Origin of the sequence: Nonomuraea sp. NPDC048916 (genome assembly GCF_040649575.1) — a bacterium.
Classification (GTDB): domain Bacteria; phylum Actinomycetota; class Actinomycetes; order Streptosporangiales; family Streptosporangiaceae; genus Nonomuraea.
In genome coordinates this window covers 114,053-227,521 of sequence record NZ_JBEZFS010000010.1, presented here as the reverse complement: position 1 = coordinate 227,521, position 113,469 = coordinate 114,053, and the positions used below count along the sequence as shown (strand labels likewise).

Genomic DNA, 113,469 nt, shown 5'->3' with positions numbered 1-113,469 from the left:
GAAGCAGGCCATCCAGGACGCCAAGGACCTGGCCGCGGTCAAGCAGACCGTCGAGGAGGACGTCACCAAGCTCGGTGAGGAGATCACCGAGCTCGACACCGACGTCGTGCTCTCCGGTCAGGGCGGGCAGCACATCGGCGAGTGGCAGCAGGCGCTCGACTCCTACGAGAAGGCCAAGGCGCAGCTCGCCACGGTGGAGCGGGCCGACCAGGTGCGCGAGGTGACCCAGACGCTCGAGGACGGCCGCTACGCGCTGGCCGTGGTGAAGGCCAGGGTCAACAACCAGCCGGTGCCCGAGCGGCGCGCCCCCTGCTTCTTCAACCCGCAGCACGGCCCGTCCGCGCGTGACGTGCGCTGGGCTCCGCCCGGTGGCGCGGTGCGCGACGTGCCGGCCTGCGCCTCCGACGCCGAGGCCGTGGAGCGCGGCTTCGACCCGCAGATGCGCGAGGTCATGGTCGATGGCCAGCGCCGGCCCTACTACGACGCGGGCCCGGCCTACCAGCCCTACGCCTACGGCTACTACGGCGGCTTCGGCGATGTCATGACCGGCATGTTCATCGGCACCATGATGGGCAGCATGCTCGGCGGCGGCTGGGGCATGGGCGGCTTCGGCGGCGGTTACTCCGACGGCGGCGGCGCTGGAGACTTCAGCGGCGGCGGAGACTTCGGTGGTGGCGGCGGCTGGGGCGACTTCGGCGGCGGCGGAGACTTCGGCGGCGGAGACTTCGGCGGCGGCGACTGGTAGTCCCCGCTGGACGATCGGGCGCGTTTCCCTCCGGGGAGCGCGCCCTTTGTCTTGTCGGGAATCGCCTTCACCGGAAGCCGTCTTCGCCGTGCATCGTCTCCGCCGTGCTCCTCACGTCACTGGGCATGGACTCGAGACGGGTCGTACGAGACGGGGTCGTACGCGCAACGGGCGTGCTGGAAGGAGAGGCTCAGATAGCCGCTTCGGGCTGCATGAGGCGGCGGGCGGCCTCGGTGATGGAGCCGGAGAGCGACGGGTAGACCGCGAACGTGTGGGCGAGTTGGTCGACGGTCAGGCGCTGCTGGACGGCGACCGAGACCGCCAGGATCAGCTCTGACGCCCGCGGCGCCACCACCACGCCGCCGAGCACGATGCCGGTGTTGGGGCGGCAGAAGAGCTTGACGAAGCCGTCGTTGAAGCCCTGCATCTTGGCGCGGGCGTTGGTCGCCAGCGGCAGCTTGACCACGTTGGCCTCGATCTGGCCCGCCTCGATGGCCCGCTGCGCCACGCCGACCGCCGCGATCTCGGGGTCGGTGAAGATGTTGGAGGCGACCGTGGCCAGCCGCAGTGGCTGGACGGCCTCGCCGAGGGCGTGCCAGACGGCGATGCGGCCCTGCATGGCGGCGACCGAGGCGAGCATGAGCACGCCGGTGCAGTCGCCCGCGGCGTAGACGCCGGGCGCGGAGGTGCGCGAGACCTTGTCGACCTTGACGAAGCCCTGCCGGTCGAGCTGCACCCCGGCCTCCTCCAGCCCGATGCCCCCGGTGTTGGGCACCATGCCGACCGTCATCAGCGCGTGGGAGCCCTCGGCCGTGCGGCCGTCTTCGAGCGTCACCACGACGCCGTCGTCGGTGCGCTTGACGGAGGAGGCGCGCGAGCGGCCCATGACGTTCATGCCGCGGCGGCGGTAGACCTCTTCGAGCACCTCCGCGCCGTCGGCGTCCTCGTTGGGCATCATCCGGTCGCGGCTGGAGACGAGCGTGACCTCGGCCCCGAGCGAGCGGTAGGCGCCGGCGAACTCCGCGCCGGTGACGCCGGAGCCGATCACGATCAGGTGCTCGGGCAGCTCGTCGAGGTCGTAGAGCTGGCGCCAGTTGAGGATGCGGTCGCCGTCGGGCTCGGCGCCCGGCAGGACGCGCGGCGTGGCGCCGGTGGCCACGAGGACCACGTCGGCCCTGATCGTACGGTCACCCGCCCTGACCACCTGCGGGTCGACCAGCCGGCCGCGTGCGTTGACGATCTCGACGCCCTCGGCGGCGACCCTGGTCGCGATGTCGGCCGACTGCGCCTGCGCCAGCTCCTTGACCCGCTTGTTGACCAGCGGCAGGTCGACGGTCGCCGCGCCGACGTCGCCATCCTCTCCGCCGGAGAACGCGACGCCCAGCGAAGAGGCGTCGAGCAGCGCCTGCTTGCGGACCGAGGTCGCGATGAGCGTCTTGGACGGCACGCAGTCGGTCAGCACGCACGCGCCGCCAGGGCCGTCCTGCTCGACCATCGTGACTTGCGCCCCCAACTGCGCAGCCACCAGCGCCGCCTCGTAGCCGCCTGGTCCGCCACCGATGATCACAATCCTTGTCACGTGTCCCATTCTCCCGCATGCCTCGACCTGCTGGAGAACGGGGCGGCCCGCCGCGCGCTACTCTTGTCTGCTGTGCCTGTCTACGCCGCCTACGGCAGCAACATGGACCCTGAGCAGATGGCGATGCGCGCTCCGCACTCTCCGATGCGTGACGTCGGCTGGCTGCAGGGCTGGCGCCTGACGTTCGGCGGGGAGGACATCGGCTGGGAAGGCGCGATGGCCACCATCGTCGAAGACCCCGACGAGCACGTCTTCGTCGTCCTTTATGACGTGCCCGAGTGGGACGAGCACTCGCTCGACCAGTGGGAGGGCGCGGCGCGCGGCCTCCACCACAAGGTGCGGCTGCGGGTGCAGACGCTCGAGGGCGACCAGGTCGCCTGGTTCTACGTGCTCGACGGCTACGAGGGCGGTCTGCCCTCCGCGCGCTACCTGGGCATCCTGGCCGACGCGGCCGAGCGGGCGGGCGCGCCCGACGACTACGTCAAAGAGCTGCGGGGACGCCCCTGCAAATCGCTTGGCGACTAACCTCCTCCTGCACCGTCCCGATGTGCCTGCCCGACGCCCCTGTCCGACGCCCCTGTCCGACGACCCTGTCCGACGACCCTGTCCGACGACCCTGTCCGACGACCCTGTCCGACGACCCTGTCCGGTGACCCGGCACGACGACCCTGTCCGACGACCCTGCGCCCTGCCTGACGCCCCGGCACGGCGACCCCGGCACGAAGAGCCGGCCCTCGCGGCCGACGGGCCGTCGTGGTCACCGAGGGCCGGGCAAACGCTCCGGACGGCAGCCCGCCCGGCGGGCATGTGAAGGACCACGGCGAACGCGCTCCGCGTCACGACGCGGACTCCTTTGCCGACGCGTACGGAAGTGGCTACTCTGCGGTTGGGTGACCGAAACGGTCAGATAGCCCTGGGCCAGGTTTTCGAATCCGACACAGAAACGGCTCTCCGTGGACGTTCTCGACCGACGCCTCGTCGCGGCCCTGCAGGTCAGCCCGCGCGCGTCGTGGGGCGAGATCGGCAGGGTGATCGGCGAGCACGAACGCACCGTGGCGCGCCGGCTGCAGCGGCTGATCGCCGACGGGGTCGTACGCGTCACGGCCATCTACGACGACCTGCGCTCCGGCAATGGACGCCCCGTCCACCTGCACGTACAGGTCCGTCCCGGGACAGCCGGGCGGGTCGCCGAGACGCTGGCCCGCCGGCCCGACGCGCGGTCGGTCTACACTCTGACCGGCGCCGCCGACGTCGGCTGCGAGCTGGTCTCCCCCTCGCGGGAGGCCCTGGACGACATCCTGTCCACGCAGATCAGCACCATCGACGGGGTGCTGCGGACCCGGACCCAGGTCGTGCTGCACACGTTCGTGACCGTGGCAGAGTGGCACGCCCCCTACCTGACCGAGCGGGAGGTGGCCGAGCTTCGGCCGCCGGCGACCGGGCCGCTGCCCGACGAGGACGGCCTGTCTCCGCTGGAGCAGGAGCTGGCAGAGCTGCTCGTCGCCGACGGCAGGGTCGCCTTCACCGCGATCGCCGAGCGGCTCGACGTCTCCGTGCCGACGGCTCGCAGGCGGGTGACCTCGCTGCTCGACCGGCGGCTGCTGCTCCTGCGGGCCGAGGTCGAGCCCGCCCTGCTCGGCCTGGCGGTCGAGGCCGCCCTCTGGCTCAAGGTCCGCCCGCACGGGCTCGACCGGGTCGGCCAGACGCTGGGGGCTCACCCCGACGTCCGCTACTGCGCCGCCACGACCGGCACCCACTCCATGATCGCTCAGGTGGCGGTCCCGCACGAGGCCGACCTCTACCGTTTCCTGTCCGGCGTCGTCGGGCTGCTCGACGAGATCACCGACCTCGACGTCACCCTCATCACCCGCGCCTACAAGCGTGGCCACCTGCACAAGTCCGGCATGCTCACCCTGGAGAAGACACCATGACCCCTGCCGAGAAGGAAGTAGCGGAGCTCTGCGTCGAGCTGATCCGCGTCGACAGCAGCAACTACGGCGACGGCAGCGGCCCCGGGGAGCGCGCCGCCGCCGAGGTCGTCATGGCCAGGCTGGCCGAGGTGGGCATCGAGCCCACCTACATCGAGAGCGAGCCCGGCCGCGGCAACGTGATCACCCGGGTCGAGGGCACCGACCCGTCGCTGCCCGCGCTGCTCGTGCACGGCCACCTCGACGTGGTGCCGGCCAACGCGGCCGACTGGTCGGTCGACCCGTTCGCCGGCGAGGTGCGCGACGGCTACATCTGGGGCCGGGGCGCGGTGGACATGAAGGACATGGACGCGATGATGCTGGCCGTGCTGCGGCAGATGACCCGCGAGGGGCGCCGGCCGCGCCGCGACCTGGTCTTCGCCTGGCTGGCCGACGAGGAAGCGGGCGGCACGTACGGCGCCAAGCACCTCACCAAGCACCACCCCGAGCTGTTCGAGGGCGTCACCGAGGCGATCAGCGAGGTGGGCGGCTACTCCCTGGAGGTCGACCCGTCCCTGCGGCTCTACCTGATCGAGACCGCCCAGAAGGGTCTCGCTTGGATGCGGCTCATCGCCGACGGCACTGCCGGGCACGGCTCCATGCTCAACTCCGACAACGCGGTCACCGAGATCGCCAGGGCGGTGGCCCGCGTGGGGGCCCACGACTGGCCGATCACGCTCACCCCGACCGTGCGCCGCTTCCTCAGCGAGGTCGCCGACGCCTTCGGCCTCCCGTTCGACGAGGACGCTCCGGAGCCGATCCTGGACCAGATCGGGCCGCTGGTCCGCTTCGTCGGCGCCACGCTCCACCACACGGCCAACCCGACCCAGCTCGACGCCGGCTACAAGTCCAACGTGATCCCCGGCCAGGCCACGGCCGTGATCGACGGCCGCTTCCTGCCGGGGCACGAGGACGACTTCTTCAAGACCATCGACGCGCTGATCGGGCCCAAGGTGCGCCGCGAGTTCGTGCACCACGACATCGCGCTGGAGACCACGTTCGACGGCGCCCTGGTCGAGTCGATGATCGCGGCGCTGAAGGCGGAGGACCCCACCGCGCGGGCCGTCCCCTACTGCATGTCGGGCGGCACCGACAACAAGACGTTCTTCGCCGACCTGGGGGTGCGGGGGTTCGGGTTCGTGCCGCTGCGGCTGCCGGCCGGCATGGACTTCGCCTCGATGTTCCACGGCGTGGACGAGCGGGTGCCGGTGGAGGCGCTTCAGTTCGGGGTGCGGGTGCTCGACAGGCTGCTCCTACACTACTGACGTGAGCAACGACGCCTACTCCCTGGCCCAGCAGGCCGCCGCGGCGCTGACTGGCGCCGCGGGCCATGACACCTTCGACGTCGCCCTCGTCATGGGCTCCGGCTGGGTTCCGGCCGCCGACGCGATCGGGCAGACGGTCGCCGAGATCCCCTTCGCCGACCTGCCCGGCTTCTCCGCGCCCGCCGTGGCCGGTCACGGCGGCAAGATCCGCGTCGTCCGCACCGATGCCGGGCGCCACGCGCTCGTCTTCCTCGGCCGCAGCCACCTCTACGAGGGGCGCGGCGTCGACTCGGTCGTCCACGGCGTGCACCCCGCCGCGGCCGCGGGGGTGCGCACGGTCGTCCTGACCAACGCGGCCGGCGGCCTGCGGCCCGAGACGCAGCAGGTCGGCGACCCGGTGCTGATCAGCGACCACATCAACCTGACCGGCGCCAACCCGATCACCGGCACCACGTTCATCGACCTCACCGAGGTCTACTCCCGGCGGCTGCGCGACCTCGTGCACGAGGTCGACCCGAGCATCGCCGAGGGCGTCTACGTGGCCTTCCGCGGCCCGACCTACGAGACTCCGGCCGAGATCCGGATGCTGCGCACGCTCGGCGGCGATCTGATCGGCATGTCCACCGTGCTGGAGGCCATCGCCGCCCGCGAGGCCGGCCTCGACGTCCTCGGGATCTCGCTGGTCACCAACCCGGCGGCGGGCCTGGCCGGCGAGCCGCTCAACCACGAGGAGGTCCTGGAGGTCGGGCGCGCCACCGCCACCCGCATGGGCGTCCTGCTGGCCAAGGTCGTGGACCGGCTGTGAGCGGCGATCTCCTCCGGCGGGCCCGCCAGTGGCTGCTCCAGGACCCCGACCCTGACACCCGGACCGAGCTGTCCGACCTGATCGAGCGCGAGGACCTGGCCGCGCTGCGCGACCGCTTCCACGCCAAGCTGGAGTTCGGCACCGCGGGCCTGCGCGGCGAGCTCGGCGCGGGCCCCAACCGGATGAACCAGGTCACCGTCATGCGGGCCGCCGCCGGGCTGGCCGGGGTGCTGGGCGCGGGCCGGCATGTGGTCGTGGGCTACGACGCCCGGCACAAGTCCAGTGTGTTCGCCCGTGACACGGCCAGGGTGCTGACCGGCGCCGGCCTGCACGTCTCGCTGTTGCCCGGCCCGCTGCCGACCCCGGTGCTGGCCTTCGCCGTGCGCCGCCTCGACGCCGACGCGGGCGTGATGGTCACCGCCAGCCACAACCCGCCGAGGGACAACGGCTACAAGGTCTACTGGGGTGACGGCTCCCAGATCGTGCCGCCGATCGACAGCGAGATCTCCGCCGCCATCGACGCCGTGGGCCGGGTCGACCGGCTGCCGCTCGACGGGCCCGGCACCCTCACCGAGCTGGGCGAGGCCATCGTCGACGACTATCTCGAAGCGGTCACCGCGCTCCCCCTCGGCGACGCCCGCGAGCTGCGGGTCGCCTACACCCCGCTGCACGGCGTCGGCGGGGCCACGCTGACGGGCGCGTTCCTGGAGGCCGGGTTCGAGAGCCCGATGTCGGTCGAGGAGCAGCGCAACCCCGACCCCGACTTCCCCACGGTGGCGTTCCCCAACCCGGAGGAGCCGGGGGCGATGGACCTGACCATCGCGCTCGCCTCCAAGATCAACGCGGATCTGGTGCTGGCCAACGACCCCGACGCCGACCGGTGCGCGGTGGGCGTGCCGCTGGGCGACGGCACGTTCCGCATGCTGACCGGCGACGAGGTGGGCGGTCTGCTGGCCGAGCACGTGATCACGCACACGACCGGCGACCGCATGGTGGCCACCACGATCGTGTCCTCGACCCTGCTCGGCAAGATCGCCCAGGCGCACGGCGTCCGCTACGGCGAGACCCTCACCGGCTTCAAGTGGATCATTAAGGCCGGGCCCGGCCTCGTCTTCGGCTACGAGGAGGCGATCGGCTACAGCGTCGGCTCCGACGCCGGGCTGCCGGTGCGCGACAAGGACGGCATCGGCGCCGCGCTCACCGTGGCCGCGATCGCGGCGGCGGCCAAGCGTGACGGCCGCACCCTGATCGACCTGCTCGACGACCAGGCCAGGCGCTATGGCCTGCACGCCACGTCGCAGCTGTCGCTCCGGGTCGACGACCTGTCGCTGATCGCGGACGCCATGGCCCGCCTGCGCGCCCGGCCGCCGGGCGAGCTGGGCGGCCGGGTCGTCACGGCGGCCGACGACCTGAGCAGGGGTGACGGCGGCCTGCCGCCCACCGAAGGGCTCCGCTACCACCTGTCGGGCGACGCCCGGGTGGTGATCCGGCCCTCGGGCACCGAGCCCAAGCTCAAGTGCTACCTGGAGGTGGTGGTGCCGGTGACCGGCGACGTCGCCGACGCCCGCGCCCTCGCCGCCCGCGAGCTCGGCGCCCTGACCTCCGATCTCGACGCCATCCTCGCGTCCGGCTCCTAGACGTCAAAGGGCCACATCTGGTGGGTCCGGCCATGGACAGGCCAGATGTGGCCCCTTCACCACGCGAAGGTCTCACAGCTGAGACCATCCCGAAATGGGAGACCACGAAAACCACCCCGTGACACCATCCTGTCCAATAGTCTCATCAGTGAGACCATTGGAGAGCATGCGTGGAGCCCTTCATCGGCAGGACACGGGAACTGGCTGTGCTGAAGCGCACCCTGGAGAAGACGGACACCAGCCACTTCGCCCGCCCCGGACGTGCGCTGCTCATCCGGGGTCGCCGGCGCGTGGGGAAATCGAGACTGGCGGAGGAGTTCATCAGGCGAGCCCGGCTCCCCCACGTCTACTACACCGCCACCGGCCAGACGCTGGGCGAGGAGATCCGTACCTTCAGCGAAGAAGTGCGCACGTCCGACCTGCCTGACGCGGCCACCTTCGGCACACAGCCGCAGCCCAGATCGTGGCTCGACGCGCTCACCCTCCTGGCGCGCGCCCTTCCCGAGGACTCGCCCAGCATCGTGGTGATCGACGAGCTGCCCTATCTGATCAAGATAGATCCATCCCTCGAGAGCGTACTTCAGAAGGTCTTCGACAAGGAGTTCTCGAGGCGACCTGTGCTGTTGCTGCTCATCGGCTCGGACCTGTCCATGATGGAGGCGATCAATACCTACGACCGGCCCTTTTACCAGCGTGCCGTAGATTTCGTGGTCAATCCCCTCACGCCTCATGACATCGGTCAGGCACTGAGCCTGCGAGCGGTGGAAGCGTTCGACGCCCACCTGGTCTCCGGCGGGCTGCCGATGATCTGCGAGGAGTGGCCCGTGGGCGGCTCGCTCTGGGACTACCTGGAGCAGGCGGTCGAAAACCCGCTGTCGGCCCTGATCGTCAGCGGGGAGCGAGCGCTGGCCGCGGAATTTCCGCCCGAGGCCCTGGCCCGCCAGGTCCTCACCGCGGTCGGATCGGGTCAGCGCACGCATGCCAATATCGCCGCCGCCACCCGGGACATCTCGCGTGCGACGATGAACCGCGCGCTCCAACTCCTGGTGGAGAAGCGGATGATCGCACTAGAACGACCGCTGTCGACCCGGCCGTCTCGGGAGACGCGCTACCGCGTCATCGACACGCACCTCCGCTTCTGGATCCCGTTCATCGGCGCTCGCCTGACCGATATCGAGCGCGGGCGTGGGGACAGGATCCTGGAACGCATCCGCAAGTCGTGGACGTCGTGGCGGGGGATGGCGGTCGAGCCGCTCATCCGCGAGTCGCTGCGGCGGATGGACGGGCTGCCGGAGGGCACGGGCGCCGTGGGCAGCTACTGGACCAGGGCCAACGATCCTGAGATCGACCTCGTCGGCGCCGACCGGGAGCCGGTGGCCAAGGAGGTCACGATGGTGGGGTCGATCAAGTGGCTGGAGAACCGGCCGTTCGACCACCACGACCTGAGCGAGCTGATCGTCCACCGGTCCAAGATGCCCGGGGCCGACACCTCCACGCCGCTCTACGCGGTCTCGCGCAGCGGGTGCGACGTGGAGGGGGTCAGACACGTGACGCCCGAAGAACTACTGGACGTCTGGCGCTAGGCGAGCCGAAACTCCAGGTCGATGTTCCACTTGTTGGGGTCTGGCTCAACGCGCGGGTCGGTGTTGTAGAGCTCCAGCCGGCAACCCCAGCCTTCGACGCCGTTCGTCTCCGACAGGTCCCACTTCAGGTCTCGCTTCGCCGCCCATTCCAGCAGCGCCTCGATGACGCCGACGAGCTGGTCCGGGTGACCGTGATGGGACACGGTCGCGTAGCGGCCGGCGGGCAGGTGGGCGGCGAAGATCTCACCCTCGCCCGCCACCGGCTCCGCGACCGGCACACCCGCCTCGACCACCAGCCGGTCTGCCGCCATGTCGATGCTGTCGTAGCGCAGGAACGGCGCTCCGGCCGGGGCGACCCCCCGCTGGGCGAGCCAGCCGATCAGCTCGCCGATGCGGTCGGCGACCTGGCCGAAGGTCGTCATGGTGATGGTCTTGCGGATTCCCACGTACGGACGGTCGGGGTGTTCCACGATATTGGGCATTGTCGTCCTCCTTCACCTACCTGTACGGACCGACTGCCCCAAACTCATCGGCAGACCGAAGAACGGGAACAACCGGGTGTCCAGGTAGGCGCTCGTCCCGGCGATGAGGCCCCGCTCGACCTCGACCACCACCAGGCCGAACGGCTCTCCGCGCAAGTACTGGCCGAAGGCGGGCGAGCCGTTGGCCCGGACTGGGACGAGGCGGGAGCCGCCACAGGGCGCGTCGGCGCCGAGCATGGCCCGGCGAATCTCCTCCCGACCCCGCAGCCACCACGCGAACGGCGGCATCGACATCGTGGCGTCCTCGTGCAGCAGCGAGACCAGCCCGTCGACGTCGTAGCGTTCGAACGCGTCCACGTAGCGGGCCAGCAACTCCTCGTCCACCTCCTGCCGCGGCTCCGGAGAGGCGGGCAGGGCGGCTCTGGCCCGCTGCAACGCGCTGTTGACCGCGGCGACGCTGCCGCCGAGCAGGCCGGCCACCTCCGCCGCGCTCCAGCGCAGGACGTCGCGCAGGATCAGGACGGCCCGCTGGCGGGGCGGAAGGTGCTGCAGCGCGGCCACGAACGCCAGCCGTACCGTCTCCTTCGCGACGGCGAGTTCGGCGGGGTCGGCGTGGAGCACACGGTCGTCGGGCACCGGCTGGATCCACCTGTGGCCCGGCAGCGGCGCGCCGAGGTCGGCGCCGGGCGAGGAGGCGGGACCGAGGTCCATGGCCCGCGCCCGGCGCTGCGTGCCGCGCAGCATGTCGAGGCAGACGTTCGTGGCGATGCGGAACAGCCACGAGCGCAGCGGCGCCCGGTCGGGGTCGTAGCCGGCGTGCCAGGCCTTGACCAGCGTCTCCTGCACCGCGTCCTCGGCCTCGAACCCGGAGCCGAGCATGCGGTAGCAGTAGCCGGTCAGCTCGGTCCGGTGCGACTCCAGCTCGATGGCGTCCACTAGGCCGGGACCACCTCGATCTGGAGCTCGGTCACCCACTCGTCGAGGTTCTCGGGGCAGTGCAGGGAGACCTCCCACGAGGGCGACCGAACGCTAGCCGCTCTCCTCGATCCAGCGGGCCGGCGTCTGGAACGTCGACCCGGCCCCCTCCATGGGCCCGTGGTGGATGGTCGTGGCCGCCGTCTTGATGGTGCGGAGAGATCTCCGATGCCGAACATGCCCCCTCCAGGCGTACGGGCTCACACGGTGTCAGGGTCAACACGATAGGGGCTAGGCAGGACCCCATTTAGCGGGATATCTTGCGACACATGGCAACCGAACGTTCGGTAGGTCCGGCGCTGGAGGTCTATCTCACCGACCGCGACGCCGACGCGCGGGTGCGAATCAGGACGGCGGCGGTGCTGTTGTTCGCGCGGCAGGGCTATGCCGCGACGACCATCAGGGACCTCGCTCGCGCCATCAACATGACCAATGCCGGGATCTATCACCATGTGTCGAGCAAGGAGGCCCTCCTCGCCGACCTGATGCGGGCCGGGCACCGGGGGCTGATCGACTCGGCCGACCGGGTGCTCGACCACGCCCTGCGGCCGGTGGACCGGCTCGCCCTGCTGATCAGCTCGCTCACCGCCATCCACGCCATGAACCCGATGCTCACCCGGGTGATGGACGGCGAACTCCGTTCCCTCACCCCCGGATCCGCCGCCCACGACGAGATCATCGCGCTGCGCGACGCCTACGAGGACCGCTGGCGAGCCGCCCTCGACGACGGCGTCTCGGCAGGCGCCTTCCGCATCGCCGACCGGAGGCTGACCCGCCTCGCCCTGATGTCCATGTGCACCGGCACCAGCGAGTGGTACCGCCCCGACGGCGACTCCACGCTGGAGCAGGTGTGCGCCGAGTTCGTGGCGATCGGCCTGGCCGCGGTCCGCGCGCCCGCCCAGTCCGTCGCGGCGTGCGACTTCTCCCTGCTACCAGCCTTTCCGTGGGAGCCGCCGAATGTCTGACACGATCCCCGACTTACTCAGATACGCCGCCAGAACGTACGGGTCGCGCGAGTTCCTCCGCTTCCCGGACGCCTCGCTGAGCTTCACCGAGACCGACGAGCTGACCGACCGGCTGGCCGGGGCGCTGGCCGCCAAGGGAGTGCGGCCGGGTGACCGGGTGGCCATCATGATGGACAACGTCCAGGAATGGCCGCTGAGCTGGCTGGCCATCCTCAAGGCCGGGGCGATCGCGGTGCCGGTGAACGTCCGTTATCGCGCGGCCGACCTGGAGCACGTGTTGCGCGACTCGGGCGCCGTGGCCACCCTGACCACGTCCGAGCACGCCGCCCACATCCCCGGCACGGTCCACGACGTGCGGGACCTCGCCGCCGGCCGGTGGGATCCACCCGAAAGTTCGCCCGGCCCCCACGATGTGGCGAATTTTCAGTACACGTCGGGGACCACGGGCTTCCCCAAGGCCTGCATGCTCACCCACGACTACTGGCTCAGAACCGCCCGGGTCGTCGCCGAGCGGATCGGCCTCCGCGACGACGACGTCATGCTGATCGCCCAGGCCCACTCCTATATGGACCCGCAGTGGACCACGCTCCTCTGCCTGATGGGCGGCATCCCCCACGTGGTGCTCCCCCGCTTCTCCGCCTCCGGCTTCTGGCCGTCGGTCCGCGAGCAGGGGGCGACCCTGACGTACGTGCTGGGAACGATGCCGATGCTGATGTTCAAGCAGCCGCCGCACCCGCTGGACCAGGACAACCGGATGCGGCTCGTGCTCTGCTCCGGCATCGCCCCCGACCTGCACCAGGCCTTCGAGGAGCGCTGGGGGGCACCTTGGCGCGAGCTCTACGGCTCCACCGAGTCCGGCGCCGACCTGATGGTCGCCCCGGAGGCGGCCGAGACGATCGGCACCGGCGCCATGGGCCGCCCGCCCGCCGGCAAGGAGGTCATGATCGCCCGGCCGGGCAGCGTGCCGCCGGAGGAGGTTCCCGACGGGGAGCAGGGCGAGATCGTGGTGCGGGGCGTGCCGATGATGAAGGGCTACTGGAACCACCCCGAGGCCACCGCCCGGGCCTTCGAAGGCGGCTGGTACCACACCGGCGACCTGGGCTTCCGCGACGCCGACGGCTACATCCACCACTCGGGACGGATCAAGGACATGGTCCGCAGGGGCGGCGAGAACATCTCCTGCGCCGAGGTCGAGCGCGTGCTCGGACAACATCCCGCGGTGCTGTCCGCCGCTCTGGTGCCCATCCCCGACGAGCTCTTCGGCGAGCTGCCGAAGGCCTTCATCCAGCTCCGTCCCGGCCACACCCCCGACCGGGACACGGCCATGAGCGTCATCGACCTCGCCAGGAGACGGCTGGCCAGGTTCAAGATCCCGGCGTACGTCGAGTTCGTCGACGGGTTCTCGCTGACCCCGTCCGCCCGCATCGAGAAACGCCACCTGCTACATCCCGAACGCGACCAGCGTGCCGGGGCCATCGCCGTGGAACAGGAGATTCGATGATCGACGTGGCCGTGCGCGACGAGGTGGCCGTGGTCACCCTGCGACGACCGGACAAGCTCAACGCCCTCACCGCCGACATGCGCAGGCAACTCGCCGCGGCCGTCCGGGCCCACGGAGACGGCAAGCTCGCCAGGGGGATCGTCGTCACCGGCACCGGCCGGGCGTTCTCGGCCGGCGAGGACATCAACGAGGCGGTCGGGCAGTCGCTGCTCGACGAGGTCGAGCTCTTCCACGACCTGACCAGGGCGGTGCTGGAGACCCAGGTGCCGGTGGTCGCGGCGGTCAACGGCCTGGCCGTGGGCGGCGCGGCCGAGTGGACCCTCTGCTTCGACGCCCGCATCGGGACACCGTCGGCCGAATACTTCCTGCCGGAGAACCACATCGGGCTGTCCATCTCCAACGGCTCCAGCCTGCTGCTGCGCAGGCTGGTGGGGGCCCGGGCGCTGCGGCTCGTGCTCGACTCGGCCCGGCTGAGCGCGGCCGAGGCGCAGTCGGCGGGGCTCCTGGACGAGATCGTCGAGCCGGGTGCGCTCGTGGCGACCGCGATCGGGCTCGTCCACCGGTGGACCCAACCCGGCACGGCCACCACCGTCCACCTGAAACTGCTCCGGCCGTCACTGGCGGACGTCGAACAGGCCTTCGCGGCCGAGACCGAGGCGGCGAGGTACGTCGAGGAGACCGGGACGGCCAGGGCGGGCATGGACCGCTTCGTCAACCGGCGGGCCACCTGACGGCGGCCGGCGCAGGGGTCAGGCGATCTCGATCGACCGACCCGTGACACCCCGCGCGGCGGCGCGCCAGGCCGGGCGGAGCGCCGGGTCAGTCGATCACGATGGCGGCGACCAGCAGGGCGATCGCCACGGCGAGGATCGCGAAGGAGTCGATCGCCCAGCTGACCCGGACCGGCGCGGCCTGGTCGCCGCGCCGGCCGGCCGACTCCGCGCGCTCGGTGATCTGCTCGCCGAGCCAGTCGGCGTGCGTCTTGCCGGCGAGCGCCTCGGCCGCGGCCTGCTCGCCCTTGGACAGCGTGGGCTCGGTCTGGAACCGGCCCCGCTGCGGCCTCGCCCCGACCCGGCGGCGAGCCTTGGCCCGCTCTCTGGCCGTGCTCACCGGGGTCCACAGGCGCAGGATCCGGTCGTCGCCGAGGTGAACGTTGATCGAGTGCGACACCGTCACCTCCTTCACCGACGCCCACGGCACGAAGGTGGTGCGCAGCGGGTTGCGCGCGAGGAGCCCATCCTCGGCGAGCACGGTGGCGGGCCGTAGCCCGGACATGTAGACGCCCGCGGTCAGCACCATGAGCACGGCGAGCGCCACCAGTGCCGGCTTGCCGTTGAAACGGACGATCAGGTCGACCGTGTTGACCGCGACGAACGCCACCCACACCCAGCCGAGGACGAAGGCGAACCTGGAACGGTAGGTCTGCTTCACGACTGCCACTTGATCTGCGCGAACCCGGGCTTGATCAGGCCGTTGATCAACGCCAGCCGCTCGTCGAACGGGATGAACGCCGACTTCATCGCGTTGACCGTGAACCACTGCAGGTCGTCCCAGTCGTAGCCGAACGCCTCGACCAGCTTGTCGAACTCCAGCGACAGGGTGGTGGAGCTCATCAGCCGGTTGTCGGTGTTGACCGTCACCCGGAAGTAGAGGCGGCGCAGCAGCCCGATCGGATGGTCGGCGATCGAGGAGGCGGCTCCGGTCTGCAGGTTGGACGTGGGGCACATCTCCAGCGGGATGCGCTTGTCACGCACGTACGCGGCCAGCCGGCCCAGCTTGGCGGAGCCGTCCTCCGCCACGGAGATGTCGTCGATGATCCGCACCCCGTGGCCCAGCCGGTCGGCCCCGCACCACTGGATGGCCTGCCAGATCGACGGCAGCCCGAACGCCTCGCCCGCGTGGATCGTGAAGTGCGCGTTCTCCCGCTGGAGGTATTCGAACGCGTCGAGGTGGCGCGTGGGCGGGTAGCCGGCCTCGGCTCCGGCGATGTCGAAGCCCACCACGCCGACGTCGCGGTAGCGCACGGCCAGCTCGGCGATCTCCATCGAGCGCGCCTTGTGCCGCATCGCGGTCAGCAGAGTGCCGACCCGGATCCCGCGCCCTTCGGAGCCCATGGCGAACCCCTCCAGCACCGCCTCGACCACCTGGTCGAGGCTGAGCCCCGTCGTGGTGTGCTGCTCGGGCGCGAACCGCACCTCCGCGTAGACGACGCCGTCGGCTGCGAGGTCTTCGGCGCACTCGGCGGCGACCCGCACCAGGCTCTCGCGCGTCTGCATGACGCCCACCGTGTGCTCGAACGTCTCCAGGTAGCGCTCCAGCGACCCGGAGCCGGACGCCTCCTCGAACCAGGTCCGGAGGTTGTCGGGATCGGTGGTGGGCAGCGCGCCGTAGCCGGTCTCCCGTGCCAGCTCCACGATCGTCTCGGCCCGGAGGCCGCCGTCGAGGTGGTCGTGTAGCAGCACCTTCGGCGCCCGCCGAATCTGGTCAATCGTGGGGCTCATCTCGCCATGATACGAGCCCGCCGCCGCCCTGGCTCCCGCACGCCCACGGCCGCCTGTCAGATGACCCGCCGGCCGAGCCGGACGCCTGGCGGGTGGCACGCTTGCCGAGCCGGACGCCGGCCGGCTGGGACGCCGGCCGAGCCGGACGCCGGCTGTGGGACTACGCGCGGTTGGCGTTCTCCGGGGTGAAGGCCGGGAGGCAGACGGCGATGTACTCGGCGCCTTCCGGGCCCGAGCTGTAGCGGACCTTCTCGCCCGGCTCGGTGACCAGGCTCTGGCCGGCTCCGACCTCGGTGGTGCCTCCGGCGTGTTCGACGACGACCGTGCCGCGCAGGACGACGGTGTATTCGGTGAACGACGGCGTCTGGGCGGGCTCCTCCCAGCCGGGCGGTGCGACCATGTGGGCGATGGAGACCGCCTCGTCGCCGCTGTTGACGCGGCCGACGTGCTCCTCGATGACCTTGCCGCCCGGCACCGGAATCCGTGTGGGGCCCTCGATCTTTCTCATCCGGTCAGTGTGCCACGTCGATGACCAGGCGGTCGGGGCCGGTGTATTCGCGAACCCTGAAGGGCGTGCGCTCGGTGGCGAGCAGGGCGATGCCGACGTGGCCCTCGAAGTCGCCGGTCTTGACCACGTCCTTGATGGTCGTCAGGGAGACGGGCATCGGGCCGCCCGTCCAGGTGGGGGTGCCGTCTCCGGTGTGGGCGTCGGCGGGGGTCAGCAGGAGATAGAGGCAGGCGCGGCCACGGAGGTCGATGGGGTCGCCCGAGCCCTCCTGCTCCACCTTGTCCACCCAGCGGGCGGTGTAGCCGGGGATTCCTCCCCTGAAGTCGATCACGACGCGGTCGAACGTGTCGTGGCGGCCGTAGCGGACTCCCGTCAGCAGGGCGGGCTCGCGGCCGTCGTGCGGGACCTCCACGGCCGCGGTGCTCGTGGGAGGGGGGACCCGTCCGGCCGTCTCACCGGGCGTCGGCGGCGCGGGGGTGCCGGGCCGCACCGAGCTCGTCGCACCGGTGTCCTGCGTACCGGGGTTCTGCGCGCCGGTGTCCTGCGCACCGCCGTTCGGTACGCCGGTTCCGCAGGCGGCCTGTGTCAGGCCGCAGATCAGCACGGCGGCGCCCGCGGCGACGCGGAGCGGCCACGCCCTGCCCGGCCTGGAGGCGGGTGTCGGAGTCATGCCTGGTTGATGCCCGGTGGGCGATCGTGCGAAGCGGCGATGGATCGGCATGTGACGCGGGCTTCCCACCATTGGGAGCTCCCACTACTGTGATCATCCCCACTTGGAGTCATATTCGTGAGTCATTCAGATGATTTATCGTCATTCATCGGTGAGTACGCCCCGAAGATGCTGCGCACGGCGTACCTCATCACCGGTGACGCGCGCTGGGCCCGCGGCCTGACCGTCGAGGCGCTGATCACGGTCGGCCGCCGCTGGTCGTCGCTGCGCGCGAACCGTCCCGTCGACGCCGCGCTCCGGGAGTTGTACCGGCGGGCCCTCGACGTCCAGGCCGGACCGCCCGCCGGCTTCCCCCTCGACGTGCTGGAACCCAGGGGCCGCGCCGCCCTGGTCGCCCAGTTCCACGACAGCCTCCACCCGTACCACGCCGCCGACCTCTGCGGGCTCGGCCCCTTCGGGCACGAGGAGACCGCCCGTTCCCTCCACCGCCTTCGAACCGCCTGGCCTGCCCTCTTCACCCCCCATCCGGCCGCACCGGACACCGCCCCCGGCCCGCCGGAGGACACCGGCGAGCCGCCGGCCGAGCAGGCCGAGGAGGCATGGACCCTGCCCGACGCCGAAGGAGGCACGGGCGGGTGGAGCGCCACGAAGCCCGCCCAGGGCACCGGCGAAGGGGCGCCGGCAGGGGTGGAGATGCCCCAGGTGGGATTCCGGGCCGAGCCCGCCCTGCACCGGACCCTGGTGCGGATGTCGGCGGAGGCGACCGCCGGGACCGCGGACGTCACCGGCCTCACCCAAGAGGTGCTGCGGGGGATCAGGCGCGCCAAGCGGGTTCGCAGGGCGGTGGCCGGCTCGGTGTCCGCCGTGGCGGTCGCGTCGTTCGTGGCCATCGTGTACGTCGGCTTGACGGTGATCGCCGAGAACGCGAGAAACGTCGCGGATCCCATGGCGACTCCGGAGAGCGACCTGTTCCCAACGAGCACGCCGGCGAAGGCGCCGGACCCGGTCCCGGAGCGGCTGGAGGAGGCCGTACGGTTCGCCTACACCGGCTACTGCGAAAGGTCAGGCGCCACCTCGGCGGCCGACCCGCCACCGTGCGCGCAGTGGCGGCTGGTCACGGCGTCGGGCGACGAGTGGCGGCTGGACGGCGCGCGGGCCGGGTTCGGGATGGGGACCGACGGCACCGGCCCGCTGGCGCTGAGCCAGGACGGGCACCGCGTGGCGTACCAGAACGAGGCCGGCGACTACGTGGTCCAGGACCTCGCCACCGGCACCGCGAGGACGGTGGAGCTGGCCCGCCGGCAGGACATGACGTACATCGTGTCCTCTCCCAACGGCCGCTACTTCGCCATCGGCTTCGACGGGGAGAAGGGGGCGGTGCTGGACTTCGACACCGGCACGACCAGCCCCGCGCGTGGCGGCAGGGTGCTGGCCGTGATGGACGACGGCCGGCGGGTGGTGACCGGCAGCGAGGACGTCACGAACGTCCCCGGTCACGCGTCCGTCACCACGCTCGGCCTGGAGGGCCCATCCGGTCGTGGCGGGCGACCGTACCGGATCGATCCCGCCCTCATCGAGTACGGCGCCGCGCTCTCCCCCGACGGCCGGACGCTGGCCGTGGTCGCCGGGGACGAGCGGCTGGCCCTGATGAACGTGCGCACCGGGCTGATCACCGGGCCGAGGCCGTCCCTCGACGACTACGAGATCGTCGCGGTCGAACGCTGGCTCAACCAAGAGGAGGTGCTCGTGCGCCTGTGGGACGACGATGACGAGCTCCTGGTCGCGGTGAACATCCGCACCGGCAGCTCCGAGCCGTACGCCGAGGAGATCACGGAGGAGATGGACTACGGTTCCCCGCTCGGCCGGGTGACCGGGTAGGCGTCACACGGTCTCGTACACGTCGCGCGGCGGCGCCGACGATCGGGTCGCCGGTGCCGGACCTGTCGGCGAAGTCGCCCGTCTTGGTGACGAGCAGCCCGGCGGGCAGGAGGGCGAGTGCCGTCCCGGCGAGTGGGCAAGCCGGCATGAGGACGAAAATCACATGCGATAGCATTTAATGCAATCACATTAAATGCTATTGCATGAGTTTTTGGAAAGTGGTAATCTCCGGCCATGGACGAGGAGGTTGTGGTCGGGACCTGGCAGTACGTCCTGTCCACGCACGCGAAGGCGATGTGCGCGCTCGAACGCGAGCTGGGCGACCGGCACGGCCTCGGTCCCAGCGAGTTCGAGGTGCTCGACCGCATCGTCCGCCACGACCGGCAGCTGCGGCTGCAGGAGCTCTGCGACGAGGTGCACCTGAGCCAGAGCGCCCTATCCCGCGTGGTGGCCCGGCTCGAGAAGGCCGGGCTCGTCTCCCGCGGCGTCTGCGACTCCGACCGGCGCGGCGTCTTCGTCAGCATCACCGACGAGGGCCGCACCCGTTACCACGAGGCGCTGCCGACGCAGCGCGCCGTGCTGGCCGAGGTGTTCGGCGACACGACCGCGCTCACCCGCTGACACGCCCCGATCGCGGCAGCGGCCCCTCCACGCGAAGCGACCCATTCACGCGAAGTGGACCGGCCGCGCGAAGCGACCCATCCGTGCGGAGCGGACCGGCCGCGCGAAGCGGGAGGCTAGGCGGTGATGCGGTCGATGACCAGTGGCAGCAGCTCCTGGCCGGCCGGGCCGACCTCGTAGCCACCCTCCAGCGCGGCGAGCGCCCGCTCGAACCTGGCCGTATCGTCGGCGTGCAGGGTCATCAGCGGCTGCCCTTCGCGCACCAGGTCACCGGGCTTGGCGTGCAGCGTGATGCCCGCGCCGAACGAGACCGGGTCCTCCTTGCGGGCCCGGCCCGCCCCCAGCCGCCAGGCCGCCAGGCCCACGGCGTAGGCGTCGAGCCGGCCGAGCACACCGGACGACGGCGCCTCGATCGTCATGGACTCGGCCGCCCGGGGCAGGATCGCGTCGGGGTCGCCGCCCTGGGCGGTGATCATGCGGCGCCAGCTGTCCATGGCCGAGCCGTCCCGGAGGGCGTCGGCGGGGTCCTTGCCGGAGATCCCGGCCGCCTCCAGCATCTCCCGCGCGAGCCGTACGGTCAGCTCGACCACGTCGGACGGGCCGCCGCCGGCGAGGACCTCGACCGACTCCTCGACCTCCAGGGCGTTGCCCACGGCCCGGCCGAGCGGCCGGTCCATCGCGGTGAGCAGCGCGACCGTGCGCACCCCCGCGTCGGTGCCGAGCGCGACCATGGTCTCGGCCAGCTCGCGGGCCCGCTCCACGGTCTTCATGAACGCCCCGGAGCCGACCTTGACGTCGAGCACCAGCGAGCCGGTGCCCTCGGCGATCTTCTTCGACATGATGGACGACGCGATCAGCGGGATCGACTCGACCGTGCCGGTCACGTCGCGCAGCGCGTACAGCTTCTTGTCGGCGGGCGCGAGGCCCGAGCCGGCCGCGCAGACGACCGCGCCGGCCGAGCGGAGCACCGACAGCATCTCGTCGTTGGACAGCGAGGCCCGCCAGCCGGGGATCGACTCGAGCTTGTCGAGCGTGCCCCCGGTGTGGCCGAGCCCGCGGCCCGACAGCTGCGGCACGTACGCGCCGCAGGCGGCCACCAGCGGCGCGAGCGGCAGCGTGATCTTGTCGCCGACGCCGCCCGTGGAGTGTTTGTCGGCCGTCGGCCGGTCGAGCGCCGACCAGTCCATGCGCTCGCCGGAGCGGATCATCGCCTGGGTCCAGCCGGCGATCTCGCGCCGGTTCATGCCGTTGAGCAGGATGGCCATGGCCAGCGCGGACATCTGCTCGTCGGCGACCTCGCCGCGCGTGTAGGCGTCGATCACCCAGTCGATCTGCGCGCCGGTCAGCTCCCGGCCGTCGCGCTTGGCGACGATGACCTCGATGACGTCCATCACGTGCCCTTCGACAGGTCGTCGGGGCCGAACGCGTAGGGCAGGATCTCGGTCATCCGCTTGGGCCCGTCGACGGTCTCCACCAGCAGGTCGTCGCCGCCGAACTCGAAGAGCAGCTGGCGGCACCGCCCGCACGGCATCAGCAGCTCGCCGTGGCCGTCGACGCAGGTGAAGGCCACCAGCCTGCCGCCGCCCGACGCCTGGAGCGCGGAGACCAGGCCGCACTCGGCGCACAGGCCCAGCCCGTAGGAGGCGTTCTCCACGTTGCAGCCGGTGACGATCCGGCCGTCGTCCACGACGGCGGCGGCGCCGACGGGGAACTTGGAGTAGGGAGCGTAGGCGTGGCGCATGGCCTCGGCGGCCTCCGCCCGCAGGGTGTCCCAGTCGATGGTCATCAGTGTTGTTCCCCCCGGCGATAGCGCGCGCCGTCGGCCTTGGGCATCCGCAGTCGCTGCGAAGCCACCAGCAGCACGAGCAGCGTGAGCACGTGTGGCGTGATGAAGACGAACTCGTTCGGGAGCCGGTCGACGGTCATCCAGAGCCAGATGAGCACGACCGAGCCACCGGCGGCCGCGGCCACAAGAGTGTATTCCCTCGCGCCCCTCGTCACGGCCTCGGCGGGCTGGCCGGACGACAGCATCCTGCGCAGCTTGACCCCGATGTAGATCACCAGCAGCACCGCGCCGAACAGCAGGAACGACGTGACGGCGCCCGAGCTGCGCAGTTGCAGGCCGTCGGCGTAACCGAACAGCGCCGCGCCCGCCGCCAGCCCGCCGGGCCGCCAGTTGCCGAAGATCATCGCGGCCAGGCCGATGAACCCGCGCCCCGCCGTCTGCCCCTCGACGTATTTGGTGGTGACGAAGACCAGGAACACGCCGCCCAGCCCGGCGAACGCGCCGGAGATGACGACCGCGACGTACTTGATCAGGTAGACGTTCACGCCCAGCGACTCGGCCGCCCACGGGTTCTCCCCCGCCGAGCGGAGCCGCAGTCCGAAGGACGTGTGCCAGAGCACGAAGAACGTCAGCGGGAGCATCAGCACGGCCAGGATGACCAGCACGTTCACGCCGTGGGTGAGGCCGCGCAGGATGCCCGCGAGGTCGGAGAGCAGGAACCAGTGTGTTCGCTCCAGGCTGCCGAGCCAGTCGGGCCCCGAGGACAGGAGCGGCAGGCTGAGGTCCGGCGCCTGCGACTTCAGCGCGGGCGAGGTGGTGATGCCGGCGCCCGCCTCACCGGCGCCGGTGCCCTCCTTGTAGAGGACCTCCGACAGGAAGCGGGTGACACCGGGGCCGAGCAGGTTGATCGCGACGCCGCTGATGATGTGGTCGACGCCGAACGTCACGGTCGCGACGGCGTGGATCAGGCCGCCCAACGCGCCCGCGATCAGCCCGGCCAGCAGCGCGGCCATGAAGCCCCACTGGTAGCCGGCCCAGCCGGCGAACCAGGTGCCGAGCACCATCATGCCTTCGAGGCCGATGTTGACCACGCCGGCCCGCTCGGCCCACAGGCCGCCGAGACCGGCCAGGCCGATCGGCACGGCCAGCATCAGCGCGGCGGCGAACGTGCCGGAGGACGTGATGTCATTCTGCCCGGACACGATCCGCACCAGCGACATCAGCAGGATGAGCATGGCGACGCCGATGAGCGCCAGATGGTACTTGCGCACCTTGGTCGATGCGACGGTCGTCATGCTGCCACCTCAACGGGAGTGTTCCGGCCGAGCTGCTGCGCGGCCCGCCGTTCCTCGCGGCGCATCGCGATCCTGCTGGTGATCTCGTTGGCGATGACCACGAGGAGGACGATCGTGCCCTGCATGATCATGATGACCGAGGGCGGCACACTGGCGAACTGCAGTGGTCCCTGCGCGCGGTCGAGGAAGCCGAAGAGCAGGGCGGCGACCGCGATGCCGGCGGGCTTGTTGCGGCCCAGCAGGGCGACCGCGATGCCCAGGAAGCCCAGGCCGGGGGTGAAGTTGGAGCCGAAGGAGTGCTTGTCGCCGAGGATCTCGGGCAGTCCGATCAGCCCCGCGATCGCGCCGGACAGCACCATCGCGGAGATGACCATCTTCTTCGGGTTGACGCCCGAGGCCAGCGCGGCCGACGGGTTGAGGCCGCTGGCCTTGACTTCGAAGCCGAACCTGGTGCGCTCCAGCAGCACCCAGAGCGCCACGCCCAGCAGGATGGCCACGACCAGGAATCCCCACAGCCCGCCACCACGGGGCGCGGGCAGCCCGAACATCTCGAAGACGACGTTGAGGTTGGGGAACCAGGCCGACTCGGGCAGCAGCGGCGTGTTGGTGGTGAGCTGGCCCTCGGTCCGCTGACCGGTGAAGGGCCCGCGGACGAGGAAGGCGGCCAGGTTGATCGCGATGTAGTTGAGCATGATCGTGGAGATGACCTCGTTCACCCCCCGCGTCACCTTCATCACGGCCGGGATGAGCGCGTACAGGCCACCCACGGCGGCCGCCACCACGATGATCACCAGAATCTGGATCGGAGCGGGCGCCACGAACAGCGAGCCGACGTAGGCGGCGCAGATGGCCGCGATCCGGTACTGGCCCTCCACGCCGATGTTGAAGAGGTTCATCCGGAAGCCGACGGCCACCGCCAGGCCCGCGATGAACAGCGGCACCGCCCGGTTGATCATGGTCGTGATGCCGTTGACCACCGAGCGCTCGGTCTCTCCGAAGTCGAAGAACGCGGCGAACGCGGCCTGGGGGCTGGCGCCCGCGGCGATGATCGCCACGCTGGAGATGACGATGGCCACCAGGATGGCGGCGACGGCGCCTGCGACGGTCAGCAGCGCCCGGAAGAGCCCTGCGGGCATCACATCTCCTCAGTGCCGGTGATGGCACCGGTCATGTAGCCGCCCAGGCGCTCGGGCGTGACATCGGAAGGGTCGAGCCGGGCGACGAGCCGCCCCTTGTAGATCACGTGCAACGTGTCCGACAGGCCGATCAGCTCGTCCAGGTCCGCCGAGATCAGCAGCACGGCCAGGCCGGCGGCCCGGGCGTCGCGCAGGTGGTCCCAGATGGCGGCCTGCGCGCCCACGTCGACGCCCCTGGTGGGGTGGGCGGCGATGAGGAACTTCGGCTCGCTGCTCATCTCGCGGCCGACGATCAGCTTCTGCTGGTTGCCGCCCGACAGGGCCAGGGCCAGGGTGTCGACGCTCGGGGTGCGCACGTCGTAGTTCTTGACGATGCGCTCGGTGTCGGCCTTGGCGGCCCGCCGGTTGATCCAGATGCCGCTGCGCGCGGGCGGCCTGGTCTGGTGGCCGAGCACCCGGTTCTCCCAGAGCGACGCCTCCAGCAGCAGCCCCTGGCGGTGGCGGTCCTCCGGGATGTAGCCGATGCCCGACTCACGGCGCTTCAGCGTCGACCAGGACGCGAGGTCCTCGCCGCCGAGCGCGATGTCGCCGTGGGCGGGGCGCATGCCCATGATCGCCTCGATCAGCTCGGACTGGCCGTTGCCCTCGACCCCGGCGATGCCGAGGATCTCGCCCCGGTGGATCTCGAACGACACGTCGTCCAGCAGCAGCCGTCTGCCCTCGGCGCGGAGCCGATCGGCGTAGGCGGAGACCGGGGTGCCCTTCGGGATCGGCCGGTAGCCGTCGGCCTCCATGGTCAGGCCGGACACCTTGAGCTGGACGACGTCGGTCACCGTCGACTCGCGGGTCTCCGGTGTGGGCAGCTCGCTGCCGACCATGAGCTCGGCCAGTTGCCGGGCGGTGACCTCGCGCGGGTCGACGCTGGCGACCGTGGTGCCGCGCCGGATCACGGTGATCGCGTCGGCGATGCTGAGCACCTCGTCGAGCTTGTGCGAGATGAAGATGACGGTCAGCCCACCGGCCTTGAGCTCCCGGAGGGTCTCGAAGAGCTCGTCGACCTCCTGCGGCACGAGCACCGCGGTCGGCTCGTCGAGGATCAGGATGCGGGCACCGCGGTAGAGGACCTTGAGGATCTCCACGCGCTGCCGGTCGCCGACGCCGAGGTCCTCGACCAGCCGGTCGGGGTCGACCTGCAGGCCGTGGCCGGCGGCCAGCTCCTTGACGCGCTCGCGGGCCCGTGCCGAGTCGAGGACGAGGACCTTCGTCGGCTCGGCGCCGAGGACGATGTTCTCCAGCACGGTGAAGTTGTCGGCCAGCATGAAGTGCTGGTGGACCATGCCGATCCCGGCCGCGATGGCGTCGCTCGGAGTCCGGAAGGCGACCTCTTCGCCGTTGATCTTGATGGTGCCCTCGTCCGGCTTCTGCATGCCGTACAGGATCTTCATCAGGGTGGACTTGCCCGCGCCGTTCTCGCCGACGATCGCGTGCACCGTGCCGGGTTCGACGGTGAGGCAGACGTCGTGGTTGGCGACGACGCCGGGGAAGCGTTTGGTGATGCCCTCCAGCTCCACGGCGGGTCGCGCCGTGGCGAGGGGGTCCGAGCTCATGAGATCTCCTAGAGCCGGCGGGATACGACCGAAGGCCCGGAACTACGGGGTGTCCGGGCCTTCGGTCGAACGTCCTGCCCTGGTTACGGCTTGGCCGGAACCGTGATCTTGCCGTCGACGATGTCCTTCTTGGCGGCGTCGAGCTTGTCCTGGATGTCGTCGATCTCGCCACCGGTGGTGGCCAGGCCCACGCCGTCGACCTTGAGGTCGTAGATGACGTTGCTGCCGCCCTTGGCGCCGCCCTGGAAGGCCTTGACGTACTCGAACACGCCGACGTCGACGCGCTTGAGCATCGAGGTCAGGATGACCGACTGCAGGTCGGTCTCCTTGATGGTCTGGCGCTGGTCGGAGTCGACGCCGATGGCCTTCTTCTTGGCCGCGGCCGCCGCCTGGAACACGCCGAGGCCGGAGTCGCCGGAGGCGTGGTAGACGATCTCCGCACCGTCCTGGTACATCTTCTCGGCCGCGACCTTGCCCTTGTCGGGGGCCTTGAAGCCGCTGAAGTCACCGTCGGGCGTGAGGTACTTCACGTCGATCTTGGCGTCGCTCTTGACCGACTTGACGCCGGCCACGAAACCGGCCTCGAACTTCTTGATCAGGTCGTTCTCGACCCCGCCGACGAAGCCGACGTGGCCGCTCTTGGCCTTGGTCGCCGCGGCGACGCCCGCCAGGTAGGAGCCCTGCTCCTCGGCGAACAGCAGGCCGGTCACGTTGGCGGCGTTGGAGGCCGAGTCGACGACCGCGAACTGGATCTCGGGGTATTCCTCGGCCGTCTTCTTGATGTCGTCGCCGTAGGCGAAGCCGACGCCGATGATCGGGTTGTAGCCCGCGTCGGCCAGCTGGCGGAGCAGCTCACCGCGGTTGGAACCGTCGGAGGCCGGGCTCAGCTCCTTGATCTCCGCGCCCAGCTCCGTCTTCGCCTTCTCCAGGCCGGCGTAGGCGGAGTCGTTGAAGGACTTGTCACCGCGTCCGCCGATGTCGAAGGCCAGACCGACCTTGAGTGTCTCCTTCGGCGCCTCGCTGGAGGCGTCTCCGCTCGGCTGAGCGCTGGTCGTGGGCTCCGCACCCGTGTTGCCGCCGCAGGCCGCGGCCGCCATGAGCATGGTGCCGGCCATCGCGCCGACGGCCATCCTGCCGAATCGCTTGCTGAGCAAGGCGACTCCCTTCCGTCTCCCCGCCGTCAATCTTCATCGCAGGCGCGAAGAAATGTACGGCAACCCTGCACGGAAGATAGTTGCTTGACCAGGGCAGACCAAACCGGCACACAGGGTCGAAACCGCTCCGTTATCGACATCACTCGCGTCCGTGACCTGAATCGACGAGCGCGTGACTCGCGGCACATGGGGAAGCTTTGCCCAAATTTGACACCGGACGGGCCCTTGCCGACCGGTCGATCATGGCAGAGATTCCGATCAAAGGTGGAATTTCCTCTGGAGATCTCATGCGTCCTCGCAAGGTGCTGGCAGTGCCGATGGCGGCGGTCCTCACACTGGCCATGACCACGACACCCGCCACAGCGGCCGCGCCGTCGATCAGCGTCGCGGACCACGCGACCCAGCCGGTCTTCTCCCGGGCCGACGCGATCAAGCAGACCGTCTATGTCGAGGTCGAGGGGACCGACAGCGACGGCGACGGCCGGCCCGACCGGGTCGCCGTGGACATCCTGCGCCCCAAGGAGACCGAGCAGGGACTCAAGGTTCCGGTGATCATGGAGGCCAGCCCCTACTACGCGGGCGGCAACGACGTCGCCAACCACCCGGTGGACGTCGACGCGAACGGCAACCCGCTGCCCACCCTGCGCTCGGCTCCCACGAACAAGCTCGCGGCCGAGCCCTTCGACGGCTACTACGACAACTACTTCGTGCCGCGCGGCTACGCGATCGCGCTGGTGGAGAACCTCGGCAGCGGCCGCGCCACCGGCTGCCCGACCACCGGCGACCGCAACGAGACCGCCGGCCCGAAGGCCGCCATCGACTGGCTGAACGGCCGTGCCAGGGGCTTCACCCCCGAGGGCGAGCCGGTCTCCGCGACCTGGTCGTCCGGCAAGGTCGGCATGATCGGCGTCTCCTACAACGGCACCCTGCCCAACGCCGTCGCCGCGACCGGGGTCGAGGGCCTGGAGACCATCGTGCCGATCGCCGCGATCTCCTCCTGGTACGACTACTACCGGGCCAACGGCGGCGTGCTCGCGCCGGGCGGCTTCCAGGGCGAGGACGCCGACGTGCTGGCCAAGTACGTGCTCACCCGGGCCGACGGCCAGCAGGTGTGCGGGCCGGTCATCGACCACCTGATGGCGTCGCAGGACCGGATCACCGGTGACTACAGCCCCTTCTGGGACTCCCGCAACTACCTCAACGACGTGCGCAGGGTGAAGGCCAGCGTCTTCCTGGTGCACGGCCTCAACGACTGGAACGTCAAGACCAAGCAGTTCGCCCAGTGGTGGTACGCCATCTCCAAGCGGAACGTCCCGCGCAAGATCTGGCTGCACCAGGGCACCCACATGAACCCCTTCAGCCTGCGCACCGCCGAGTGGCTGCGCCAGCTGCACGGCTGGTTCGACCACTGGCTGCACGGGATCGACAGCGGCGTCATGCGCGAGCCGCAGGCCGACGTCGAGATCGGCCCCGGCGAGTGGGGCCGGTACCGCTCCTGGCCGGTGCCCGGCGCCACCCCGGTCCGCCTGCGGCCCGGCGCGGGCTCGACGCTCGGCCTGACCCCCCGGCCCTACACCGCCAAGGAGACCTTCACCGACCAGAAGGGGCGCACGGCCGAGGACCTGGTGCAGTCGTTCCCCGCCGCCGACCCCAACCGGCTGGCCTACGTCACCCCCGAGCTCCCGGCGGACGTCCGGATCTCGGGCACGCCCACGGTGTCGGTCCGGGCCTCCCTGGCGGACGGCTCGTCTCCGTACCTGACGGCACTGCTGGTCGACTACGGCACGGACGTCCGGGCGAACGGCACGCTCGTCCCCACCGGCGAGACGCTCTGCTACGGCGAAGGCGTCCCTGGTGACACCGGCTGCACCGCCCTGCGCCGGCTGGGCACCGCCACCACCCCGTACAAGATCGTCACCAGGGGGTGGCTGGACGTCCGCAACCGGCAGCGCGCGGACCGGACCGAGCCCCTGCGGCCGGGTCGTGAGTATTCCTTCGACTGGGACCTGCAGCCCACGGACTACCTGTTCAAGAAGGGGCACAAGCTGGGCCTGGTGATCATCTCCACGGACCGCGACTACACGCTCCGCTATCCGGAGGGGACCAGGATCACCGTCTCCCCGTCGCGCTCGTCGCTCACCCTTCCCGTGGCGATCGGCAAGCTGACCTGACCCGCGAGCCGCCCTGGCCCGGAACCGGGCCGGGGCGGCGCTAGGCCGGGGTGGTGATCGACTCTTCGGTGACCGTGACCGGCCGTGACTCCCACAGGGCGGTGAGCGCGGTGGCGGCCATGAGGCGGACGCCCATGCCGATCGCGGTCTCGTCGACGTCGAAGGTGCCCTGGTGGATGTCGTGCGTCAGCCCGCCCGGCGACCGGGTGCCGAGCCGGGCGAAGGCGCCGGGGATCGACTCGAGGTACCAGGCGAAGTCCTCGCCGCCCAGCGACTGCTGCGTGGGGACCACCGACCCGGCGCCCAGCGCGCGATGGGCCGCCTCCGCCAGCATCTCGACGCTCATCTCGTCGTTGACCACCGGCGGCACGCCCCGGGTGTATTCCATCGTGGCCTCGACGCCGTAGGCGCCGGCGACGGCCTCGAGGAGGGCCTTGATGAGGTCGGGCGCGGCGTGCCAGGCGTTCTCGTCGAGGCAGCGGACCGTGCCCTCGGCGACGCCGTCGTCGGGGATCGCGTTGGCCGCCGAACCGGCCTCGACCTTGCCCCAGACCAGGCTGAGCGAGCTGCGCGGGTCGACGCGGCGGGACAGGGCGGCGGGGAGCTCGGTGAGGATCTTGGCGAGGGCGAAGACGAGGTCGGCCGTCAGGTGCGGCCGCGCGGTGTGGCCGCCGGGGCCGGTCACCCTGATGACCAGCTTGTCGCAGGCCGAGGTGATGGGACCGGCCTTGAGCCCGATCTGGCCGACGTCGACGCGGGGGTCGCAGTGCAGGCCGAAGATGCGGTCGACGCCGCTGATGCCGCCGTGGGCCATGACCTCCAGCGCGCCGCCGGGCAGCTCCTCGGCGGGCTGGAAGATGAGCCGGACCCGGCCGGGCAGCAGGCCGGCGGCGGCCTGCTGGGCGAGGAAGATCGAGGTGCCGAGCAGAATGGAGGTGTGCACGTCGTGGCCGCACGCGTGGCAGGCGCCGGGGGCGGTCGAACGGTAGGACACGTCCTTCTCGTCGGGCAGGGCCAGCGCGTCGATGTCGGCGCGGAGCGCGATGGTGGGACCGTCGCCGCTGCCCACGTCGCAGATGACTCCGCTGCCCCTCGGCAGCACCGACGGCACCAGGCCGGCGGCGGTCAGCCGCTCGGCGATCCGCTGGGTCGTGCGGTATTCGGCGAAGGCCAGCTCAGGATGCATGTGCAGGTCGCGCCGGAACGCCACCAGCTCCTGTTCGTGCTCCGCCAGGAACCCGTCGAGTTCCCCCCGCAGCTCACGCCCCTGCATCAGTCACCGTCCTGTCACATGCCGTGCGACGCCGTCTACCCACCGTCACGCGGCTCATATCATCAAATATCGTTTTTTGTCCGTCGGTGGTCTCACTTGTGGCAGCTGTCCGATCGGGGCAGCAGCCGACGAAAATCGAACCCGTATCCCTGGGATCCGGTGCCAGGAATCGTCTGCACGGGTCGCGGTCCTCGGCCTCCTGTGTGTGGGAGAACCGCCGCAGCCCGGACCCCGCGGCGGTGAGCCGTGAGCCCGATGGCGATGCTTCGACTTTATCGCTCTCGCGAGGTACTTCGCCGACAACTACACCAAAAGTTAGCCGACGGCATGCCCGTAACCACAGGTCGTCACGGTGCGTGAGCACAGAGCTGATCAGGAAATAGTCATAAGGGATCATTAGATGGTGACCCGATGACGCCACTCCCAAACGTGCTCAGCGATTTCGAATCCTGTCACCTTCCGGCATGGTCATCACACTGCGGCGATGGCTGCTTTTGAGAAGAATGCGTGTTTCACTCGCACTATGATCACTAAAATCCCGTTCGGGGAGAAGTATGCACGGTTGAGCATCTTCGAGCCGAGCGAGGGGACCCTGGTGGTCGTGCCCTCGCTCTCCCTGCCGCAGGATGAGCTGCGCCGCATCACCGGAGCCAGATGCTACGAGGAGCGCCTGCTCTTCCTCTTGCTCACCCTCCGCGAACCCGGGGTCAAGGTGGTCTACCTCTCCTCCGCGCCCATCGATCCGGACATCGTCGACTACTACTTCGGCTTCCTGCCCGATCCGGAGGACGCCGCCAAGCGGCTCACCTTGATCAGCCTCGACGACCCCGCGTCCCAGCCGCTGACCAGGACCCTGCTCTCGCGTCCCGACGCGGTCGAGCGGGTGCGCGCGGCCATCGACGGCGACGCCTGGATGGTGCCGTTCGTGCTGAGCACGCTGGAGGAGGAGCTCGCCTCGTCACTCAACGTCCCCATCTACGGTCCGGCCACCTCTCTGGCCTATTACGGCTCCAAGAGCGGCTCCCGCGAGGTCGGGCTGGAGGCCGGGGTGCCGATGGCCCGGGGGTTCGGCGACGTGCGTACGGCGGCCGCGATCGAGGACGCCCTGGAGTCGCTCCCCGGCGACCGGGTCATGATCAAACTGAACGACGGCTACTCGGGCCTGGGCAACGCCATCGTCAGCAGGACCGACCGGTCGGGCACCAGCTTCTCGGCCGAGGGCGAGACCTGGGAGAGCTTCACCGCGAAGATCGCCGAGCGCGGCGCCGTGGTCGAGGAGTTCATCGAGCACCGCCCGCTCTACTACCCGAGCGCGCTGGCCCGGATCACGCCGGGAGGCCACTACGACGTGGTCGCCACCCACGACCAGGTGCTCGGCGGCGTCAACAACGACGTCTACCAGGGCTGCACGTTTCCGGCGGCGCCCGAGTACCGGGCCGAGGTCGGGGCCTCGGCCGGCCGGATCGCCGGCATCCTGGCGGAACGGGGCGTGGTCGGGCTGTTCGGGATGGACTTCTTCGCGATGAAGACCGACGCCGGATACGCCGCGCTGCTCTGCGAGATCAACCTGCGCATCGGCGGCACCACCCACCCCTTCGGCGCCGCGCTGCTGACCACCGGCGCCTCCTACGACCCGGACACCGGCCTGCTCATGGTGGGCGACCAGCCGAAGTACTACACCGCGACCGACAACTGCGCCGCCGCCTGCCTGCGCGGGCGCTCCCCCGGCGAGGTGATGCGGATGGTGGAGCGGCTCGGGCTCGGGTTCGACCCGGCCAGCCGTACCGGCAACGTCTTCCACCTGCTCGGCGCCATCCCCGAGCACGGCAAGCTGGGGTTCACCTCCATCGGCGACTCCCGCGGGGAGGCCGACGAGCTGCACCGGCTCACTCGCCGCGCGCTCTGCGGAAACCCTTCCACCCGATGACGGCCAGCACGACGCCCAGCACCACGTTGACGGCGATCAGGATGCCGTGCACCACGTAGAAGCCGGTCTCATGGCCGTCATCCAGGTTAAACCCAAGATTGATCCACTCGAAGATCATGAACACGCCGAGAACGATGAGGAATCCGGCGATCTTTCGCGACATAGCCATCTCTCTAGTATCGAGGTCGGATCTTCGGGGGATGTGTCGCCACATGGGCAATGACTCGAAGCTACTCTGAGACCCGCCATGTGGATGAAACTGGTGCCTGTCACGGCACTTCTCGCGACGGTCGCGCTCACCGGGGCCGCGCACGCCTCGCCCGCCACCCCGGTCGGGGGCGAGTTGCTGAGCGGCCGTGGTCTGGTCAGCCCCGACGGCGTCAAGGCGCCGCCGAAGTCCAAGGCCACCTCATACGTGATCGCCGACGCCGAGACGGGACAGGTGCTCGCGGCGAAGAACCCGCATGGCCGTTTCCTGCCGGCCAGCACCCTCAAGGCGCTGACCGCGCTCACGCTCATCCCCGTGCTCGACAAGAACGTCACGGTCAAGCCGAGCAGGAACGCGGTCAACCAGGAGGGCAGCGCGGTCGGGCTGACGACCAAGCCCATCTACAAGGTCGACGACCTGTTCAAGGCGCTGATGATGTCGTCCGGCAACGACGCCGCGATGGCGCTGGCCGAGACGAACGGCGGCCTGGACAAGACGCTGCGCGACATGAACGCCGTGGCCAAGCGCCTCCAGGCGAACGACACCGTGGCCAAGACGCCCAGCGGGCTGGACCTGCCGGGCCAGAGCAGCTCGGCCTACGACCTGGCGCTGATCGCGCGGGCCGGCCTCGCCAATGCTGATTTCCGGCGATATATCAGCACCAAGACCGCCAAGTTTCCCGCGCCCAAGAACTACTACGAGATCAGCAACCACAACAAGCTGCTCTGGCGCTACAAGGGCATGATCGGCGTCAAGAACGGCTGGACCTCGAAGGCGCAGGGCAGCTTCATCGGCGCCGCCTCCCGCGGCGGCCACACGATCATCGTCACGATCATGCGGCACGAGGGCTACTTCTGGGACGAGGTGGCCGACCTCCTCGACTGGGGCTTCGCCGCCCGGAGCAAGATCACGCCGGTCGGCCTGCTGGTCGATCCGCTCCCCGTCACGCCGCCGGTGAAGCAGCAGGCCAAGGCGTCACCGGCCGCCTCGCCGTCGGTCAAGGCGGCGCCGGCGCTCGACCCGGCCGCCTCCCAGCAGACCGACGCCAGCCGCCTGGTGGGCTCGGCCGTGGTCGGAGGCGGGTTGCTGATCGGGGTGATGTGGCTCTGGTACGGCATCCGCCGCAAGCGCTCACGCCGCTGAGGCCTCACCGGGGGGCGATGAGGGAGACCTGCCCGGAGGCGCCCCCTCCTGAGGCGACCCGCTCGAGGGGATCGGCGAGGGCGTGGGAGGCGGGCTGAGCCCGGCCGTGGCCGTCCAGGCGGCGACGTAGAGCACGAGCCGGGCCGAGAAGTTGATCCAGAGCAGCAGGCCCACGATGACCGCGAAGGTGCCGTACAACGGGTTGCCGAGCGTGTGGCTCAGCAGCAGCCCGGCCAGTTGCTTGAGCAGCCCGAACCCGACCGCGCCGAGCAACGCGCCGCGGGCGACGTACCGGAAGGACCCGACCGGCGGGGCCACCCAGCCCAGCACGATCACGAAGATCAGCCAGTCGGCGCCCAGCCCGGCCACCAGCCCGGCGAGGAACAGCCCGGCGGTGTTGAGCGCCGTGGCGTCGAGGGTGAGGAAGTTCACCACCGTCGCCGTCGCCTGCGTGGCGAATCCGCCGACCACCACCGAGGCGAGCATGCTCAGTCCGAGCAGGACGAGCGAGACCAGGTCGCGCAGCTTGCCGACGAAGAAGTTGAGCGGCGGCACGGTGGTCATCGACATCTCGCGCAACGCTCCGCGCAGGGCGTCGACGGCGCCCAGCCCGGCGTAGAGCAGGCCCAGCAGGCCGATGATCCCGGCGGTCGCCTTCGCCTGCGCGATGCCACTGATGTCAAGCTGCCCGGCGATGCCGGGCAACTGCTCGTTGACGGCCTTGGTCAGCGCGTCGATGGCGTTCTGGTCGTTGCTCAGGACGAAGCCGAGCACCGAGAAGGCCAGCGCGACCAGCGGGAAGAACGACAGGAACGCGAAGTAGGTGACCGCGCCCGCCAGCCGGTCGCCGGACTGGACCTGGTAGCGCTGGACGGTCCTGATCAGGTGGTCGACGGACGGGCGCCGCACCCGCCAGCTCTCGACCAGACGGCGCCCCCTGGCCTTCACCGCCTCGATCCGCTCGGTCAGGCCTGACATCGCGCTCGCCCGCCGCCTCTCAGCTCCATCCCGGACTGCTGCCCTGGCCCGGCCGGTAAAGTCCGCCATCGCGGGACAGGTTCGCCGTTGGTTCGGGCCACACGAGTCCCGCGCCGTCCGGGCCGGGGCGCCGTGGTGGTGGGCGAGCGCCGCCGAGGGTCAGGAGGGCAGGAAGCCGACCCGGTCGCGGACCTCGATCATGGTCTGTTCGGCCACCGCGCTCGCGCGCTCGGCTCCGATGGCCAGCAGGCGGTCGAGCTCGGCCTCGTCCGACAGCAGCTTCTCCGTACGCTCGCGGATCGGCGTGAAGGCGTCGACCACCGCCTCGGCCACGTCCTTCTTGAACGTGCCGTAGCCCTGGCCCGCGTAGCGGGTGACCAGCTCGGGGATCGGCGTGCCGGTCAGGGCCGACTGGATGCGCAGCAGGTTGGACACCCCGGGCTTGTTCGCCTCGTCGAACAGCACCTCGGAGCCGGTGTCGGTGACCGCGCGCATCACCTTCTTGCGCAGCGATCCGGGCTGCTCCAGCACGTCGATGATGCCCGCCGGGCTGGAGGACGACTTGGACATCTTGGCCGTCGGTTCCTGGAGGTCGGTGATCTTCTCGACCTCCTTGAGGATGTGCGGCTCGGGCAGCGTGAACGTGTCGCCGAAGCGGTGGTTGAAGCGCTGGGCCAGGTCGCGGGTCAGCTCGAGGTGCTGCTTCTGGTCGGCGCCGACCGGCACGCTGTTGGCCTGGTAGATGAGGACGTCGGCGGCCATCAGAATCGGGTAGGTGAAGAGCCCGACGCTGGCGGCGTTCTCCCCGAACTTGGCCGACTTGTCCTTGAACTGGGTCATCCTGGCCGCCTCGCCCATGCCGGTCAGGCAGGCCAGGATCCAGGCCAGCTCGGTGTGCTGGCGCACGTGCGACTGCACGAACACGGTCGACCGCTCGGGGTCGAGCCCGGCGGCGAAGAGCTGCGCGGCGGCCACGCGGGTGCGGCGGCGCAGGTCGGCCGGGTCGGTCGGCACGGTGATCGCGTGCAGATCGACCACGCAGTAGAAGGCGTCGTGGGTCTCCTGCAGCGGAGCCCATTGACGGAGCGCACCCAGGTAGTTGCCCAGGTGGAAGGAGTCCGCTGTGGGCTGGATGCCGGAAAGAACACGAGGTCTGGCCATAGCAGCTAATTGTGTCAGCAATCCTGCTCGGACGCCGACTCGACGACAGGTCTGCGTTTCACTCTCACCCGGGAGATACGGCGGACGTCGAGCTCGGTGACGGTCAGCTCGAAACCCGGCACCTCCACCTTCTCACCGACCGCGGGGACGTGCCCGAGCACCGCCATCACGAAACCGCCCAGCGTCTCGTACGGTCCGCTGGGCAGCTTGATGCCGGTCTCGGCGGCGAAGTCGTTGAGGTTGGTCAGCCCGTCGATCTCGATCTCGCCGGCCGGGAGGACGACCGTGTCGCCCTCCACGTCGTACTCGTCCCTGATGTCGCCGATCAGCTCCTCGACCAGGTCCTCGAGCGTGACGATGCCGGCCGTGCCGCCGTACTCGTCGACCACGATGGCCAGGTGGTGTCCCTCGTCGCGCATCTCCGACAGGGTGGTGAGCACCCGTTTGGAGGCCGGCACGAACTTGACCGGCCGGATCGGCACCAGCTCGCTGATCGGCTCGATGCGGCCGGTGAGCACCGGGTCGAGCAGGTCGCGCACGTGCACGAACCCGATGACCTCGTCGTAGGACTCGCGGTAGACCGGGAAGCGCGAGTGGGGCAGCGCCGCCGCCAGCACCGCCGCCTCGGCCAGCGGGGTGTCGGCCTCCATGAACTCCACCTCGGTCCGCGGCAGCATGACCTCGCGCAGCTGGCGCTTGCCGGCGGCGAAGACCTCGGCGATCAGGTGGCGCTCGTCGGCCGTGAGGTCGGTGTGGCCGACCACCATGTCGCGCAGCTCCTCGGTGGTCACCTCTTCGGTGTCGGCCTGCGGGTTGCCGCCCAGCAGCCTGACCACGCCGTCGGTCGACTTCGACAGCGCCCAGATGATGGGCCGCGACAGGGCGGCGATCCGGTCCAGGAAGGGCGCCACGACCAGCGCGAAGCCCTCGGCCCGCTGCCGGGCCAGCCGCTTGGGCGCCAGCTCGCCGAGCACCAGCGACACGTACGAGATCGCCAGCGTGACCAGGACGAGCGCGAGCACGTCGGCGATCGCGGGCGGCGCTCCCCACCGCTCCAGCGCGGGTGCGAGCTGCATGCCGAGCCGGTCGGCGCCGAACGCGGCCGACAGCATGGTGGCGACCGTCACCCCGATCTGCACGGCCGACAGGAACCGGTTGGGGTCGCGGGCGAGCTTGACCACCCGCTCTCCCCGGCGGCCGTGCTGGGCGAGCTTGCGGACCTGACTCTCGCGCAGGCTGACCATCGCCATCTCGGCGCCCGCGAAGAAACCGCCGACCAGAATGAAGAGCAGAACCAGGGCGATGTTGGCCGCGAGGGTGTCAAACATGGTGGTTGGCAGCGTACTCAACGCCTTTCCCCCGTATGCTGAACGGCAAGCCGTACAAAATCGAACATATTCCAACAGGGGTGAACATGAGACTGCTGGTGACCGGGGGTGCCGGCTACGTCGGCAGTGTCGTCGCGGCGCAGCTCGTCGAGGCGGGCCACGAGGTGACCGTGCTCGACGACCTGTCGACCGGGCACGCCGACGCGGTGCCGGAGGGGGCGCGGTTCGTCCAGAGGTCGATCACCGAGCCCGGCGACACGCTGGCGGGCGTCGACGCGGTGCTGCACTTCGCGGCCAAGTCGCTGGTCGGCGAGTCGGTGGAGCGGCCCGGGCTCTACTGGTCGCACAACCTCGGCGGCACACTGGCGCTGCTGGAGGCGATGCGCGAGCAGGGCGTGCGCCGGATCGTGTTCTCCTCCACCGCGGCCACCTACGGCGAGCCGGAGCGCTCCCCCATCCTGGAGACCGACCCGACCCGGCCCACCAACCCCTACGGGGCCTCCAAGCTGGCCGTCGACACCGCGCTCGGCGCCTACGCCGGACTGCGCGGGCTCGGGGCCGTCAGCCTGCGTTACTTCAACGTGGCCGGGGCCTACGGCCGCTACCGCGAACGGCACGCGATCGAAACCCATCTCATCCCCAACGTGCTCAAGGTCGCCACCGGCGCGCGTGAGTCGGTGAGCGTCTTCGGCACCGACTACCCCACGGCCGACGGAACGTGCGTGCGCGACTACATCCATGTGGCCGACCTGGCCCGCGCCCACCTGCTGGCGCTGGAGGCGATCTCCGAGGGGCAGCACAAGATCTACAACCTCGGCAGCGGCGCCGGTTTCTCCGTCCAGGAGGTGATCTCCGTCTGCCGCGAGGTCACCGGCCACGAGATCCCCGCCGTCGTCGGCCCGCGGCGCGCCGGCGACCCCGCCGAGCTGGTCGCCTCCTCGGCGAAGATCCAGCGTGAGCTGGGTTGGAAGGCCGAGCGGCCGTCGCTGCGGGACATCGTCTCCGATGCCTGGGCAGCGCTTTCCGGCAAATGAGGTATACGGCCCAGCGATATGTGCTCTGATACCCAAATGTGAGGAGCTTTTCACCAAGGGTCACGAAGGTGCTCTTCGCCGTCCTCGTCGTGCTGGGCAGCCTGAGCGTCGGCGGAGCCGTGGTCTTCGTCACCCCGACCCCGGCTCCGGCGGCGGAACCCCACGCCCCCTGCCCGGGAACGGAAAGCCCCGGCTGACCGGTCTACGGTCAGCTCGGGGCCGGGGTGGTGCGCCCGGCTCGCGGCCGGGGTGGTGCGATCGGCTCGCGGCCGGGGTGGTGCGATCGGCTCAGGGTCGGATCGCGCGGTCGGCTCGCGGCCGGGTCGCGCGGGATCTAGATGAGGCCGAGCGACTTGACCGCGTCGCGCTCCTCGATCAGCTCGCCGACGCTGGCGTCGATGCGCTCGCGGGAGAAGGCGTCGATGTCGAGGCCCTGGATGATCTCGAACCTGCCGTCCACCGCGCGCACCGGGAACGACGAGATGAGACCCTCCGGCACCCCGTAGGAGCCGTCGGAGACCACCGCGGCGGAGGTCCAGTCGGTGCCGTTGACCCAGTCGTAGACGTGGTCGATCGCGGCGTTGGCGGCCGAGGCCGCGGACGAGGCGCCGCGCGCCTCGATGATGGCGGCGCCGCGCTTGGCCACGGTCGGGATGAACGTGTCGCGCAGCCACTCGCCGTCGACCTGCTCGGCCGCGACCTTGCCACCCACCTCGGCGTGGTAGAGGTCGGGATACTGCGTGGCGGAGTGGTTGCCCCAGATCGTCATGTGCTTGATCTCGGTGACCGAAACCTGCAGCTTGGCGGCGAGCTGCGACAACGCGCGGTTGTGGTCGAGGCGGGTCATCGCGGTGAAGCGCTCGGCCGGGACGTCCGGCGCGTTCCGCTGGGCGATCAGCGCGTTGGTGTTGGCGGGGTTGCCGACGACCAGGACCCTGATGTCGTCGGCGGCGTGGTCGTTGATCGCCTTGCCCTGCGGGCCGAAGATGCCGCCGTTGGCCCCGAGCAGGTCGCCGCGCTCCATGCCGGCCTTGCGCGGCATGGCGCCGACCAGCAGGGCGACGTTGGCGCCAGCGAAGGCCACGTTGGGGTCGTCGGTGATCTCGATGCCGGACAGCAGCGGGAAAGCGCAGTCGTCGAGCTCCATGGCGGTGCCCTCGGCAGCCTTCACCGCCTGGGGGATCTCCAGCAGGCTCAGCTTGACCGGCACGTTCGCGCCCAGCAGCTGGCCCGACGCGATGCGGAACAGCAGCGCGTAGCCGATCTGACCGGCGGCTCCGGTGACGGTCACCTTTACGGGCGTGGCCATGGCCTTCCCCTAACTCGCGGGATGTTCAGTTGACTTTCGGATGTTACCCGCTCGTCATCCGCAGGGTTCCATCGCGGGCACCTTCAGCTCCGGAGCGAAGTCGACCTTGGCGAACTGCCTGGTGAGGAGCTGTTTCATGGCACCCGAGCGGTAGAGGTCGGCGATCACCGCCTTGACCGCCTTGCAGGTCTTCGCGTCGCCCCGCTTGATGCCGACGGCGTATCGCTCGTCGGTGAGCTTGGCTCCGAGGATCTTGTAGCGGAGGTTCTCGCGGCCGGCGAACCCGGCCAGGATGAGGTCGTCGCCGGGCACCGCGTCGACCTGGCCGCTCCTCAGAAGGTCCATGCACTGGGCGTAGTCGCCGGCCGGCACCGGCTCCACCCGCACCCTGGCCTGCACCCTGCCGACCGACGGGCTGTCGGGGGCGCAGATCTTGCGGCCCTTGAGGTCGGCGAGCGAGTCGACGCCGGCGCCGTCGCGTACCAGGAGGTCCTGGTGGGCCAGGTAGTAGGGGCCGGCGAACTCGACGTCGCTCTTGTCGATGGAGTAGGTGGCCAGCACCAGATCGACCCTGCCGTCCGCCAGCGTCTCGGCCCTGTCGCCGCGCGAGACCCTGACGAACTCCGTCTCCTTGGCGCCCAGCGCGGTGGCGATCCGCCTGGCCAGGTCGACGTCGAACCCCTCGAAGCCGCCGTTGCGCTCCAACCCGATGCCCGGCAGGTCACCCTTCACGCCGATCACCAGCTTGCCGGTGGTCGCCACCTTGTCCACCACGCTGGTGAACGGGCCCGCCACGACCGACTTCGAGCCGTCCGTCACCCCGGGAGGCGGCCCACCGCCGAACGCCCGCTGCGGCCAGCCGTTGGCCACGGCCACGACCACGGCGCCGGCGATCAGGAGCAGCGTGGTGGCCAGGGCTGCCCACCACACCCGCCTACGGGGCCGCCGCTCCCCCGGCGCCAAGGACCCGGCCTCCGTGCCGGGCGTCACCGCCGCCTCGGTGCGCGCCGCCCAGGTGACCGGCCCACCGGCATCCTCGGACACGCCGGCCCCCGCCGTCCGCGGGCCCCGCTCGGACGTCTCGACCCCCTGGCCAGACGTCCCGGAGCCGTGGTGAGACATTCCGGAGCCCTGCTGAAACGTTCCGGAATCTTGTGAGAACATCGCGGACTCTTGCTGAGGCGTCCCGGTGCCCTGCGAATACGTCCCGGCCGGGCGGTGTTCGATCCGGCTCGCGGAGACCCGCTTGAAGGGCGTGGTGTCGTCGCTTGCCACCTGGACACCCCGGGTGAGCACGGCGGTGGACGCGCCGGCCGACTCGGGCTGGCCGAGCAGCCGCAGCAGGATCTGGTCGGCGGAGGGCCGCTCGTCGGGCGCCTTGGCCAGCGCCGACCGCACGACGCCGCGCAACGGCTCCGGCATCATGCTGACGTCGACCTCGTGGTTGAGGATCCGGTTGAGCACCACGGCGATCGAGTTGCCCTCGAAGGCGACCTGTCCGCTCGCCGCGAACGCGATGGTCGCGCCCCACGCGAACACGTCCGTGTAGGGCCCGATGTCGTCTCCGGCGATCTGCTCGGGCGCCATGTAGGCGGGAGTGCCGATCGCCCGGCTGGTGATCGTCCCGGTGGAGTCGATGATCCGGGCGATCCCGAAGTCGACCACCCGTGGCCCGTCGGCGGCGATCAGCACGTTGTCCGGCTTGAAGTCGCGGTGCACGATCGAGGCGTGGTGGATCGCGGTGAGCGCGGTGGCGGTGCCGATCGCCAGCCGGTCGAGCGCCGTGCCCCGCAGCGGCCCGTCGTCGTCGACGATGTCGCGCAGCGCCCGCCCGTCGATGTACTCGCTGGCGATGTACGGCGTGTCACCGTCGAGGTCGGCCTCGATGACCCGGGCCGTGCAGAACGACGCCACCCGCTGCGCCGCCTTCAGCTCGCGGGCGAAGCGCGACCTGGCGATGGTGTCACCGCTGAACTTGATGTGCAACAGCTTGATGGCGGCCTGCTCGCCCTGCTCGTTGACGCCCAGGTAGACGATGCCCTGACCGCCCTCCCCGATCCGTCCGGACAGCCTGAACGACCCCAGCTCGCCGGGGTCGCCGGCAACCAGCGGCGAGATCTGCGGCATTCGTATTCCCCACATGTGCACATTGCCCGACCAGGCAAACTTTACGACGCCCAGGAAGTCATCAGTGAACTGTTAACCGTTCGTGACGTCACGTTTTGTTGCCCGCCTGTCAAGAATGATGACGCACACCTCCCATTTCGCCAGAACCACGCATCGCGAGGAGCTTCAGAAAAATGGACCGCGCATATGACATCGTGCTGTTCGGAGCGAGCGGGTTCACCGGTGCCCTTACCGCCGCCTACCTGGCGAAAAACGCCGGGCCGGAGGTGCGGTGGGCACTCGCCGGCCGCAACCGCGCCAAGCTGGAAGGTCTCGGAATCGACGCGCCGATCCTGGTCGCCGACGCCACCGACCCGGCCTCGCTGGCCGAGGTCGCGCGTCAGGCCCGCGTCGTCGTCACGACCGTCGGCCCCTACCTCAAGTACGGCGAGCCGCTGGTGGCCGCCTGCGCGGAGGCGGGCACACACTACCTCGACCTCACCGGAGAGCCCGAGTTCGTGGACCGCGTCCACGTCCGCTACCACGCCATGGCCCAGCGGACCGGCGCCAAGATCGTTCACGCGTGCGGCTTCGACTCCATCCCCTACGACCTCGGCGTGCTCTACACGGTCAACCAGTTGCCCGAGGGAGTCCCGCTCAGGATCAGCGGCTTCCTGCGGGCCAGCCTGCGAATGTCCGGCGGCACCCTGCACTCGGGCCTGACGATCTTCTCCCGCCCGCTCCAGATGATCGCGGCGGGCACCCAGCGCCGCTCGGCCGAGCCCGGGCCCCGGGGGCGCAGGATCAGCTCCCGGGCGGGCGGCCTGCGCTACGTGGGCGGCTGGGCGCTGCCGATGCCCAGCCTCGACCCTCAGGTCGTCGGCTACTCGGCCCGCCTCCTCGACAGGTACGGCCCCGATTTCGAGTACCGCCAGTACTACGCGGTCAGGCGTCTCCCGGCCGCGATCTCGGCCGTGGTGGGGGCCGGCGCGCTGGTCACGCTGGCCCAGCTCCCCCCGGCCCGCGACTGGCTGATGAGCCGCCTCCAGCCGGGTGAGGGGCCCTCGCCGGAGCAGCGCGCGAAGAGCTGGTTCAACGTCACCTTCCTCGGCGAGGGCGGGGGCGACCGCGTCATCACCGAGGTCACGGGCGGCGACCCGGGCTACGACGAGACCGCCAAGATGCTCGCCGAGTCGGCTCTCTGCCTGGCCTTCGACGACGTCCCCGAGCGGGCGGGCCAGCTCACCACGGCGAGCGCCATGGGCACGCACCTCATCGACCGCCTCGACCGGGCGGGCATCAGATTCCGGACCCGCACAGCGACCCGATCGTGAATTCCTGCCAGGGTCGCCCGATCTCGTCCACGGCGGCGGTGACGGCCGTGACCCCCCACCAGCGATCGACCTCGACCACGATAGGAGCGATCTCCGAGCCGGCGACATCACAGTCGGTGATGTCAAGGCCAAAAGTCAGGTCGAGCCGTCCGCCGGCCGGAATCGAGTAGGGGAATCGGCCGCCGCGGTCGACGGTCACCGAGTCGAGCGTGAAGCCGTCGGCCCGGACGCCGACCCCGGTGACCGTGATGGGGAGCCACCCGTCGTTGACGAAGCCCATTCGCGCTTCGGCACGCGCCTGCCCCATTCCGCCGTTCTCGTCGCTGGTCCAGGACCAGCCACCACCGCCTCCGCCTAGGTGACAGGCGGGGTACGATCACGCCGCTCGAGCGGCCGGCTCCCGCGAGGAGTGTGACGATCACGAGCACGCACAGCACCTTGACCATGCGCCGGACGTCACGACCGGAGGCCATGCCCGCCTTGGTGTCGAGCCGCTCCCACACGTCATCCCGGATCACTCGCCCTCCGCCCCGCGTTTCCGAATTCTGCTACTTTTTCCGGCGTGACGAAAGCATATTCTTGTTAGTAATCGCGTTCCTGGCCTGCTTGACATTCGCCGTTCCGCTCGCGTTGTCAAGTGTGAACACACCAATGGACCGCGCGGTCGCGGACCGGTTCGCCCATCGCCACCTGGTGGATTTCAGCGTTTTCAACGGCGACCGGATCCTGCGTTATCTGCAGGTGACGCGCCGATCCCGCTGGCTGGGCGCGGCAGCGGGACTGGCTTTCTGCTTCGCCACCATCACGCAGGACACGTTTTTCCTCAGCCCCTACTTCCCTGTCGCCGGATGGCTCCTCGGCGCAATGGCGGCCGAAATCGGATTCGCCCGGTCCAGGGCGCGGGGGCGCCGTCCCCTCGGCATCGGCTCGCCCCTCCGGGGCTCACTTTCCTGTGGTGGCCGGCGGCCGCGATCTCCTGTGCCGTCGGCACCACGTGGCTCACCCGGCAGTACTTCCAGCCTGTCCACCGCGCGGGCGCAGCACCTGACCGGCCCTCTGGCCGACAAGGCCGTACCCGAGCCCACCCTCTCCTACGACGGCCGCCACGTGAGCCTCACCACGGCCACCGGCGTCGAGCTGATCGACACCCGCACCGACACCCGATCGCTCCTCCCGGGCGTGCGCCATGTCCTCGGCCTCGGCCCGGACGGCGGCGGCGTGGCCACGACCGGGCGTCGCGCGCTGGCCGGCTCGCCCGACACCGAGCTCGTCACGTTCGACCGCCATGGCGGCATCCGGACCCGCGTGCCCTTCGACCCCACCCTGAGCGCGCGGCCGTCCCCCGACGGGCGCACGCTGGCGATCGTCGCGCTCGACGAGATCGTGACCATGGATCCCGGCACGGGCGAGGTCCGCGGGCGCGCCCGCCTGCGCCTCCCTGCGCACCACGACACCCCCGAACCGCTGGGCTGGGACGAGGAGGGCCGCCTGCTGGTCAGGATCGCCCCGGACGACTCGGAGAAAGGCGCCTACCACCTCGTCGATCCGGCCACGGGTAAGAGCCGGCGGGTCAGGGACATCCCCGACGACCTCCGGAACCCGGTGTTCGGCAGGGTCCCGTCCGGCGAGGGCTCATGAGGAGCCCATGGCTCTACGCCGTCGTCGCGCTGGCGCTCCTGGCCGCCGCGTGGGTCACCGCTCCCTGCGAGCCGAGCCGCCGCCCCAGTTCGTCCGCACGGCGACGGAGCAGCGCGCGTCCGCTCCCGCCGCGCACAAGCTCACCGGACCGACGCCCGCCCCCATCCGGTACGCGTACGCGCCCTCCTGCGAAGGCACCGACGCGTGCGATCACTGGATCCTGGTGTCGGCCCGCGGCGAGCGCCGGTGGCTGCCCGACGCCGGAGACGGTGGTTCCCTGACGCTCAGCCCGGACGGCCTGCGCGCGGCCCACTGGAGCGCCACGGCAGGCAGGTTCGTCGTCCTCGATCTGAAGGCGGAAACGACCAGGACTCTCCCGGTGAAAGGGGAGGACTCCATCGGTGAGCTGTTGGGAGGCCGGCCCCCGCTGCTCTCCCTCGACGGCCGCCACCTGCTCGTCCAGAGCGACCACCTGGACAAGAACGACGAGGTGGTGCTGGAGCGGCCGCTGATCGTGGACATCGAGCGGGGCACCGTGACCCGCCTGCCCGGCGGCGAGACGGTCGTCGGCTGGACGGCGGCCGGGCTCGCCCTCGTGCGCGAGCGGAGCACGGACCGCCTGCCCGGGCATGTCTCCACGGCGTCGTTCGTCATTCGCTCACCCCGTGGCGAGGTCATCCGGCGGATCGTCCTGCCGGGCAACCTGGCGAAGGACCTGTTCTCCCCTTCGGGACGCACACTGGCCACGCTGGCCAGGGAGATCGCCCCCGACGGCGTGGTCACCACGGGTGTCGTCCTGGTCGGCACGTCGAAGGGGCACCCCGCACGCACGGTCGTGCCGCGGCAGCCGACCGGCCGGCAGATCGCGGAGATCCTGCGCTGGGAGGGCGAGAACGCGCTCGTGGTCAGGACGGCCGACGCCAGGAACAACGGCGCCTACCATCTGCTCGATCCGACGGACGGAGCCATGCGCCCGATCGAGATCAGCACCCCGGACGTGGTCGACCTGCCGCTGAACCCGATGGAAACCGCGCTGGTGCTGGGCAGCGTCCGTTAGTACGCCAGCTAGTACGGCAGGGCCCAGGTCTTGTACGAGGTGCGCAGGAACGGGTTCTTGAACTTGGGATAGGCGACCGTGCTGACGTCGCCGTCAGAGGTGTAGACCATGTCCGGGTTGCTCTTCAGCCAGTCGAGCCAGGCCGTGGAGCAGAACTGGGTGCAGTCGCCCTTCTTGTCCATGGCGCGGATGCGCGGGATGCCCAGCGGCTCGAACGACTTGCTGAACGGCGACGGCGACGGCGTGTAGCCGGCCAGGAAGACGCCGCTGTGCTTGTAGGTCGTGTCGTGGAACTTGCCGCGCGCGGCCCACTCCTTGGTGCTCGGCTGGTTGCCGTACGGCAGGGCGATCGTGACCGGTTTGACGGCGGCGAGGGCGCCGATCTCCTGGGCGATGCTGCCGATCTGCTCCATGACCTCCTCGCGTGACCGCCCGCGCAGGTTGATGTGGTCGCGCGTGTGGTTGCCGATGTCGAAGCCGTTGTTCTTGAGCCACTGCAGCGTCTGCGCCTGCTCCTCCTTGCCGATCTTGCCGAACATGTCGCGGGTCACGTAGAACGTCGCCACCGGCCGGAAGCCGGGATTCTTGGCCGCCACGTCCTGCAGGATCGCGATCGCCGTGTCGGGCTTGACCTGGCCCATCTCGTCCAGCGTGAGCTGCGAGGGCGAGGAGTCGTCGAAGGTGAGCACGACGGGGTGCTTGCCCGCCGGGATGTCGATCTTCCCGGTGACGAACTCGGCCGCGGTGACCGGCACGTACCCGTCACGGACCAGTCGTTCGAGGTCCGAGCGGAACTGCTCGGGAGTGCGGTCGTCGGTGGTCGACGGGTTCTTGATGACCCGGTGGAACATCAGCACGGGCACCTGTCCGAGCTCGTTGGCCTTGGCCTTGGCCGCGGCGGCGACCTTGGCCGCCTGCGCCTTCTGGACCTTGGCCGCCGTGTCGGCCTTGGTGCTCTTGGCCTGAATGACCGGCTCGTCGCCGCAGCCGCTCACGATCGCGGCGACCGCGACCAAACCGACCCCAGTCATCAAACGCAGTCGCATCCGAACCCCCCCGAGACGCGCACGACTGTTACGGGAAGGCTCCTACCCAGTTGATCAACTGCGCCACGCCCGCCGCCCGCCAAGAGATGTCCCGGACAGCGAAAAGGGCCGCCCTCAGGCGGCCCCTTCACAGCGGATGATCAAGCCGTCTTCTTCTTGAGGGACTGTGACGCCGCCACGCCGACGTGGAGTACGTGCGTCGGTCAGCACCATGGTGTGGCAGCACGCAGTCCGTCCTCGCACAGGGCGACTTCGGCGCTCCGCGGCCAGATCCTGGCCCGCCTGACGTCCGATTCACCGGCCGCTGCTGCTCAGTCGTGCCTCCTGCTTGGCGATCAGCCGACGGTAATCGGACGCTCGAAGAAGGTCTCCAGCACGACGATCGCCTGCGTGCCAGAGACGCCCGGAATGTCGTAGATTCGGCGCAATACGTCCTGCAACTGCTCGGTCGTCGGGGTGCGGACCTTCAGCAAAACCGAGGCGGCACCGGCGATGACGTGCGCCTCCTGTACTTCAGGCAGGGCGGCGAAGGCCGCTGCCGAGTCGCCCATCCAGGCGTTCGAGTCGACCATGACGTAGGACAGCACTCCCAGGCCCAGGGCCTTCGGGTCCACGTCCACGGTCGTGACGCGGATCGCCCCCCGCTCGCGCAGTTTCCGCACCCGCTCGTGAACGGCACCCGCAGACAGGCCGACGCTCTGCCCCAGTGCGGCGTAGGACTGTGTCGCGTCTCGCTGCAACTGTGCGATCAGCGCACGGTCAATCTGATCCATGTTCAGTGCAACCTTGTCATAGCCTGATAATATTCGGTACAACTATCATATGACTGAAGGGAAGTTGACGATAGGCCGATTCCGGGCGGAGTTCCAGACGCTCGACGAGCGGTTCACCGGTTATGACGGAGACACTCATGTTGAGGTGCTCCATAGCGGAAGCAGGAAGACCGAAGGTCCCGCCTACTTCCCGGCCGGCCGCTATCTGGTGTGGAGCGACATCCCCAACGACCGCCTGCTGCGCTGGGATGAGACCACCGGCACGGTCGGGGTCTTCCGCTGCCCGTCAGGCAACGCCAACGGCAACACCGTCGATCGCGAGGGGCGGCTGATCACCTGCGAGCAGGGCGCCCGCCGCGTCACGCGGACCGAGCACAACGGCGATATCACTGTCCTGGCCGACGACTACCGGGGCAAGAGGCTCAACAGCCCCAACGACGTCGTGGTCAAGTCAGACGGCTCCATCTGGTTCACCGATCCCCGGTACGGGATCACCGGCTACTACGAGGGCGCACCCGCCGAGAGCGAGATCGGCGCGGACCACGTCTACCGCCTTGACCCAGGCACAGGGGAACCGACCGTCGTCGCCGACGACTTCGTCCGCCCCAACGGCCTGGCCTTCTCCCTCGACGAGTCGCAACTCTACGTCGTCGACACCCGCAAGCGGCACCTGCGAGTGTTCGACGTCGCCGGCGACAGTCTCAAGGGTGGCAGGGTGTTCGCGGAAGCCTGGTTCGACGGCATACGGCTCGACTGCTACGGACGGATCTGGGCCGCGGCCCTCGACGGGCTGCACTGCTACGACCCCGACGGCACGTTGATCGGCAAGCTGCTGCTGCCCGAGGCAGCCAGCAACCTGACCTTCGGCGGCATCAGGCGAAACAACCTGTTCATCACCAACTCGGCCGGGGATCTCTACTCCATCCGCGTGACCTTCGCAGGCGCGAAGTGAACCCTCCTCGCTTGATCACTGGCTGTCGGTCCAGTTGCGCCTGTGGTCCCCGCCCGGCGGCGCGTGCCGACCCTGCCGGAACTCGGCGTCCCACCGAGAGAATCTTCGCGGTGCCCCATCGCCGACGCGATCAGGGCGCACCCGCAACGCTTCCCGCCGGTCGAGATCACCCTTCCCTGGGGGAACGCGAACGGAGCGCAGGTGACCCGACACCTGATCTTCACTCAGGAGAGCGGCGACGTACGCCGCCCGAGCTAACGACGTCCACTGAGACCGCGCTCGTGCAAGCGGGCGCCCGCTCCGACGCCGTGACGGCCCACAGACGGCCCAGGCATGCGAAACGGCCCCTACCTTGCGGTAAAACCGCAGGTGGAGGCCGTGTTCGACTAGGCCGACATCTTCTTCTTGAGGTTCTCGTCCAGCGCGGCCAGGAAGTCCTGGGTGGTCAGCCACTTGGCGTCGCCGCCGACCAGGAGCGCGAGGTCCTTGGTCATCTGACCGCTCTCGACGGTCTCGACGCAGACCCGCTCGAGGGTGTCGGCGAACTCGGTCACCGCGGGGGTGTTGTCGAGCTTGCCCCGGTGGGCGAGGCCACGCGTCCACGCGAAGATCGACGCGATCGGGTTGGTGGAGGTGGGGTTGCCCTTCTGGTGCTCGCGGTAGTGACGGGTCACGGTGCCGTGAGCGGCCTCGGCCTCGACGGTGCGGCCGTCAGGCGTCATCAGCACGGAGGTCATCAGACCGAGCGAGCCGAAGCCCTGCGCGACGGTGTCGGACTGGACGTCGCCGTCGTAGTTCTTGCACGCCCAGACGTAGCCGCCCTCCCACTTGAGCGCCGCGGCGACCATGTCGTCGATGAGGCGGTGCTCGTAGGTGATGCCGGCCTTCTCGAAGTCGGCCTTGAACTCGGTCTCGTAGACCTCGGCGAAGATGTCCTTGAACCGGCCGTCGTAGGCCTTGAGGATCGTGTTCTTGGTCGAGAGGTAGACGGGGTAGTCGCGGGCGAGGCCGTAACGCATGGAGGCGCGGGCGAAGTCGCGGATCGACTCGTCCAGGTTGTACATCGCCATCGCGACGCCGCTGCCCGGGAAGTCGTAGACGTCGAGCTCGATCGGCTCGGTGCCGTCCTTGGGGGTGAACGTCAGCGTGAGCTTGCCCTCGCCGGGGATCTTCAGGTCGGTGGCGCGATACTGGTCGCCGAAGGCGTGGCGGCCGACGACGATCGGCTTGGTCCAGCCGGGCACGAGCCTCGGCACGTTGGACATGATGATCGGCTCGCGGAAGATGACGCCGCCCAGGATGTTGCGGATGGTCCCGTTGGGGGACTTCCACATCTTCTTCAGGCCGAACTCCTCGACCCGGGCCTCGTCGGGGGTGATGGTGGCGCACTTGACGCCGACACCGTACTTCCTGATGGCATTAGCGGCGTCGATCGTGACCTGGTCGTCCGTGGCGTCGCGGTGCTCGATGCCGAGGTCGTAGTACTTCAGGTCGACGTCGAGGTAGGGAAGGATCAGCTGGTCCTTGATGAACTGCCAGATGATCCGGGTCATCTCGTCGCCGTCAAGCTCGACGACCGGACCCTCCACCTTGATCTTGGGCATGCGAATGGTTCCCCTTCAATGAATCGATGCTTTGAGGCTATCGGACCGCCTCATCAACGTGCGAAAAGGGACATCAATAGCCCCTTGAGCGCGTTGTTCTCCAGCAGGAGAGAGGTCAGGACGAGCACGAAGCCGAAGACGCCGAGCGTGACGGAGTCGGCTCGCCTGCTGCGGACGGCGAGTTGCCCGCCGTAGCCGGAGAAGCGGAGCGCGGCGCCGACCATCACGACGGCGCCGAGGGTGAACCCACCCCACCGCGGGTCCACCAGGAAGGTCACGGCAACGGCGACGACCGCACCCGCCAGGATCAGCGGGTACGGTCCCCAGCTCTCAGAGCTACGGCTCAACGCCCTGCTCGTTCTCGCTCATCGCTCCTCGATGGGCTTCCACTTCTGGTCACGCTCTCCGATGTATTCGCTGTCGGGGCGAATCAGGCGGTTGTCGGCATGCTGCTCGATCACGTGGGCCGTCCATCCGGACATGCGGCTGATCGAGAATACCGGCGTGAACAGGTCTGTCGGTATGCCGAGGTAGTGATAGACCGATGCGGCGTAGAAGTCGACGTTCGGATAGAGGCCCTTCGTCTCGAAGACGACCTCCTCCATCTCCTTGGACATCCGGAAGTAGGTGTCGTCGCCGGTCGACTCCGCCAGCTCCTGCGACATCCTGCGCAGGTGCGTGGCCCGCGGGTCCTCGGTCTTGTAGACGCGGTGCCCGAAGCCCATGATCTTCTCGCCGGCGGCCAGTTTGTCGCGCACGGCCTGGGCCACGCCCGTGGGCGAGATCGACTCGAGGGTCTTCATGACCTGCTCGTTGGCGCCGCCGTGCAGCGGGCCCTTGAGGGTGCCGATGGCGGCCACGATGGCGGAGTGCATGTCCGACAGGGTCGCCGCGCAGACCCGGGCGGCGAAGGTGGAGGCGTTCATGGTGTGGTCGGCGTGCAACACCAGGCAGGTGTCGAAGATGTCGACCTCGCGCTGGGCGGGGGTGCGCCCGGTCACCTGCAGGAGGAAGTTCGCCGCGATGCTGAGGGCGGGGTCGGGGTCGGGGACGTCGCCGCCGGTGCGGGCGGCGTGATAGCGGGCGACCAGCAGGGGCTGCTGTGCGGTCAGCCGCGCGGCCTTGCGCAGGTTGGCCTCGGGGGCGATGGAGTCTTTGTCGGGGTCGTCGGCGCCGGAGAGGGAGACCAGCGAGCGCAGCGCCTCCATCGGCTTCTGCTTCTCGGCGATCTCTCCGATGTTGGCGGAGACGAGCGCGCCGAGCTCTCGTCCGCGCACCAGCTCGGCGCCGTAGGTCTCGAGCTCCTCGCTGTTCGGCAGCTTGCCGCGCTGGAGCAGATGGGCTGTCTCTTCGAACGTTGTTCGGCCGGCCAGGTCGTGGATGTCGTATCCACGATAGAAGAGCCGGCCGGCCTTCCCGTCGATGTCGCTGAGCGCTGTGGACGCGGCCACGACGTCGGCCAGGCCTTTCGTGGGCTTGTCCGCCACTACTTGGGGGCCGCCGCCTCCCGAGGCCCCCTCGCCTGAGGAATTCTGTTTCATGATGTTTCCTCCGCTTTTCTTCGCTGGAAGTCTACCTGTGAGCAGGCAAAACCGTCCGCAAAGGTCCAGACCAATTTCATGCGGGATTCTGCTTATGGCAAAGGAGATTCCGCATCCCCTCGGTTGGGTAAGCCGGAGCTGTAGTAATAGTTACGGCGGGCTACCTGGGGAGGAACTGCCGTGGAGGGGCCGTTCATACGCATCGAGGACACCGGCGAGGTGGTCCCGTTGCGCCCCGAGATCACGACGGTGGGGAGGGGCCGCGGTGTCGACATCCGGCTGACCGATCCGAGTGTGTCTCGACTCCATGCCGAGTTCGTCAGGCGAGGACCCTACCTGTATGTCGTTGACCTGGGCCTGTCCCGCAACGGCACGCGGGTGAATGGCAGGCCGATCGCCCGGAGGGTCCTTGACGACGGCGATGTCGTCTCCTTCGGAGCGGCACGCGGTCGCATCGGCGGGATTCCTCGCGAGGACTTCACGCCCGAAGTCGAACTCCGCAGGGCGGCGGCGCCCGAGCTGACCAGACGCGAGGTCGACGTGCTGACCTCGCTCTGCAGGCCGGCGCTGTCGGACGAGGCGTTCGTGGCGCCGGCGACCGCACGCGAGATCGCCGACGACCTGGTCGTGACCGAAGCCGCGGTGAAGCAGCATCTGCTGCGGCTCTATCAGAAGTTCCGGATCCCGGAGGGCACCAACCGGCGCACGCGGCTGGCCAACGAGGTCGTCGCGCTGGGCCTGGTGCGCCCGACCCCTGTGGTGCCACCACAGCGGACAGGCGCCACTCCGGCCGAGCAGCAGGCATCGGCGGCTGGACGCAGGGCTTCCTAGCGAGCGGATCGCGACCGGGGCCACGGCGAGGGGTTCCGGCAGTGTGAGCCGTCCGGAACCCAACGTCATCGGCTGATGAGGCATGCCCGCACGCGCACCGTGCCGGTCTCCCGGCAAGGGCGTCGGTGTCGTCGTGCCCGCGAACCCGGGCACGACGGTGCCCGGGTTCGCGATCGTGTTCGTCCGGCTAGATGACGCGGAAGCCGTTGCTCGGCTCGCTGGTGCGGTTGGCCCGGTCGACCGCCACCGCGTAGTAGTGGTCACCCCACTTGCCCTCCGGGTCCAGCCAGCGGATCTGCCGGTCACCGGGGACGACCGCGACCAGGTTGCGAGCGTCGGCGAACGCGGCCGAGGAGGCCCGTTCCGGGAAGCGGAAGATGGCGAACTGGAACGGCTCGTTCTGGCCGGTCGCCACGGCGCGCACCTCGACCCCGCCGGAGCGGCGCAGCGCGTAGGCGATCGCGGGCCGCCGCGGAGGCTCGCCGCCGGCCAGCCGGGGCAGCACCGGCGCGAGCGCGGGGCGCGTGTAGTGGTCGTTGACGGCCGTGCTGATCGAGGCGATCCGGTCGGCGCGCAGGTCGTTGGCGTTGTACCAGATGTCGCCCGAGATCTGCGGGTGGTTCCGGTTGAGCGTGAGGTGCTTGGACAGTTCGGCCGGATTCTGCCACTCCGCCGCCTGGGCGGGGTCGCCCGCCTTGTACGCCGCCTGGCCGATCCACAGCAGCGTGCCGGTGCCGTCGGCGACGTCCGACCACCACGGGACGAGCTTGGAGTAGTCGGCCGGCGGCTGCCCGATGTACCAGTAGAGCTGCGGCGCGATGTAGTCGAGCCAGCCCTTCTTCACCCAGCCGCGGGTGTCGGCGTGCAGGTTGTCGTAGGACTGCCCGCCGTTGGTCTCGGAGCCGAGCGGGTCGGTGCCCTTGTTGCGCCAGATGCCCGACGGGCTGATGCCCCAGGCGGTCTCCGGCTTGACCTCGCGGACCCGCTGCTGCATCTCCGAGACCATCAGGTCGACGTTGTGCCGCCGCCAGGTGGCCAGGTCGGGGAAGCCCGCGCCGTGCTCGGCGAACGCGGCGCTGTCGTCGAAGGCCGTGGTGTTGGTCGGGTAGAAGTAGTCGTCGAAGTGCAGGCCGTCGATGTCGTAGCGGATGAGCGCGTCGAGCATGGCGTCCTGGCAGAACTTGCGGACCTCGGGCATGCCCGGGTTGTAGTAGAGCTTGCCGCCGAACGGCAGGATCCAGTCGGGGTGCTTGCGGCCGGGGTGGTCGGGGTGCAGCTGCGCCGGATTGGCCTGCATGGAGACCCGGTAGGGGTTGAACCACGCGTGGAAGGCCAGGCCGCGCTTGTGGGTCTCCTCCACGGCGAACCCGAGCGGGTCGTAACCGGGGTCCTGCCCCTGGGTGCCGGTCAGCCAGTGTGACCACGGCTCGAAGGGTGACGGCCAGAACGCGTCGGCGGTCGGCCTGATCTGCACGAACACCGAGTTGAGCTTGCGCTGCTGGGCCAGGTCCAGCCAGGCGAGGTATTCGGCCTTCTGCTCCTCGACCGTGAGCCCCTGCTTCGACGGCCAGTTGATGTTGACGACCGAGGCGATCCACATGCCGCGCATCTGGCGCAGCGGCGGGACGTGGTCGGCGGCGGCGAAAGCGGGCAGCGGCACGGCCGATGCGGCGGCGGCGAGGGCGAGACCCTTTAAAACGGTCCTTCTGCTGGGCATGGGGGGTGGCCTCTCGGAAGTGGTTGTGTCCAGGGCGACGATGGCAGAAAATTACCTTCGGATCAATAATGGTGAAGGAAAATGCCGAACGACCGATCGGGGTGAGGTCATCATCGAACACCGCCTCTTGGTCATGAGGCCGACCGAGGAGGTCTCATGACGGCTGACCTGCGCCGACTCGCGCTGGCGGTGCTCCAGCCCGGCTACGAGGGCACCACGCCCCCCGACTGGCTGCGCAGGGCCCTGGGCGAGGGGCTCGGCGGCGCGGTGCTGTTCGCCCGCAACGAACCGGGAGCGGGGCACGTCCGGGAGCTGCGGGCGGAGCACCCCGGGGTCGTCGTCGCGATCGACGAGGAGGGCGGCACGGTCACCAGGCTGGAGGTCGAGAACGGGAGCTCCTTCCCCGGCAACCGCGCGCTCGGCGTGGTCGACGACGTGACGCTGACCGAGCGGGTGGGGCGCCAGATCGGCCGGATGCTCGCCGAGGCCGACATCACCCTCGACTACGCGCCGTCGGCGGACGTCAACTCCAACCCGGCCAACCCGGTGATCGGCGTCCGCTCGTTCGGTCCCACCGCCGATCTCGTCGCCCGCCACACCGTCGCCTACATCGCCGGGGTCCAGGGCGCCGGGGTCGCCGCGTGCGCCAAGCACTTCCCCGGCCACGGTGACACGATCACCGACTCGCACCTGGCCCTGCCGGCCGTGCACGCCTCCCGTGAACTGCTGGCCGAACGCGACCTGCCGCCGTTCCGCGCCGCCATCGAGGCCGGGGTCCAGTCGATCATGTGCGGTCATCTGCTGATCCCCGCGCTCGATCCCGGCACGCCCTCGACATTCAGCCGGGCCATCCTGACCGAGCTCCTCAGGGGCGAACTCGGCTTCGAGGGCATGCTGGTCACGGACGCGATCGAGATGGAGGCCGTGGCGGCGATGTTCCCGCCCGGCGAGATCGCGGTGCGGGCGCTCGGCGCGGGCGCCGACGCCATCTGCGTGGGCCTGTCGACCGAGGAGAGCCTGCGCGAGATCACCGGCGCCATCGTGGCGGCGGTGCGCGAGGGCGTCCTGGCCGAGGAGCGCCTCGCCGAGGCGGCCGCGCGGGTGCGCGCGGTCTCCGACTGGTACGCCGGTCAGGCGGCGCGGCGCGCGAAGGCCGTGGCCGACGCCGATCCCGGCGTGGGCCTCGACGCCGCCCGCGCCGCGCTGACCACGACCGGCACCGCCAGGCTGACCGAGCCGCCGCTGGTCGTGGAGGTCAACACGCGTTTCAGCAAGGCCGTCGACCCGGCGACGCCGACCGGCATCACCGCGGCGCTCGCCGCCCTGCTGCCCGGCACCGAGCGGGTGCAACTGGAGCCGGGAGGCGACCTGCCCCCGCTGGGCGGACGGGCATCCGTAGGCGAGCGGCCGGTCGTGCTGGTGGTGCACGACGCCGCCCGCCATCCGTGGGTGCGCGACAGGGTGGCGGAGGCCGTCCGGCTGCGGCCCGACACGATCGTGGTCGACACCGGCATCCCCGACGCGCCCTCGGGGGCCGCCCACCTCGCCACGCACGGGGTGTCCCGCGTCTCGGCGCGGGCGGCCGCCGAATGGCTGACGCGATGACCGACCGGGTCCCCGAACCCGCCAACCCCGTCGCGGCGGTGCGGGCGGTGCTGCCGTCGCTCACCCCAGCGGCCCAGGCCATCGCCCGCATCATCCTGGCCGACCCGAGGCTGGTCGTGCGGAGCACGATCACCGAGTTCAGCGCGGTGTCGGGCACCAGCGAGGCGACGGTCGTCCGCACGGCCCGGGCGCTCGGCTTCGCCGGCTACTCTCAGCTGCGCTTCGCGCTGGCGGCTGCCGTGGCCAAGGAGCCCGAGCGGCTGGTGCCCGGCGACCTCGGCCCCGACGACCCGCTCACGGACGTGATCGCCAAGGTGGCGCGGGCCGAGTCGGAGGCGCTCGCCGACACGGCCGCCCAGCTCGACCCGGACAAGCTCGGCGAGGTGGTGCAAGCCATCGCCGCCGCCCGCCGCGTGGACGTGTACGGCGTCGCGGCCTCGGGTCTGGTGGCCGCCGACATGTCGCAGAAGCTGCTGCGGATCGGCCTGTCGAGCCATCCGTTCAGCGACGCCCACCTCGCCCTGACCAGCGCCGCCCTGCTCCACGACGGTGACGTGGCGGTGGGCATCAGCTGCGGCGGCGAGACGCCCGACGTGCTGGTCCCGGCCCGTACCGCGGCCGAGGCCGGCGCCCTGGTGGTGGCGATCACCAACAACCCGCGCTCCTCGCTGGCGGAGCTGGCCGACCACACGCTGGTGTCGGCGGGCCGCGAGACCGCCTTCCGCCCGGGGGCGCTGGCCAGCCGGATCAGCCAGTTGCTGATCGTCGACTGCCTCTTCGTCGGCCTGGCCCAGCGCACGTACGACAAGGCCGACGCCGCCATCCGCGCCACCCGGGAGGCGACCGACCGCTACCGGCGCCGCTGACGCAGTGCTCCGGACCGGCGCGATCTTCCACGGCGGCTGGACGGCCCGTCGCCGGGCATCCTGACCCGGGGCGTGCTGAAGGGGCTCGCGCCGGCCGGCCTGGCGCCGACGGGTATCGTGCACATAAATGATCAGACTGTGGACGATGAGGCGGTCCCGCCCTTCGGAGGCGTGGGCGGCTCCGGCGCCGGCGTGCGGTTCGGCGGCTCCGGGGCCGGCGTCGAGGCGTCCACCGAGACGCAGTGGGTCACCCTGCGAGGAGACATCGCGGCCCATCCCTGCTAGATGTCGCTGATGTCGCGAAGATCCACCCTCCTGCTGGCCGGCTTCGTCCTGGCCTCGCTCAACCTGCGCCCCGCGCTCGCCGGGGTGTCACCGCTGCTCGACGAGATCATGACCGACGTGGGCCTGTCCCCCGCGGGCGGCGGGGCGATCACCACGGTCATGGTGGTCTGCCTCGGCGTGTTCGGGGTGGTCACGCCCGAGCTGGCCAGGAGGATCGGGCTCGACCGGACCCTGTTCGCCGGCCTGCTGCTGCTGGCCTTCGGAATCGTGCTGCGCACGGTCGACGGCGTCTTCTGCCTCTACCTGGGCGCCGCGCTGGCCGGCACGGCCATCGCCGTCATGAACGTGGCCATGCCCGGCGTGGTCAAGCAGCACTTCCCCGACCGCATCGGGCTCTACACCTCGATCTACGTCTCGGGTCTGGTGGTGGGGGCGGCCGCGGCCTCCGCGTTCGTGATCCCGCTGGAACGGGCCACCGGCTACGGCTGGCGCGGGGTGACGGCCATGATGGCGCTGCCGGCCCTGGCCGCCGCCCTGCTCTGGCTGCCCCAGGCGTACCGGCGGCAGGCGGGGCCGGCGGGCGGGCCGCGGCCCTTCGCCGCCCTGATAAGGAACAGGGTCACGTGGTACGTGACGGCCTTCATGGGCCTGCAGTCGCTGACCTTCTACATCGTGCTGGCCTGGTTGCCGACCATCTTCCAGGAGGCCGGGCTGCCCGCGGACCAGGCGGGCTACCTGCTCAGCCTGACCAACCTGACCCAGGTGGTGTCCACGCTGGCGGTGCCCGTACACGCGGGGCGCAGGCGGTCGCAGGTGCCGCACGTGGTGGTGGCGGCGCTGCTGACCGTCGCCGGCTACGCCGGGGTGCTCGTCGCGCCCACGACGACCCCGTGGCTGTGGATGATCGTGCTGGGCCTCGGACAGGGGGCGTCGATCTCGCTGGCGCTGCTCATCATCACGCTGCGGGCGCCGGACGCCTCGTCGGTGACGGCCCTGTCGGCGGTGGCCCAGTCGTGTGGCTACGCGCTCGCCGCGCTCGGGCCGTTGCTGATCGGCGTGCTCCGGCAGTCGTCGGGCGGCTGGACGGTGCCCCTGCTGGTCGCGATGGCGGCCTGCCTGGCGCAGCTCGTGGCCGGCGCCTTCGCGGGCCGGCCACGGCCCGACTAACGCAGCTCCGCCGCCTCGACCACGTTGGACAGCAGCAGCGCGCGGGTCATCGGGCCGACGCCGCCGGGGTTGGGCGTCAGGAAGCCCGCCACCTCGGCCACGTCGGGAGCCACGTCGCCGGCGATCTTGCCGTCGACCCGCGAGACGCCCACGTCGAGCACGGCGGCGCCGGGCTTGACCATGTCGCGGGTGATGAGGCCGGGCACCCCGGCGGCGGCCACCACGATGTCGGCCCGGCGCACGTGGCCGGCCAGGTCTTGGGTGCCGGTGTGGCACAGGGTGACGGTGGCGTTCTCGCTGCGCCGGGTCAGCAGCAGCCCCAGCGAGCGGCCCACCGTGATGCCGCGGCCGACCACGGCCACCTCGGTGCCCTTGATCGGCACGCCGTACTCCTGGAGGAGCAGCACGATGCCGTGGGGCGTGCAGGGCAGCGGGGCGTCGACCATGTGCACCAGCCGCCCGAGGTTGATCGGGTGCAGCCCGTCGGCGTCCTTGGCGGGGTCCATCCGCTCGAGCAGGGCCATCGTGTCGAGGTGTCTGGGCAGCGGCAACTGGACGATGTAGCCGGTGCACTCGGGGGAGGCGTTGAGCTCGTCGATCGCGGCCTCGACCTCGGCCTGCGTGGCGGTGGCCGGGAGGTCGACGCGGATGGAGGCGATGCCCACCTCGGCGCAGTCGCGGTGCTTGCCCGCCACGTAGATCTGGCTGCCCGGGTCGTCGCCGACCAGGACGGTGCCCAGGCCGGGTGTGATGCCGCGGGCTCGGAGCGCGGCCACCCTGGCCGCCAGGTCTGCCTTGATCCTTGCGGCGGTGGCCTTGCCGTCGAGTTTCACTGCGCTCATGTCACGCAATCCTTCCACGCCCGCGAGGGGGCCGGTGCCGGGGCCCTGCCGGACGTACTGACATCGTTGTCATTGATCTTGGAAACGCATAGTGTGACGCTCGCCGGACCCACGCCCCCCGAGGAGTTCTCTTGCCCGCACGCCTGCTCTTAGCGGAGCCGACGGACCTGTTCGTCGGTTCGGAGGCCGAGCCGCACCAGGTGTTGAAGGTCACAGTCACGCGGGGCGCCGTCGAGACACCCCTGGACGTCCAGGGGCGGGGAGTCTCGTGCGCGAAGGCGGTGAGCGTGCCCCCGGGGGTGGGCACGCTCACCCTGGAGGTGCCGCTGGCCGTGACGGCGCCGCCGGGCGACGCCGTCCCGTGCCGGGTCACGCTCGGCGACGAGACGCTGGAGGTCGAGGTCACCGCCGAGCGGCCCGGCTGGACGATGCACATGGTGTCGCACTTCCACTACGACCCGGTCTGGTGGAACACCCAGGCCGCCTACACCAGCCCCTGGGAGCTGCTCGCCGGCGACCCGACGACCCGGCCGCTGTGGGAGTGCAACGCGTTCGCGCTGGTCGAGGCGCATATCGAGCTGGCCCTGCGGGATCCCGACTACCGCTTCGTGCTGGCCGAGGTCGACTATCTGAAACCGTTCTTCGACACCCACCCCGAGCGGCGGGCCGACCTGCGGACGCTGCTCCGCGAGGGACGCGTGGAGCTGGTCGGCGGCACCTACAACGAGCCCAACACCAACCTGACCGGGGCCGAGACGACGATCCGCAACATCGTCTACGGCATCGGCTACCAGCGCGACATCCTCGGCGGCGATCCCCGCACGGCGTGGCAGCTCGACGTCTTCGGGCACGACCCGCAGTTTCCCGGCTACCTGGCCGCGGCCGGGCTGTCCGGCAGCGCGTGGGCGCGCGGGCCGTTCCACCAGTGGGGGCCGATCTCCAAGAACTTCGGGGCGGCCAAGGACGACGCCGCCCTGATGCAGTTTCCCAGCGAGTTCGAGTGGATCTCGCCGTCGGGGCTGGGCGTGCTGACCCACTACATGCCGGCGCACTACTCGGCCGGCTGGTGGATGGACTCGTCGCCGACGCTGGAGGAGGCGTCCGAAGCGGCCTACCGGCTCTACCGGTCGCTCAAGCCCGTCGCCGCCTCGCGGCACATCCTGCTGCCCGTCGGCACCGACTACACGCCGCCGAACAAGTGGGTGACCGACATCCACCGCTCCTGGGCCGAGCGTTACGTCTGGCCGCGCTTCGTGTGCAGCACGCCGAAGGACTTCCTTCAGGCCGTTCGGGGCGAAATATCAGCATTTAGTCCGCAGACGCGTGACATGAACCCTGTCTACACGGGCAAGGACGTCTCCTACATCGACACCAAGCAGGCCCAGCGCGCCGCCGAGGTGGCGGCCCTGGACGCCGAGCGGCTGTCGGCGTTCGCCGCGCTGCTCGGCCTCGGCCGCTACCCGCACACCGCGCTGGACAAGGTGTGGCGGCAACTCGCCTACGGAGCCCACCACGACGCGATCACCGGCTCCGAGTCCGACCAGGTCTACATCGACCTGCTCACCGGCTGGCGCGAGGCGCACGACCTCGCCGCCGACGCCCGCGACCGCGCCCTGGACGCCCTGACCGGCCGGATCGCCGTGGACGGGCCGAGCGTCGTGGTGACCAACACCCTGCCGTTCGCCCGCGACGGCCTGGTCAGGGTACGGCTCGCTCCCGGCCGGCGAGTCGGCGACGCCCCGGCCGTGTACGAAGACGGCACGCTGACCTTCCTGGCCCGCGACATCCCCTCGATGGGCTGGCGCGCCTACCCCCTCACCGACGGCGAAGCTGGCACCTGGCGGTCCCTCGACGGCACGACCATCGAGAACGAACGCTGGCGCGTCACCGCCGACCCGTCGCACGGCGGCGGCCTCACCTCGATCGTCGACCTGTCGAGCCGGCGCGAACTGCTCACCGGGCTGGGCAACGAGCTGCGCCTCTACGACGAATACCCCCAGCATCCCGACATGGGCGAAGGCCCCTGGCACCTCATGCCGACCGGCCGCGTCACCGGCTCCGGCGAGACCGAGGCACAGGCCGTACGAGCCGAGGTGAGCCCCCTCGGGCAGCGGCTGACCGTCACCGGCCGGGTCGGCGACCTCGCCTACGAGCAGGTGACCACCCTGCTGACCGGCTCCGAGCGGATCGACTTCAGCACCCGGATGCTCGACCACACCGGCGCCGACCGGCTGCTGAGGGTCCGCTTCCCGGCGCGGGTGGAGGGCGCGCTGCCGGTCTCCGACGTCGCGGGCGCCGTGGTCGGCCGCGGGTTCGCGCTGCCCGACGTGGACTCCGCCGAGCATCCGTGGACCCTGGACAACCCGGCCAACACCTGGTTCGGCCTGTCGGCCACCGCCAGGGTCGACCTCGGAGAGGCGGGCGCGCGGGCGCTCGGCGTCGCCGAGGTGGTCGTGCCCGGCCTGGACGACGCGCCCCTGGCCCGCGACCTGGTGGTGGCACTCGCCCGCGCGGGCGTGACCGCCACCACCTCGTCCGCGACCGGCACCCGCTACGGCTGGCTGGATGTCGACTCCAACCTGCCCGACGTGCGCGTCATCCTGGGCGGGCCCGACGACAACCCGCTCGCCGCCGAACTGCTCGACCGCAGCGACCCCGCCTACCGCGACGCGCTCAAGTCGGGCGCGCGGGTCGTCTGGGTGCCCGCCGAACGGCCGCTGACCGAGGTCTGGCAGCCGGGCGCCGACCTGCGCGACGTGCGCGCCCTGCCCGCCCTGATCGTCGCCGGACCGGTGCCGGCGGGGGTGTCCTTACTGGTCGACGACCTGGCCGACGCGACGATCGAGGCCGTCTGCCCACTGGGCGGCGAACGGCTCGAGGACCGGACCGTCGCCCTGCTGACGTACGGGCTGCCGGGCTTCGCGGTCGATCCGTCGGGGGCGCTGCACCTGTCGCTGATGCGCTCCTGCACGGGCTGGCCGTCGGGGGTCTGGCTCGACCCGCCCCACCGCACGGCGCCCGACGGATCGGCCTTCCAACTCCAGCACTGGACGCACGAGTTCTCGTACGCGCTGGCCGGCGGCGAGGGCGACTGGCGGGCCCGCACGCTGCCCGCGGCCGGCCAGGACTTCATCACCCCGCTGCTCCCCCGCGTCGTGGACGGGCCCGGCGGCGAGCTGCCGGCCGTCCACTCGCTCCTCGGCGTCGAGCCCGCCCGCGACGTGCTGCTCGGCACCCTCAAGGCCACCGGCAACCCGCACGCCCACGGCCTCGCCCACCACGACGACCTGGGCCTCACGATCCGGCTGGTCGAGTCGACCGGCCTCGGCTCGGCGGCCGAGCTCCACTCGCCGGTCCTGCCCCTCGACCGGCTGACCCGCTCGGACCTGCTGGAACGGCCCGGAGAGTCGGTGGACGACCTCGTCCTGAGCGGAGCGGAGGTCGCCACCTTCCTCGTCCCCGCCCCGCCGCCCGCGCCGGAAGTGGGAGCGGCCCATCCCGGCCGGCAGGCCCCGGCCGTGGAGGCACTGCCCGAGCTGGGAGTCACCGGCGAGGTGGCGCAGCCCGTCTACAGCCGGTACTGGCTGCACAACAAGGGGCCCGCTCCGCTCGGCTACCTGCCAGTGTCGATCGCCGTCACCCCCGGCCTGGTCACGCCGTCGGAGGCGTTCGAGGTGTCGGTGGTGGTCGCGTCACACCTGGTCGACGCGCCGCACGAGGGGGTGGTGGACCTGCTCGTCCCCGACGGCTGGACCGCCACGCCCACCCGGCGGGTCTTCCGCCTCGAAGCGGGCGGCCACCTGCGCTTCCCCGTGACCGTCACACCGTCCTCCGGCCGTGGCCCGCACTTCGTCTCGGCCCGCACGTCCGTGGGCGGCCAGCTCGTCGAGGACGTGACCACCGTCGTGCTCGGCCCCCTACCACCCGCCTCCGGCCCCCTGCCGGCCCCGGGCCAGGCGATCCACGGCACCCGGGCCACCGAGGGCCCCGCCACGGGCCTTTCCGTCTCGCCGGTCGGGGAGTCGCTCTCCCTCCGTCCCGGTGACCGCGCCTCGATCCAGGTACGGCTCACGAACGGCACCGCCGGCGAGATCAGGGGCGAGGCCCAGCTCGCCGCCCCGTGGGGCACCTGGGACCTGCTGCCCGAGGTCATCCGGGGCTTCAGCCTGCCGCCGGGCGAGTCGGCGAACGTCGGCTTCCCCGTCGAGGTGCCCGAGGACGCGCCGGCCGGGCACGCGTGGGCCATGGTCAAGGTCATGTGGTTCGGCCGCTGCCAGTACACCCCCGCCATCCGCCTGGAGGTGACCCGATGACCCCCCGGAGACCGACCGCGACCGATCCCGCGGTCGGACCCGAGGCCGGGCCTGGACGCGCCCCGGTCGGCCCGGCGGTCGATCCCGGGGACGGACCAGCGGTCGATCCCGGGGACGGACCGGTGATCAGGCCCGGGGGCGAACCGGTGATCGATCCCCAGGGCGGGCCGGTGATCGGGCCCGGGGACGGACCGGTGATCGGATGGGTCGGCGGCCGGGCGATCCCGAGAGAGCGGCTGGATCGGCGAATCGGCGAGCTGCGCGGCGGCCCGCTGGCCGGGGCACTGCCCACGCCCGGGAGCTCCGAGGACCGGCAGCTGGCCCGGTGGATGGCCCAGGTCATTTTGACCGAGGCGCTCTGCGAGGACGAGGGGGCGGCCCGTGGCCTCGCGCCGGTCGAGGGCGGCCCGCTCGACCGGGTGGCGGCCGTGGAGCTGGGCTCCATCAACGCCTCCGCCTACAACGGCAGCCCCTGGGTGCGCGCGGTATTCGAGGACGTCACGGCGGCGGTGGACGTACCCCCCGAGTGGCGCCGTCCCGGACTCCCCGACCCGCGCACCACCGAAACGCCACCGGCCCCCGACCCGCGCACCACCGAAACGCGACCGGCTCCCGTCCCGCGACCGACGCCGGCGCGGCGGGCCCCAGAGGCGCGACGGGCCGAGGCATCGTCGGTCCCCGAACGACCGCCCGCATTGGCGCGGACGGGCGCCGGGGCCGAGCGGTTCGCCGTGTGGCATGGGTTGTTTCGCGACCGCGCCCGGGCGGCGGAGGCCACTGCCGGTGACCTCGAACCCCTGGGCGCCGTGACGCTGGGATCCCTGCCCGCGGCCATCGCGCGAGCCCTGCGCGCCGCGCCCGAAGGTGCGCTGGTGGGGCCGGTGGAGGACCCACTGGGCTGGCACGTCGCGATCGCCCGCCCGGAGCCCGTCCCGCCGCCGGAGCGGGCCGACGACTTGCCGGAGGGCGCGGCGCGGCGACGCGCGTTCGCCCGCTGGCTCGACCAGCAGCGTGCCGAAAGGATCCGACTCGTGCCCGGTCTCGAACATCCTGGCGACCCCCGCCAGCCCGACAACCACCACAAGCACTGATGTCCCGCGTCCTCGCCGTCGACATCGGAGGGACCAAGCTCGCCGCCGCGCTGGTGGACGAGGCCGGTTCCGTCTCGCGTTCCGCCACTCGCCCGACGCCGCGTACGGACGTCATGTCCGCGCTCGCGGATCTCATCGGCGAGGTGAGCGGCGGGGAGCCGGTCCCGGAGGCGGCCGGGATCGGCTGCGCCGGGCCGCTGGACCTGGCCGCCGGGACCGTCAGCCCGGTGAACATGCCCAGCTGGCGCGGCTTCCCGGTGCGCGACGAGGTGCGGCGGCTGACCGGGCTGCCGACCGTGCTGGCGGGTGACGCGCAGTGCTTCGCGCTCGGCGAGCACTGGCTGGGCGCCGGCCGTGGCAGCGCGTCGCTGCTCGGGATCGTGGTGTCCACCGGCATCGGCGGCGGGCTGGTGATCGACGGCGCGCCGCTGCTCGGCCCCACCGGCAATGCCGGGCATGTCGGTCACATGACCGTGGACCCGTACGGCGAACGATGCGAGTGCGGCGGGCGCGGCTGCGTCGAGCGCTACTCCAGCGGCCCCAACCTGGTGCGCTGGGCGCTGGGCAACGGCTGGAAGGCGCCGGACGGATCCCCCGCCGACGCGCGGGCGCTGGCCCGCGACGCCGCGGCGGGAGAGCCTGTCGCGGTGGCGGCGTTCGAGCGGGGGGCCAGGGCGCTCGCCGGGATGATCGCCTCGACGGCGGCAGCCGCGGAGGTGACCAGCGTCGTCATCGGCGGCGGCGTCTCGGCGGCCGGGCCCGTCCTGTTCGAGCCGTTGACACGGGCGCTGGACGACGTGGCGGGGCTGGCGTTCGTCAGGGCGGTGCGGGTGCGGCCGTCGACGCTCGGAGTGCGGGCCGCGCTGGCCGGGGCCGCCAAGCTGGCCTGGGACTATTCGCGCTCGGCGAGCTGAGCCTCGCGCCGCTCGATGATCCTTCGAGTGAACGGGATGACCTCGACGACACGACCACCGAGGTAGGCGCCGGCCAGGCCCAGGGCCAGAAGCGCGATGGGGTTGGTGGCCAGTCCGTTCACGGTCACGAACGTGTGCAGGATCGAGTCAAACAGCGCCATAAGGGGACTCCGCAGGAATAAACAGACGGCGAGGCACATAGATTAACCGCACTCGCCGTCCGTTCGCTGCCTACTCGGCCGAAGAGCCCACGCTCAGTGGAAGAAGTGACGCGTCCCGGTGAAGTAGAGCGTGACGCCCGCTTTCCGCGCCGCGTCGACGACCTCCTCGTCGCGTACGGATCCGCCCGGCTCCACGATGGCCTTGACCCCGGCCTCGATGAGCACCTGCGGACCGTCGGCGAACGGGAAGAACGCGTCGGACGCCGCCACCGAGCCCTCGGCGCGCTCACCGGCGCGGGTGACCGCCAGGCGGCACGAGTCGACCCGGTTGACCTGCCCCATCCCGACGCCCACGGTCGCTCCGCCGGACGCCAGCAGGATGGCGTTGGACTTCACCGACCGGCAGGCCCGCCAGGCGAAGGCCAGGTCGGACAGCATCTCCGGCGTGGCCGGCGGCCCCGCCTTGAGCTCCCACTGCTCGGGCGCGTCTCCCGGCGCGCTGACCCGGTCGGCCTGCTGCACCAGCAGGCCCCCGTCGATCCTGCGGAACTCCGCCGGGTTGGCGGGCCCCTGCGGGCAGACGAGGAGCCGGATGTTCTTCTTCCGTGTGAGCACCTCCAGCGCCTCGGGCTCGTACGACGGCGCCACCACGACCTCGGTGAACACCTCGGCGATCTGCCCGGCCAGCCCGGCCGTCACCGCGGCGTTGACCGCGATCACGCCGCCGTAGGCCGACACCGGGTCGCAGGCGTGGGCCTTGCGATGGGCCTCGGCCACGTCGGCGCCCACCGCGATGCCACACGGGTTCTGATGCTTGATGATCGCCACGCAGGGCTCGGTGAAGTCCCACGCCGCGCGCCAGGCCGCGTCGGCGTCGAGGTAGTTGTTGTAGGACATCTCCTTGCCGTGCAGCTGCTCGGCGTTGGCCAGCCCGCCCGAGCCGGAGCTGTAGAGCGCGGCGGCCTGGTGGGGATTCTCGCCGTAGCGGAGCGTCGACTCGAGCTGCCAGGTGGCCCCCATGAACTCCGGCCAGTCGCCCTCGGGCGCGTAGACGTTGCCGAACCAGGACGCGACCGCCACGTCGTAGGCGGCGGTCTGGGCGTAGGCGATGCCCGCCAGCCGCCTGCGCTCCGCCAGGGTGAACCCGCCCTCGCGCAGCGCGGCCAGCACGTCGCCGTAGCGGCCGGGGTCGACGACGACCGCGCAGGCGTTGTGGTTCTTGGCGGCGCCGCGGATCATCGCGGGCCCGCCGATGTCGATCTGCTCGACGCACTCCGCGTCGGACGCCCCCGAGGCCACCGTCTCCTGGAACGGGTAGAGGTTGACCACGACCAGCTGGAACGGGTCGATCTCCAGCTCCTCGAGCTGGGTCACGTGACTCGGCTTGGACAGGTCGGCCAGCAGGCCCGCGTGCACGCGCGGGTGCAGCGTCTTGACCCGGCCGTCGAGGCACTCGGGGAATCCGGTCAGCTGCTCGACCTTGGTCACCGGGACACCGTAGGACGCGATCGCGGCGGCGGTGCCGCCCGTCGACACGATCTCCACGTCCGCGGCGTCGAGCGCCCTGGCCAGCTCTTCGAGGCCTGACTTGTCGTACACCGCGATCAACGCGCGCCTGATGGCGATGCGGGTCACGTGGATCCCCCTCCTGGTTGGTTGCCGATGCGGACCGTACGTCCGCTGACCGTCCAGCCCTCCCGGGCCATCCGGCCGACGATCTCGACGAGCAGGCGGCGCTCGACGGTCTTGATGCGCTCGTGCAGGACGGCCTCGTCGTCGTCGGGCAGCACCGTCACGGCCTCCTGGGCGACGATCGGCCCGGTGTCGACGCCGGCGTCGGCCAGCATCACCGTGCAGCCCGTCACCTTGACCCCGTGGGCGAGCGCGTCACGTACTCCGTGTGCCCCGGGAAAGGACGGCAGCAACGCCGGATGGGTGTTGAGCACGGGGAAGGCGTCGAGCGTCGGCGAGCCGAGGATCTTCATGAAACCCGCCGACACCACCAGATCGGGCTCGTACGACGCGATCCTGGCCGCGATCGCCCTGTCCCAATCCGGACGCGACGCGTGATCACCCATTTTCTCGACGAAAGTCGGCACACCGGCTCGTGAAGCCCTGGCGAGCCCTTCGATCCCTTCCCGGTCCGCGCCCACGGCGACCACGCGGGCGCCATAGGACGGGTCGGCGGAAGCGTCCAGCAGGGCCTGTAGGTTGGTTCCAGAGCCGGAGACGAGGACGACGAGCCGCCCAGCCTTTGACACGCAACACTCCAATGGAAAACCGGGGTGGGGCTGCAAGCGTATCCGCTCCTCGCCCGGTCACGCAGAGGAGGTCAGGTGTCGACACCGGTGCAGGCACCGGCGGGTCAGCAACCCGCCGATGCCGCGAGCCGCCGCGCGATCTGGTTGTCCATCGCCGCGCTGGCGATGACGTTCATGCTGCCGCTCGCCGGCCTGGTGATGGCGGCGTTCGCCATCATGGCCGGCGCCCGGGCCATCCCGCTGCTGAAGACCGCGGGCAAGCCGACCGGGGTCGCCGTGGGCAGCATCGTGGTGTCCTCGATCGCCCTCACGCTCTCGGCTCTGGCCACGGCGATGCAGCTCTATCTGATGGACGAATACTCGGCCTACCAGGAGTGCATGAAGAGCGCGGGCACCGTCTCCTCGCAGGGTGACTGCTTCACCCAGTTCAGAGAGGCGGCCCAGAAGAAGCTGCCGCCCGACGTGCTCGACGTCCTGGGCTCCGTGCAGCCCTGAGCAGTGGCCTACCCGGGCTCCGGGCCGGTCAGGGTGGCCATCGCGCGATCGGGCTCCCAGTGGGCGCGGATGGACGTGATGAGGCCCGCGTCGTCGACCGTGTAGACGATCACGCAGTCGACCGTCATGGTCGTGCCGCCGTCCATGGTCATGGTGATGGCGGCGACGTTGGCACAGCACGGCCCGTTGGCGAAGGAATCGCTGACGTGGAAGCGGAACGCGCGCACCGAGCCGATGTAGACGTCCCAGAATGTGCCGATCTCGTCGTGGCCACGGTGCCCTTTGCCCTCAGGATCGAGCATCGAGGGGCCGACGGGATCCTCCACGAGGGCGTCCGGGCCGAACAGGCTCAGCCAGTCGGATCTGCGCCCGGTGACGACGGCGGTCATGGACGCCTGGGCCGCCCGGCGCGCGGCATGGTCGCCGTCCGGCGCGTCCCAGGTGACGGCGGTGGAATCGGTCACCTCGAAACTGTAACCCGTTCTTGTTTGCCGGGTTAAGGGGTGGCTTTGGAGATCACCGATTCGGCGAACCGCTCGAGGTGCTCGATCTTCTTGGTGAGCGGCTCCGTGTCCGGCCCTTTGATGTACGGCATCCGGAATCCGACGATCAGGTCGGTGACGCCCTTGTCGGCCAGCCGCCGCACCCCGTCCACGGTGTAGGCGTCGTAGGAGATCACGTGCACCTCGAAGGGCCGCTCGGCCGTGCCCTCCTCGGCGCGCAGGGCGGCCAGCCTGGCGAGCAGCGCGTCCAGCTCGCCGGCGTCGCCCCCGCCGTGCATCCAGCCGTCACCGAGGCGGGCGGCCCGGCGCAGCGCAGCGTCGCTGTGCCCGCCCACCAGGACGGGAATCGGCTCGGTGGGGGCCGGAGACATCTTCACCGGCGGCAGGTCGTAGAACTCGCCGTGATACTCGAAGTAGCCGCCGCTCGTCAGGCCGCGGAACATCTCGATGGCCTCGTCCATCCGCTTTCCGCGCCGCTCCCATGGCACACCCATGACCGCGAAGTCCTCGGGCCACGGGCTGAGCCCGACGCCGAGGCCGAGCCGGTTTCCGGTGAGGCAGGCGATCGAGCTCGCCTGCTTGGCGACCAGCACCGGCGGGCGAACCGGCAGCTTGAGCACGAACGGCGTGAACCGAATCGTCGACGTCACCGCCCCCATGGCCGCGACCAGGACGAACGTCTCGATGAAGCTCTTGTCCTCGAGGAAGGCGCGGTCGCCGTCCGCCGTGTACGGATAGCTCGCGTCTGACTCCTTCGGATACACGAGGGAGTCCGCGACGCTGAAGCTCGCGTAGCCCGCCGCCTCGGCGGCCCGAGCCAGCGGGAGATAGTACGACGGATCGGTCATGGCCTCGGCATAGGTGAACCGCATGCAAGGAGCGTAATAGAACCTGTTCCACTGCAGAAGGCTCGGAGCGGGCGGTATCCGGAGCCGGGTCAGTCGCGGTCCCAGGCGTAGGGGTCGACGTAGATGACGTGACCGCCGCGGTCGTCTGACTCGTCCACGATGTCCTTGCGCGGCTGGATCACCGGCGGGGTGCCCGCGGGTCGCGGGCGCGCCTGGGAGAGCGTCTCGGCCTCCGCCGAGGCGTGCTCGTCCTGCCAGTCGTCACGGATGACCGGGATCGGCTGGGTGTCGGCCTCGGTGGCGTCCATCCAGTGGCCCGGCAACGGGCGGGCGTCGGCCTCGGCCAGCCCCACCTTGCTCGCCGCCCTGGCGATCGCGGCCCCCGCCTTGCGCACGGGCACCGCGGCCTTGTCGAGCGGGACCCGAGCGCGCCGGTTGAGCAGCAGGAGGTTGGTCACGCCGGCCGAGATGCCCGCCGCGACGCCCACCTCGAGGGCGACGGAGACGGCCACCTCCCATGGTGACGGCCCGATGGCCGACAGCCGCCCGCCGCCGACGGGGCCGCCGGACAGCGCGGCGAGCAGCCCCGCCACGAGCCCGCTGGTGACGCCGGTGAGGAACCCCCACAGAGGCGCGGCCTCGTACGACGGCGACGGCGAGATCCGGGCGACCACGATGCCGGCCACCATCCCGGCCGCGAACGGCACCGCGACGACCGCCATCATCCAGGCCGGCACCGGACCGCTGTCAGGAAGCGCGCCCAGCAACGGCAGGGTCGGCACGGTGCCCAGCTGCACCCCTGTGGGCGCCACCAGCGTGCCCGTGCCGATCGCGAACCCGGGCCCGGCGATGTAGGAGAACGCCCAGATGACGACGTTGAGCAGGTAGAGCAACTGGAGCAGCAGGAGCAGCAGCCCACCGACGAACCCGGGTGACAGCACGTCGGACAGCTCCAGCACCTGCCCGAAGTTGACCACCACGGCGACCAGCACCAGGACGAGCCCGGCGGCGAGCATCACCGCGGTGGCGACGGCCGTGCCGACGGTCAGCGCCCGCACCCGCTCGGGCAGCAGCCGCAACATCGCCCGCCACGGCCCGATCGTGCGCGCGGTGGCCAGCACACCCGCCAGGAAGGCCAGCGCGAAGTGGCTGAGCAGCGCCTCGCCGATGAACGGCTGGGTGATCTCGTTGCGGGCGACGAGCGCGATCAGACCCGCCAGCAGCGCGTAGGGGGCGGCCAGCGAGACTCCGGCCTGCACCACCAGCACCAGCTGCGCCCGGCGGCGGGCACTGGCCTGCTCGCGCGGGCTGTTCTTGGGCAGCCGCGCGGGGAGCCGCAGCCGCAGGTCGGCGTCGCGCGCCATCCACCGCGCGGCGCGGTAGAGCAGCAACGCGGGCAGGAGCATCAGGCCGAGCGGCAGCAGCCCGATCCGGCCGCCGGGGATCGCGAACCCGGCGTGGTGCGCGGCCAGCCACAGCTGCGCCGCGGTGCGGAACACCCCGGGCAGCCCCGAGCCCAGCGCGCCGCTGGGCGCGGCGATCCATCCGACCAGGGTGAGCGTGGTGAGGACGGCCAGTCCGACGCCCAGCGTGCAGGCGGCGGCGAGCATCCCCGAGACGGGCAGTGGCCGTCGCGACTCGTCGTCGTCGGACGAGACCCCGGGCAGCTTGCCGAGGACGGAACGGGGGGTCGTCCGCAGCTGGTCCAGAATCGCCGTCACAGTAGGCGATTTTCTCAATCTTTTCCGACCATCGCTTGGTTGACGCGCCGCACCGGACCGGGTTTGTGGCCGTCTGGTGCTTCGGCGTGCGGGAAAGTGCCGAAGGCCCCGCGACCTGAGCGGTGCGGGGCCTTCGGAAGGTGGTTCAGCGCGCTTGCATGATCTCGCGCATCAGGCGGGCGGTCTCGGAGGGGGTCTTGCCGACGCGTACGCCGACCTTCTCCAGGGCCTCCTTCTTGGCCTGGGCCGTGCCGGCCGAGCCCGAGACGATGGCGCCGGCGTGGCCCATCGTCTTGCCCTCGGGCGCGGTGAAGCCCGCGACGTAGGCCACGACGGGCTTGGTGACGTGCTGCTCGATGTAGGCGGCGGCCCGCTCCTCGGCGTCACCGCCGATCTCACCGATCATCACGATCGCGTCGGTGCCCGGGTCCGCCTGGAAGGCCTCCAGGGCGTCGATGTGGGTGGTGCCGATGACCGGGTCGCCGCCGATGCCCACGGCGGTGGAGAAGCCGTAGTCGCGCAGCTCGTACATGAGCTGGTAGGTCAGCGTGCCCGACTTGGAGACGAGGCCGATGCGGCCCGCGGTGGTGATGTCGGCCGGGATGATGCCCGCGTTGGACGCGCCGGGGGAGGCGATGCCCGGGCAGTTGGGGCCGATGATGCGGGTCTTGTTGCCCTTGGCCACCGCGTAGGCCCAGAACTCGGTCGAGTCGTGGACCGGGACGCCCTCGGTGATGACCACGCAGAGCGGGATCTCCGCGTCGATGGCCTCCTTGACGGCGTCCTTGGTGAAGGCCGGGGGCACGAAGGCGACCGACACGTCGGCGCCGGTCTGCTCCATGGCCTCCTTGACCGTGCCGAACACCGGCAGGCCCTCGTGCGTGGTGCCCGCCTTGCGGGCGTTGACCCCGCCGACGACCCGGGCGCCGGAGGCCAGCATGCGACGGGTGTGCTTGGTGCCCTCGCCGCCCGTCATGCCCTGGACGATGATCTTGCTGTTCTCGGTCAGCCAGATAGCCATGTGTCACGCACCTACCGAAGCGAGCTCGGCGACCCGCTTGGCCGCGTCGTCCATCGTGTCTACCAGCTCGACCCGCGGGAGTGCGGCGTCGGCCAGGATCTGCCGCCCGAGCTGGGCGTTGTTGCCGTCGAGGCGTACCACCAGGGGGTGGGTCACGGCCTCGCCGCGGCTCTCCAGGAGCTTGAAGGCGGCCACGATGCCGTTGGCCACGGCGTCGCAGGAGGTGATGCCGCCGAAGACGTTCACGAAGATCGACTTGACCGACGGGTCGGACAGGATGATCTCCAGGCCGGCGGCCATGACCTCGGCCGAGGCGCCGCCGCCGATGTCGAGGAAGTTGGCCGGGGAGGGCTTGCCGGGGAAGGCCTCGCCCGCGTAGGCCACCACGTCGAGGGTGGACATGACCAGGCCCGCGCCGTTGCCGATGATGCCCACGTCGCCGTCGAGCTTGACGTAGTTGAGGTCCTTGGCCTTGGCCGCGGCCTCCAGGGGGTCCTCGGCCGACTTGTCGGCGTAGGACTCGTGCTCCGGCTGGCGGAAGACGGCGTTGTCGTCGAGCGTGACCTTGCCGTCGAGGGCCTTCACCTGGCCGTCGGCCGACAGGATCATCGGGTTGACCTCGACCAGCGTGGCGTCCTCGTCGACGAAGCAGCACCAGAGCTTCTCGATGAGCTCGGCGGCGCCGTCGAGCGCCTGCTGGGGAAGCCCGCCCGCGACCGCGATCTCGCGGGCCCGCTCGCGGTCGACGCCGGTCAGCGCCGAGACCGGCACCTTGGCGACCTTCTCCGGGGAGGTGTGGGCGACCTCCTCGATGTCCATGCCGCCCGCGGCGGAGCAGATGGCGAGGAAGGTACGGTTCGCGCGGTCGAGCAGGAAGGAGAAGTAATACTCCTCCGCGATCGCGCTGGCCTCCTCCACCAGCACCTTGTGGACCGTGTGGCCCTTGATGTCCATCCCGAGGATGGCCTTGGCCTTCTCGACCGCGTCCTGGGCGTCGTCGGCCACTTTCACGCCGCCGGCCTTGCCACGGCCACCGGTCTTGACCTGGGCCTTGACGACGACGCGGCCGGGCAGTTGTTCGGCCGCTGCCCGTGCTTCCTCCACGGTGTGGGCGACGATGCCGCGTGGCACCGGAATGCCGTAGTCAGCGAAGAGTTCCTTCGCCTGATGTTCGAACAGGTCCACGAGGGTCCGTCCTTGCTTGTCCGACTGATGTTCGACGGCCCGGGCCACCCCGTGCGTGCGTGCCGGGCGTTTCCGCCAGTGAAGCCTAGCCCCAAGCTTGACCTGCCCAGGTCATCGGGTCTCGGTTATCCCGTGATGTGACGGTGATCTTACTTTGCCACGATATCCGGCTATATCTGGAGAAAGGCAGCACCGCTATGAGGCGATGGATCGCCGGCGCGCTTGCCGTTTCCGCTCTGACCATCGGCACCCCGGCGTTCGCGCAGGTCAAGCCGATGGATCCGGTTGGAGCGCTCAGCAAGCAGTTCGTCGCCGGGCAGGGCGTGAAGCTCACCGAGAAGACCCGCACCTGGGTCGGGAAAGACGAGTACATCGGGGCCGTCAGGCAGGGCCTGATCGGGTTCGACGCCAAGGGCGTCACGGCCGTCGAGAACACCCGCACCCCCGTGCTCACCACCAAGCTCCGCAAGGAGATGGAGGAGTTCGCCGCGAAGAGCGAGGACGCGGCCGACTCGTTCGACCTCCTCACCGAACGGCTCTACCTGATCAGCAAGGGCGAGCGCCTCTACGTCAACGGAGGTGTGTTCTCGGATCTGCTACCCGAGGGCAAGAGCTGGGTCGGCATGCCGGGCCACCCTTACTCGGCCGCGCACGGCGACCAGCTCGTCAACGTGTTCGAGCCGGCGACGCTCAGGCACCTGCTGGCCACGGCCAAGAGCAGGCGGGGCGACCAGTATCGCGGCTCGACGACGTTCGCCGAGCTCTACAAGGTGTCACCCTCGTTCCGCGAGCAGGGCGGCGCGGCTCCTCGCGGCGCGGTCGGCCGGACGGTCGTGTCGTGGCGGATCACCCTCGACACGCGGAAGCTGGTCAAGCGGGTGGCCGTCTCGTGGACGATGCCCGTCACCAAGAAGATCTCACTGAGGGGCGAGACCGAGACCCGCTACAGCGACTGGGGCATTCCGGTGAACATCACCGCTCCCCCGGCGGACCAGGTCGCGGACATCAAGGAAGTGAGCGACAAGGCATTAGAACCCCCTACGCCGATCGACCGCGATTATGTCAGCGTCCCGCCTGACGACGATGGAAACACCGAGTAATTCAATTTCGGTCGCTTAAAGTCATGACACAGGGCCCGACGGTGATCGCCGGGCCCTTCTGCACAGAAAAACCACATACTCCCGCGCGATATTCCACACTTTGAGATATTGTCGTGATCTTGAGTTGCCAGGATCCCCTAGCGCCTAATTGTGAATCGAAGGGGATCCATATGAAGCGAATCATCACCGGCCTGGCCCTGGCGTCGGCCGCGACACTCATCACGGCCACACCCGCGCAGGCCGCGCCGAAGAACCCGGTCGCCGCGGTGAAGAAGCAGTTCGTGGCCGGACATGGGGTGAAGTTCGTCGACCGCACCACGGCCGTCGAGGGCGGCGTCCGCGGCATCCTCGTCCGCCGGACGGGAACGTACCAGTTCGGCAGGTCGGGCGTGACGGCCTCCGACATCACGGGCAAGTTCGCGTTCAAGGCCAGCGACTTCGGCGAGGCCGCCGACTCGGAGATGGCCAAGGCGCTGACCACGCCGGAGCGCGCGATCAAGGTGGGCAAGTCGACCTACCTCTCCGGCGGCCTGTGGGGCACCCTGCTCCCTGAGGGCACGACGTGGCTCAAGGTGCCCGGCACCACGTTCGGCGGCCTGACCGACGTGTACGGCCAGCCGCTGAACATCACCGAGCCCGCCACGCTCAAGACGCTCCTCAAGGGCGCCAAGCCCGCGCCGGGCGGCTACGCCGGCAAGATCACCGTGCGCGACCTGCGGGAGGTCTCCACGTCCTTCCGCGCCGCCCAGTGGCTCAGCAAGCCCAAGGGCAAGATGCTGAAGAGCGTCATCTCCTGGCGGATCACCCTGGACGGCAGGGGACTGCCCACGAGGCTCGTCTCCACCTTCCCGATGACCGCCCTGGCGGCCGACGCGCCCAAGGGCGCGAGCTTCAGCGTCGACACCCGCTTCACCGGGTGGGGCAGCAAGGTCTCGATCAAGGCTCCGTCCGCCGACGAGGTGTCGACCAACCTCGACGAGGGCGAGAAGCTCCCGACCGACCTGACCATCCCGCTGGGCTCCATCGCGCACTAGCCGTTCCACACCTCTCCCGCCGTCGGGCGGGAGAGGTTCCGGCGGACTCCCGCCGAATCGGAGTGACACCTTCCGCACTGCTCATCCGTCCCTTATGGAGCAAGCGTGTCGCAGAGGTGATCGGGGACGGACCATGGGCGAGGCGGTAGCCGAAGAGAGCGCGCTGGTCGCCGCGGCCCTCGCGGGCGACGAGGGCGCGTTCACCGGGCTGGTCGAGCGCCACCGGCGGGAAGTGCGGGTGCACTGCTACCGGATGCTCGGCTCCTTCGAGGAGTCCGAAGACCTGGCGCAGGAGACGTTCCTGCGGGCGTGGCGCGGACGCGAGACCTTCCAGGGCCGTTCCACCTTCCGCACCTGGCTCTATCGGATCGCGACGAACGCGTGCCTCGACTTCCTCGACCGGCACCCCCGCCGTCCGCGCCCCCGCGAGACGGACCAGGCACAGAGGTCGCAGCCGGGCCCGTCGCCGGCCGAGATCCAATGGCTGCAGCCGTATCCTGACCGGTGGCTGGAGCCGGCCGCGCCCGGCAGCGCGGAGCCGGACGCCGCCGTCGTGGGCAAGGAGACCATCGAGCTGGCCTTCCTCGCCGCCATCCAGCACCTGCCACCCCGGCAGCGGGCCGTGCTCATCCTGCGAGACGTCCTCGGCTGGTCCGCCAAGGAGACCGCCGCGCAGCTCGACGCCAGCGTCGACTCGGTCAAGAGCGCTCTGCAACGGGCGCGATCGACGCTGAGGACCCGCCTTCCGGAACGGCGGCTCGAATGGGGGCCGTCCACGGCTCCGACCGCGCAAGAGCGCGAACTGCTGCAACGCTTCATGGACGCCCACGAGCGAACCGACGCCGCCGCCCTCGCGGAGCTGCTGAGCGAGGACGTGCGCATGACGATGCCCCCGCTTGCGTACCGGTTCGCCGGACGCGACGCGGTCGAGGCCTTCGCCGCGCACGCCTTCGGGCCTGATTCGCCGCTCTACCAGGGGCGGTGGCGCAGCGTGCCCACCCGGGCCAACCGGCAGCCGGCGGTGGCGGGGTACATCCGGCTGCCTGGGGACTCCGGCTACCGGGCCCAGGTGCTCAACGTGCTGGAGATCGCGGACGGGAAGATCGCCGAGATCACCGTCTTCGAACCGCGTCTGCTGGCCGCGTTCGGCCTGCCGCCGGTGCTGCCCTCGGGCGGCGCCCCCTTTCGGTGGCCTCACCCGTCTCAACAGGGGTCGGCCTCGACGAGCGCGGTCGACCCATGATGAGGAGCGCACCCGATGACGATCGACGATCGCGAAGCTGTGATGACACTGCCGCAAGGCGATGTCCGGCTGCTGAACAGTGACGTGGCGCGGCGCCTGCTCGCCTCGACCGAGCTGGCGCGGCTGGCGTACGTGGCGGCGGACGGCACGCCGCGTGTGTTCCCAATGCTGTTCCACTGGACCGGCGACGAGGTCGTCATGTCCACGTTCGCGGGAGCGCGCAAGATCGCCGCGCTGCGGGCCAGGCCCGACGTCGCCATCACCATCGACGCCGCCTCGACGCCGCCGGAGGTGCTCCTCATCCGGGGCCGGGCGTCGGTCACCGATGTCGAGGGGATCGTGCCGGAGTACGCCCTGGCCCAGCACCGGTACGCCGGTCCGGAACAGGGCGCGGCCAATGTGGCGGCGGTGGACCATCCCGGGACCAGGATGGCCCGCATCGCCGTCCGCCCCGCCTGGGTCGGAGTGCTGGACTTCAAGACCCGCCTGCCCGGAGGCGTCGGCGTGGAGGACTTCGAGCGCCGGGGCCGATCGTGACCCGGCGCGTGCCGCACGCCGCCATGACGGGACGCCCTTAGACGGCGCCCCCGGGCCGGGAGTCGAGCAGCCCTAGGCGGGGGGCGTCAGCCGGGAGTCGCGCAGGTCCGCCCAGGCCAGTGAGTGCCTGATGCCCTCCTCCAGGGAGTGGCGGGCCCGCCAGCCGAGCAGCCGCTCGGCGAGCTCGCTCCGCGTGTAGGCCCCCACCACGTCGCCGGGCCGCGCTCCGGTCTCCACCACCTCGATCGGCCGGTCCACCACCCGGTTGAACGCCTCGGCCAGCTCCCGCACGGTGGTGCCGGACCCGGTCCCCAGGTTGATCACCGCCCCATCGGGGAACAGCCCGTCGAACCGCCGCAGCGCCGCCACATGGGCCGTGGCCAGGTCCCAGACGTGGATGTAGTCGCGGATGCCGGACCCGTCGCGGGTCGGGTAGCCGGTGCCGGTGATCTGGAACGGCACGCCCTCTTCGTACGCCTGGATCATCTTGCCCAGCGCATGGCTGGGCCGCCGCAATTGCAGACCGGTGCGCAACCGCGGATCGGCCCCGATGGGATTGAAATAGCGCAGGGACAGCACCTTGATCGGCCGCGTGGCCGAAATGTCGGTGAACATCCCCTCGCACATGGCCTTGGTGCGCGCGTACGGGCTCTGCGGGTCGAGCGGTGACGACTCGTCGACGGTGTGATCGTCACCCGCCCGGTAAATCGACGCCGAGGAGCTGAAAATCATCCGCTCGCATCCGTTGCGCAGCAGATGGTCCACGAATTCCAGGCTCTTGACCACGTTCGCGCGGTAATAGCGCACCGGATCGGCCACGGAATCGGGCACCACGATCAGCGCCGCGCAATGAACGACCGCCTCGATATCGGGATGTTCGGCGAACACCTTGTCCACCAGAGCCCCATCGCTTATGTCGCCCTCATAGAACACCCGCCCGGCGGCGAACTCCCGCCGCCCGGTCACGAGGTTGTCGAGGATCACCGGCTCGATCCCCGCGTCGAGGCACGCCGACGCGACCGTGCTCCCGATGAAACCCGCCCCACCAGAGATCAGCACCTTCATGCTCGCCCCCTCCTTCTCGCTCCGCGGACCCTCGCTCCGCAGCCCTTCGTACGGCCGGACCCGCACCCGCACTCCGCAGCCCCTCGTACGGCCCGACCCGCATTCCGCGAACCCGCGTACGGACGGCTCCTCGTGCGGCGGGATCCCGGACGACCGTGCCCGAAGATACGCCCGGGCGCGAAGCGGTTATCTGATTGTTACCATTTTCGGTCCTCGTAACGGGTGTTTCGTTTGTCTACGTATGTGACGCATCTTGCGAAGCACATAGCTCTGGAGTACAACCCTTGAAACCCCTCCCCCGCATGCTGGCCATGGCCGCCCTGCTCTCGATGGTGGCCTGCACGGCGGAAGGCACGCCCACGCCGGCCCCGCAAGCCGAGCCGGCTCGCGCCGTGAGCACCCCGGCGACGAGGACCCCGGAGGCCCAGGCCGCCGGAGCGATCCAGAAGGCCGCACAGAAGAAGATCAAGATCGGGATCGCCGACATCACCCCGATGGGCGAGAAGACGGAGAAGGTCGGCGTCGGCTTCCCGATCATCGTCACGTTCGACCGCGACCTCGGAAACATCAAGGACAAGGCGGCGGTCGAAGCCGTGCTGCAGGTCGAAGTCGACAAGCCGGTCGACGGAGCCTGGCGCTGGGTGTCCAACCGCAAGGTCATCTACCGGACCAAGACCTACTGGAAGCCGCACCAGAAGGTGCTCTTCACAGCCCGTCTGAGCGAGCTCCCGGGCAACGAGAGCGCCAAGGACGTCAGCAGGAGGTTCGCGGTCGGCACGGCCAACATCTCGCTGGTCGACACCCGCAGGCACGTCATGAAGGTCTACCGGGACGGCAGGCTGGCCAAGAAGATCCCGATCAGCGCCGGCAAGGGCGGCATGATGCGCAACGGCGTCGACGTCTACCTGACGACCAGCGGCGTGCACCTCACGATGGGCAAGAAGGCCGTGGAGACCATGACGTCCTCCTGGCTGGGCGTCACCGACCCCAAGGACCCGCGCTACTACAAGGAGGAGATCCCATGGGCTGTGCGCATCTCCGCCAGCGGTGAGTACGTCCACCAGAGCGCCGGCTACTACCACTTCCTCGGCCGCTCCAACCAGAGCCACGGCTGTGTCCGCGCCACCCCCGAGGGGGCCAAGTGGTTCTACACCATCGCCCAGCGCGGTGACGTGGTCAAGATCACAGGCACCAAGCGCAAGCTCGACTGGCGCAACGGCTGGAGCTACTGGCAGCTGAACTGGACCCAGTGGAAGAAGGGCAGCGCGCTGGCGACCGCCGCGCGCTGACGCGCGGACCGGAGGGCGCGACCGCCCTCCGGTCAGAGCTTCTCCAGCGGCGCGTAGGCGAGCAGCAGCGTCTTGTCGCCCCCGGTGCCGAAATCGATCTTGACCTTGGTCTTCTCGGCCACCCCGTCCACGGACACCACGGTCCCGAGGCCGAACGCGTCGTGGGACACCCTGTCTCCCGGCGCCAGCGCCGGGACCGTGCGCGCGCTCTTCTTGGGCGCCGCCCGGGGCGCCGGCTCGCGCCGGGTGGCCGCGCTCCACGCCGACTTCTCCGGATCGGTGCGCCAGTCGACCAGCTGCCCCGGCACCTCGGCCACGAACCGCGAGGCCGGGTTGAACGACGGCGAGCCCCACGAGCTCCGCACCGCCGCCCGGGTCAGGTAGAGGCGCTTCTGGGCCCTGGTGATGCCGACGTAGGCCAGCCGGCGCTCCTCCTCGAGCTCCCTGGGCTCGCCGAGGGATCGTACGTGAGGAAAGACACCGTCTTCCATCGCCGTCAGGAAGACGACCGGGAACTCCAGACCCTTGGCCGTGTGCAGGGTCATCAGCGTGACCACCCCCTGGCCGCCGTCGGCATCGGGGATCTGGTCGGCGTCGGCCACCAGCGACACCTGCTCCAGGAACTCGACCAGCGTGCCCTCGGGATTGGCCTCCTCGAACTCCGAGGCCACCGAGATGAGCTCGTTGAGGTTTTCCAGCCGCGACTCGTCCTGCGGGTCTTCGGACGCCTCCAGCTCGGCGCGGTAGCCGGTGGCGACCAGCACCTCCTCGGCCAGCGCCGACGGGGGCATGCCCTCGCCCTTGGCGATCAGCTCCTCGACCAGCGCGACGAACTCCTTGATCGCGTTGAGCGAGCGGGTCGCCATGCCCGGCGCCTCGTCGGCCCTGCGCAGACCGTCCCAGAACGGGATGCGCTCGCGGCTCGCGAACGCCTCGACCATCGCCTCGGCCCGGTCGCCGATGCCGCGCTTGGGCACGTTGAGGATGCGCCGCAGCGACACCACGTCGAGCGGGTTGGCCAGCACCCGGAGGTAGGCCAGCAGGTCCTTGACCTCCTTGCGCTCGTAGAAGCGCACGCCCCCGACCACCTTGTAGGGCAGGCCGGTGCGGATGAAGATCTCCTCGAACACCCGGGAGGCCGCGTTGGTGCGGTAGAAGACGGCCACGTCGCCCGCCTTGACGCCCTCCTCGTCGCTCAGCCGGTCGACCTCCTGCGCGACGAACATGGCCTCGTCGTGCTCGTTGTCGGCGACGTACCCGACGATCTTGGGGCCGTCACCCTGGTCGGACCAGAGGTTCTTCGGCTTGCGCGACTCGTTGCGGGAGATGACCGCGTTGGCGGCGGCCAGGATGTTCTGGGTGGAACGGTAGTTCTGCTCCAGCAGGATCGTGCGCGCGTCGGGGTAGTCGCGCTCGAACTCCAGGATGTTGCGGATCGTCGCGCCGCGGAAGGCGTAGATCGACTGGTCGGCGTCGCCGACCACGCACAGCTCCGACTGGTCGGCGCCCGAGCGCACCAGCTCGCCGTCGGAGGTGCGCAGCTCGGGACGGCCCACCAGCTCCCTGATCAGGATGTACTGGGCGTGGTTGGTGTCTTGGTACTCGTCCACCAGGACGTGCCGGAACCGCATCCGGTAGTGCTCGGCCACCTCGGGGAAGAGCTGGAACAACGTCACCGTGTTCATGATGATGTCGTCGAAGTCCATCGCGCCGGCCTCGGTGAGCTTGAGCTGGTAGCTCCTGTAGGCCTCGGCCAGGGTCCGCTCCAGGTGCGAGCCCGCCTTCTCCTTCGCGGTCTCGTAGTCGATCAGCTCGTTCTTGAAGTTGCTGACCTGGGCGGAGAAGGATCTGGGCGGATAGCGCTTGGGATCGAGGTCCATCTCCCGGCAGACCATCGCCATGAGCCGCTGCGAGTCGGCCTGGTCGTAGATGGAGAAGCTGGAGGGGAAGCCGAGCCGCTTGGCCTCGCGGCGCAGGATGCGCATGCAGGCGCTGTGGAAGGTCATCACCCACATGACCTTGGAACGCGGGCCGACCAGCCTGTCGATGCGCTCCTTCATCTCCCGGGCGGCCTTGTTGGTGAAGGTGATCGCCAGGATCTCGCCCGGGTGCACCTGTCGCTCGGCCAGCAGGTAGGCGATGCGGTGGGTGAGCACCCGCGTCTTTCCCGAGCCTGCCCCCGCCACGATCAGCAGCGGGCTGCCGTGATGGATCACGGCCTCGCGCTGTTGCGGGTTGAGGCCGTCGAGCAAGGGGTGGTCAACAGAGACATGGGTGGGCACCCACCTAGGTTAAGACTCCCCACCGACAATCGGCGCCTGGAATGCCCACTGCGGGAACCCGGTTGACTCCGGCATAACCTCAGAAAGGGAGACAATGCTGGCCGAAAGCGAGATCCACCGCGTACTGGTCGTGGCAGCGCATCCCGACGACGCCGATTTCGGGGCGGCGGGCACGATCGCGCTGCTCGGCGACAGAGGGGTCGAGGTGACCTACCTCATCGTCACGGACGGCGACGCGGGCGGTAACGAGCGCACTCTGGACAACTCAGGCATGGCCGAGCTGCGCAAAGCCGAGCAGACAGCGGCGGCCAAGATCGTGGGCGTCACGGACCTGCGCTTCCTCGGCTACTCCGACGGCACCGTGGTGCCCTCACTGGAGCTGCGGCGCGACATCTCCCGGGTCATCCGGCAGGTCCGGCCCGATCTGGTGATCACCCATCACCCCGACCGCAACTACCAGTTCGTCGGGCCCAGCCACCCCGACCACCGCGCGGTCGGCGGCTCCGCGCTGGACGCGGTCTACCCGGACGCCCGCAACCCCTACGCCTTCCCCGAACTGATCCGCGACGAGGGCCTGGAGGCGTGGAAGGTGCGCGAGGTCTGGCTGATGGGCGGCTCGACGCCCAACCACTGGGTGGACATCACCGCATCCGTCGACCGCAAGGTCGCCGCCCTCCAGTCGCACGTCAGCCAGGTGTCGCACATCGAGGGGTTCGCGGACTTCGTCAAGGCCCGTTTCGCCTCCTGGGCCGAACAAGCCGGTCTCGGCGAGGGCCGCTACGCGGAGGGCTTCCAGGTCGTCCCGACCGCCTGACCCGCGCGTCCCGAAACGCGGGCCGAACGCGGGCCGGAGCGAGGCCCAGCACCGCGGCCACGCGCAGAGCTCAGGCTTCATTCGGGCCCCATTCGGGCTTCATTCGGGCTTCATTCGGGCTTAAGGGCGCGGGGCCGAGCGGGGGCGCACCGCTCCGGTGGTGCGGCGCACGGCGGGGCACTTCCGCCGTGCGCCTACGGCCTACGGCACGGAGCCGGGCGGCACCACCCAGAGCGACGCCTGCCCGGTGACCTCGGAGATGATGTCGAAGTCACGGTCGTAGTGCAGGATCGTGGCCCCGTGCACCTCGGCACAGGCCGCGATCAGCAGGTCGGTGGGACCAACGCCTCTGTGCTGCGACTTGCGGGCCAGCAAGGCCTGCACGTCGAGTGATCGCGCCTGCACTTCGTCATCGATGGCCAGGTGGCGGAAATCCTCGCGGAGATGCCGGGCGTCGCACTCGTAACCAGCGGGGTCACGGGCGCTGAAGAGGACCTCGAGCCGCGTGACCGTGCAGATGGCCAGCATCTTGTCCAGCAGCAGCGGCTCCAGCGCCCGCCCCACGACGGGGTTGGGCATTCGTGCCAGAGCGCTCTTGTCGATCAGGTAGACCACGCCTGTGGTCACCACGCATGCTTCATGATCTCCGGATCCAGTAGATCGGTATTGTCCCGAGAGGTCCAGTACTCGAACGCTTCTCGCCTCTTTGCCCTTTCGGCGACCTCCGTCAAGGCGGCGTGGACTGTCTCCTTCATGCTCTTCGTCCCGAGCTCCACCTGGGCGACCTCCAAGAGCTCCTTGTCGATGTCGATGACTGTGCGCATGGAACACCACCTCCGTACCTCCAGCGTATATCACGGATAGCGATCTTGATATACGCACTCACCGTGTCCGGTCGCTCACGGAGAGGCGTGCAGGTGACCTTAGAGCACCGGAGCCGGGCGCTTCGGGCCGTTTCCGCGAAGCCCACGGCACCGGTGGAGGATCTTCATCCCGCGGGGGACGTCCCTTATCCGCGCTTCGCGGCGAGGCGGGCGAACAGGTAGCCCAGCGAGTTGGTCGACACGTGCAGCATCGACGGCGCCAGCAGCCCGGCACGGCGGCGGAGCTCGCAGAAGAACACGCCCGCCACCCCGGTCGACACCACGCTGCCCGCCACCACCCGGGCCGTGTCGAGGCGCCCCGGCGGCTCCCCGGCCGTCAGGGCGCCCAGCGCGGGGTTGGCGCGGGCCATGTCGATCGCGGGCAGGATGTGCCAGAGCCCGAACAACGCCGACGACACCGCGGTCGCCGTCACGGTGCCGTGGCCGCGGCGGAGCATCGCGTACAGGACGCCCCGGAAACCGACCTCCTCCAGCAGGACCGTGCCCACCGGCACCTGCAGCAGGGCCTCTTCGAGGGCGCGTCCCCGTGACAGCGCGAGCGCGCGGTCGTCGTGGAAGAGCGGCCGGGTGCGCGCCGTCGAGATCCCCGCCGTGTAGACGGCGACCACCCCCAGGGCGAGGGCACCACCGGTGAGGGCGCCGCGCCGGGGACGCTCGAACCCGAGGTCCTGCCACGACAGGCCGGACCCGCGCGCCATGGCCACCAGCGCGGCGGTCGCCACGGCGGAGGTGAGGGGGGCGAGCCGCGGCGCGAGCCGGTTGTTGAGCACGTTGGCGGCGGCGAGCACGGCCAGCGAGGGAAGCAGCACCCTTGCAGGCTATGACGCGGCCGGGCTGCGCCAGCCCGCCGGGAAGCGGGTGCGGCGCCGTTCCTGCGGGGTGAGACCGCCCCAGATGCCCTCGGACTCACCCGCCCTTAACGCGTAGGACCGGCACTCGTCGATGACCTTGCAGGTCGCGCAGATCGCTTTGGCGCGCTGCTCCTGCGCGGGAGAGGGCGCGAGTGGGAAGAAGAGCTCAGGATCGCTGGATCTGCAGGCGCCCCCGCGCAGCCAGCCGGTCTCCTCCAATGGCATGCGCCAACGCTACGACGCGGTCATGATCAGTCGCATCATCCTGTGGGTTGACCCGCGACTACATCCTGGGCAGTCGGCTCAGCAGGCCTCGACACCCTCGTTGTAGCCGAGGGCGAACGACCGCTGGCGCTGCTTGGCCGTGCCGTGGGCGGCCGGGTCGAGCCAGTCGTCGGTGGAGTCGCCCGCGGCCTCCAGGCTCAGCAGCAGCTCCCGCCCGTCGCCTTCGTCGACGTTCAGGGCTCCGGAGGCGACCAGTGACGCCAGGGTGGCGCCTCCGTAGCAGTCGGCCTGCAGCTCGGCCTGGATGTTGTGCCGGAAGTCGGCCCGCAACTGGGCCTGCACGGCGTGGCCCAGCTCGTGCGGGATGATCACGTAGACGGAGCCGTCGCCCATCTCCTTCCAGAGCCCCTCCATCCACTGGTGGTCGTAGGCGATGAAATGCCCCTTCCGGCAGTAGAACGCGTTCTTCGGGGCGGCCGCGTGCCCGGCGCAACTCGGCCCGGAATTCCCCGTGTACGGGATGAAATCCGTAATAGGCCGATAAGTCCAGCCAGACTTGGCGAACTGCTCCTTCCAGAACGCCTCGGTCAGTTCCCTGGCGTCCCGCATGTCGTCCTCGAACGAGTCGACCACTGGGACCTCCCTGGCGACAGGAGGCGTGGAACCACATGCGGAAAGCAGCAGAACCAGCAGCACAGTCAAGACGCGTGTCACACGCCTCACACTTCCCAGGTATGAACCGCCTCATTCCCATGCATACGCTCGATGTATTCCAAGGTCATCAGGCGTAGCGCCTCGTGCCGGTCGCCACCGATCGCCCGTACCTTGTCCACCTGCCAGGTGGCGCCGGTGCGGCCGGTCAGGCAGCGCCCCTCGATGACGCCGAGCAACCGGTCGGCGACCGCCCCGTCCACGTCCCACTGGGCGAGCCCCTCGCGGGCCATCGGCAGCAGGCGGCGCAGGATCAGCTCGGCGGCGGGCACCTCGCCCACCCCCGGCCAGTAAAGGCGGGAGTCAAGGCCGTACCGGGCGGCGGTGGCCAGGTTCTCCTCGGCGGCGGCGAACGACATCCGGCTCCAGATCGGCCGCTCGGCGTACGGCAGCACGCGCATCAGCCCGTAGTAGAAGGCGGCGTTGGCCGCGATGTCGACCACGGTCGGGCCCGCGGGCAGCACCCGGTTCTCCACGCGCAGGTGCGGGGCGCCGTCGGCCACCGCGTACACCGGCCGGTTCCAGCGGTAGATCGTGCCGTTGTGCAGGGTGAGCTCGTGCAGTTGCGGAATGCGGCCGTGGTCCAGGACGTCCTGGGGATCCTCGTTCTCGCAGAGCGGCAGCAGCGCCGGGAAGTAGCGGACGTTCTCCTCGAACAGGTCGAAGACGCTGGTGATCCAGCGCTCGCCGAACCAGACCCGCGGGCGCACCCCCTGGGCCTTCAGCTCGTCCGGCCGGGTGTCCGTGGCCTGCTCGCACAGCGCGATCCTGGTCTCGCGGTGCAGTTCCTTGCCGAACAGGTAGGGAGAGTTGGCCGCGACCGCCACCTGCGGCCCGGCGATGGCCTGGGCGGCGTTCCAGTGGGCGGCGAACGTCTCGGGGCTGACCTGCAGGTGCAGCTGGACACTCGTGCAGGCGGCCTCGGGCGCGAGGCTGTCGGCGTGCGTGTCGAGCCGCTCGACCCCTTCGATCGCGAGGTGCAGGTCCTCTCCGCGGGCGGCGAAGATCTGCTCGTTGAGCAGCCGGTAACGCGGGTTGGACGACAGCGTTCCCTCGCCGATGTCCTCCTCGCGCAGCGTGGGCAGGATGCCGATCAGGACCAGGTGGCCACCCTCGGAGCGGGCCCGCACCTCGGCGTGGTTGAGCCGGGCGCGGACGTCGTTCTCCAGCCGGAGCGCGCCGTCACCGCGCAGGTCCTGGGGCCGGACGTTGATCTCGAGGTTGAACTGGCCCAGCTCCGTGGCCCAGTCGGGCCGTGCGATCGCGGCGAGCACCTCGGTGTTGCGCATGTTGGCCTCGCCGGCCGCGTCCACGATGTTGAGCTCGATCTCGAGCCCGGCGAGCGGGCGGTCGAGTTCGAAGCGGGACTCGCGGAGCATCCGTGCGAAGACGTCGAGACACAACCGCACCTTTTCCCGGTAGTTGCGGCGGTCATCCCGGCTGAAGACGACGGCTGGTACGTCCCTCCCCATATCTTGAAATGTCGCACGTCAGGCCCGCCGAAGCCAGCCCGCCACCACGTTCACCCACCGTCGGCCGGTCACGCCGACCAAGACGGCGGATCGCGCCGACCAAGACGGCCGGTCACCCGGCCGGAGAGCTAGACCAGACGGCGCGCCGTCGCCCAGCGGGACAGCTCGTGGCGGTTGGACAGCTGGAGCTTGCGCAGCACCGAGGACACATGGGTCTCGACCGTCTTGACCGAGATGAACAGCTCCTTGGCGATCTCCTTGTACGCGTAGCCACGGGCGATCAGCCTGAGCACCTCGCGCTCGCGCTGCGTCAGCGAGTCGAGCTCCGGGTCGATCGAGGGCGCCTCGGACGAGGCGAACGCGTCGAGCACGAACCCGGCCAGCCGCGGCGAGAAGACCGCGTCGCCGTCGGCCACCCGGCGGATCGCATCGGTCAGCTCCTTGCCGCTGATGTTCTTGGTGACGTAGCCGCGGGCGCCGCCCCTGATCACGCCGATCACGTCCTCGGCCGCGTCGGAGACCGACAGCGCGAGGAACCGCACCTGCGAGCCGGCGCCGAGGACCTTGCGCAGCACCTCCTGGCCACCGCCGCCCGGCATGTGCACGTCGAGCAGGACCACGTCGGGCTCCAGCTCGGCGATCGCCTTGATCGCCGTGTCGACGTCCTCGGCCTCCCCCACGACCTGGATCGAGTCGCCCAGCTCGGCCCGCACACCCGAACGGAACAACCGGTGATCGTCGACGATCAGCACCCGTGTCATGGCTTCTCCACCTTCATCGTCAACATCACTTCCGTGCCCTCACCCGGCTCGGTGCGCACCCTGGCCGTGCCGCCGTGACGTTCCATTCTCCCGATGATGGACTCCCTGATCCCCATCCGGTCGAGCGGCACCGCGTCGAGGTCGAACCCCTTGCCACGATCCTTCACGAAAATCGTGACCACTTCACCCTCCACTTCCGCATATACGGAAATAGACGGACTCTCAGAGTATTTGGCCGCGTTGACCATCGCCTGCCTGGACGCCTTCAGCATCGCGGCGAGCTTGCCGGCGGAGTCGAGCTCGACGTCTCCCACGCAGACCACCTCGATGGCCACGCCGTGCGCGTCCTCCTCCTCGGCGGCGATCCGGCGGACCGCGGCCGCCACGGTGGCGTCCGCGTCCTGGGCCGGCTGGTAGAGCCAGTTGCGCAGCTCGCGCTCCTGCGCGCGGGCCAGGCGGGTGACCTCGCGCGAGTCCTGGGCGACGCGCTGGATCAGCGTGAGCGTGTGGAGCACCGAGTCGTGCACCATCGCGGCGACCTCGGCCCGCTCCTCCTGCCGGATGCGCTCGCGGCGCTCCAGCTGGAGCTCCTTCCACAGGCCCGCGAGCCAGGGCGCGGCGATGACCGCGAGCCCGCCGACCACCACCACGGTGAACAGCAGGCCGGGCCGGGCCTGCGCCAGCTCGCCCTGCGCCGCCAGGAAGCCGGCCGCGCCGATGACGACCAGCGACACACCGAGCAGCGTCCGGACCCGGTTCTTCCTGATGCTCAGGGTGGCGCCGCTGACCCAGTTGCGGCGTTGCACCGGATCGGCCTGCTGCCACAGGATGAGCGCGCCGATGCCGCCCACCGCGAACGGCAGCATGCCGATGCCCCCCTTGGAGGCCCCGGTCAGCCACCCGAACGCCAGCAGCGCCATCCCGATCGCGCTGAACGCGGCCAGCTGGCTCCAATCACGCGCGGGCGCCTGCCCCTCGTGCGGCTCGCGCGGCACGATCATCCAGAGCACCGCGTACGCCACGAAGCCGACCCCGTCGACCACGCTCAGCAGTACGAACATCAGCCTGATCACGACCGGGTCGAGCTTCAGCTGGCTCGCCAGCCCCTGCGCCACGCCGCCGACGAGGCGGCCCTCCATGGGCCGCGTCATCCGGCGGTAGGGCGCTCCGCCGCCGGGCTCGGCAAGTGTCTTCTGGTCAGCCATAACGCCACCATCGTCACATGCCGCCAGCGATTCGGACATCAGGGAACAACCCCCAGGGTCAGGTCAGGGGTCTCCCCGATGCGCAGAACCGGCGGGTGGGGCCACGATGGTGCCATGACAGAAGCACCGGCGAAGGAACCGGCCGCACCCTCCCGGGTCCTGCGGCGCAGCAGCGAGGGCCGCTTCCTGATGGGCGTCTGCGCCGGGCTGGGCCGGTACACCGGCATCGACCCCGTGGTGTTCCGCGCGGGGTTCGCGGTGCTGCTGTTCGGCTCGGGCGTCGGCCTGTTCCTGTACATCGGGGCGTTCCTGCTGATGAAGGAGCCGAACGGCCGGCCCGGGTACATCGAGCAGTGGACCCACCGCGACTTCGACGCCGACACCGTGATGGCGCTGCTGACGGCGGTGCTCGCGTTCGGGCTGGCGATCAACCTGGCCACGGTCTGGCTCGGCACCGGCACCCTGGTGGTCGCCCTGCTGCTGGTCGTCGCGCTGCTCGCCGCGCATTCCAAGGGCGTCGATCTGCTCGGCCTCGTCCGCTCGATGCCCGAGCGGCTCAACCGCCCCCAGGCCGCCGAGACCTACGCGCCCCCTCCCGTGGCCCCCTTCGCGGACTTCCCCGGGATGTCCCCGTACGGCGAGCCTCCAATGGAGGCGGCCCACGGATTCCCGGGCACCGGCACCACATCGCGCCGCCCGGACGCCGCCGGGGCCCGCCGCCCGGACGCGACGCCGGCCGCCGAGGCCCCACCGGCTCCGGGCCTCACCGTGCCCCACCACGCGGTCCGCCCCACGCCCACGCCCGCATCCGCATCCGCATCCGCATCCGCGAGCATCCCGTCGCGCGAAAAGGTCAGCGAAAAGGTCGCTGAAGACATCCCGGCAACCGGCCTCCTAGACGCGTCACCCTACGACGCCGCACCGGCCGGCCTCCCGCACGCGGGCGCCATCGCCGACGACCTCCCACGGGGCGGGGAGTACACCTCGTACGGCGCGCCGTTCGCGCCGCGCGGCCCGTTCCAGCCGCTCGACCCGAGCAGGCGCGCCGGCTACTCGCCCTACGACCCGGCCCTGTACGGCAGGCCGGTGGCGGCGCCGCGGCGGCCGAGGCCCCGGTCGTTCATCGGCCCCATCACCGTGTTGCTCGCCATCGTCATTGGAGGGATCGTCGTGGCGGTCCAAGCCGGGTCGGGTCCCGGAGTGAACCCGATCATCGTAGGCGGCACCGTCCTCGTCACGATCGGGGCGGGCCTGCTGATCGCGGCCTGGTGGGGCCGGGGCGCCGGTCTGGTGGCCACGGGCGCGGCCGTGGCGCTCATGGTGGCCATGGGCCTGATGCTCGGGGGGGTGCCCAGGAAGGTCGGCGACTCGGTGTGGAATCCGGTCACGGCAGCCGAGGCGAGCAGGGTGTACGAGGTGGGGGTGGGTGACGGCCGGCTCGACCTGTCGGAGCTCAAGCTGACCCCGGGCACGACGCTGGCGTTCAACGCCTCGGTCTCGATCGGGGAGCTGACCGTGATCGTGCCGCCGACGGTCAGGGTGGAGGTGCACGCCACCAACAAGGTGGGCGACATCCAGGTCGACCAGTCGCTGAAGGGCGGCGTGGACATCACGTTCGACACGGTGCTGGAGCCGGAGACCCCGCCCGAGGGGAAGGTGTCGACGATCGTGCTCAACCTGAAGGGCGGCGTCGGCGACATGGAGGTGCGTCGTGCCGCGTGACGTCGACCGGCCGAGCCGCCTGCACAGGACCGACTGGATGGCCCTGCTCAGTGGATCTCTCTTCGTCGTGCTGGGCATCCTGATCATCACCCGTGCGATCACGGATCCGCTGGTCCTGGTCTCGCTCCTGGTCGTCGGGCTGGGTTTCGCGGGCCTCGTGGCCATCGTCGCGAGGGTGATCCGCGGTAAATAACCCTTGACCGGGAAAAACACCGGCGTACGTTGGCATTTATCCGCCATTCCCCCTGCTCCTGAGGGAGGACGTATGCCCCGGATCACCGTCACCGTTGACGGAGTCGAATACGAGGAGGAAGTCGAGCCGCGCCTCCTCCTCGTCCACCTGCTACGAGAACGGCTGGGCAAGACCGGCACTCCTGTCGGCTGCGACACCAGTAACTGCGGCGCCTGCACCGTGATGCTCGACGGCAAGAGTGTGAAGAGTTGCTCCGTGCTGGCCGTCCAGGCCGACGGCTGCGACATCGTCACGATCGAAGGGCTCGGCTCGGCCGGGTCCATGCACCCGATGCAGCGGGCCTTCCACGAGGAACACGCCCTGCAGTGCGGCTACTGCACACCCGGCATGGTCATGGCCGCGATCGACCTGCTCAGGGATACACCGGACCCGTCGGAGGAGGCCATCAGGGAAGGTCTCGAAGGCAACCTCTGCCGGTGCACCGGCTACTGCAACATCGTCCGCGCGGTACGGCGCGGCGCCCAGGAAATGGGACAGGCGGTGAAGTCGTCATGACCGAGCTGGACCCCGGCCTGGTTGGCGAGCAGATCGCCGAGAGCGGCCAGATCTCCGGCCGGGGCGACACCGGCAGGGAGATCGGCCGGGCCCGGCGCCGCAAGGAGGACTCCCGGCTGCTGACCGGGCGCACCCGCTGGACCGACAACCTGAGCCAGCCGGGAATGCTGCACGTCATGTTCCTGCGCAGCCCGATGGCGCACGCCAGGATCACCCGGGTGGACGTGTCGGCCGCGCGCGGTCTGCCCGGGGTGTTCGCCGCGTTCAGCGGCCAGGACTTCGCCGACGAGCAGGGCAGCCTGCCGTGCGCCTGGCCGGTGAGCGAGGACATCGTGATCCCGGACCATCCGCCGATGGCCGTGTCGGAGGTGCGCTACGTGGGCGAGGCGGTGGCCTGCGTCGTCGCCACGGACCGCTATCGGGCGGCCGACGCGCTGGAGGCCATCGAGGTCGACTACGAGCCGCTGCCGGCCGTCATGGACATGAACGAGGCGCTGACCGAGGGCAGCCCGAAGGTGCACGAAGCCGGCAACCAGGCGTTCACGGCCAAGATCACCTCGGGCGACATCGAGGCGGCGTTCAGGGACGCGCCGGTCCTCATCGACCGGACCTACATCCAGCAGCGGCTCATCCCGAGCGCGATGGAGCCCCGCGGGGTGCTCGCGAGCACCGACGGCGACAGCTTCACGCTGTGGACCTCCACCCAGATCCCGCACGTGCTGCGGGTCATGCTGGCCGTGACGACCGGCATCCCCGAACACAAGATCCGCGTGGTCGCGCCCGACGTGGGCGGCGGGTTCGGCTCGAAGCTGCAGGTCACCGCGGAAGAGGTGCTGTGCCTGCTGCTCGCCCGCAGGCTCGGCAAACCGGTCAAGTGGACCGAGTCCCGCTCCGAGGGCAACCTGACCGTGCACCACGGCCGCGACCAGATCCAGCACATCAGGCTGGCCGCGGAGGCCGACGGGCGCATCCGCGGGCTCCAGGTGGACCTGCTGGCCGACATGGGCGCCTACCTCATGCTGGTCACACCGGGCGTCCCGATGCTGGGCGCGGCCCTGTACAACGCCATCTACAAGATGGACGCGTACGAGTTCGGCTGCACGGGTGTGTTCACCACCAAGATGCCGACCGACGCCTACCGCGGCGCCGGGCGTCCCGAGGCGACGTACGCCATCGAGCGCGTCATGGACGAGCTAGCCGCCGAGCTGGCCCTGGACCCGGTGGAGGTGCGCCGGCGCAACTGGATCAGGCACGAGGAGTTCCCGTACACGACCATCGCCGGCCTGACGTACGACTCGGGCAACTACGAGGCGGCGACCGACCGGGCGATGGCGCTGTTCGGCTACGACAAGCTGCGGGCCGAACAGGCGGACCGGCGCGACAGGGGTGACCCCGTTCAGCTCGGCATCGGCGTCAGCACCTACACCGAGATGTGCGGGCTGGCCCCGTCCAGGATGCTCGGCGAGGCCAACTACGGCGCCGGCGGCTGGGAGCACGGCTCGATCCGCATGCTGCCCACGGGCAAGGTCGAGGTCATCACCGGCACCTCCCCGCACGGCCAGGGACACGTGACGGCGTGGAGCCAGATCGTGGCCGACACGCTGGGCGTGCCGTTCGAGGACGTCACGGTGCTGCACGGCGACACGGCGGTCTCGCACAAGGGCATGGACACCTACGGCTCGCGCTCCCTGGTCGTCGGCGGCGTCGCCGTGCTCCAGGCGTGCGAGAAGGTCAAGGCCAAGGCCCGCAAGCTGGCCGCGCACGTGCTGGAGTGCGCTCCGGACGACCTGGAGTTCGCCGACGGCGCGTTCAAGGTGCGGGGCACCGACTCCCAGAAGACGATCCAGGAGCTGGCGTTCGCCGCGTTCACGGCGCACAGCCTGCCCGAGGGCGTGGAGGCCGGGCTCGACTCCGACTCCACGTTCGACCCGGACAACTACTCCTTCCCGCACGGCACCCACCTGTGCGCGGTGGAGGTGGACACCGAGACGGGCATGTCACGGATCCGCTCCTACGTGGCCGTCGACGACGTGGGCAAGGTGATCAACCCGCTGATCGTCGAGGGCCAGGTGCACGGCGGCATCGCGCAGGGCATCGCGCAGGCCCTGTACGAGGAGGCCGTCTACGACGCGGAGGGCAACCTGCTCACCACGACGATGGCCGACTACCTGCTGCCGTCGGCGGCCGACCTGCCCACCTTCATGACCGACAGGACCGAGACGCCGGCCACCAGCAACCCGCTGGGCGTCAAGGGGGTCGGCGAGGCGGGCACGATCGCCTCCACTCCGGCCGTCGTCAACGCCATCGTGGACGCCCTGCGCCCGCGCGGGATCCACGACGTCCAGATGCCGTGCACTCCCGAGCGCGTCTGGCGGGCCCTGGAAGGAGTTCGGCGATGATCCCTGCCAAGTTCGACTACGTCCGTCCCGGCTCGCTCGACGAGGCCTGCCAGGCGCTCTCCTCGGACGAGGACGCCAAGGTGCTCGCGGGCGGGCAGTCGCTGCTGCCGCTGCTGCGGCTGCGGCTGGCCTACCCGTCGAAGCTGGTGGACCTCGGCCGGTTGCCCGAGCTGACGGGCGTGCACGACCGCGGCGACCACGTCTTCATCGGCGCGATGACCACGCACGACGAGGTGATGCGTTCCAGCCTGGTCAACACGGCCTGCCCGCTGGTGGCACTGACCACCGCCACGGTGGCCGACCCGGCGGTCCGGCACCGCGGCACGTTCGGCGGCTCGCTGGCCCACGCGGATCCGGCGGGTGACCTGCCCGCCGTGGTCCTGGCGCTGGACGGCGTCTTCGTGGTCCGGTCGGCGGAGGGCGAGCGGGAGATCCCCGCCGCCGAGTTCTTCGTCGACTACCTGGAGTCCGCGCTCCGTCCGGGAGAGATCCTGCTCGGGGTGCGGATCCCCAAGCTGGGCGACGGCTGGGGCTACCACTACGAGAAGTTCCACCGGACCGCGCAGGCGTGGGCCATCGTCGGGGTGGCCGTGGCCGTCCGGCGCTCCAACGGCGCGATCCAGGAGGCCAGGATCGGGCTGACCAACATGGCGCCGACGCCCGTGCGGGCCCGCGCGGTGGAGGCCGCGCTGCAGGGCGTGGAGCTGGGCGACCAGGTCCGCCAGGCGTGCGAGCAGGCGGCGGCGGACACCTCGCCGTCGGCAGACCTGCACGCCCAGCCCGACTACCGCAGGCACCTGGCCAGGGTGCTGACCGATCGCGCGATCCGCACCGCCGCCGGTTCTCCCTGACCCCGGCATAAGGGGGCGCCCCCTTCCGGGGCGCCCCCTTATCGACGTAATGTCGCAATATCGGGAAAAGGAGCGGATCGATGGCGATGCGGTTCGAGCACGAGTTCACTGTTCCGGTACCGATCGAGCAGGCGTGGGCGGTGCTGCTCGACGTGGAGCGGGTCGCGCCGTGCCTGCCGGGGGCCTCGCTCGACACCGTCGAGGGCGACGAGTTCACCGGCCGGATGAAGGTCAAGGTGGGGCCGATCACCGTGACCTATCGCGGCTCGGCCAGGTTCGAGGACGTGGACAAGGACGCTCACACGCTCACGATCCAGGCGTCGGGCAAGGAGGCCCGCGGCGCCGGCACGGCCGCGGCCACCGTCAAGGCGACGCTGAGCCCGGCCGACGGGTCGACCGCCGTCGTGGTGGAGACGTCGTTCAACGTGACCGGCCGTCCGGCGCAGTTCGGCCGCGGCGTGATGACCGAGGTGGGCGGCAAGCTGATCGACAGGTTCGCGGCCGACCTCGCCGACCTGCTGGCCGAGCCGGCGCACGAGCCGCCCGCCGCGCGGGAGGAGGCGCGGCCGGAGCCGCGAGCGGAGGCGGAGGAGCGGCACCTCACCGCGGTGCCCTCGCCCCCCGACCAGGACGTGCGGCCCTCGGGCACGTTGCGCACCTCGCGCACGGCCGACGAGGAGGCGCTGGACCTCCTGGAGATAGCCGGCGCCCCCCTGCTCAAGCGGCTCGCGCCGATCGCCGGAGCGATCGCCGCGCTGCTGCTCATCGGCTGGCTGATCAGACGACTCATGCGCTAATTCCAGCAAAAACACCATCAAGTCCGGACACATCTCCCGAACTGGGGGAATGCCTCTTTCCACGTGTCTGACTCGGGGGTGTTGGCATGCCGGACTGCACTGTCGTCGTGATCACGTACAACGATGCCGCGCGGCTGCCCAGGGCGGTGCGCTCCGTGCTCCGGCAGTCCCTGCACGACCTCGAGGTCGTCATCGCCGACGACTCCTCCACCGACGAGACCCCGCGGGTGGCCGAGGAGCTCATGCGCGCCGACCCGCGCGTGCGCTACCTGCGCCGGCACGCGAACAGCGGCGGCTGCGGCGCCCCCAGGAACGACGGCCTCGACGCCGCCGCCGCGCCTTACATCATGTTCCTCGACAGCGACGACGAGCTGCCCCGGCACGCCTGCAAAAGCCTGCTGACCGAGATCGAGCGGACCGGCGCCGACTTCGTGTCCGGGCAGATCTCCCGCCTGTACGAGTGGAACGGGCGGATGGAGCGCTACTACCCGTCGCTGTTCGCCAGGCGCAGGGTGGTGGAAGGCATCCGCGCGGAGCCGGAGCTGTTCCTCGACTCCTTCACCACCAACAAGCTCTACAGTGTCCGTTTCCTGCGCGACAGGATGCTGCGCTTCCCCGAGGACATCCTCTACGAGGACCACGTCTTCTCCACCGAGCTGTACGCCTCGTCCCACCGGTTCGCGATCGTGCCGTGGGTGGTCTACCACTGGCGCCGCGCGCGCGACCGCTCGTCCATCTCGCTCAGCATCAAGGAGATGGAGAACGTGCGGCACCGGGTCGTCGCCGCCAGGCGGAGCGACGACGTGCTGCGCCGCTACGGCGCGGGCGACCTGCTGCCCGCCCGGCAGGAGCGCTTCCTGCGCCAGGACCTGCGCGTCTACCTCAACCCGCTGCCGACCCGGGACCGGGTGTGGGTCAAGGAGTTCGCCGCGGTCGTCCGCCCGTACCTGGCGGAGATCCCCGCCGAGGTGCTGCACCGGGTCGACCCGATGACCAGGGTCTGCTGCCACCTCATCCTCGACGACCGGATCGACGACCTCAGGATCGCCGCGAGCTCGCTGGCCGGTTCCAAGGCGCCGCCCCGGGCCGCCGTGCGCAGCGAGGGTCGCACCTACTGGGGCACCACGGTCGCGGCCGGCATGGACATCACCGGGCTGCGACTGGCCGAGCTGCCCTTCAGCGCCAGCCGGCTGCGGCACGAGGTGACCGAGATCACCGCCGACGGCGACCGGGTCCGGATGACCGTGCACACCTACGACCCGTTCGGCGCGCTGCCCGCCGGCTGGAAGGCGTTCCTGCGGGCCGGCCGGGTGAAGATCCCCATCGAGCCCCGGCCGGCCGGTGAGGGCGGTTACGTCAGCGAGATCACCTTCACCCCCCGGGCGTCCTGCGAGCCGCGCATCGGCTTCACCCGCCTGTCCGACGGCCACACCACGACCGACCGGCTGATGGTCGACCCCGGCCTGCGGCCGATCGAGCTGCCGGGCGCCAATGTGAGGACCGACGGCTACGCGGCCTACCTGCGCGTGCGCTCCCGCTCCCACGTGCGCCCGCTGCTGGGCCGGATCAAGCGCGCCCTGCTGAGAAGGCTCAGCACCCCCGGCAACAAGCTGCGCTGCTACAAGGCCCTGATCAGGCTGCTGCCGCCACGCCGGAACCTGGCCCTGTTCGAGTCGGACGTCGGCAAGGGCTGCACCGGCAGCCCGCGCGCCGTCTACGAGGAGGTGAGGCGGCGCGGGCTGCCGATCGAGGTGGTCTGGTCGGTGGCCGGGGACCGCCGCGCCTTCCCCGCCGCCGCGCGCCTGGTGCGCCGCAGCAGCTGGCGCTACGTCTGGACGATGGCCCGCGCGGGCATCTGGGTGGACAGCCACGGCTTCCCGCTCGACTACCCGAAGCCCCGCCGCACCCGCTACCTGCAGACCTGGCACGGCCAGGGCATCAAGACGATCGGCTTCGACGCGCCGGACCTGCGCGCGGACTTCGACCAGCCGCGCGCCCGGTGGCGCGCCGCCGTCGCCCGCTGGGACGCCCTGGTCTCGCCCAGCGAGGAGTTCTCGCGCCGCTTCCCGGCCTCCAACGGCTACACGGGCCCGGTCTACAGGTACGGGACGCCGCGCTGCGACGCCCTGGTCCGGGGGACGTCCCGGTACGACGTGCGGGAGCGACTGGAGATCCCCGACGGACGCAAGGTGCTCCTCTACGCGCCCACCTACCGCGACCGGGCGAAGGGCAGCGGCGTGTCGGTGCGGGCGGACCTGGAGCTCATGGCCGAGGAGCTGGCCGGCGAGTGGGTGGTCGTCCTGCGGACCCACCCGGTGGAGAAGTACGAGGTGCCGTCGCACCTGCGATACTTCGCCCGGCCCGCCGGGTCGTACCCCGAGATCAACGACCTGATGCTGGCCTCCGACGCGCTGCTGACCGACTACTCGTCGGTGATGTGCGACTACGCGCTGACCGGCAAGCCGATGCTGTTCTACATCGACGACTGGGACGACTACCGGCGGTCCGAGCGGGGCGTCTACCACGACCTGCCGGCCATCGCCCCGGGACCGTGCGTGACCACGACCCGGGAGCTGATCGATCGGATCCGCGACCTGCCCGCGGCGCACGCCTCCTGCGCCGACCGGTACGCCGCCTTCCGGGAGCTGTGGTGCGCCGACGAGCGGGGCGACGCGGCGGCCAGGATCGTGGACGACTTCTTCGAGGCGAGGTTCATCAAGGAGAGGTTCATCAAGGAGAGGAGGGTGTCGTGAGCGTGGTCTTCGCCTGCCTGGACGCCGACACGCTGGGCGGCATCCAGCAGGTGACGCACACCCTGGCGCAGGGCCTGGCCGGGCGCGGACACGACGTGCACGTGATCGGCCTGCACCGGGCCCGTTCGCCGTTCCGCTACGTCGACGAGCCGCTCTACCGTCAGCACGTGATCAGCCACACTCCGATGGACTCGCGGAGCCGGCCGGCGCGCTGGGCGGCCGACCGGCGCCTGGCCAGGCTGCTCGGCACGATGCGTCCCGGATTCGCGGTCATGACCTCACCCGGGATGGTGACCAGGATGGCCGGCGCGGTGCCCGCCTGGCTGCGGCCGATCGGCCAGTATCACGGCTCCTACGAGCACGCCCGCGACTGCTGGCACCTCGGCTCGATCCGTACCCGCTACGCCGAGCTCGACCAGGCGGTCTTCCTGAGCCGTGACGACGCGTGGATGTTCGCCGAGCACGCGCTGCTGCCCAACGCCTGGTCGGTGCCGAACCCGCTGGGCGCCTGGCCGGAGGAGGTGTCGGCGCTGGAGACGCCCCGGGTGCTGGGCGTCGGGCGGCTGGAGGGCGTCAAGCGGTTCGACCGGCTGATCAGCGCGTTCGCCCGGTCGGGCGCCCCGCCGGGGTGGGAGCTGCACCTGATCGGCGACGGCGGCGAGCTGGACCGGCTGCGCGCCCACGCGGCCCAGGAGGGCGTCGGGGAGCGGGTGGTCTTCAGAGGCCGCGTGCCCGCGGCCGAGATGCCGCGCGAATACCTGGACGCCTCGATCCTGGCGGTGACCAGCGAGCACGAGGGGTTGCCCGTCGTGCTGCTGGAGTCGGCCGCGCACGGTGTGCCCGCGGTGGCCTTCGACGTGTCGGGCGGGGTCCGCTCGGCGGGCCCCGTGCTCGTCCCGCCCGGCGATGTGGACGCCTTCGGCCAGGAACTGGCCACGCTCATGGACTCCGCGCAGGAGCGGCGGCGGCTGGGCGCCACCGCCCGTGCCACGGCCGAGGCGTTCCGCCTCGACCACGTCCTGGACGGATGGGAGTCCCTGTTCGCTCACATCGAGCGCTGAGCCCTACAGCGTCCGGTCTGCCAGCTCGGGCGACTCGATCCGCTGGCGCGGCACGCCGGCGATCGCCCGCTGGCCGGAGGTGAGCAGCGCGGCCACCGGGCTGGGCTCGCGCAGCCGGTTGATGCGGTCGCGCATGCCCTTGCGCAGGCGGCTGGCGCGGCGCTTCTGCATGGTCTTCTGGCAGGCCGCCAGGTGCGCCTTGGCCGCCGGCGCGGCGCCGGTCAGCTCGTAGCCCTGACTCTTCAGCCGGTCACCGAGAACGTCCTCGCACAGCGCGATCTCCCACGCCTCGAGGCGCGAGGCCCAGCTGCCCACCCGGGCGCGGGTCACGTCGCCGTGGGTGTTGCTGTGCCAGACCTTGTGCACGGGCACGGCCACGCTGGCCGCCTCGCGCGGCGAGATCATCGACTCGTCGAAGTCCTCCTCCAGGAAGACGCAGAGCTTCTTCAGCTCGGTCGACGGGTCGTCGGTGAGGTCCTCGTAGCGCAGTTCGTAGTAGTTGTCGGCGTTCATCGTCCGGCGCAGCTTGACCCCCGCGTCCATGGCCTCGGCCCAGGTGGAGACCGCGTGGAAGGAGTTGTGCGTGAACCAGGGCATCTCCTTCAGCGAGGCCACGCAGTCGCGGCCGTCCCTGATCAGGTGGATGAACTGGGCGTCGGGGAAGAGCCTGAGCAGCATGTCGACCTGCTTGACGTAGCTGGGCCGCTTGTCGCCCCAGCGGGGCTTGTCGAAGCGGTCGGCGTACATCCGGAAGGTCGTCCCGATCACCGAGCCGAGCGAGCCGGGGCCCTCGACGGCCTCCCGGATGAACTCGTCCTTGTCGATCTTGAGCTCGTGGAACTTGGTGGTCCGGTCGCCCGCGATCCACTCGGCGAGGGCCTGGCGGCGCTGCGCGAGGCGCATGTCGCCGAACATCCGGCGGCGGTAGTAGGCCGGTACGAGGTACCGGGTCTCCGGTGGCACCGCGATCCTCGGGTGCGAGTGGAGCATGAGCTGCAGCATCGTGGTGCCGGACCGCGGGCAGCCGACGACGAACACTGGGCGATCGGACATTTTCCTTCAAACCCCCGAAACTTAGACGAGAACGTGCTCTCGGCTCTCCACCTGGACCGGCACGCTGTGCCTGCGGGTGAAAAGCCACATCCGGTAGACAAGGAAGATCTCGTTGGCGAGAAGCAGGGCGCCGGCGGCCGCCGCGACGGGCACCAGGGCCACCACTCCGACGAGCGGCGCCACCACGAACACCGCGGCGTGAAACTCGATGCCGCTGATCAGGTGGGAGCGGACGCGGCGACGCGCCAGATACCTGTTGATCCGCTTCATGAACCGGCGCACCCTGACGGCGGGCGTGAGGGGCCTGCCCCGGGAGGCGCGCCGGGTCCGGGCGACAGGCTCGTCCGTGGCGAACTGCCGCGCGAGCTCCGCCGCCTCGGCCCGTGCCAGCTTGATCGTCTCGCGCACCCGCTTCATCTGCGGCGCGTTGACGTACCGGAACAGGTCCAGCACGGCCACCCCGGCCCCGAGCAGGATGTAGCGCACGTCCCCCGTGAGCGTGTACTGCCCGTACGCCAGGCCCATGGCGCAGAAGACCACCCTGACCCGATCACCCACGTAGTCGAGCCAGAGGCCGAAGGGCGTCCCCGTGCCCTTGAGCCTGGCGATCTTGCCGTCGACGCAGTCGACCGTGAAGCTCAGGTAGAACACAACCGAGCCCGCCACCAGGTGGTCCAGGGCGAAGCAGGTCGCCGAGACCAGGCCGAGGACCAGCGAGAGCACCGTGAGCTCATTGGGCGTGATCCGTGTGTGGTTGGCCACCAGCAGAGCTGCCCGGCAGGCGACCGGGTCCACGACGTACACGGTCCACCAGGAATCTCTCCGCTTACGTGTCGCGTAGACGTCCTCGAGCGAATAGGTCCTCATGGCTCCCAGCATGGCCACGACTCGCGCTCGACTGATTACTCTCTGGAACTACTAGAGGATGTCCATGCCCGTTCTTGACCATCCCGGCACGGACAGCCGCCACGGACGGTGACCGTCGCCGTCGCGGAAGCGTTCCTCCAGCACCAGGCCCCTGGTCTCGGCCCGCACGTGCATCCGCCAGTTGGGCCGCCCGCCCTTGAGCCAGGCCGGATCGATCGTCATGACGACGCCGCGCGCGCCCACCCGCCGCGCCTCCAGCGCCACATGACGCTTGCCGTCGGTCAGCCACACCTCCAGCCGGCCCGCCCGGCGCCGCACACGGTGGATCGCCACCTCGCCGCGCACGACGAACCGGTCACCGTTCCACCGGCAGTCCTCGACCGTGGCCAGCAGCCTGAGCTCGTCGCGGGCGTCGTACACCTCGTCGGGGATCTTGAGCGAGCGGTCGCGGAAGTAGGGGTAGTCGCCGTACCAGCCGGTCGTGCGCAGCCCGCGCGGCACGATCCTGGTGCCGTTCACGGCGGCGCGCCGGAACTTGCGCACCTCCCGCAGTTGCTTGACCAGCCCGCGCTCGATCAGGTGCAGTTCGAGCCGGCGCAGTGACGACGCGGCGGCGCGCACGTCCGGGCTCAGCGTGGCCACCCACTGGCGGCCCAGGTCGACCAGCGCCGGGATCTCGTCGCGCTCCGCCTGCTCCAGCGCCTGGAACAGGAAGACGGTGTCCTTCTCCAGGACCAGGCCGTCGAAGGAGTGGGCCAGGTCGGGCGCCTCCTCCTCCAGGAAGGACCTGACCTCCCGGATGGCGGTCAGCCGCTCGGCCAGGTTGGCGTGCTCGGCCCGCCGCTGGGTGATCGACGTCTCTCCGGAGTCGCGCTCGCGCCAGTGGTAGACGACGTCGGACAACACGTCCACGCTCGCGGCCAGCACGTGCGCCCGCATGCTGAGCGGCACGTCCTCGTAGATCCCCGAGGCGAACCGCAGCCGCTGCTCATGCCAGAAGTCGCGGCGGTAGACCTTGTTCCACACCGTCCGGTCCCTGATGAGCATCCGCCTGTCCATGATGTGGGTGCGCCGCACCTCACGCCTGAACACCTTCTCGTGCAGGGTCGACTCGGCCAGCTCGCCCTCCCTGAGCCGCCGCACCCCACCGCACGCGAGGTCGGACCCGGTCCGCTCCAGCGAGGAGACCAGCATCCCGTACGCCTCGGGCGGCACGACGTCGTCGCTGTCCGCGAAGGCCAGGTAGGTCCCACGGGCCCGCGACACTCCCTCGTTGCGGGCCGGGCCGGGACCCCGGTTGGGCTGGTGGACCACGACGAACCGCGCGTCGCGGGCCGCGAAACTCTCGGCGATCCGCGCGCTGCCGTCCTGCGAGCCGTCGTCGACCAGGATGACCTCGATGTCCGGCAGTGTCTGGGCCGCCAGCGACTCCAGGCACTCGGTGATGTACGGCTCGACGTTGTAGACCGGGACGACGACGCTGACCTGGGGCGTCATGCCGCGACTCCTTGTGTGCGGGGGATGCTTAGAGGGCAGGATGCCCCGGCCATCGCCGTGGGGCGGCGGGCGATGCCTCTCCCTGATCAGCTCTTTACCCGATCAGGCATCCGCTACGGTGTGGAGCCGTACGAGCACGAAGCGTAGGGGGCGATGATGCTGAGGCGCGCCGGAGACCACGACCTGCCCGTCATGCGCCGCTGGCGCAACCATCCACGGGTCCGCGCGGCGAGCTTCACCACCCATGAGATCGGCGAGGCCGAGCACGCCCGCTGGTGGGCGGCGGTCGGCGACGATCCGGCCCGGCGCGTGCTGGTCTACGAGCACGACGGGGTCGCCGCGGGCGTGGTGACCTTCTCCGGGCTGCGGGCCGGCTCACGGTGCGCCGACTGGGGCTTCTACCTCGACCTCGACGGTCTCGAACGGTCCGGCGCGCTGCTGCGGGCGTGGATCGGGGTGGAGCGGGCGGCCATCGACCACGCGTTCGGCCCGCTCGGGCTGACCACGCTCCGCGGCGAGGTGCTGGCCTGCAACGAGGCGGTCAGGCGGCTGCACCGCCGGTTCGGGTTCGTCGAGACCGGCCGCCACCCGCGAGACATCGACGGCACACCCGTCGAGGTCGTCGCCATCCAGCTCACCAGGGAGGAAGACGCGTGATCGAGATAGCGGGCCGCGCCATCGGAGCCGACCGGCCGCCGTTCGTCATCGCCGAGATGTCGGGCAACCACAACGGGAGCCTGGAGCGGGCTCTCACGATCGTCGACGCGGTGGCCGCCGCCGGGGCCCATGCGCTGAAGCTGCAGACCTACCGGCCCGACACCATCACGATCGACGCCGACGGGCCCGCCTTCCGCATGGGCGACGCGCACGAGCTGTGGGGCGGCGAGCGCCTCTACCAGCTGTTCGAACGGGCCCACACGCCGTGGGAGTGGCACGAGCCGATCTTCGACCGGGCCCGTTCGCTGGGGCTGATCCCGTTCTCCTCGCCGTTCGATCCCACGGCCGTCGAACTCCTGGAGAAGCTCGGCGCGCCGGCGTACAAGATCGCGTCCTCGGAGGTCGTGGACCTGCCGCTGATCCGGCTCGTCGCCGGCACCGGCAAGCCGCTGATCATCTCCACCGGCATGGCCTCGATCGGCGAGATCCACGCCGCGGTGGAGGCCGCCCGCGAGGCCGGCTGCACCCAGCTCGCCGTGCTGTCGTGCACCGCCTCCTATCCCGCCTCCCCCGCCGAGAGCAACCTGCGCGCGCTGCCGCTGCTCGCCGGGCTCACCGGCGCGGTCGTCGGCGTGTCCGACCACACGCCGGGCCTCGGCGTGGCGCTCGCGGCGGTCGCGCTCGGGGCCTGCCTGATCGAGAAGCACGTCACGACGGCCCGGAGCGACGGCGGCGTCGACGCGGCGTTCTCGCTGGAGCCCGCCGAGCTGGCGGCCCTGGTCGTGGAGAGCGAGCGCGCCTGGCAGTCGCTGGGGAGCCCGGTCATCGGCCCGCGCGCCTCCGAACGCGAGGGGCTGCGCTTCCGCCGGTCGCTCTACGTGGTCAGCCAGGTGCGGGCGGGCGAGCCGGTGACCGAGCGGAACGTCCGCTCCATCCGGCCCGCCGGCGGGCTGCCTCCCGCGGCCGTCGCCGAGGTGATGGGCCGCCGCTTCACCAGGGACGCCGCGCCGGGCACCCCCCTCACTTGGGACCTCATCTGACTCCACGTGTCCGCTCTCAGCGGAGGGCGTCCGCCCCCGGCGTCCGCTCTCAGCGGAGCGTGTAAGGGGCATCTGGCCCCGGCGTCCGCTCTCAGCGGAGCGTGAGGAGGGCGTCGGCGACGCGTTCCCTGCCCCTGCCGTCGATCAGGCCGCTGCCCCGCCTGCCGTACTTCTCGCGCAGCCCGGCGTCGGCGAGCAGGCGGGCGAGCGCCTCGATGGCCGCGGCGTCGGCCCTGGGGCCGAGCCCGGCGGCGATGCCGTCGCGCACCAGCGGCTCGTAGCCGACCAGCTGGTTGGCCGCCACCCAGGTCAGCGCCGTCGGCACCCCCAGGTAGAGCAGCTCCCAGACGGTCGAGCCCGCCGCGGAGACCACCAGGTCGGCCTCGGCCATCAGCTGGGGCAGCCGGTCGGTGGGCGGGATGACCGTGACGGGCCCGTCGGCGCGGAACTTCCTGGGGGTGACCACCGTGGCCCGGAACGGGAGCCCGGTGTCGAGCAGCGCCCGGGTCCAGGCCGGCGCCACGCCCGCGCTGTCGGTGCCGCCGAAGCAGCAGAGCACACGAGGCACGCTCCCCCTGTCGCCGGCGCCCCTGTCACCCGCCGGTCCGTCACCAGCGCCCTTGCCTCCGGCGCCCCTGTCCGCGGCGGCCCCGTCCCCAGCGGCCCTGCCCGCGGCGGCCCCGTACCCGGCGGCCCCGTCCCCAGCGGCCCCGTCCCCAGCAGCCCCGTCCCCAGCGGCCCTGCCCGCGGCGGCCCCGTACCCGGCGGCCCCGTCTCCAGCGGCCCTGCCCGCGGCGGCCCCGTACCCGGCGGCCCTGCCCGCGGCGGCCCCGTACCCGGCGGGCCCGCGGAGGTCGCGGAGGTCGCGGACGCTGTCGCGCAGCAGCACGTAGCGAGCGCCCGCGAGCCGCTCGGCGAACATCGGGAAGGGGCGCAGCTCGGCGCCGAGATTCTGGTCGAGGTAGAGATCGGCCTCCTGGCCGAGGTGGTCGCCGTCGATGATGGCGAGCACCGCCGCGCCCGTAGCCCTGATCGCCGCGCCCGTGCCGGGAGGCAGCTCGTAGGAGTCGAGCACGACCGCGCCGAGCCCCAGGTCGCGCACCAGCCCGGCCAGCCGGTCGGGCCGGGCGGGAGCCGGGAGCAGCGGGAGCCCGCGTTCGAGCAGTTGGGTCCGCGCCCATGGGGAGCCGGCCAGGTTGCCCAGGAAGCGCACCTCCATGCCCCGGGCGCACAGCTCCTCGGCCAGCGCGACACAGCGCACCAGGTGGCCGAGCCCGCTCCGGACACCCGCGTCGCAGCGGATGCCGATCGCGCCCGTCATGCCTCCTGCAACGCTTTCTGCTCGACGTGCGCGTTGAGCAGGCGGACGTCCGGCCTGGCCCGCAGGAAGCCGACCAGCACCGCGAAGGGCACGCACCGGTCACCGAACTCGGCGACGACGTGGGAGATGAGCCGCCAGTCGTCCTCGGTGTCGAGCGTGACCCGCAGATCGGGCGCCGCGGGGCTGTGGGCGAGGCCGAGCAGCCGCGAGCCGCCCGGATGCGAGTAGACGTAGGAGGTGACGTGGACGCGGTGGTGGCCGGTGGCCTCCCGGTCGGCCCGGCGCAGCGCGGGCACGCCGACGATCTCGACGTCGAGGCCGCGCGGCAGTGTGCGGGCCAGGCCGGTGCTCACGTAGTCGAGGCCGGGGACCGCCCGGTAGACCAGCGCGGCCTCGCGGATCACCTCGGGGTCGAGCAGCGGGCAGTCGGCCGTGATCCTCATCACCGCGTCGCCCGGACGGGCGGCCAGCGCCTGGACGAACCTGGTGAGCACGTCGTCGACCGGGCCCCGGTGCCACCGGACGCCGAGGGTGCGGCACTCGGCCACCACCGCGTCGTCGGCGGGCTCGTTCGTGGTCGCCACCACGAGGTCGTCGACGGCGCCCGCCTGGCGTACGGCTCGCACCACCCAGCTCAGCACCGAGCGGCCGTGGAGATCGCGCAGGACCTTGCCCGGCAGGCGCGTGGATCCCATACGCGCCTGAATGATTCCGACAATCCGCACCGAAGCCCCAATCCCCACTATGACCATGCGTCGCCAGTCGATCGCGCTATGCTACCGGCCAGCTCGGACGACTACAGTGCGTAAACGCGATTCAGGGGGTCACGTGAGCATTCTCAGTGGATCGTCGGTTCTGATCACCGGAGGCACGGGGTCCTTCGGCAAGGCGTTCATCCGGCACGCGCTCAACTCCCTCGACCTGCGCCGGCTGGTGGTGTTCTCACGCGACGAGCTGAAGCAGTGGGAGGCCCGCCAGCTGTTCGGCGACGACCGGCGGCTGCGCTGGTTCATCGGCGACGTCAGAGACCGCGACCGGCTGGCCCGGGCCATGCACGGCGTCGACCACGTGGTCCACGCCGCCGCGCTCAAGCAGGTCGACACGGCCGAATACAACCCGTTCGAGTACGTCCGCACCAACGTCTCGGGGTCACAGAACGTGGTCGAGGCCGCCATCGACAGCGGGGTGCGCAAGGTCGTCGCCCTCTCCACCGACAAGGCCTCCAGCCCGATCAACCTGTACGGCGCCACGAAGCTGGTCGCCGACAAGCTGTTCGTCTCGGCCAACCACTACGCCGCCGGCCACGTCACCCGCTTCGCCGTGGTGCGCTACGGCAACGTGGTGGGCAGCCGGGGCTCGGTGGTGCCGTTCTTCCAGCGGCTGGCCGAGGAGGGCGGCAGCCTGCCGATCACCGACAAGCGGATGACCAGGTTCTGGATCACACTCGACCAGGCCGTGCGGTTCGTCGTCGAGTCCTTCGAGCTGATGCGGGGCGGCGAGCTGTACGTGCCGCGCATCCCCAGCATGCGGATCACGGACCTGGCCGAGGCGGTGGCGCCGCGGAGCCCGATCTACGAGATCGGCATCAGGCCGGGCGAGAAACTGCACGAGGAGATGATCGGCCCCGACGACGGCCGCCGGGCCCTTCGGCTGGCCGACCGCTACATCGTCCAGCCGACGATCGCCACCTGGGGCTATTCGCCGCCGCAGGACGCCGAGCTCCTGCCGGAGGGATTCTGCTACCGCTCCGACACCAACGACCGTTGGCTGTCGGTCGACGACCTGCGCGGCATCGTGGCGGCCGGCGTCTGATGCTGCCCTACGGACGCCACTCGATCATCCAGGACGACATCGACGCGGTGGCCGAGGTGCTGCGCGGCGACTGGCTGACCACGGGCCCCGCGGTCGACCGGTTCGAGGCCGAGCTGGCCCGCTGGACGGGTGGCGTGCCGTGCCTGGCCGTCACGTCCGGCACCGCCGCGCTGCACGTCGCCTACGCGGCCGCCGGCATCGGGCCGGGCGACGAGGTGATCACCTCGCCGTTGACGTTCGTGGCGACCGCCGCCACTGCCGCTCTGCGCGGGGCGCGCGTGGTCTTCGCCGACGTGCAGCCCGACACGGGCAACCTCGATCCCGGCGCCGCCGAGGCGGCGGTGACCGGACGCACCCGCGCGATCACCGCGGTCGACTACGCGGGCCATCCGGCCGACTACGACGAGCTGCGCCAGGTCGCCGATCAGGCCGGCGCGTCGCTGATCGGCGACGCGGCGCACTCCCTCGGCTCGACGTACAAGGACCGGCCGGTGGGGCTGCTGGCCGACCTCACCACGTTCTCCTTCTTCCCGACCAAGACGGTGACCACCGCCGAGGGCGGCGCGGTCGCGGTGGCCGACCCGGAGCGGTTCGCGCGGGCCGCCCGCTTCCGAAACCACGGCCTGATCAGGGACCCGGCCGAGCAGCGCGACCCCGGCCATGGCGGCTGGCACCAGGAGGTCCACGAGTTCGGGCTCAACTACCGGCTGCCCGACGTGCTCTGCGCGCTCGGCCTCAGCCAGTTGCGGCGGCTCGGGGCCTTCCGGGCCCGGCGGGCCGAGTTGGTCGCCCGCTACCACGCGCTCCTCGACGGCCTGCCCGGCCTCACGCTGCCGGCGTGGCGGCCCTACACCGCGCCCAGCTGGCACCTCTACCCGGTCAGGATCGGCGACGGCCGTCGGCGCGAGGTCTACCAGCGGATGCGCGCGGCCGGCATCGGGGTGCAGGTCAACTACGTGCCCGCCTACTGGCATCCGGTGTTCGAGGACCTCGGATACCGCCGCGGGCTCTGCCCGCGGGCCGAGGCCTACTACGCCGAACAGCTCTCGCTGCCGCTCTTCCCCGACCTCACCGACGCCCAGCAGGACCGGGTCGCCGACCACCTGGCCACCATCCTGCGCTAGCGCGGCCGCCGACCGCCCATCCGCGTCGGTACGGCCGGTCAGCGTTCGGCCAGCACCAGGCAGCCGTCGCCGCCCCGGTCGACCTCGAAGCGCCGGTCGGCCACGGTCGCCACGGGCCGTTCCCGGGTGCGCACCAGGGGCCGGATCTCCCGGCCCTGGTCGATGACGACCTCCCACCTCGACTCCTGGCCGACGGACTCGTCGACGTCGCGCAGCGGAACCCGGGCCTGGAAGCGATGCCCGTTCATGGCCAGCGAGAAGTACATCTCCTCGCCGTCGCTCCTGCGTACCAGCCTGAGCACCGGCTCCCCGTCGCCGAGGTCGGCCAGCTCCCCCGACAGGAGCAGGTCGTCGCCGTCGACACGGCACTCGCCGATGACCGCCTCGGCCCGGCACAGCCGCAGCCCCCACACCCCCCTGCGGTTGCGCACCGGCACCAGCCAGGTGTTGCCCCGGCGCGCCGGAGCCGGAGGCGCGAGCGGCAGCCCGTGGGGCGTGACGACCCTCCCGGCCAGCCGCAGCCCGGTGGCCCGCAACTCGGCCCGCAGGTCCCACTGCCCCCTGCGGGCCAGCTGCGCCGGCGTCAGCGCGGCCGGGTCGAACGCGAACCCGAAGGGGAAACCGCCTCTCTCCCACGTGACGCCCCGCCTGCCGCCCGGACCGGGGAGCGGCACGGTCTCGGCGGTGCCGCGCTCCTCCAGCCACACGCGAACACCGGTCCGGCGCAGCTCCCTGCCGTCGAACCGGCCGGCGGACAGCACCCCCTGGCCGTACAGGACGCCGTCGCGCCACTCCAGGGTCGTCAGCCGGGTCACCAGCTCCAGCTCGTCCGTGACCTCCGACAGGTGCTCCGGCATCGCCGGATGCCGGCCGTACCAGTGTCTGCGCGCGAACCCGGGGCGGCTGAGGCGCGGCCACAGGCGCCCGTCGCGTTCCTGCGCGAACAGGTCGGCCAGGTCGTCCAGGCGCCGCCGGTGCAGCAGGTGGACGAGGAGGCGGTGCGCGTACGGGATGTCCAGCCACTCCTCCGGCGCGACGCCGTCGAGGTAGCGGACGGCGAGGTCGACGAGCCCGGGATCCGCCTCGGCGCCCAGGCCGGCCACGGCCTCCACCGCGACGGTCAGGTCGATGACCAGCGTGTCGCGGTCGAAGGGCGGCTTCAGCTCGGGCGCCCACCCGGCGAGCAGTTCGGCCGTCTGCAGCACCGACAGCAGACGGTCGCGCAGGTTGCCGGGCTCCAGGCGGCGCTGGGTGATCGAGGCGCCCTCCTCGTCGCGCTGCCGCCAGTGGTAGACGACGCACTTGAGCACGTCGACGGCGGCGGCTCCCACGTGGGCGGCGATGGAGACGGGCTGGTCCTCGTACCTGCGCTCGGGGAAGCACAGGCCGAGGGCGTCCCAGAAGGAACGCCGGTAGACCTTGTTCCACACCATGCGGTCGCGGATCAGCAGCGGGTGGCGGGTGATGTGGGTGCGTTTCAGCGGCTCGGCGAACGCCTTGCGGTGCGCCCAGGACGGCACGAGCAGGTTGCGGTGCAACCGCATGACGTTTCCGCAGGCCAGATCGGAGCCCGTGGACTCGAGCGAGGACACCAGCCGCTGGAACGCGGCGGGCGGCACCGTGTCGTCGCCGTCGACGAAGGCGAGGTAGCGGCCGGTCGCGTGCCGCACGCCGGTGTTGCGGGCGTGCCCGGCGCCGTGGTTGGCCTGCCGGATCAGCCGCACCCGCGCGTCGGCCGCCATCTTGGCCTCGACCACCGCCGCGCCACCGTCGAGGCCGCCGTCGTCGACGCAGATCACCTCCAGGTCCTGGAGCTGTTGCGCCGTGATCGAGTCGAGGCAGGCCCCGACGTACTTCTCGACGTTGTGAAACGGGACGATCACCGAAAGAACCGGCATGAGAGCCTTCTTTCCTCAGCGAGACAGCATGCGCATGACCTTGCGGGCCACCTTCCGCGGATGGACGAGGCGGCGGGAGAGGCGGTATCCGAGCGTCCTGCGGTAGGCGGCCACCTTCCGCTGGCTCCTGCGCACCTTGGCCCGGGCGCGCACCAGCTCCCGCTCGCGATAGGTGAGCTTGGTCTCCAGGCGCGCGACCCTGGCCAGCGCGGCGGTCAGCTGGTCGGCCAGCCGGTCGCGGGCGCCGAGCAGGTCGCGGTAGGTGGGCGGCGCGTCGGGCACCTCGGCCGGCTGCCCCAGCTCCGCGTCGAGCTTCCTGGCCTGGTCGAGGTCGGCCTGGTCGCACGGCTTGCCGGCCATGCCGCACAGCGTCAGGGTCAGCTGGTCGGCCGCCAGCGGCCAGGGCCACGGGTGGTGGTGGCCGGCCGCCAGCAGCCGGACCGCGAACCTCCACAGGATCCGGCAGAGCACGATCCGGGCGACCGGCGCGGTGGCCGGGACGGGCATCGGGATGACGGCGGCGAAGTGCTCGCCGTCCCAGACGAGGTTGTCGGCCGTGGCGTCGCCGCCGTCCGTGACCCAGTCGGCCAGCTTGGCGAGCAGCTCGCGCACGGCCCGTACGTCCTCGCGGGCGCATGCCTCGACCAGCATCTCCTCCACGACCCGGCCGCGCGGGATGGGCCGCCCCGCGCCGCCGGGCAGCCTCCTGATGGCGGCCCGTGTGACCTCGTGCACGGCCCGGCCCACCTCGATGAGACCGGGCGGCAGCTCGACGTCGCCGGCGTCGCCCGGCCGGGTGGCGACCGCCAGCCAGAGCGGGGCGAGCTGCTCGCCGAGCCCGTGCCTGAAGGCCAGCCGGGACAGCCGCAGCGGATCGGCGACGCGCATCGTGTCACCGCCGCGCGCGCCGAGCGGAACCGTCAGCGCCTCCGGCAGGTCCTGGGCCAGCAGCTCGCGCCCGAGCAGCGCGCGCGGGGTCCGGTGTCCCGGATAGGCGGCGTAGCACCGGTCGACCGCCAGCCCGGCCGACTCCAGCGCCCGGTCGAGGCGGCCGGCGCCGCTCGGGTGGCTCGGGTCGAAGCCGTGCGGCTCCCACTGGCCGTCGCCGCCCTCCCGGTCGGGGGGCCGGGCCTCGACGAACCGGTCGATCCCGAGGTCGTTGGCGACCGCCAGGACCAGCCGGCCGCCCGGGGCGACGAGTGCGGTCAGCGCGTCGAGCGACGCCTGCCAGGACGGCGGGGGCTCCTCCGCCGAACAGGTGCGCCGCAGGCCGTCGAGCGCCAGGACCAGGTCGTACGGCTCCTCGCCGGTGAGCGCCCGCAGCCTGCCGCAGTGGACGGTCAGGGAGGGGTGGCGCTCGCCGATCGCGCACGCGTCGGGATAGGAGCGCACCAGCACGGCGGCCGACGACGCGCGGGCGGCCACCGCGTCGACCAGCACCTGCGGATGCGGGCCCGCCAGCAGCACCCTGCCCTCGGCGCCCTCGGCCGGGAGCAGCCGCCTGACCAGCTCCAGCCCCGATCCCCGCCAGTCGATGGCGTCGTCCGCGTCGGACCACAGCAGCATCTCGCCACCGATCAACCGGACGTTCTGGGGTGCCTCGTTCATGCGGGCCGCACCCGCTTCCAGCCGAACATGCGTCGTAGCTCCTCCGGTGTCGCCTGGTGGTCGAATCCCAGCTCGCGCCGCGCGGTCTCGGTGGCCAGGGCGCGGTCGACGTGCTCTCCGTGCAGCTCGGGCCACAGGCGCAGCCGCCTGGCCGTGCCGCCGTACTCGGGCCGTTCGTCCTCGTACTGCATCGGGTCGCCGTAGACGGCCACGTCGCACCCGACTGAGGCGCCGTAGAACAGCGCGCTGCCGAGCCGGTTGGAGGCCACCCGGCGGTGCCGTCGCAGCTCGGTCAACTGCCTGCGCAGGAAGCCGCGTCCCCTGCGGTCCCAGCGCGACCCGCGCTCGCCGTGGCAGATGACCCGGAAACCCGCCGACTCGTACGCCTGCCTGATGGCCGGATTGGCGAATTCGAGCCAGTAAAGGCAGATTGTCACCGGGCCGGTCTCCACCTCACGAATCTGGGCGGCGAGGCGCGCGTGGTCACCACGGACCGAACTTTTTTCCCAGCCGTGGAACGGATACCAGATCGTCCCTTTCCGGTCTGGCACTACGCCGAGATCGGGCTCCAGCGCGAGAAGGTAGATCCAGGGGGATCCGATGACGTAGTGACCCCTGCGCCCCATCGACCATCCACGGCGTCTGAGCACGTCGGACCAGACGAATCTGGGATATCCGGGGCTGCACCAGTGGTCGTCGGGCGGGAATCCGTGGAGATAGTTCCAGCCGTGCTGCAGGAAACCCTGTATTCGCTTGGGCGTGTCGTCAGCCAGCCCGCAATATCTGCCGAGTATTCGGGAATGCCCGTACCAGTGATTGGACTTGTCCATCATTCCCCCCGTGGTGACCGGCGTGCCGCGTCCGACATTCCCAGCCCAAGAGCCGCACCACAGGCGTTTATACGGTTCCATTACTCGCGACCGTCGCTGGTTTGAGCCGCGCACGATCGGGGCTACACTACGTCTCGGTACGACCACAGAGAGTGAGTCATCATGGGTCATCTCGACCGGCTGCGCGACGTCTTCCGTGCCTCGCTGAGCCTTCCGGACGGCACCGATGTCGACGGCCTCGAATACCGGGCGATCCCGCAGTGGGACTCGCTCGCGCACATGGCGCTGGTCGCCGCGATGGAGGACGAGTTCGCCGTCATGATCGACACTGACGAGATGATCGACATGAGTTCGTTCGCGCACGCGGCCCGGCTGCTGGAGAAGCATGGTGTCGGCGCCGCGATCTGACCCGCGCGTGGCCCTGGTCACCGGTTCGACCTCGGGCATCGGGCGGGCCATCGCGGTGAGACTCGCCAAAACCGGGCACGAGGTCGTCGTCCACGGGCGCGACCAGGAGCGCGCGGCGAAGGCCGCGGCCGAGACCGCGGCCGAGACCGGCGGGCGGGCCGGTTCCGTCCACGGCGACGTGGCCGACCCCGACGCGGTGTCCGCGATGATGCGCGAGGTCCGCAGGCGGCACGAGCGGCTCGACGCGCTGGTGATCAACGCCGGAGTGCACGAGGCCGGCCTGCTGGGGATGATGTCCAGCGCCGCGGTGATCAGGCTGTTCGAGACCAACGCGATGGGCGCCGCCCACACGCTGCAGGCGGCGGTCCGGCTGCTGCGCCGGGGCATGAGCCCGGCCGTGGTCCTGGTCTCGTCGGTCATGGGCCACCGGGGGGCGCCCGGCCAGGCGGTCTACTCCGCGACGAAGGCCTCCCTGCTCGGG

Annotated in this window: 104 protein-coding genes (2 of these 104 only partly in view); 50 read left to right on the top strand and 54 right to left on the bottom strand. The window is 70.7% G+C overall.

The window, feature by feature from the left end:
• On the top strand, window positions 1–745 hold the 3' portion of the coding sequence (locus AB0C16_RS12975; RefSeq protein ID WP_357682017.1) for a hypothetical protein. It extends 623 nt beyond the left edge of the window; the window shows 745 of its 1,368 coding nt (coding positions 624–1,368); its start codon lies off the left edge, out of view; its stop codon occupies window positions 743–745.
• A gap of 190 nt (window positions 746–935) precedes the next feature.
• Here AB0C16_RS12975 and AB0C16_RS12970 read toward each other — a convergent pair whose 3' ends face one another.
• Entirely contained in the window at window positions 936–2,324 is a 1,389-nt protein-coding gene (locus AB0C16_RS12970; protein WP_357682015.1) for an NAD(P)H-quinone dehydrogenase, read from the bottom strand.
• 72 nt (window positions 2,325–2,396) lie between these two features.
• Between AB0C16_RS12970 and AB0C16_RS12965 the strand changes: the two genes are divergently transcribed.
• The 6 genes from AB0C16_RS12965 (at window position 2,397) to AB0C16_RS12940 (ending at window position 9,581) form a co-directional block, all read left to right on the top strand.
• Window positions 2,397–2,849, top strand: a complete 453-nt coding sequence (locus tag AB0C16_RS12965) for a gamma-glutamylcyclotransferase (protein ID WP_189129037.1) — start codon at window positions 2,397–2,399, stop codon at window positions 2,847–2,849.
• Window positions 2,850–3,277: 428 nt separating this feature from the next.
• Complete coding sequence (locus AB0C16_RS12960) at window positions 3,278–4,255, top strand: Lrp/AsnC family transcriptional regulator (protein ID WP_357682013.1); 978 nt, start codon at window positions 3,278–3,280, stop codon at window positions 4,253–4,255.
• Window positions 4,252–5,556: a M20/M25/M40 family metallo-hydrolase gene (locus tag AB0C16_RS12955; protein WP_357682011.1), complete on the top strand. Its 1,305-nt coding sequence runs from the start codon at window positions 4,252–4,254 to the stop codon at window positions 5,554–5,556. The genes AB0C16_RS12960 and AB0C16_RS12955 overlap by 4 nt, the downstream gene beginning before the upstream one ends.
• Before the next feature lies 1 nt (window position 5,557).
• Window positions 5,558–6,361, top strand: a complete 804-nt coding sequence (locus AB0C16_RS12950; protein ID WP_357682009.1) for a purine-nucleoside phosphorylase — start codon at window positions 5,558–5,560, stop codon at window positions 6,359–6,361.
• The gene (locus AB0C16_RS12945; RefSeq protein ID WP_357682007.1) at window positions 6,358–7,998 is read left to right on the top strand and encodes a phospho-sugar mutase; all 1,641 of its coding nucleotides are present in this window, start codon (window positions 6,358–6,360) and stop codon (window positions 7,996–7,998) included. Before AB0C16_RS12950 ends, AB0C16_RS12945 begins: the two co-directional genes overlap by 4 nt.
• Window positions 7,999–8,168: 170 nt before the next feature.
• On the top strand, window positions 8,169–9,581 hold the full coding sequence (locus tag AB0C16_RS12940; RefSeq protein ID WP_357682005.1) for a DUF234 domain-containing protein: 1,413 nt from the start codon (window positions 8,169–8,171) through the stop codon (window positions 9,579–9,581).
• Here the strand turns inward: AB0C16_RS12940 and AB0C16_RS12935 are convergent.
• Together AB0C16_RS12935 and AB0C16_RS12930 are read right to left on the bottom strand one after the other, a co-directional pair.
• Window positions 9,578–10,063 carry a GyrI-like domain-containing protein gene (locus AB0C16_RS12935; RefSeq protein ID WP_357682003.1) on the bottom strand — a complete coding sequence of 162 codons (486 nt, stop codon included), beginning with the start codon at window positions 10,061–10,063 and terminating at the stop codon, window positions 9,578–9,580. The two genes, AB0C16_RS12940 and AB0C16_RS12935, sit on opposite strands and share 4 nt — an antisense overlap.
• A gap of 12 nt (window positions 10,064–10,075) precedes the next feature.
• Window positions 10,076–10,999, bottom strand: coding sequence for a sigma-70 family RNA polymerase sigma factor (locus tag AB0C16_RS12930; protein ID WP_357682001.1), 924 nt, complete (start codon window positions 10,997–10,999; stop codon window positions 10,076–10,078).
• 308 nt (window positions 11,000–11,307) lie between these two features.
• Here AB0C16_RS12930 and AB0C16_RS12925 point away from each other — a divergent pair, with 308 nt between their 5' ends.
• Genes AB0C16_RS12925 through AB0C16_RS12915 form a run of 3 tightly spaced genes read left to right on the top strand, consistent with a single transcriptional unit; the run spans window position 11,308 to window position 14,235 of the window.
• A complete protein-coding gene (locus tag AB0C16_RS12925; RefSeq protein WP_357681999.1) occupies window positions 11,308–12,003 on the top strand; it encodes a TetR/AcrR family transcriptional regulator in 696 nt (231 codons plus the stop codon).
• The gene (locus tag AB0C16_RS12920) at window positions 11,996–13,504 is read left to right on the top strand and encodes an AMP-binding protein (RefSeq protein WP_357681997.1); all 1,509 of its coding nucleotides are present in this window, start codon (window positions 11,996–11,998) and stop codon (window positions 13,502–13,504) included. The genes AB0C16_RS12925 and AB0C16_RS12920 overlap by 8 nt, the downstream gene beginning before the upstream one ends.
• Window positions 13,501–14,235 (top strand): enoyl-CoA hydratase/isomerase family protein, encoded by a 735-nt coding sequence (locus AB0C16_RS12915; RefSeq protein WP_357681995.1) that lies wholly within the window; start codon window positions 13,501–13,503, stop codon window positions 14,233–14,235. The genes AB0C16_RS12920 and AB0C16_RS12915 overlap by 4 nt, the downstream gene beginning before the upstream one ends.
• Before the next feature lie 88 nt (window positions 14,236–14,323).
• Here the strand turns inward: AB0C16_RS12915 and AB0C16_RS12910 are convergent, their stop codons facing one another.
• The 4 genes from AB0C16_RS12910 to AB0C16_RS12895 form a co-directional block, all read right to left on the bottom strand.
• Window positions 14,324–14,935, bottom strand: coding sequence for a PH domain-containing protein (locus tag AB0C16_RS12910; protein ID WP_357681993.1), 612 nt, complete (start codon window positions 14,933–14,935; stop codon window positions 14,324–14,326).
• Window positions 14,932–16,005 carry an adenosine deaminase gene (locus AB0C16_RS12905; RefSeq protein WP_357681991.1) on the bottom strand — a complete coding sequence of 358 codons (1,074 nt, stop codon included), beginning with the start codon at window positions 16,003–16,005 and terminating at the stop codon, window positions 14,932–14,934. Before AB0C16_RS12905 ends, AB0C16_RS12910 begins: the two co-directional genes overlap by 4 nt.
• 160 nt (window positions 16,006–16,165) lie before the next feature.
• Complete coding sequence (locus tag AB0C16_RS12900) at window positions 16,166–16,513, bottom strand: cupin domain-containing protein (RefSeq protein WP_357681989.1); 348 nt, start codon at window positions 16,511–16,513, stop codon at window positions 16,166–16,168.
• A gap of 4 nt (window positions 16,514–16,517) precedes the next feature.
• The gene (locus AB0C16_RS12895; protein ID WP_357681987.1) at window positions 16,518–17,183 is read right to left on the bottom strand and encodes a hypothetical protein; all 666 of its coding nucleotides are present in this window, start codon (window positions 17,181–17,183) and stop codon (window positions 16,518–16,520) included.
• 168 nt (window positions 17,184–17,351) lie between these two features.
• Between AB0C16_RS12895 and AB0C16_RS12890 the strand changes: the two genes are divergently transcribed.
• Together AB0C16_RS12890 and AB0C16_RS12885 are read left to right on the top strand one after the other, a co-directional pair.
• Complete coding sequence (locus AB0C16_RS12890) at window positions 17,352–19,061, top strand: hypothetical protein (protein WP_357681985.1); 1,710 nt, start codon at window positions 17,352–17,354, stop codon at window positions 19,059–19,061.
• Window positions 19,062–19,295: 234 nt separating this feature from the next.
• A complete protein-coding gene (locus AB0C16_RS12885; protein ID WP_357681983.1) occupies window positions 19,296–19,682 on the top strand; it encodes a MarR family transcriptional regulator in 387 nt (128 codons plus the stop codon).
• Between the two features lie 116 nt (window positions 19,683–19,798).
• Here AB0C16_RS12885 and AB0C16_RS12880 read toward each other — a convergent pair whose 3' ends face one another.
• The 6 genes from AB0C16_RS12880 to AB0C16_RS12855 form a co-directional block, all read right to left on the bottom strand.
• Window positions 19,799–21,073: a thymidine phosphorylase gene (locus AB0C16_RS12880; protein ID WP_357681981.1), complete on the bottom strand. Its 1,275-nt coding sequence runs from the start codon at window positions 21,071–21,073 to the stop codon at window positions 19,799–19,801.
• Window positions 21,073–21,468 (bottom strand): cytidine deaminase, encoded by a 396-nt coding sequence (locus tag AB0C16_RS12875; RefSeq protein ID WP_357681979.1) that lies wholly within the window; start codon window positions 21,466–21,468, stop codon window positions 21,073–21,075. The genes AB0C16_RS12880 and AB0C16_RS12875 overlap by 1 nt, the downstream gene beginning before the upstream one ends.
• Complete coding sequence (locus AB0C16_RS12870; RefSeq protein ID WP_357681977.1) at window positions 21,468–22,763, bottom strand: ABC transporter permease; 1,296 nt, start codon at window positions 22,761–22,763, stop codon at window positions 21,468–21,470. The genes AB0C16_RS12875 and AB0C16_RS12870 overlap by 1 nt, the downstream gene beginning before the upstream one ends.
• Window positions 22,760–23,899, bottom strand: coding sequence for an ABC transporter permease (locus tag AB0C16_RS12865; RefSeq protein ID WP_357681975.1), 1,140 nt, complete (start codon window positions 23,897–23,899; stop codon window positions 22,760–22,762). The genes AB0C16_RS12870 and AB0C16_RS12865 overlap by 4 nt, the downstream gene beginning before the upstream one ends.
• Complete coding sequence (locus AB0C16_RS12860; RefSeq protein WP_357681973.1) at window positions 23,899–25,506, bottom strand: ABC transporter ATP-binding protein; 1,608 nt, start codon at window positions 25,504–25,506, stop codon at window positions 23,899–23,901. The genes AB0C16_RS12865 and AB0C16_RS12860 overlap by 1 nt, the downstream gene beginning before the upstream one ends.
• An 83-nt stretch (window positions 25,507–25,589) precedes the next feature.
• Entirely contained in the window at window positions 25,590–26,660 is a 1,071-nt protein-coding gene (locus tag AB0C16_RS12855) for a BMP family ABC transporter substrate-binding protein (RefSeq protein WP_357681971.1), read from the bottom strand.
• Between the two features lie 287 nt (window positions 26,661–26,947).
• Between AB0C16_RS12855 and AB0C16_RS12850 the strand changes: the two genes are divergently transcribed.
• Window positions 26,948–28,831, top strand: coding sequence for a Xaa-Pro dipeptidyl-peptidase (locus AB0C16_RS12850; protein ID WP_357681969.1), 1,884 nt, complete (start codon window positions 26,948–26,950; stop codon window positions 28,829–28,831).
• A 40-nt stretch (window positions 28,832–28,871) separates the two neighbouring features.
• Here AB0C16_RS12850 and AB0C16_RS12845 read toward each other — a convergent pair whose 3' ends face one another.
• The gene (locus AB0C16_RS12845; RefSeq protein ID WP_357681967.1) at window positions 28,872–30,104 is read right to left on the bottom strand and encodes an amidohydrolase; all 1,233 of its coding nucleotides are present in this window, start codon (window positions 30,102–30,104) and stop codon (window positions 28,872–28,874) included.
• Between the two features lie 562 nt (window positions 30,105–30,666).
• Here AB0C16_RS12845 and AB0C16_RS12840 point away from each other — a divergent pair.
• Complete coding sequence (locus AB0C16_RS12840; protein ID WP_357681965.1) at window positions 30,667–32,031, top strand: peptide ligase PGM1-related protein; 1,365 nt, start codon at window positions 30,667–30,669, stop codon at window positions 32,029–32,031.
• On the opposite strand, the gene AB0C16_RS12835 is transcribed toward AB0C16_RS12840, so the two are convergent.
• Window positions 31,991–32,200 carry a hypothetical protein gene (locus tag AB0C16_RS12835; protein WP_357681963.1) on the bottom strand — a complete coding sequence of 70 codons (210 nt, stop codon included), beginning with the start codon at window positions 32,198–32,200 and terminating at the stop codon, window positions 31,991–31,993. The genes AB0C16_RS12840 and AB0C16_RS12835 overlap by 41 nt on opposite strands.
• A gap of 78 nt (window positions 32,201–32,278) precedes the next feature.
• On the opposite strand from AB0C16_RS12835, the gene AB0C16_RS12830 reads away from it, so the two are divergent.
• The gene (locus tag AB0C16_RS12830; RefSeq protein WP_357681961.1) at window positions 32,279–33,382 is read left to right on the top strand and encodes a D-alanyl-D-alanine carboxypeptidase; all 1,104 of its coding nucleotides are present in this window, start codon (window positions 32,279–32,281) and stop codon (window positions 33,380–33,382) included.
• Here the strand turns inward: AB0C16_RS12830 and AB0C16_RS12825 are convergent.
• The 3 genes from AB0C16_RS12825 to AB0C16_RS12815 form a co-directional block, all read right to left on the bottom strand.
• The gene (locus tag AB0C16_RS12825) at window positions 33,371–34,360 is read right to left on the bottom strand and encodes a YhjD/YihY/BrkB family envelope integrity protein (RefSeq protein WP_357681959.1); all 990 of its coding nucleotides are present in this window, start codon (window positions 34,358–34,360) and stop codon (window positions 33,371–33,373) included. The two genes, AB0C16_RS12830 and AB0C16_RS12825, sit on opposite strands and share 12 nt — an antisense overlap.
• Before the next feature lie 159 nt (window positions 34,361–34,519).
• A complete protein-coding gene (gene trpS, locus AB0C16_RS12820; RefSeq protein WP_357681957.1) occupies window positions 34,520–35,521 on the bottom strand; it encodes a tryptophan--tRNA ligase in 1,002 nt (333 codons plus the stop codon).
• Window positions 35,522–35,535: 14 nt separating this feature from the next.
• Entirely contained in the window at window positions 35,536–36,849 is a 1,314-nt protein-coding gene (locus AB0C16_RS12815; protein WP_357681955.1) for a hemolysin family protein, read from the bottom strand.
• 86 nt (window positions 36,850–36,935) lie between these two features.
• Between AB0C16_RS12815 and galE (AB0C16_RS12810) the strand changes: the two genes are divergently transcribed.
• Together galE (AB0C16_RS12810) and AB0C16_RS12805 are read left to right on the top strand one after the other, a co-directional pair.
• A complete protein-coding gene (gene galE / locus AB0C16_RS12810; RefSeq protein WP_357681953.1) occupies window positions 36,936–37,883 on the top strand; it encodes a UDP-glucose 4-epimerase GalE in 948 nt (315 codons plus the stop codon).
• A gap of 68 nt (window positions 37,884–37,951) precedes the next feature.
• Window positions 37,952–38,080, top strand: a complete 129-nt coding sequence (locus AB0C16_RS12805) for a hypothetical protein (RefSeq protein ID WP_357681951.1) — start codon at window positions 37,952–37,954, stop codon at window positions 38,078–38,080.
• A gap of 137 nt (window positions 38,081–38,217) precedes the next feature.
• Here the strand turns inward: AB0C16_RS12805 and AB0C16_RS12800 are convergent, their stop codons facing one another.
• Window positions 38,218–39,192: a malate dehydrogenase gene (locus AB0C16_RS12800; protein ID WP_357681949.1), complete on the bottom strand. Its 975-nt coding sequence runs from the start codon at window positions 39,190–39,192 to the stop codon at window positions 38,218–38,220.
• Window positions 39,193–39,246: 54 nt separating this feature from the next.
• A complete protein-coding gene (locus AB0C16_RS12795; RefSeq protein ID WP_357681947.1) occupies window positions 39,247–41,319 on the bottom strand; it encodes a serine/threonine-protein kinase in 2,073 nt (690 codons plus the stop codon).
• Window positions 41,320–41,492: 173 nt separating this feature from the next.
• On the opposite strand from AB0C16_RS12795, the gene AB0C16_RS12790 reads away from it, so the two are divergent.
• Window positions 41,493–42,632 (top strand): saccharopine dehydrogenase NADP-binding domain-containing protein, encoded by a 1,140-nt coding sequence (locus AB0C16_RS12790; RefSeq protein ID WP_357681945.1) that lies wholly within the window; start codon window positions 41,493–41,495, stop codon window positions 42,630–42,632.
• Here the strand turns inward: AB0C16_RS12790 and AB0C16_RS12785 are convergent.
• Window positions 42,598–42,939, bottom strand: coding sequence for a hypothetical protein (locus AB0C16_RS12785; RefSeq protein WP_357681943.1), 342 nt, complete (start codon window positions 42,937–42,939; stop codon window positions 42,598–42,600). The genes AB0C16_RS12790 and AB0C16_RS12785 overlap by 35 nt on opposite strands.
• Window positions 42,940–43,271: 332 nt before the next feature.
• Between AB0C16_RS12785 and AB0C16_RS12780 the strand changes: the two genes are divergently transcribed.
• On the top strand, window positions 43,272–44,270 hold the full coding sequence (locus AB0C16_RS12780) for a hypothetical protein (protein ID WP_357681941.1): 999 nt from the start codon (window positions 43,272–43,274) through the stop codon (window positions 44,268–44,270).
• Window positions 44,271–44,319: 49 nt separating this feature from the next.
• Complete coding sequence (locus AB0C16_RS12775) at window positions 44,320–45,327, top strand: hypothetical protein (protein WP_357681939.1); 1,008 nt, start codon at window positions 44,320–44,322, stop codon at window positions 45,325–45,327.
• An 8-nt stretch (window positions 45,328–45,335) separates the two neighbouring features.
• Here AB0C16_RS12775 and AB0C16_RS12770 read toward each other — a convergent pair whose 3' ends face one another.
• A complete protein-coding gene (locus AB0C16_RS12770; RefSeq protein WP_357681937.1) occupies window positions 45,336–46,358 on the bottom strand; it encodes a polysaccharide deacetylase family protein in 1,023 nt (340 codons plus the stop codon).
• A gap of 350 nt (window positions 46,359–46,708) precedes the next feature.
• Window positions 46,709–47,146: an Lrp/AsnC family transcriptional regulator gene (locus AB0C16_RS12765; protein ID WP_357681935.1), complete on the bottom strand. Its 438-nt coding sequence runs from the start codon at window positions 47,144–47,146 to the stop codon at window positions 46,709–46,711.
• 49 nt (window positions 47,147–47,195) lie between these two features.
• Here AB0C16_RS12765 and AB0C16_RS12760 point away from each other — a divergent pair, with 49 nt between their 5' ends.
• Complete coding sequence (locus AB0C16_RS12760) at window positions 47,196–48,098, top strand: SMP-30/gluconolactonase/LRE family protein (protein WP_357681933.1); 903 nt, start codon at window positions 47,196–47,198, stop codon at window positions 48,096–48,098.
• 386 nt (window positions 48,099–48,484) lie between these two features.
• Here the strand turns inward: AB0C16_RS12760 and AB0C16_RS12755 are convergent, their stop codons facing one another.
• The 3 genes from AB0C16_RS12755 to AB0C16_RS12745 are packed head-to-tail and all read right to left on the bottom strand — an operon-like array spanning window position 48,485 to window position 51,243.
• Window positions 48,485–49,702, bottom strand: coding sequence for an NADP-dependent isocitrate dehydrogenase (locus AB0C16_RS12755; RefSeq protein WP_357681931.1), 1,218 nt, complete (start codon window positions 49,700–49,702; stop codon window positions 48,485–48,487).
• Between the two features lie 53 nt (window positions 49,703–49,755).
• On the bottom strand, window positions 49,756–50,049 hold the full coding sequence (locus AB0C16_RS12750; protein ID WP_357681929.1) for a DUF3017 domain-containing protein: 294 nt from the start codon (window positions 50,047–50,049) through the stop codon (window positions 49,756–49,758).
• 18 nt (window positions 50,050–50,067) lie between these two features.
• Entirely contained in the window at window positions 50,068–51,243 is a 1,176-nt protein-coding gene (locus AB0C16_RS12745; protein WP_357681927.1) for a citrate/2-methylcitrate synthase, read from the bottom strand.
• 180 nt (window positions 51,244–51,423) lie between these two features.
• Between AB0C16_RS12745 and AB0C16_RS12740 the strand changes: the two genes are divergently transcribed.
• Window positions 51,424–52,074: an FHA domain-containing protein gene (locus AB0C16_RS12740; protein WP_357681925.1), complete on the top strand. Its 651-nt coding sequence runs from the start codon at window positions 51,424–51,426 to the stop codon at window positions 52,072–52,074.
• A 187-nt stretch (window positions 52,075–52,261) separates the two neighbouring features.
• Here the strand turns inward: AB0C16_RS12740 and AB0C16_RS12735 are convergent, their stop codons facing one another.
• Window positions 52,262–53,791: a family 10 glycosylhydrolase gene (locus AB0C16_RS12735; RefSeq protein ID WP_357681923.1), complete on the bottom strand. Its 1,530-nt coding sequence runs from the start codon at window positions 53,789–53,791 to the stop codon at window positions 52,262–52,264.
• 156 nt (window positions 53,792–53,947) lie between these two features.
• On the opposite strand from AB0C16_RS12735, the gene AB0C16_RS12730 reads away from it, so the two are divergent.
• The 4 genes from AB0C16_RS12730 (at window position 53,948) to AB0C16_RS12715 (ending at window position 57,714) form a co-directional block, all read left to right on the top strand.
• Window positions 53,948–55,396: a glycoside hydrolase family 3 N-terminal domain-containing protein gene (locus tag AB0C16_RS12730; RefSeq protein ID WP_357681921.1), complete on the top strand. Its 1,449-nt coding sequence runs from the start codon at window positions 53,948–53,950 to the stop codon at window positions 55,394–55,396.
• Window positions 55,393–56,262, top strand: coding sequence for a MurR/RpiR family transcriptional regulator (locus AB0C16_RS12725; protein WP_357681919.1), 870 nt, complete (start codon window positions 55,393–55,395; stop codon window positions 56,260–56,262). Before AB0C16_RS12730 ends, AB0C16_RS12725 begins: the two co-directional genes overlap by 4 nt.
• A 72-nt stretch (window positions 56,263–56,334) precedes the next feature.
• Window positions 56,335–56,547 carry an aldehyde dehydrogenase family protein gene (locus AB0C16_RS12720; RefSeq protein ID WP_357681917.1) on the top strand — a complete coding sequence of 71 codons (213 nt, stop codon included), beginning with the start codon at window positions 56,335–56,337 and terminating at the stop codon, window positions 56,545–56,547.
• Window positions 56,548–56,556: 9 nt separating this feature from the next.
• The gene (locus AB0C16_RS12715) at window positions 56,557–57,714 is read left to right on the top strand and encodes an MFS transporter (RefSeq protein WP_357681915.1); all 1,158 of its coding nucleotides are present in this window, start codon (window positions 56,557–56,559) and stop codon (window positions 57,712–57,714) included.
• Here the strand turns inward: AB0C16_RS12715 and AB0C16_RS12710 are convergent.
• Window positions 57,711–58,556, bottom strand: coding sequence for a bifunctional methylenetetrahydrofolate dehydrogenase/methenyltetrahydrofolate cyclohydrolase (locus tag AB0C16_RS12710; protein WP_357681913.1), 846 nt, complete (start codon window positions 58,554–58,556; stop codon window positions 57,711–57,713). The two genes, AB0C16_RS12715 and AB0C16_RS12710, sit on opposite strands and share 4 nt — an antisense overlap.
• A 131-nt stretch (window positions 58,557–58,687) precedes the next feature.
• On the opposite strand from AB0C16_RS12710, the gene AB0C16_RS12705 reads away from it, so the two are divergent.
• The 3 genes from AB0C16_RS12705 (at window position 58,688) to AB0C16_RS12695 (ending at window position 64,874) form a co-directional block, all read left to right on the top strand.
• Window positions 58,688–62,869 (top strand): glycoside hydrolase family 38 C-terminal domain-containing protein, encoded by a 4,182-nt coding sequence (locus AB0C16_RS12705; protein ID WP_357681911.1) that lies wholly within the window; start codon window positions 58,688–58,690, stop codon window positions 62,867–62,869.
• A gap of 194 nt (window positions 62,870–63,063) precedes the next feature.
• Window positions 63,064–63,960, top strand: a complete 897-nt coding sequence (locus AB0C16_RS12700) for a hypothetical protein (protein ID WP_357681909.1) — start codon at window positions 63,064–63,066, stop codon at window positions 63,958–63,960.
• Entirely contained in the window at window positions 63,960–64,874 is a 915-nt protein-coding gene (locus AB0C16_RS12695) for an ROK family protein (RefSeq protein ID WP_357681907.1), read from the top strand. Before AB0C16_RS12700 ends, AB0C16_RS12695 begins: the two co-directional genes overlap by 1 nt.
• On the opposite strand, the gene AB0C16_RS12690 is transcribed toward AB0C16_RS12695, so the two are convergent.
• The 3 genes from AB0C16_RS12690 to purN all read right to left on the bottom strand — a co-directional run bounded on the left by AB0C16_RS12690 (window position 64,853) and on the right by purN (window position 67,296).
• Window positions 64,853–65,035 (bottom strand): hypothetical protein, encoded by a 183-nt coding sequence (locus AB0C16_RS12690; RefSeq protein ID WP_357681905.1) that lies wholly within the window; start codon window positions 65,033–65,035, stop codon window positions 64,853–64,855. The two genes, AB0C16_RS12695 and AB0C16_RS12690, sit on opposite strands and share 22 nt — an antisense overlap.
• A 93-nt stretch (window positions 65,036–65,128) precedes the next feature.
• Window positions 65,129–66,670, bottom strand: a complete 1,542-nt coding sequence (gene purH / locus AB0C16_RS12685) for a bifunctional phosphoribosylaminoimidazolecarboxamide formyltransferase/IMP cyclohydrolase (RefSeq protein WP_357681903.1) — start codon at window positions 66,668–66,670, stop codon at window positions 65,129–65,131.
• On the bottom strand, window positions 66,667–67,296 hold the full coding sequence (purN, locus tag AB0C16_RS12680; RefSeq protein WP_357681901.1) for a phosphoribosylglycinamide formyltransferase: 630 nt from the start codon (window positions 67,294–67,296) through the stop codon (window positions 66,667–66,669). The genes purH and purN overlap by 4 nt, the downstream gene beginning before the upstream one ends.
• A 75-nt stretch (window positions 67,297–67,371) precedes the next feature.
• Between purN and AB0C16_RS12675 the strand changes: the two genes are divergently transcribed.
• Window positions 67,372–67,791 carry a hypothetical protein gene (locus AB0C16_RS12675; protein WP_357681899.1) on the top strand — a complete coding sequence of 140 codons (420 nt, stop codon included), beginning with the start codon at window positions 67,372–67,374 and terminating at the stop codon, window positions 67,789–67,791.
• Between the two features lie 8 nt (window positions 67,792–67,799).
• Here the strand turns inward: AB0C16_RS12675 and AB0C16_RS12670 are convergent, their stop codons facing one another.
• The 5 genes from AB0C16_RS12670 to sucC all read right to left on the bottom strand — a co-directional run bounded on the left by AB0C16_RS12670 (window position 67,800) and on the right by sucC (window position 73,069).
• Complete coding sequence (locus AB0C16_RS12670; RefSeq protein ID WP_357681897.1) at window positions 67,800–68,255, bottom strand: nuclear transport factor 2 family protein; 456 nt, start codon at window positions 68,253–68,255, stop codon at window positions 67,800–67,802.
• A 32-nt stretch (window positions 68,256–68,287) separates the two neighbouring features.
• Entirely contained in the window at window positions 68,288–69,166 is an 879-nt protein-coding gene (locus AB0C16_RS12665) for a TIGR03619 family F420-dependent LLM class oxidoreductase (RefSeq protein WP_357681895.1), read from the bottom strand.
• Window positions 69,167–69,231: 65 nt separating this feature from the next.
• Window positions 69,232–70,863 carry a DUF6350 family protein gene (locus AB0C16_RS12660; protein WP_357681893.1) on the bottom strand — a complete coding sequence of 544 codons (1,632 nt, stop codon included), beginning with the start codon at window positions 70,861–70,863 and terminating at the stop codon, window positions 69,232–69,234.
• Between the two features lie 145 nt (window positions 70,864–71,008).
• A complete protein-coding gene (gene sucD, locus AB0C16_RS12655; protein ID WP_357681891.1) occupies window positions 71,009–71,884 on the bottom strand; it encodes a succinate--CoA ligase subunit alpha in 876 nt (291 codons plus the stop codon).
• Window positions 71,885–71,887: 3 nt separating this feature from the next.
• Window positions 71,888–73,069, bottom strand: coding sequence for an ADP-forming succinate--CoA ligase subunit beta (gene sucC, locus AB0C16_RS12650; protein WP_357681889.1), 1,182 nt, complete (start codon window positions 73,067–73,069; stop codon window positions 71,888–71,890).
• 197 nt (window positions 73,070–73,266) lie between these two features.
• Here sucC and AB0C16_RS12645 point away from each other — a divergent pair, with 197 nt between their 5' ends.
• The 4 genes from AB0C16_RS12645 to AB0C16_RS12630 all read left to right on the top strand — a co-directional run bounded on the left by AB0C16_RS12645 (window position 73,267) and on the right by AB0C16_RS12630 (window position 76,983).
• On the top strand, window positions 73,267–74,169 hold the full coding sequence (locus tag AB0C16_RS12645) for a hypothetical protein (RefSeq protein ID WP_357681887.1): 903 nt from the start codon (window positions 73,267–73,269) through the stop codon (window positions 74,167–74,169).
• Between the two features lie 170 nt (window positions 74,170–74,339).
• Window positions 74,340–75,203 carry a hypothetical protein gene (locus AB0C16_RS12640; protein ID WP_357681885.1) on the top strand — a complete coding sequence of 288 codons (864 nt, stop codon included), beginning with the start codon at window positions 74,340–74,342 and terminating at the stop codon, window positions 75,201–75,203.
• Window positions 75,204–75,336: 133 nt separating this feature from the next.
• Window positions 75,337–76,446, top strand: coding sequence for an RNA polymerase subunit sigma-70 (locus tag AB0C16_RS12635; protein WP_357681883.1), 1,110 nt, complete (start codon window positions 75,337–75,339; stop codon window positions 76,444–76,446).
• 15 nt (window positions 76,447–76,461) lie between these two features.
• Window positions 76,462–76,983: a pyridoxamine 5'-phosphate oxidase family protein gene (locus AB0C16_RS12630; RefSeq protein WP_357681881.1), complete on the top strand. Its 522-nt coding sequence runs from the start codon at window positions 76,462–76,464 to the stop codon at window positions 76,981–76,983.
• Between the two features lie 72 nt (window positions 76,984–77,055).
• Here the strand turns inward: AB0C16_RS12630 and galE (AB0C16_RS12625) are convergent, their stop codons facing one another.
• On the bottom strand, window positions 77,056–78,048 hold the full coding sequence (gene galE / locus AB0C16_RS12625; RefSeq protein WP_357681879.1) for a UDP-glucose 4-epimerase GalE: 993 nt from the start codon (window positions 78,046–78,048) through the stop codon (window positions 77,056–77,058).
• Between the two features lie 284 nt (window positions 78,049–78,332).
• Here galE (AB0C16_RS12625) and AB0C16_RS12620 point away from each other — a divergent pair, with 284 nt between their 5' ends.
• Window positions 78,333–79,337, top strand: a complete 1,005-nt coding sequence (locus AB0C16_RS12620) for a L,D-transpeptidase (protein ID WP_357681877.1) — start codon at window positions 78,333–78,335, stop codon at window positions 79,335–79,337.
• 32 nt (window positions 79,338–79,369) lie between these two features.
• Here AB0C16_RS12620 and pcrA read toward each other — a convergent pair whose 3' ends face one another.
• Entirely contained in the window at window positions 79,370–81,589 is a 2,220-nt protein-coding gene (pcrA, locus tag AB0C16_RS12615; protein ID WP_357682079.1) for a DNA helicase PcrA, read from the bottom strand.
• A gap of 124 nt (window positions 81,590–81,713) precedes the next feature.
• On the opposite strand from pcrA, the gene AB0C16_RS12610 reads away from it, so the two are divergent.
• The gene (locus AB0C16_RS12610) at window positions 81,714–82,433 is read left to right on the top strand and encodes a PIG-L deacetylase family protein (RefSeq protein ID WP_357681875.1); all 720 of its coding nucleotides are present in this window, start codon (window positions 81,714–81,716) and stop codon (window positions 82,431–82,433) included.
• A 201-nt stretch (window positions 82,434–82,634) separates the two neighbouring features.
• Here AB0C16_RS12610 and AB0C16_RS12605 read toward each other — a convergent pair whose 3' ends face one another.
• The 8 genes from AB0C16_RS12605 to AB0C16_RS12570 all read right to left on the bottom strand — a co-directional run bounded on the left by AB0C16_RS12605 (window position 82,635) and on the right by AB0C16_RS12570 (window position 88,542).
• Window positions 82,635–83,060: a PIN domain nuclease gene (locus tag AB0C16_RS12605; protein WP_357681873.1), complete on the bottom strand. Its 426-nt coding sequence runs from the start codon at window positions 83,058–83,060 to the stop codon at window positions 82,635–82,637.
• Complete coding sequence (locus AB0C16_RS12600; protein WP_357681871.1) at window positions 83,057–83,257, bottom strand: type II toxin-antitoxin system VapB family antitoxin; 201 nt, start codon at window positions 83,255–83,257, stop codon at window positions 83,057–83,059. Before AB0C16_RS12600 ends, AB0C16_RS12605 begins: the two co-directional genes overlap by 4 nt.
• Before the next feature lie 185 nt (window positions 83,258–83,442).
• Window positions 83,443–84,126 (bottom strand): CPBP family intramembrane glutamic endopeptidase, encoded by a 684-nt coding sequence (locus tag AB0C16_RS12595; protein ID WP_357681870.1) that lies wholly within the window; start codon window positions 84,124–84,126, stop codon window positions 83,443–83,445.
• Between the two features lie 9 nt (window positions 84,127–84,135).
• Window positions 84,136–84,393 (bottom strand): WhiB family transcriptional regulator, encoded by a 258-nt coding sequence (locus tag AB0C16_RS12590; protein ID WP_357681868.1) that lies wholly within the window; start codon window positions 84,391–84,393, stop codon window positions 84,136–84,138.
• 78 nt (window positions 84,394–84,471) lie between these two features.
• Window positions 84,472–85,026 (bottom strand): neutral zinc metallopeptidase, encoded by a 555-nt coding sequence (locus AB0C16_RS12585; protein WP_357681866.1) that lies wholly within the window; start codon window positions 85,024–85,026, stop codon window positions 84,472–84,474.
• 86 nt (window positions 85,027–85,112) lie between these two features.
• On the bottom strand, window positions 85,113–86,576 hold the full coding sequence (locus tag AB0C16_RS12580; RefSeq protein ID WP_357681864.1) for a glutamate--cysteine ligase: 1,464 nt from the start codon (window positions 86,574–86,576) through the stop codon (window positions 85,113–85,115).
• 128 nt (window positions 86,577–86,704) lie between these two features.
• Window positions 86,705–87,337 (bottom strand): response regulator transcription factor, encoded by a 633-nt coding sequence (locus AB0C16_RS12575; RefSeq protein ID WP_357681862.1) that lies wholly within the window; start codon window positions 87,335–87,337, stop codon window positions 86,705–86,707.
• On the bottom strand, window positions 87,334–88,542 hold the full coding sequence (locus AB0C16_RS12570; protein ID WP_357681860.1) for a PspC domain-containing protein: 1,209 nt from the start codon (window positions 88,540–88,542) through the stop codon (window positions 87,334–87,336). Before AB0C16_RS12570 ends, AB0C16_RS12575 begins: the two co-directional genes overlap by 4 nt.
• Before the next feature lie 114 nt (window positions 88,543–88,656).
• On the opposite strand from AB0C16_RS12570, the gene AB0C16_RS12565 reads away from it, so the two are divergent.
• From AB0C16_RS12565 to AB0C16_RS12530, 8 genes are all read left to right on the top strand, one after another.
• The gene (locus AB0C16_RS12565; RefSeq protein WP_357681858.1) at window positions 88,657–90,264 is read left to right on the top strand and encodes a PspC domain-containing protein; all 1,608 of its coding nucleotides are present in this window, start codon (window positions 88,657–88,659) and stop codon (window positions 90,262–90,264) included.
• A complete protein-coding gene (locus AB0C16_RS12560; protein ID WP_357681856.1) occupies window positions 90,254–90,457 on the top strand; it encodes a hypothetical protein in 204 nt (67 codons plus the stop codon). The genes AB0C16_RS12565 and AB0C16_RS12560 overlap by 11 nt, the downstream gene beginning before the upstream one ends.
• Before the next feature lie 72 nt (window positions 90,458–90,529).
• Complete coding sequence (locus AB0C16_RS12555; RefSeq protein ID WP_357681854.1) at window positions 90,530–91,012, top strand: (2Fe-2S)-binding protein; 483 nt, start codon at window positions 90,530–90,532, stop codon at window positions 91,010–91,012.
• On the top strand, window positions 91,009–93,411 hold the full coding sequence (locus tag AB0C16_RS12550; protein ID WP_357681852.1) for a xanthine dehydrogenase family protein molybdopterin-binding subunit: 2,403 nt from the start codon (window positions 91,009–91,011) through the stop codon (window positions 93,409–93,411). Before AB0C16_RS12555 ends, AB0C16_RS12550 begins: the two co-directional genes overlap by 4 nt.
• Window positions 93,408–94,262, top strand: coding sequence for a xanthine dehydrogenase family protein subunit M (locus AB0C16_RS12545; RefSeq protein ID WP_357681850.1), 855 nt, complete (start codon window positions 93,408–93,410; stop codon window positions 94,260–94,262). The genes AB0C16_RS12550 and AB0C16_RS12545 overlap by 4 nt, the downstream gene beginning before the upstream one ends.
• A gap of 80 nt (window positions 94,263–94,342) precedes the next feature.
• A complete protein-coding gene (locus AB0C16_RS12540; RefSeq protein ID WP_357681848.1) occupies window positions 94,343–95,059 on the top strand; it encodes an SRPBCC family protein in 717 nt (238 codons plus the stop codon).
• Window positions 95,060–95,145: 86 nt separating this feature from the next.
• Window positions 95,146–97,812 (top strand): CDP-glycerol glycerophosphotransferase family protein, encoded by a 2,667-nt coding sequence (locus tag AB0C16_RS12535; protein ID WP_357681846.1) that lies wholly within the window; start codon window positions 95,146–95,148, stop codon window positions 97,810–97,812.
• Entirely contained in the window at window positions 97,809–98,873 is a 1,065-nt protein-coding gene (locus AB0C16_RS12530; protein ID WP_357681844.1) for a glycosyltransferase, read from the top strand. The genes AB0C16_RS12535 and AB0C16_RS12530 overlap by 4 nt, the downstream gene beginning before the upstream one ends.
• Window positions 98,874–98,876: 3 nt before the next feature.
• Here the strand turns inward: AB0C16_RS12530 and AB0C16_RS12525 are convergent, their stop codons facing one another.
• Genes AB0C16_RS12525 through AB0C16_RS12515 form a run of 3 tightly spaced genes read right to left on the bottom strand, consistent with a single transcriptional unit; the run spans window position 98,877 to window position 102,290 of the window.
• On the bottom strand, window positions 98,877–99,926 hold the full coding sequence (locus tag AB0C16_RS12525) for a sulfotransferase (RefSeq protein ID WP_357681842.1): 1,050 nt from the start codon (window positions 99,924–99,926) through the stop codon (window positions 98,877–98,879).
• Window positions 99,927–99,947: 21 nt separating this feature from the next.
• A complete protein-coding gene (locus tag AB0C16_RS12520) occupies window positions 99,948–100,793 on the bottom strand; it encodes a CDP-alcohol phosphatidyltransferase family protein (RefSeq protein WP_357681840.1) in 846 nt (281 codons plus the stop codon).
• Between the two features lie 51 nt (window positions 100,794–100,844).
• Window positions 100,845–102,290, bottom strand: a complete 1,446-nt coding sequence (locus tag AB0C16_RS12515; protein ID WP_357681838.1) for a glycosyltransferase family 2 protein — start codon at window positions 102,288–102,290, stop codon at window positions 100,845–100,847.
• Window positions 102,291–102,443: 153 nt separating this feature from the next.
• Here AB0C16_RS12515 and AB0C16_RS12510 point away from each other — a divergent pair, with 153 nt between their 5' ends.
• Both AB0C16_RS12510 and pseI read left to right on the top strand, forming a co-directional pair.
• On the top strand, window positions 102,444–102,947 hold the full coding sequence (locus tag AB0C16_RS12510) for a GNAT family N-acetyltransferase (protein WP_357681836.1): 504 nt from the start codon (window positions 102,444–102,446) through the stop codon (window positions 102,945–102,947).
• On the top strand, window positions 102,944–103,987 hold the full coding sequence (gene pseI / locus AB0C16_RS12505; protein ID WP_357681834.1) for a pseudaminic acid synthase: 1,044 nt from the start codon (window positions 102,944–102,946) through the stop codon (window positions 103,985–103,987). The genes AB0C16_RS12510 and pseI overlap by 4 nt, the downstream gene beginning before the upstream one ends.
• A gap of 91 nt (window positions 103,988–104,078) precedes the next feature.
• On the opposite strand, the gene AB0C16_RS12500 is transcribed toward pseI, so the two are convergent.
• Window positions 104,079–105,308: a glycosyltransferase gene (locus AB0C16_RS12500; RefSeq protein WP_357681832.1), complete on the bottom strand. Its 1,230-nt coding sequence runs from the start codon at window positions 105,306–105,308 to the stop codon at window positions 104,079–104,081.
• A complete protein-coding gene (locus tag AB0C16_RS12495; RefSeq protein ID WP_357681830.1) occupies window positions 105,305–106,060 on the bottom strand; it encodes a glycosyltransferase family protein in 756 nt (251 codons plus the stop codon). The genes AB0C16_RS12500 and AB0C16_RS12495 overlap by 4 nt, the downstream gene beginning before the upstream one ends.
• A gap of 76 nt (window positions 106,061–106,136) precedes the next feature.
• Between AB0C16_RS12495 and pseB the strand changes: the two genes are divergently transcribed.
• Window positions 106,137–107,120 (top strand): UDP-N-acetylglucosamine 4,6-dehydratase (inverting), encoded by a 984-nt coding sequence (pseB, locus tag AB0C16_RS12490; protein WP_357681828.1) that lies wholly within the window; start codon window positions 106,137–106,139, stop codon window positions 107,118–107,120.
• On the top strand, window positions 107,120–108,244 hold the full coding sequence (locus AB0C16_RS12485; RefSeq protein ID WP_357681826.1) for an aminotransferase class I/II-fold pyridoxal phosphate-dependent enzyme: 1,125 nt from the start codon (window positions 107,120–107,122) through the stop codon (window positions 108,242–108,244). Before pseB ends, AB0C16_RS12485 begins: the two co-directional genes overlap by 1 nt.
• Before the next feature lie 38 nt (window positions 108,245–108,282).
• Here the strand turns inward: AB0C16_RS12485 and AB0C16_RS12480 are convergent, their stop codons facing one another.
• The 3 genes from AB0C16_RS12480 to AB0C16_RS12470 are packed head-to-tail and all read right to left on the bottom strand — an operon-like array spanning window position 108,283 to window position 112,580.
• Window positions 108,283–110,142, bottom strand: coding sequence for a glycosyltransferase family 2 protein (locus AB0C16_RS12480; RefSeq protein WP_357681824.1), 1,860 nt, complete (start codon window positions 110,140–110,142; stop codon window positions 108,283–108,285).
• A gap of 15 nt (window positions 110,143–110,157) precedes the next feature.
• Window positions 110,158–111,750 carry a hypothetical protein gene (locus AB0C16_RS12475; RefSeq protein WP_357681822.1) on the bottom strand — a complete coding sequence of 531 codons (1,593 nt, stop codon included), beginning with the start codon at window positions 111,748–111,750 and terminating at the stop codon, window positions 110,158–110,160.
• Window positions 111,747–112,580, bottom strand: coding sequence for a hypothetical protein (locus AB0C16_RS12470; RefSeq protein WP_357681820.1), 834 nt, complete (start codon window positions 112,578–112,580; stop codon window positions 111,747–111,749). Before AB0C16_RS12470 ends, AB0C16_RS12475 begins: the two co-directional genes overlap by 4 nt.
• A gap of 162 nt (window positions 112,581–112,742) precedes the next feature.
• Here AB0C16_RS12470 and AB0C16_RS12465 point away from each other — a divergent pair, with 162 nt between their 5' ends.
• Window positions 112,743–112,988 carry an acyl carrier protein gene (locus tag AB0C16_RS12465; RefSeq protein WP_357681818.1) on the top strand — a complete coding sequence of 82 codons (246 nt, stop codon included), beginning with the start codon at window positions 112,743–112,745 and terminating at the stop codon, window positions 112,986–112,988.
• A gap of 7 nt (window positions 112,989–112,995) precedes the next feature.
• Window positions 112,996–113,469, top strand: partial view of an SDR family oxidoreductase gene (locus AB0C16_RS12460; protein ID WP_357681816.1) — the 5' portion only. Its footprint extends 252 nt past the window's final position; only the first 474 of its 726 coding nucleotides appear in the window; it begins with the start codon at window positions 112,996–112,998; its stop codon lies beyond the right edge, outside the window.

Coding starts and splice junctions, on each gene's coding strand:
- AB0C16_RS12905 (WP_357681991.1), bottom strand. CDS start 16,005: ATGAGCCCCACGATTGACCAGATTCGGCGGGCGCCGAAGGTGCTGCTA.
- AB0C16_RS12610 (WP_357681875.1), top strand. CDS start 81,714: ATGCTGGCCGAAAGCGAGATCCACCGCGTACTGGTCGTGGCAGCGCAT.
- AB0C16_RS12495 (WP_357681830.1), bottom strand. CDS start 106,060: ATGGTCATAGTGGGGATTGGGGCTTCGGTGCGGATTGTCGGAATCATT.
- AB0C16_RS12575 (WP_357681862.1), bottom strand. CDS start 87,337: ATGACACGGGTGCTGATCGTCGACGATCACCGGTTGTTCCGTTCGGGT.
- AB0C16_RS12850 (WP_357681969.1), top strand. CDS start 26,948: ATGCGTCCTCGCAAGGTGCTGGCAGTGCCGATGGCGGCGGTCCTCACA.
- AB0C16_RS12510 (WP_357681836.1), top strand. CDS start 102,444: ATGATGCTGAGGCGCGCCGGAGACCACGACCTGCCCGTCATGCGCCGC.
- AB0C16_RS12865 (WP_357681975.1), bottom strand. CDS start 23,899: ATGCCCGCAGGGCTCTTCCGGGCGCTGCTGACCGTCGCAGGCGCCGTC.
- AB0C16_RS12885 (WP_357681983.1), top strand. CDS start 19,296: ATGGACGAGGAGGTTGTGGTCGGGACCTGGCAGTACGTCCTGTCCACG.
- AB0C16_RS12790 (WP_357681945.1), top strand. CDS start 41,493: ATGGACCGCGCATATGACATCGTGCTGTTCGGAGCGAGCGGGTTCACC.
- AB0C16_RS12630 (WP_357681881.1), top strand. CDS start 76,462: ATGACGATCGACGATCGCGAAGCTGTGATGACACTGCCGCAAGGCGAT.
- AB0C16_RS12555 (WP_357681854.1), top strand. CDS start 90,530: ATGCCCCGGATCACCGTCACCGTTGACGGAGTCGAATACGAGGAGGAA.
- AB0C16_RS12745 (WP_357681927.1), bottom strand. CDS start 51,243: ATGAAACAGAATTCCTCAGGCGAGGGGGCCTCGGGAGGCGGCGGCCCC.
- AB0C16_RS12570 (WP_357681860.1), bottom strand. CDS start 88,542: ATGGCTGACCAGAAGACACTTGCCGAGCCCGGCGGCGGAGCGCCCTAC.
- AB0C16_RS12830 (WP_357681961.1), top strand. CDS start 32,279: ATGTGGATGAAACTGGTGCCTGTCACGGCACTTCTCGCGACGGTCGCG.
- AB0C16_RS12875 (WP_357681979.1), bottom strand. CDS start 21,468: ATGACCATCGACTGGGACACCCTGCGGGCGGAGGCCGCCGAGGCCATG.
- AB0C16_RS12590 (WP_357681868.1), bottom strand. CDS start 84,393: ATGCCATTGGAGGAGACCGGCTGGCTGCGCGGGGGCGCCTGCAGATCC.
- AB0C16_RS12770 (WP_357681937.1), bottom strand. CDS start 46,358: ATGACTGGGGTCGGTTTGGTCGCGGTCGCCGCGATCGTGAGCGGCTGC.
- AB0C16_RS12900 (WP_357681989.1), bottom strand. CDS start 16,513: ATGAGAAAGATCGAGGGCCCCACACGGATTCCGGTGCCGGGCGGCAAG.
- AB0C16_RS12515 (WP_357681838.1), bottom strand. CDS start 102,290: ATGACGCCCCAGGTCAGCGTCGTCGTCCCGGTCTACAACGTCGAGCCG.
- AB0C16_RS12955 (WP_357682011.1), top strand. CDS start 4,252: ATGACCCCTGCCGAGAAGGAAGTAGCGGAGCTCTGCGTCGAGCTGATC.
- AB0C16_RS12500 (WP_357681832.1), bottom strand. CDS start 105,308: ATGACGGGCGCGATCGGCATCCGCTGCGACGCGGGTGTCCGGAGCGGG.
- AB0C16_RS12925 (WP_357681999.1), top strand. CDS start 11,308: ATGGCAACCGAACGTTCGGTAGGTCCGGCGCTGGAGGTCTATCTCACC.
- AB0C16_RS12540 (WP_357681848.1), top strand. CDS start 94,343: ATGGCGATGCGGTTCGAGCACGAGTTCACTGTTCCGGTACCGATCGAG.
- AB0C16_RS12825 (WP_357681959.1), bottom strand. CDS start 34,360: ATGTCAGGCCTGACCGAGCGGATCGAGGCGGTGAAGGCCAGGGGGCGC.
- AB0C16_RS12565 (WP_357681858.1), top strand. CDS start 88,657: ATGACAGAAGCACCGGCGAAGGAACCGGCCGCACCCTCCCGGGTCCTG.
- AB0C16_RS12710 (WP_357681913.1), bottom strand. CDS start 58,556: ATGAGCGCAGTGAAACTCGACGGCAAGGCCACCGCCGCAAGGATCAAG.
- AB0C16_RS12690 (WP_357681905.1), bottom strand. CDS start 65,035: ATGGCGCTGTTTGACTCGATCCTGCACACGTTCGTGACCGTGAACGGA.
- AB0C16_RS12550 (WP_357681852.1), top strand. CDS start 91,009: ATGACCGAGCTGGACCCCGGCCTGGTTGGCGAGCAGATCGCCGAGAGC.
- AB0C16_RS12755 (WP_357681931.1), bottom strand. CDS start 49,702: ATGCCCAAGATCAAGGTGGAGGGTCCGGTCGTCGAGCTTGACGGCGAC.
- galE (WP_357681953.1), top strand. CDS start 36,936: ATGAGACTGCTGGTGACCGGGGGTGCCGGCTACGTCGGCAGTGTCGTC.
- AB0C16_RS12635 (WP_357681883.1), top strand. CDS start 75,337: ATGGGCGAGGCGGTAGCCGAAGAGAGCGCGCTGGTCGCCGCGGCCCTC.
- AB0C16_RS12695 (WP_357681907.1), top strand. CDS start 63,960: ATGTCCCGCGTCCTCGCCGTCGACATCGGAGGGACCAAGCTCGCCGCC.
- AB0C16_RS12870 (WP_357681977.1), bottom strand. CDS start 22,763: ATGACGACCGTCGCATCGACCAAGGTGCGCAAGTACCATCTGGCGCTC.
- AB0C16_RS12640 (WP_357681885.1), top strand. CDS start 74,340: ATGAAGCGAATCATCACCGGCCTGGCCCTGGCGTCGGCCGCGACACTC.
- AB0C16_RS12645 (WP_357681887.1), top strand. CDS start 73,267: ATGAGGCGATGGATCGCCGGCGCGCTTGCCGTTTCCGCTCTGACCATC.
- AB0C16_RS12480 (WP_357681824.1), bottom strand. CDS start 110,142: ATGCCGGTTCTTTCGGTGATCGTCCCGTTTCACAACGTCGAGAAGTAC.
- AB0C16_RS12535 (WP_357681846.1), top strand. CDS start 95,146: ATGCCGGACTGCACTGTCGTCGTGATCACGTACAACGATGCCGCGCGG.
- AB0C16_RS12765 (WP_357681935.1), bottom strand. CDS start 47,146: ATGGATCAGATTGACCGTGCGCTGATCGCACAGTTGCAGCGAGACGCG.
- AB0C16_RS12465 (WP_357681818.1), top strand. CDS start 112,743: ATGGGTCATCTCGACCGGCTGCGCGACGTCTTCCGTGCCTCGCTGAGC.
- trpS (WP_357681957.1), bottom strand. CDS start 35,521: ATGGCCAGACCTCGTGTTCTTTCCGGCATCCAGCCCACAGCGGACTCC.
- AB0C16_RS12470 (WP_357681820.1), bottom strand. CDS start 112,580: ATGGACAAGTCCAATCACTGGTACGGGCATTCCCGAATACTCGGCAGA.
- AB0C16_RS12800 (WP_357681949.1), bottom strand. CDS start 39,192: ATGGCCACGCCCGTAAAGGTGACCGTCACCGGAGCCGCCGGTCAGATC.
- AB0C16_RS12815 (WP_357681955.1), bottom strand. CDS start 36,849: ATGTTTGACACCCTCGCGGCCAACATCGCCCTGGTTCTGCTCTTCATT.
- AB0C16_RS12935 (WP_357682003.1), bottom strand. CDS start 10,063: ATGCCCAATATCGTGGAACACCCCGACCGTCCGTACGTGGGAATCCGC.
- AB0C16_RS12520 (WP_357681840.1), bottom strand. CDS start 100,793: ATGAGGACCTATTCGCTCGAGGACGTCTACGCGACACGTAAGCGGAGA.
- AB0C16_RS12580 (WP_357681864.1), bottom strand. CDS start 86,576: ATGGGGAGGGACGTACCAGCCGTCGTCTTCAGCCGGGATGACCGCCGC.
- AB0C16_RS12915 (WP_357681995.1), top strand. CDS start 13,501: ATGATCGACGTGGCCGTGCGCGACGAGGTGGCCGTGGTCACCCTGCGA.
- AB0C16_RS12545 (WP_357681850.1), top strand. CDS start 93,408: ATGATCCCTGCCAAGTTCGACTACGTCCGTCCCGGCTCGCTCGACGAG.
- AB0C16_RS12880 (WP_357681981.1), bottom strand. CDS start 21,073: ATGGACGTCATCGAGGTCATCGTCGCCAAGCGCGACGGCCGGGAGCTG.
- AB0C16_RS12485 (WP_357681826.1), top strand. CDS start 107,120: ATGCTGCCCTACGGACGCCACTCGATCATCCAGGACGACATCGACGCG.
- AB0C16_RS12845 (WP_357681967.1), bottom strand. CDS start 30,104: ATGCAGGGGCGTGAGCTGCGGGGGGAACTCGACGGGTTCCTGGCGGAG.
- AB0C16_RS12760 (WP_357681933.1), top strand. CDS start 47,196: ATGACTGAAGGGAAGTTGACGATAGGCCGATTCCGGGCGGAGTTCCAG.
- AB0C16_RS12475 (WP_357681822.1), bottom strand. CDS start 111,750: ATGAACGAGGCACCCCAGAACGTCCGGTTGATCGGTGGCGAGATGCTG.
- AB0C16_RS12600 (WP_357681871.1), bottom strand. CDS start 83,257: ATGCGCACAGTCATCGACATCGACAAGGAGCTCTTGGAGGTCGCCCAG.
- AB0C16_RS12725 (WP_357681919.1), top strand. CDS start 55,393: ATGACCGACCGGGTCCCCGAACCCGCCAACCCCGTCGCGGCGGTGCGG.
- AB0C16_RS12920 (WP_357681997.1), top strand. CDS start 11,996: ATGTCTGACACGATCCCCGACTTACTCAGATACGCCGCCAGAACGTAC.
- AB0C16_RS12785 (WP_357681943.1), bottom strand. CDS start 42,939: ATGGGGCAGGCGCGTGCCGAAGCGCGAATGGGCTTCGTCAACGACGGG.
- AB0C16_RS12735 (WP_357681923.1), bottom strand. CDS start 53,791: ATGCCCAGCAGAAGGACCGTTTTAAAGGGTCTCGCCCTCGCCGCCGCC.
- AB0C16_RS12730 (WP_357681921.1), top strand. CDS start 53,948: ATGACGGCTGACCTGCGCCGACTCGCGCTGGCGGTGCTCCAGCCCGGC.
- AB0C16_RS12835 (WP_357681963.1), bottom strand. CDS start 32,200: ATGGCTATGTCGCGAAAGATCGCCGGATTCCTCATCGTTCTCGGCGTG.
- sucD (WP_357681891.1), bottom strand. CDS start 71,884: ATGGCTATCTGGCTGACCGAGAACAGCAAGATCATCGTCCAGGGCATG.
- AB0C16_RS12860 (WP_357681973.1), bottom strand. CDS start 25,506: ATGAGCTCGGACCCCCTCGCCACGGCGCGACCCGCCGTGGAGCTGGAG.
- AB0C16_RS12795 (WP_357681947.1), bottom strand. CDS start 41,319: ATGCCGCAGATCTCGCCGCTGGTTGCCGGCGACCCCGGCGAGCTGGGG.
- AB0C16_RS12665 (WP_357681895.1), bottom strand. CDS start 69,166: ATGCGGTTCACCTATGCCGAGGCCATGACCGATCCGTCGTACTATCTC.
- AB0C16_RS12715 (WP_357681915.1), top strand. CDS start 56,557: ATGTCGCGAAGATCCACCCTCCTGCTGGCCGGCTTCGTCCTGGCCTCG.
- AB0C16_RS12890 (WP_357681985.1), top strand. CDS start 17,352: ATGCTGCGCACGGCGTACCTCATCACCGGTGACGCGCGCTGGGCCCGC.
- galE (WP_357681879.1), bottom strand. CDS start 78,048: ATGAAGGTGCTGATCTCTGGTGGGGCGGGTTTCATCGGGAGCACGGTC.
- AB0C16_RS12525 (WP_357681842.1), bottom strand. CDS start 99,926: ATGTCCGATCGCCCAGTGTTCGTCGTCGGCTGCCCGCGGTCCGGCACC.
- AB0C16_RS12895 (WP_357681987.1), bottom strand. CDS start 17,183: ATGACTCCGACACCCGCCTCCAGGCCGGGCAGGGCGTGGCCGCTCCGC.